The following is a 115,343-nucleotide window of genomic DNA, read 5'->3' as shown; positions in this document are numbered from 1 at the left end:
GTCTATTTTTTCTTAATTTAACTTTTTATAACTATTCAAAATCTTTTTATCACATTTTCTTCATTTTCGTCGATTTTATTAACTATAACGCTAGACTCTCTTTACTAGAAAACGTGATCAGCTAAGCGGATCTTAGTGTTTAATTCTTCGATCTCGAAGCCTTCTTCTTTTGTGTCCGCCTTTTTACCGATTTTTTCAGCAAAATTCATTTCGATATCTGGTCGATAAGAACGTTCGACATTTCGTACGAAATGTAATTTCTTGATCCTTTCTTCCGTTTGTTCATAGTTGTCTTCATTTAAATACATGATCACATACTTCATTTTACGAGAGACATAATGCACTAATCCAAATTTGCGAAGATTTTTCAATTGTTTTAAACTATATACCCACACGACTAACCCTCGCCGATGTGTTTGTTCAAATTTTTTATTTTCTATGTCCATGGCAGTTTCCTCCGCACCCTTCACTTTTTTCAAAAAATGGACTACCTGCACTGATTTTGATCTCTGTCGAAATCGTATGTGCAAGTTGTTTTCCAATGGAATCTAGTATCTTTTGTAATTCTGTTTCACATATTCGAAAAGCTGCTACTTCCTCATTTAGATCCAACTGCCTTTTGGCTTGGCGTACAGTTCGTTGTTTTTCACGAAACTCTTGAATGTACTTTCCATAAGGTGAAATTTCTTCAAATGCTTGTCTGCTTGCAATAAAATCATTTTTTAACTGGTTGACGTTGATAGAAGTTTCCATCTCTTTTTTAGTTTTGAGATATTGTTCCATCATTTCACTTGTTACAATCGTTTGAACAAGCTGATGACACTGGTCCTCCAGTTCAAACAACTCCTCATTGATTATCACTACTTTCACTAGTCTCCTCTTTTTCCTTCATTAAGACTAACATGTTTTCTTTCGAAAACGCAACGCCTAACTGTGTTGGTTCTTTTTCCAAGAATCGATCATGATAATAAGGATCAGTATATAACAATAACACTGAAAAAGTCGGATCAATGATTGGATGCATGAAAATCCCAGTTGTTTGATCTAATTGTCGTTTTTCCACTAAGCGATTGATTTCATCATTTGACAACGTAAATTTAACTGTAGTTTGCGAAGTCTGTGTTGCCATTTGCCACTCTGCCAAACGATTTTCTGCCAACCATTCTTCTGGTTGTTCGATAAAGTCTGTTAACAGTACATTCGTTTGGATCATAAAATCTGGAGAGTAATGATAATCAGGCAGTTCAGCTTCTTGGCGTAATCTCGTCAATACTCGAGTGATGACACGCTCTCTTGATTGATTGATACTTTCCCAGTCTACTGAACTGTCCATTTCGTAGTGGGGCAATCCCTCTCCAAAGACCTGGTAAGGCATTAATTTCAATAAGCTTTTCTTATTTAAATAAACTGTTGAAAATAATCCACCTGTGTCTTGATCAAAGAAAAGCATCGCAAATGTACCGTTATCAAAAGCAATCAAGGGACGATAATTCATGTCTTCTTCAGTTAACTCGATTCCGACTTCTGTCTCTTCATACTCAAATGTGAAGTTCGGAAAAATCGTTGTAATCTCTGTCAGATCCTGCATAGTCATGCCAACGACAAATGGTGTCAAACTAGTTGCGTTCGCATTTAAAACTTTGATAGCCTCTACTCGGTCATTTTGTATATTTGCTTCAAGTACGATTTGTTGAATTGGATCTTGATAATATCTGATCTCAAAGCCGAATCCGCTCGTCAAACGATCTTTAGGTGAACCAATCTCTGCTTCTAATTCGGTGACTGATCGACCAATATATGTAGAAAAGCCAGTCGCATTTAGCTCCTGGTATTTCCAAGACGTTACCTGATTTTGATTTCCTATCAGTTGTTGGTCTTGCGTGGATGTTTCAAGTTTGGGAGGGAACACTACTGGCTCCAAATATAAAGCCGACGTGACAAATAGTAGTGTTGCTATAAATAGACCTAGTCGTTTCAAATGTTCCCTCTCCTTTCTTATTTTTCTGTAACTTCGATCAATAGATCTCCTGAGGCAATGGGATCGCCAGCAACAACATAGAGATGTGCGATTTCTCCATCGAATGGTGCTTCAATGGCCGTTTCCATCTTCATTGCTTCAGTAACCATCAATGTATCGCCTCTTTTGACCGTATCGCCTTTTTTCACCAAGACGTCTAAAACTGAACCGGACATCGTCGCACCGATTTGTTCGCGATTGGTTGGTTCTGCTTTTCGTCTAGTTTTTACCGCACTGACGATCGACGTATCTTTGACGGTGATTTCTCTTCGTTGACCGTTCAAATTAAAGAATAACACACGATTTCCTTCAATATCAGGTTCACCGATCTCGTCTAAACGAATGATCAGGATCTTGCCTTTTTCGATTTGAACGTTGACCGTTTCCCCTAAACGAATCCCTTGGAAGAAAGTCGGTGTATCCAGTAATGTGACATCGCCAAATTGATTATAAGCGGTTTGATAATCCAAGAAGACTTGTGGATACATCAAGTAACTCAAGACTTCTTCTTGTTTTGGTTCATAGCCGATCTTTTTAGCTAATTCTGCTTTGACTTTTTCGAAGTCTACTGTTTCAGCGAACAATCCTGGACGTTCGGTGATGGCTGGACGACCTTTCAAAATGATCTTTTGGAGTTTTTCTGGGAACCCGCCTACTGGCTGGCCTAATTCACCTTGGAAGAAGGTAACGACTGATTCAGGGAAACTCAATGTGTCGCCTTTTTCGTAAATGTCTTCTTCGCTCAACTCATTTTGGACCATGAACAAGGCCATATCGCCTACAACTTTAGAAGAAGGCGTGACTTTGACGATATCACCAAACATCAAGTTTACTGTGTGGTACATTTTTTTGATATCATCCCAACGATGACCTAAGCCAACTGCTTTGGCTTGTTGTTGTAAGTTCGAGTATTGTCCACCTGGCATTTCGTGCATATAAACTTCAGTTTCAGGTGCATTCAAGCCATTCTCAAATGGTTTGTAATACATGCGAACATCTTCCCAATAGTGATTCAACTGTTGCGCATTTTCAATATTGATTTCTGGTACACGTGGACCATTGACCAAAGCGTAATACAAACTGCTCATACTTGGTTGGCTAGTATTTCCACTCATCGCACTCATCGCTACATCGACGATATCGACACCCGCTTTAGTTGCTGCTGAGTAAGTGATGATGCCATTGCCACTCGTATCATGTGTGTGTAAATGGATTGGTAGATCCGTTGTCGCCTTCAATTCACTGATCAAGCGATAAGCAGCTTGCGGTTTCAACAGTCCTGCCATATCTTTGATTGCGATCAGATGAGCGCCTAACTGTTCCAGCTCTTTTGCCATGTCCTTATAATATTGCACATTGTATTTCGCACGACTTGGATCATTGATATCACCTGTGTAGCAAATCGTCGCTTCTGCAATTTTTCCTGTATCACGAACGGCTTGAATACTCTTTTCCATTTGCGGTACCCAGTTCAGACTGTCAAAGATCCGGAAGACATCGATGCCTTGTGTCGCTGCTTCTTTGATAAATTCAGCGATCACGTTGTCTGGGTAGTTGGAGTAGCCGACAGCATTCGATCCTCTAAAGAGCATTTGCAATAAAGTATTTGGCATCAAGGAGCGAATCTTTCTCAGGCGTTTCCATGGATCCTCATTCAAGAAACGATAGGCGACGTCAAATGTCGCACCGCCCCACATTTCGCTTGAAAACAGCTCAGGAAGCCCTTCACCAGTCAATCGCGCGATTTCTTTGAAATCTTTTGTGCGCACACGAGTAGCCAATAAGCTTTGATGGGCATCTCTAAACGTGGTATCTGTCAATAACACATTTTCTTGTTGTTTGACCCAATCCACTAATGCAGAAGCGCCGTCTTTGTCTAAGACATTTTTTGCTGTGATGTAATCCGGACGAGTGATCAGCTCTTTTGGCATACGTGGTGCATCGTAATATGGTTTTTCACCACGTTCAATGCCAGGGAAACCATTTACTGTGATTTCTCCGATGTATTTCATCGTTTTATTTCCACGGTCACGTAAGCGTGGGAAGTCAAATAATTCATTGGTACTATCGATGAACGTCGTTTTAGCTTGTCCTGATTGAAATTCTGGGTGCAAGATGACATTCAACATAAATGGAATATTTGTTTTCACTCCACGGATACGGAATTCTCTCAAGCAACGTTCCATTTTTTGGATCGCTGTTGCAAAATCAGCCGCATGGGTACAAACTTTTACTAGAAGCGAATCAAAATATGGGGTAACGATGTAACCTGCATAGGCATTCCCTACATCTAAGCGGACGCCCATCCCACCTGGTGAGCGATACGTATCGATCTTACCAGTATCTGGTAGAAAGTTACTCAATGGGTCTTCCGTTGTGATCCGACATTGGATGGCTGAACCTTTGATTTTTATTTCACTTTGCTGTGGCAATCCGATTTCTTTATGCAGATCTTTTCCTTGTGCAATCAATAATTGCGTCGTCACGATATCGACATCCGTAATCATCTCAGTGATCGTATGCTCCACTTGGACACGTGGATTGACTTCAATAAAATAAAATTCGTCATTTTCCACTAAAAATTCGACTGTCCCTGCATTGACATACCCCACATGCTTCATCAACTGGACAGCAGCCTGACAAATACGTTGACGCTGTTGCTCATTCATCGAAACGCAAGGAGCGACTTCTACGACTTTTTGATGACGCCGCTGGACTGAACAATCCCGTTCAAATAGATGGATGATGTTTCCATGGGTATCCCCTAAGATCTGGACCTCGATGTGTTTCGGATCAGCGATATACTTTTCAACATAGACTTCATCACTACCAAAAGCAGCTTTCGCTTCACTTTTTGCACGTTCATATCCTTCACGAGCGCCTTTTTCGTCATATGCTACACGCATCCCACGACCGCCACCGCCTAATGCTGCTTTGATCATCACTGGATAGCCATGACGTTCAGCAAATGATAAAACTTCTTCAATTGACTCTACTGGACCATCTGTCCCAGGGATCGATGCGATACCAGCTTCGATTGCTGCTGTTTTCGCTTTGATCTTATCGCCAAAAATATCAAGATGATGAAGTTCTGGCCCAACAAAAGTGATGCCTTCTTCTTTGCACCGTGTGGCAAAGTGTAAGTTTTCAGATAATAATCCATAACCGGGATGGATCGCGTCCGCTCCACTAGCCTTAGCAATCTCAAGAATCCCTTCAATATCAAGATACGCATCTATCGGTCTTTTTCCTTTACCAACTAGATATGCCTCATCCGCTTTAAAGCGATGCACGGAATATTCATCTTCTTCTGCATAGACACCTACAGTTTGGATCCCTAATTCTGTACAGGCACGAAATACCCGTACAGCAATTTCTCCTCTGTTAGCTACCAAAACTTTTCTCATCGAATCACTCCTACGTCAATTTTAGTAAATACCTAAACTCTTCCGTTTCTCATCTGCGCTGATATTCAGGACGAAACCTACGCAGATCGAAAGCATCAGCAAACTCGAACCACCTTGACTCAAGAATGGGAATGTGATCCCTGTCAATGGGATGATCCCAGTGATCCCGCCAAGGTTGACAAATACTTGGATCAGAAACATCGAACCGATTCCGATACATAGCAAAGAATTAAATGGATCTTTTGAGCGGATACCCACTAAGATGATACGCGCAATCATGAACATCAATAAAGCTAAGATCAAAATACCCATGATCACTCCTAATTCTTCTACTACGATGGCATAGATAAAGTCGGTTTGCGCTTCTTGTAGAAATCCTTTCTTCTGGATACTATTCCCTAATCCGCGACCGAATAGACCACCGTTGAACATCGCATAATAACCATTCACCATTTGGTGTCCGTTATTCAATTCATCAGTAAAAGGGTTTTGAAAAATCTCAAAACGATGATAAATATATTGTAGGCGACCAGGGAAAAGTTTCCCTTGGGTCACGTTGATCAACCAAATTGTTACTACACTAAAAATGATTCCTCCGACACCGACGATCAAGGTGTAAACATAATTGACGCCGCTAGCTAATAGTAACACGATGATGATCAAAAAAATAACCGTTGCATTCCCAAAATCGGGTAGACTTGCCACTAACACTGTCAAGGCAAGTACTAACAATAAAGGTCGTTTGACCGTTGCAATGAAGTTTTTTTGCACACTCATTTGTCTCTGTGACAAAGTAAAGGAAAGATACCAGATGGCAATGATCTTTAGGTATTCGGCGGGCTGGATAGAAAATCCGGCAATTTCAAGCCAACCTTTTGCACCATTACGTTCTTCCCCAAAAAATAAGACGATCAATAATAAAATCGTCAAGACTGCGATAGCCGCCATGATCAATCGCTGATTTTTCAATACACCGATTTTCATTTTGTATAGGAGTGCAATAACGATCAAGCTAAGCACCCAAAAAATACTTTGATTGATGACTGATGACGCTGGATTGCTCCCATTTGCTAATAGCAAGTAGGAGGTGGAGCTATAAACCATGATCAACCCGATGATACATAAAATCAAATATGGAATCAAAATACTGTAATCCAACAGATGCCTTTTTTTCACTTTATTCGGCAAGCTTATTCCCCCTTGCCACTTTCTTTTTTATCATAATTTTCTCGGTAAACTTCATTGTATAAGTGATTCAATTGACGTTCTAACTCACTGAGCATCAGTTGCCCTTCTTTTTTTTCAATGATCCCTACACGTATCGCAAAACTCACTTGTTGAGAAAATCCATACATTTGTGTATCGACTACCTCTTCAAAGGCTTTGCACTGCGAGATACAAAGACTGTTTGTTTGATTTTGGATCAAACGCTTGATGCGATCTGCCTCATCAATCAACACATTGAGTGCCGTCTCTTTTGAAAGAGAATCCATTTGCCTTTCCCTCCATTTCTAAGTTCATTCATTATAGCATATTTTACGCGATAACTGAGCAAGAACCTAGATTTATCTAGGCTTTTTTTTAGGTTTTTTAACTGTCACTTGGCGTAGCGCTTTCTTGGAAATTTTTGATTGCCTGCAAGAACATTTCACCGTACTTATCAAGCTTGCTTTGCCCTACCCCTTTGATTTGGAGAAGTGCCAATCGGTCATTTGGTCGATGCTGACTCATTTCTTTGAGTGTCGCATCTGAAAAAACAACATACGGCGGAACACCTGCATCAACAGCTAAATCAGTCCGTAACTGGCGTAATACTTCAAATAGGCCATCTGTTTCGTCATGCGACAATTGTTGCACTTTTTGGGGTTCCTTTTTGTGGACAGTTACTTTTCCCATAAGCACTTGCACCCCAAGATCGCTGACTTTCAAAACAGGGTATTCACCACTAGCCGCAAGTAAGTAGCCACTTGAAATCAGATAGTCGATCAACTGTAATATATTTTTTTGTGACAGATTCCTTAGTAGACCATAAGTAGACAATCGATCAAACTGAAACTGTTTGATTTTCTGATCTTTTGATCCGGCAAGGACTTTCATTAGTAATTGTTTTCCGTAGTTCTCACCCATTCGTTTCAAACAAGACAAAACCATTTGCGTTTCTGTGGTCACATCGACAAGTTCACGATCATCAAGACAGTTGCCACAACGCTGACAAGGCTCGCTTGCTTCTCCAAAGTAAGAAAGAATATATTGTTGCAGACAGGATTCGATATGGACGTATTCAGTCATTGCTCGGATCTTGTCGTATTCCTTATGTTTTTGTGCTTCCTCACGTTGCGATTGTTGAACAAAAAACTTTTGGACTTGCACATCTTGTGGCGCAAATAGCAAAATGGCTTCACTAGGTAAGCCATCTCTTCCGGCACGACCAGCTTCCTGATAATATGCTTCTAATGAACCTGGTATTTGGTAGTGAATGACAAAACGAATATTACTTTTATTGATCCCCATTCCAAAAGCGTTCGTTGCTACTAATAGCTGAATACGATCATAGAGGAAAGCTTCTTGCATTTCCGTCCGTTCCCTTTCTGAAATACCGCCGTGGTATCTGCCAACGGAAAAACCAAATTTCGCCAACAACTGATATAGTCGATCCACTTCTTTTCTAGTCGCGGCATAAATGATGCCGGATTGATTTTGATTCACTTTTAAATACTCGACCAAATATTGTTCTTTTTTCTGATCTTTGATAACCTGCAACCTCAGATTTTCTCGTGCAAATCCAGTTTGAATATGGTTCTGTTCAGGGATTTTTAAAAGTCTTTTGATATCTGTCGCTACAGGGACAGTAGCAGTTGCTGTCAAGGCCACGATGGGCGGACGCTGAGGAATACCTTCTAAAATATTCGCCATCTGTAAATAACTGGGTCTGAAATCATGCCCCCATTGCGAGATACAGTGGGCTTCATCAATGGCAATCAAGCGAACGGACCAACGATTCATCGCTTGGATAAAATCAGGCATGATAAAACGTTCTGGTGCAACATATAACAATTGATACTTTTCTTCATCTAATGAACGAAAACGTTGTGCCACTTCATATCCTTCTAATGAACTATTAATAAACGTAGCAGCGATCCCCAGTTGATTCGCAGCATCCACTTGATCTTTCATCAAAGAGATCAAGGGAGAAACGACGATCGTCACCCCTTCCAAGGCTAGCGCAGGTAGCTGATAACATATTGATTTTCCGCTTCCAGTCGGCATGATACCCAAGACATCTTCTTGAGCCATGATTTTTTCAATGATTTCTTTTTGGCCTGGGCGGAAAAGCTCATATCCAAAATATTTTTTTAATAACTGCTCCACATGCGGCCTCCTCGATTTCTGTTTGTTTTTACACTTTCAAGTTTTACTTCTTTCATCTAACTATTAATTACGCATTTTCTCAAATGATTCATCAGACATGTACTATCTATTCTACTTCTGTCTGCTCATAAGAGCAAGCCTAACTCCGTGAAACAAAACACCATTTGTGAAACCAAAAACAGAGTGCTTTGAGTTTTTTAAAAGTTCTTTAAAAAATTCATCTTGCCGTTCTTGCTTTCATTTTTTGTTTCTTTAAGTTCTCCACAGCTAATGATTGACTTCCTATTACGAGAATTTTGATTTTTGCTCATAGGATTTATTTTTATATTTCTTGTCCGTGACTCCTTTAGTGATCATAAAAAAACAGTTGAAAGAATGCCAAAGTAATTATCACTTCGCTCTTTCAACTGCTTCGTTGTCATTTTAACTATCCGTTACTGTTTATCAAACGATTTCTTAGACATTTTTCGTTTCCAAAAAACAAATCCTACTATTAGTAAGAAACATGCACCAATATATGGCAGTACTCGATTGATGGTTTGATTGGTTTGTGGCAATTTACTCTCATCACCTTCGGCTGCGGAACCCTCACCTAATCCAGTCTCTGCTGAAATTCCATCTGCATCTGGATCGTTGGATGTACCAGTACCATCTTCTGCACTAGCGTCCTCTTCTCCTGGCGCTGTTTCTTGTCCAGGTTCAACGATTTCATATGAAGATTCTGTACGAGTAGATAAACTCCCATAACTCCGATCCACTTTGACATCGAGAGAAACAAAACGACTGCCCATAGTTTCTGTATCGATTTCAGATGTTCCATCTAAAGAAACAGTATAGACGTTTTTAGGTATTACACGCCCATTGACTTTCACTTCTTTTACTAACGATTTCAGGTCAACTCTTTCAGTGCCTTGTGCAAAAGAAGGCTGAGCAGGTTCAACTGTTAACTCACCTGTAGGCTCAAAACCATAATCTGTTACCTTATAATACGCGTAATTACTGCCATAGGTGTAGTTTCGTTCGTTCTCTTCTGCCATCAATAAATTGTTACTAGTATCTACGTGATAAACCTTCACGATATCACCTGGGGACACCGCCAGTGATTTACCAGTATTAAAACGTGAAATGGCTTGCTCGATCGTTTGTGTGCCACGAACCTCGTATTGATATTTGCTTTGCTTACGTTCGTTGAGAATTTCGATTCCATAATATACTTCGGTGTCATCGTATTCATTCACTCGATTCTTCAAAACTGTTTGATCGGTTCCTTGGACAGATTGGATTTCAATTTGTTTGCTGTTTTTAAGTAAACCAAACGATCCAACCGTTTCACCTTTACGATTTTTCAAATGGATCGTGCTACCCCATTTCACTTCATAAGGCACTTCGATGTCAGTCGAAGAAACACCATCTGCTGTCGATACTTTTACCGTTACTGTTTTTTCTCCTGTCGTATGGGTATCAAACGCTCCCATTTGTTCTACTTTATAAAGCTCTGTGTTCAAACTCTGTCCGTTGAATGCAACATTCTCAATCAACGTTGTCACGTCTACCTCACTGGTATCCTCACCTAAGACGAGTTCCTGACTAGCAACATCTGCGTAAATCATCGTAATCGGCTCAAACTCGCCATTCTTGACTTCATAATAAGCGTAATTCAACCCAGCTGTATAGTTTTTGACGATATCATCCCACATCAGTAAGTTCTGGTTATCTGTTTCTGCATGGTAGACACGGAAAATGTCTCCTTCTTCCACAGGTAATGATTGGCCATTATTGAACCCTTCGATTGCTTGACGAACCGTTTGATTACCTGCCACTTCATAAGTATATTTGATGTTATCGGGAAATAAACTATTTGCTTTATTTTTAGGATCTGCTAGGATGTCGATTCGATAATAGGCATTCCGACCATAGGCAGGATTGACTGGCGCATTAAGTTCTGTTTCATCTTCGCCTTTCGTGGCATAGATAGCCAACTCATCATTTTGATCAAGCAGGCTAAAAGAACCGACGATGCCTCTTTTCCCTTCTTTCTCTTCGCCTTTCAGAACAAATGTACTTCCCCATTTGACTTGATAAGGCAGTTCAAGTTGCACACTAGATAAACCATCGTTCATTTTCACACGCATAGAGACGTTTTTATTTCCTATCGTTGTCGTATCGATTTCTGAACGTCTTTCGATCGTGTATTCCTCTGGATCGACTGTTTTGCCGTTGATCGTCACACGATCAATTAATTCAGCATCAGCTGCAGTAGTCACATCTTGCGCGAGATAAAAGGCTTTATTAGCTGTATGGACTTCCATGACTGGCATTGCTTCAAAACCAAAAGTCGTTACTTTGTAATACGCATAATCTGAACCATAAGTGAAGTCCTCTTCTAGTTCATCGACCATCAGTACCGAGCTACCAGGAGATTTTTGCGGGTGATAAATTTTGATCACATCATCTAACTGGACAGTGACAGCTTGAGTACCATTAGTTCCAAAGCTGTTGATGACGTCTTGTAACGTGACACGACCTGGGACTTCTTGACTATAATGGACTCTTTCACCCCGTAGGACTTCAATTGAATAATAGAGGTCTTGATCGTTTCCTAAGCGCTCGTCTAATGGCGAGTCAAACCCATGATGGATTTTCAATTGTCTTGTCGTATTAGTAGTTTGCAGTGAGAAAACACCTGCTGAACCACCGGTGCTAGATTTCATCACGATCGTTCTGCCCCATTTCACTTCATAAGGCACTGTGATGACTTTTGATACTACCCCATCTTTTGTGTCAAATTGGATAGCAAGTTCTTTTTGACCAACTGTGGTTGTATCGAAGTTTCCTAATTGCTTCACTGTATATAAATCCGGTGTTAACTCGGTACCGTTGATCGTCACATAATTAATCAGTTGGGTTCCATCAATCTCTGTGGCATCATCACCTAGACTAAATTCTTGTGGTTTAGTATCCGTAGAAATCGCGAGGATCGGTTCTAGCCCATGCTCTGTGACTTCGTAATAGGCATCATTTGAGCCCATTGTAAAGTCTTTGGCCAATTCATCTTGCATCAATAAACTATTACCTGCTGGTTCTGCATGATACACTTTGATGACGTCGCCTTGTTTGACGTCTAATGGTTTTCCTTGATTGAACCCTTCGATCCCATCTCTAATCGATTGATTTCCTAGCACGTTATATTGGTATTTGGTAGTAATATTTTCGATCACCTCAATACCATAGTAAATGTCTCGGCCAAAATGATTATTCACCGGTTGACTCAAGTCCGTCCCACTTACACCTTGACTAGCATGCAATGCCCATTGATCGTTTTCTTTTAGTAGACTAAATGCGCCAACCGTCGCATCATTCAAGCCTTTTAGCACAAATGTGCTGCCCCATTTGACTTGATAATCGACTTCGAATTCCTCTGCTGAAAGACCATCATTCATCGTGACTTTCAATTTCATTTTTCTTGTTCCAATACTACTTGTATCAAAATCGATCAATGATTCCACTTCGTATAAACTACTATCAACTACTCGACCATTGATCGTTACATTCTTTATTAATGAAGCTGGATCAATTGTCTTAGTGTTCTCGCCTAAAACAAAACTCTTTTGTGAAGCTTCTGCTTCTAGCAAGGGGAATGGATCAAATCCATAAGGAGTAATCTTGTAGTAGGCGTACGCCGTATCATATGTATAATCCTGTTCCTGTTCGTCAATCATCAAGACTGAACTATTCGGCGTTCGTTCTGGATGATATATCTTAATGACATCACCATAACGGACATCGATCGTTCCAGTAGAATCTCCAAATTTATCCATGATTTGCTGCCAAGTTGCGCGATTTGTCACTTCTTGGCTATAAACGACTGTTTCGCCTCGTAAAACTTCAAACGAATAATATAGCGAAAATGGGGAACTCTGCGGACCAACTGCCGTATTTATTGAGGTTGGTATCCCCATCCCAAATACAACTTTTGCCGTCTCATTTCCTGAATTATCTGTTCTTAAAGTAAATGATCCAGCTGATTCACCATTGATTGATTTCATCAAAATCGAGTGGTCCCAAAGAACATTGAGTGTTACCTCACCAGTTCCCTTAATCATCACACCGCTATTTGGGTGCTTGGTTTGAACTGTCAATTTGAGCGTTTGAAGACCACCTATCCGATAATCTGCCTCCACACTTTCTTGTGGAATAAATTCAAGATCTCTTAATTCGACTGGTTCACCATGCATTGTGACCGAATCAATATAATCTCTAAAGTTTGTTGCAAATGTTGGATAATTATAACCGAGTTTTCGATCTTCAATTGATTTGAGGTTAACCTTTAAGCCCTCATGTGGCGTCACATCCATCTGAATCGAAGCAGTTGCTTCACGTCCATCAGAAGTTGTTACTTTTGCTCGCCATGTTTGTTCGCCTGGCGAATCAGTATTCACATCATCAAACCATTTTAGCGTATAGGTACCATACAGATTTGTTACTTCAAAGTATTCAGTCACATCTGGCAATTTATCATATTGATAAATGTCAAATGGTCCTGGTTTTCCCTCGATTTCTACAGCTAGAGGTTCTACAGTGATTGGAACTACTGCTTCTATTTCTCTACCCGACTCGTCTTTTACTAAAATCTTCGTATCTTGCTTTCCTACTTTCGTTGTATCAGGGGCTATTTTCCAACTATATTCAACTTTTCCACGTGTATTTTTTACATCTAGATAAGTTTCTGGATTAGGGATCGGTTGAGTATTTTGCATGAGTTTATGTGTACCTTCTTTGGCAGTTGCTACAATTTTACCGATTTCCTCTTCAGCAGTCGGTAACCGTACTTCAAATGTAGCTGCCATGAGAAATGGTTTCATATCGTTAACATTAGATGTAGGATTCGATAAATAAGCCACTCTTGGAAAGACAAATACTTCATTCCCACTGACAGAACCGTATTTTAGTCGAGTAAATCTTGCATTTAAATAAGGCTCGCTTGTTGAAGCCATTGAAGCGTATAGGCGCATCCGCCAAATTCCACTGTTAGAATCTACTTGCGTCCAATAGACATCATTACGCCCTCCACCTAATGGCCACATAACCAATCCTTTATCATTCGGAAAAGCACTCTTAGAAAAATTTAAAACTTCAAAGCTGTCGTCTTTCTCGTGTCGCAAGTCAGAAATATTAAAAGTTGTTTTTGACAAATCTGATTGCACTCGAGCTGCCTGCTCTTCACCAATTTTCAGTAAAGTTGCATCAGTAGTCGGTTTAAAGTAATTACCGTTGTTTCCTTGAACACTATCAAAATTATCGCTCGGATTATTATTCCTAGCACTAGTCCTTTTATTTTTCTCAATTGGTTTTTCATTACTTTCATCTTTGATAGCTATTTTTTTGTTGTTTATTTTGTCTTCTTCTTTGTTTGGTTCTATTGAAAATTGTTTTTTTTCAACCAATGATGTCTTCTCAGTCTTTGACTCTATGCTCGAAATTGCTTGTACAACAGCTTCATTCATACTTCCTAACACCAAGCCGATAATCATCAGGCTATTCAGAATTTTTGTCTTTTTCATTTTTCTAAGATTTACCTCCATTTATTCTACAAGTATATTCGGAGAAGTCTTAGAAAATCTTCAATTGAGTAAGCAATCATTCTCATCTTGAGTCTTCTATACTCCTCCTTTTTTCTAATCATCATTCAAAAGCAAAGCTTCATTTTATTATAACGTCATTTATTTTTTTTTTTACATTTTATTCATCCTCCATCATTAGTATTATTCTATTAGAACTTTCCCACTTTAACTCTAAACCTAAATACACTTTTTGATAACGCCGTTTTTTCCATGTTAATTGGCATAAATTGAAAGAATAGTGTTATTTAATCTTATCCATCAAGAAATCGTATAATTTTATGATTTATTTTTACTATACTAAAAAAACATCGGATAGAGAAAAGCGGTTCACCAACAGCTTTTAGCTAGTATTTAATTGAATAACTATGTTTGATTTGATGATCGATCCTATATAACAAAAAAACCGAATCCCAGAGCTTTCTCTAGGATTCGGTCAAAATTATTATTTTTTCTTTTTAGATGCTTTTTCACGCGCATTTTTTTCTAAGATTTGTTTTCTTAGACGGATGTTTTCTGGTGTTACTTCACAGTATTCATCGTCGTTCAAGAATTCTAATGATTCTTCAAGTGTTAATTGTTTTGGTTTTTTGATGACTGATGTTTGGTCTTTGTTAGCTGAACGAACGTTAGTCATTTGTTTTGCTTTTGTGATATTGACTGTCAAGTCATTCTCACGGCTGTTTTCACCGATGATCATACCTTCGTAGACTTCTGTACCTGGTTCAACAAATACAGTACCACGTTCTTCGATACTCATGATTGAATACGTTGTTGCTTTACCTGTATCGATGGATACCAACGCACCTTGGTGACGTCCGCCGATTTGGCCAGGAAGCATTGGCAAGTATTGATCAAATGTATGGTTCATGATTCCGTAACCACGAGTCATTGACAAGAATTCTGTTGAGTAACCGATCAATCCACGAGCAGGTGTCAAGAATGTCAAACGAATTTGACCATTTCCTGTATGAACCATATCTTGCATTTCACCTTTACGTTGGCTCAATGATTCGATGACACTACCCATGTATTCTTCTGGTGTGTCGATTTGAACACGTTCAAATGGTTCACATTTTACGCCATCGATCTCTCTTTCGATAACTTCTGGACGTGATACTTGTAACTCATAACCTTCACGACGCATGTTCTCGATCAAGATCGATAAGTGAAGTTCACCACGACCTGAAACTGTCCAAGCATCTGGTGAATTCGTTGGTTCAACACGAAGTGAAACGTCTGTTTGTAATTCTGCCATCAAACGTTCTTCGATTTTACGTGATGTCACGTATTTTCCTTCGCGTCCAGCAAATGGAGAGTTATTGACTAAGAAAGTCATTTGTAATGTTGGTTCATCGATATGCAAAATCGGTAATGCTTCTTGATGATCGACTGGTGTAACTGTTTCTCCAACGAAGATATCTTCCATTCCTGAGACAGCGATCAAGTCACCAGCTTTAGCTTCTTGGATCTCTAAACGTTGTAAGCCAAAGAAACCAAATAATTTTGTCACACGGAATTTCTTCACTGTGCCATCAAGTTTGATCAGTGATACTTGGTCACCAACTTTGATTTTCCCTCTGAAGACACGGCCGATACCGATACGTCCAACATAATCATTGTAATCAAGTAATGATACTTGGAACTGTAAAGGTTCATCGCTATTGTCAACTGGTGCAGGAATAGCTTCGACAATTGTATCAAAGATCGGTGCCATTGTTGGTTCTTGGTCCGCTGGATCATCGGATAAGCTAGATGTTCCGTTCAAAGCAGATGCGTAGATCACTGGGAAATCCAATTGATCATCGTCTGCGCCTAATTCGATAAATAATTCTAAGACTTCATCTACCACATACTCAGGACGAGCGGATGGTTTGTCGATCTTGTTTACAACAACGATCGGTGTGATATGTTGTTCTAAAGCCTTTTTCAATACGAAACGTGTTTGAGGCATGGTGCCTTCATAGGCATCTACAACTAAGACAACGCCGTCTACCATTTTCATGATACGTTCTACTTCACCACCGAAGTCCGCGTGTCCAGGTGTATCCATGATATTGACGCGAATCCCTTTATAATCAACAGCTGTATTTTTCGCTAAGATTGTGATTCCACGTTCTTGTTCAAGTGCGTTTGAGTCCATCGCACGTTCTTGTAATTGAGTGTGGGCGTCTAATGTGTCAGATTGTTTTAATAGTTCATCAACTAATGTTGTTTTTCCGTGGTCGACGTGGGCGATGATCGCTACGTTACGGATGTCATTTCTTTTATTCAATTTAAGTAACTCCTTTTTTATCGATTCTTTATCACAGGGCAATTTTACTCGACTGTTTATTATACCAAAATTTTTTCATGAAATATAGTGAAATGTTTTCATTTTTTCGAGAAAATTAATAATTCGCCCTTTTTCTAATCAAAACAGCACGAAAAATCCGAATTTATGTAAAAAAAAGTCATTACAAAAACTTTTCCATTAGCATCTTCTATAAATGACTGTTCCGATACTATCATCGATCAAAAAAATAAGCGAAGGATTACATTGCTCAAAAAAGCAATTTTATCGTCCCCCACTTATTTTATAAGAACTTTTTTGATGGATGTATCTCAAAGCTAGAAAAATAATCAATCCAATTGAAGCATGTCAAGTATGGTCGCATAGGCGGTTGGAGTTGCGGCTAAATAATATTCTCTGCCACTGAAACTCAATGGTGCACCGGAAAACCCACTATATCGCATACCGAACTCTTTCAACAAGACATTGCCAGCCGCGTAATCCCAGGGACTTAGATTAGAGATATAGCCGATGTGGTTGCCTTTTAACATCGCAATCAATTCTAAGCCTGCACAGCCACACATCCGAACGCCGATACTTTGTTCACCAATCGCATGGATGTTGAATCGATCATGACCGAAGAGATAGCTATTGATTGCTACTAATCCTTTGTCTAATGGAAGGTCTTGCGGTTGGGGTAATTTCACATCATTTTTGTAAACACCGATCGTTTTACCGCCCCAGTATAATTCATCTCGCATGACATCATAGATGAATCCTAGCTGTCCCACTCCATCTTCGTAATAAGCAAGCATGATACAAAAATTTTCTCCTTGTACCACGAAGTTCAACGTACCATCAATGGGGTCAATGATAAAGACTTGACCACTCAAATCAGATAAGTTGTTGTATCCTTCTTCTTCTGCCAAAATTTTTGCTTGAGGATAGGCAGAATGGATTTTATTGATCAGAAATGCTTGGATTTCTCGATCCATGTTTGTCACTAGATCTTTACGATTCGTTTTTTCTGCAACTGTTAGTTGCTCATTTTGTGCATGGAGGATCTTTTCTTTTGCTGCTGCCAACCAGGCAATTATTTCCTCAATCATTTTCTCCATCGTCTCACCCATTCATTTTTAGCATTTTGTTGGTGTTCTTCTTTGCCTCTTGAATAGTACGGTATAGCGAATAGCCAGAAGCTTTTTCAAACTCGCGTCCTAACCGTTTTTCTTCTCCGATCGATTTGATCACTGTTTTGAATTGTTGATAAGTTGATAGAAATTCCTGATTATTGATTCCTTGTTCATTCGCTTTTTCGAGGGCTTCCCACATGTTCATCACGATGACCATTTCTTCAGTGGTCCAGTCCAAGTCTAATGGATATTGATACTCATTCATAGATATTATCTCCTATTCTATTCATCCCTTTCAGTTTATCATAGAAAGAAGACTTCTTCCAAGTGGTTTTGCTCTATTTTAGTTTACATAATAATTTTATAGTCGCTATTTAGAGTAAAAAAAAACACAACTCTCTCTTCTCAGAGAAAGTTGCATTTAGTTGAATGATTAAATATGGATCGGTAAGCCTAAAGCTAATTCAGCTGCGTCCATTGTGATCTCACCTAAAGATGGATGTGGATGGATCGTCAACGCGATATCTTCAGCGTTCATACCTGATTCGATTGCCAAAGCAAGTTCAGAAACCATATCACTTGCTCCAACTCCACCGATTTGCGCACCGATGATGACATTGTCTTCATTCGTTGTCACTAAGCGGATAAAGCCTTCTGTTTTACCTAATGATAAAGCACGACCGTTCCCTGAGAATGGGAATTTGTAAGCTGTTGCTTCTAGTCCGGCTTCTTTTGCTTCTTTGATCGTCATCCCTACTGATGCTAATTCAGGATCAGTAAAGGCAACAGCTGGCATTGCTTTGTAGTCAACTGCTACTTTTTTGCCAGAGATTGCTTCTGCGGCGATTTTTGCTTCATAACTTGCTTTATGTGCTAAAGCAGCGCCTGGAACGATGTCGCCGATTGCAAAGATGTTAGGTACATTTGTACGTCCTTGATTATCAACTGGAATCAAGCCACGTTCACCGATTTCAACACCAGCTTGTTCTAAGCCCATGTCTTCAGTATTCGGACGACGTCCAACAGTGACCATCACGTAGTCAGCTGTTACTGATTCTTCTTTTCCGTCTACTGCATATTTTACAGTTACGCTATCACCATTGTCGATTGATTCTTTAGCCATTGCATTTGTAATGACTGTTACGCCTTTTTTCTTGAAGTCATCTTCCACTAATTTCACCAAGTCTTTTTCATACGTAGGTAAAATTTGTGGTGAACCTTCAAGGATCGTTACTTCAGAACCTAAGTTTGCGTAAGCCGCACCAAGTTCAGCACCGATTACCCCGCCGCCGATGATGACGAATTTCTTAGGAACTTCTGTTAGGCTTAATCCACCTGTAGAATCTAAGACACGACCACCAAATTTGAATCCAGGGATTTCGATTGGACGAGAACCTGTCGCAACGATAGCATGGTTGAATGAATAAGTTTGAGCAGAATCCGGATGGATCACACGTAATGTATGATCATCTACGAAGAATGCTTCGCCCTCGATCGTTTCAACTTTGTGTTTTTTCAACAAGTAGCCGACACCTGAAGTCAATGTTTTCACTACTTTGTTGTCTTTCCACTCTTGTGTTTTTGTAAAATCTAGTGAGACATTCTCACTTGTTACACCGAACATCGATGAATCAAGTGATTCTTGATAATGATGACCTGCTGCGATCAACGCTTTAGAAGGAATACAACCAACGTTCAAACAAACGCCGCCGATATATTCTCTTTCAATGATCGCTACTTTTTGGCCCATTTCAGCAGCGCGGATGGCAGCGACATAGCCGCCAGGTCCCGCACCGATTACAACTGTATCTAATTCAACAGCAAAATCTCCAACTACCATTTGTTTCTCATCCTTCCATCATTAATAGCTCTGGATCAGCTAATAAACGTTTGATGTTATTCATTGCTTGTTGTGCTGTCGCACCATCGACGATTCGGTGATCGAAACTCAATGATAATTTCATCACTCGGCCAACAACGATTTCACCTTCAGCATTGACGATTGGTTGTTGTGCAATTGTTCCTACACCTAAGATTGCTACTTCAGGGTAGTTGATTACTGGTGTGAACCAGCCGCCACCAACTGAACCAATGTTACTGATCGTGATCGTTCCGTTACGCATATCGTCTGCCGCTAGTTTGCCATCATGAGCAAGTTTTGCTTTCTCGTTGATTTCGTCTGCGATCGCAAACATTCCTTTACGGTCAGCATCTTTCACGTTTGGCACATACAAACCATGGTCTGTATCTGTTGCGATACCGATATTGTAATAGTTTTTATAAACGATTTCTTGTTTTGCATCATCGATTGACGCATTCAAGATTGGGAATTTTTTGACTGTTGCAGTCAACGCTTTGACAACGTAAGGCAAGAACGTTAATTTCGTGCCGTTAGCAGCTGCCACTTCTTTGAATTTCTTACGGTTATCCCAAAGATTTGTTACTTCAACTTCATCATGTAAAGTGACATGAGGTGCTGTTTGTTTGCTGTTGACCATTGCTTTGGCAATTGCTTTACGTGTTGGTGTCAATGCCACACGTTCTTCTAGATCGCCTAAGTTTGATTTGAATGCTTTTGCTGGAGCAGCTTTTGTTTCAGCTGGTTTTTCAGCAGATGCTTCTGTTGGTGCAGCTGATTCAGCAGGTTTGCTTGCAGCTGCTGGAGCGCCTCCGCCAGATAAGAAGTTTTCGATATCTTCTTTTGTCACACGTCCGCCTTTTCCAGTTGCAGAAACTTGACTGATATCCACGTCTTTTTCGCGAGCGAATTGACGAACAGATGGCATTGCTAATACGCGTTTATCTGGGTTTGCCGCTTCAGGGATACTTGAAGAACCTGAAGTTTCCACTTTTGCATCAGAAGTTGCTGCCGCTGGTTTGCTTGCAGGTGCACTATTGTGTCCTGGCGCGTCGATCTCAACCAATACGTCACCAACATTTGCGACTGTACCTTCAGAAACAACAATTGTTTTCACAGTCCCTGTTACTGGAGATGGAATTTCTTCCACTGATTTGTCATTTTGCACTTCTAATAATGTATCGTCTTCATTGATCGTGTCACCGGCTTTAACAAACCATTTAACGATTTCACCTTCTGCGATACCTTCACCGATATCAGGTAATTTGAATTGGAATACGCCACCGTCAGAAGCTTCTGCTGATGCAGATGAACTTTCTGTTGTTGGTTCAGCAGCAGGTGCTTCAGGTGTTTGCTCAGTAGCTGCCACGCCTTCGCTTCCGCTTTCTTCGTTTCCTTCATGTCCTGGTGCATCGATCTCAACTAATACGTCACCAACATTTGCAACTGTACCTTCTGGAACAACGATGCTTTTCACTGTTCCTGTTACTGGAGATGGAATTTCTTCCACTGATTTGTCATTTTGTACTTCTAATAATGTATCGTCTTCATTGATCGTATCGCCTGGTTGAACGAACCATTTAACGATTTCACCTTCTGCGATACCTTCACCGATATCAGGTAATTTAAATTGGTAAGCCATGGGTTTTTAACGTCCTTTCTTTCCTTAAAATTCTGCGATTTCTTTTACTTTTGCTTCGATGTCAGAAGCATTTGGCAACCAGATGTTTTCTGCTTGACCGAATGGGAAAACAGTATCTGGTGCAGAAACGCGTCCGATTGGTGCTTCTAATGAAAGAATTGCACGTTCAGAGATTTCAGAGATTACTTGAGTGCTTACGCCTGCTTGACGTTGTGCTTCTTGAACAACAACGACACGTCCTGTTTTTTCAACAGATTTGATGATTGTTTCAACATCTAATGGAGCAACTGTTCGTAGGTCAACGATCTCAACAGAGATACCTTCTTTTTCAAGATTATCTGCTGCCTTGATGGCTTCACGTACCATTGCACCGTAAGTGATGATTGATACATCTGTTCCTTCACGAGTCACTGCGGCTTTATCTAAAGGCACTTCGTACGCTTCATCTGGCACTTCCTCTCGGAATGAACGATAAAGTTTCATATGCTCCAAGAAAACAACAGGGTCATTACTTCTAATAGAAGCAATCAATAATCCTTTTGCATCATATGGGTTTGACGGAATCACTACACGGATACCAGGAGATTGAGCAATCAATCCTTCTAAGTTATCTGAGTGTAATTCAGGTGTATGAACACCACCACCAAATGGTGAACGGATCGTTACTGGAATATTTCTTGTTCCACCCATACGGTATCTCGTACGAGCCATTTGTGCTACAACTTCATCCATTGCTTCAAAAATAAAGCCAAAGAATTGGATTTCAGGGACAGGACGGAATCCTTCAAGTGCTAAACCGAAACCTAATCCGGCAATACCTGATTCTGCTAAAGGAGTGTCAAATACGCGGTCTTCACCGAACTTTTCTTGCAATCCTTCAGTTGCACGGAATACGCCTCCGTTTTTGCCGACATCTTCACCAAAAACGAGTACGTTTTCGTCGTTTTCAAGTTCAAGTGCTAAGGCATCTGTGATTGCTTGAATCATTGTTTTTTGTGCCATGGTTATTTCGACTCCTTCGCTTCATAGATTGCAATTTGTTCTTTGATTGTTTGTGGTGTTTCTTCAAACATATTTTTCAAGAAATCTGAAACTTTTTGTTTTGGAACTTTATCTGCTTCAGCAATTGCTGCTTTGATTTCTTCTTTTGTTTGTTCGATGACTGCTTCTTCTTTTTCTTCGCTCCATAAACCTTTTTCAGTTAGGTATTTACGGAAACGGATCAATGGATCTTTTAATTGCCATTCATCGTCAACATCTTTTTCACGGTAACGTGTTGGGTCATCACCAGATAATGTATGTGGACCGTAACGGTAAGTCAATGTTTCGATCAATACAGGTCCGTTACCAGAGACTGCCCAGTCACGTGCCATTTTTGAAACAGTATAAACGGCTAATGGGTCCATACCATCTACTTGGATACCAGGGATACCAGCTGCTACTGCTTTTTGCGCTAATGTTTTTGCTGCTGTTTGTTTTTCACGAGGTGTTGAAATCGCAAATCCATTGTTTTGGATGTAGAATACAGCATTCGCATGGTAAGCTCCAGCAAAGTTGATTGCTTCATAGAAGTCACCTTGAGAAGAACCGCCATCACCTGTATAAGTGAAAACAACATTTTTCTTGTTACGTTTTTTAAGTCCTAATGCAACACCTGCTGCTTGGACGTATTGTGCACCAATAATGATTTGTGGTGGTAGAGCTTTCAATTCTTCTGGGTAGAAGTTACCAGCTGCATGCCCACGGGACCATAGAAATGCTTGAGACAAAGGTAAGCCGTGTTTGATCAATTGTGGAACATCACGGTAACCTGGTAATAGTACATCTTCTTTGTCAAAAGCGAATGCACTAGCTAATTGACTTGCTTCTTGTCCAGCAGTAGGAGCAAAAAATCCTAAACGTCCTTGACGGTTCAATGCTGTTGAGCGTTGATCCAATACACGAGACCAAACCATGCTAGTCATCAATTCTACTAACTCTTCATCTGTCAAATCTGGAACAAGATCAGGGTTTACTACTTTCCCATCTTGATCAAGTGCTTGGTATACCGGAAAATCTGAATTGACTTCTTCAAGCAACGCTTGGAAGTCGATAGGTGTTTTCTTGTTTGCCATTTATCACACATTCCTCTCTCATCTATAAGAAACTCTCTTCATTCCGCGGTTGAAACAGCGACGATATCTGTATCACTATTTCTCCGGCTTCACTAATAAATTATCACGTATTCCTCCGAAATACAAGCTTTAAGCACAAATTTTCACCATTTAAAAAAATTATAACAATCCCTATCTCTGTTAAAATAGTGAAGGTAATCACAAGGTAGTAAGCGGTTTACATTTTTTCTAAAAAAACATAGAGATGTTTCTCCCCTTTTATAACAATCGTTTCTTTTCTGTATTCAAGTTGTTACAACCTTTTACCAATCACTGTATTAATTTTTTTCTCGATAGTGAGTGATTACACAAACCACTTACTTTAATTTTATCCTTAACATAGGCTTTTTTACAAACAATAAGCCTGTCCAACTACATATTTCTTTTAATTAACAGGCAATACGCCAACTTTTCCAGAAATTTCTTCACAAAATAAAAAAGAAAAGAAAAAATAACAAAAGTTACTCTTTCTTTTCTTACTATTGCTTCTCTTTCGCTTCCAACCATGTACGTAGTTTGTCCATTCGTGAAACGAACAATGGTAGGACATCAGGACTCATACGGCTATAGTTGATTCTTAAACCAATGTCTTCGCCAAAAAGATAACCTGGAGCCACACCTAACCCCTCACGTAATAATCTTTCTGCTAATACTTTCGTGAACTTTTCACCCTCCCAAGTCAACCAGCCATAATATCCGCCTGCAAGAGGGGCTAAATGAAAGAAGTCTTGCGAATCGACCCAACTACGTAAAAGCTGACTGTTCTTTTCTAGTCGTTGACACAGACTTGCCATGTTTTGGTCAAAAGAAGAATCAAAAACAGCAGTTGCGGCCATTTGTGTAAAGATACTCAAAGAGACATCCATCATTTTTTGTGCCTCAGACAATCGTTGGATCAGAATAGTTGGGCCCACGATCCAACCAATTTTAGTCGTTTCCCCCAACAAACGCGATAACGAGCCGACATACAAGACATTTTCCGGATCAATCGCATGGATCGGAGCGATCGAAGCTTGTTTCTCCGGAGAAAAGGCTAAATCTGCAAATACATCGTCTTCTATGATCGGCAATTGGTATTTGCGGCACAGCGCGACTAAACGTTGGCGACGTTCAGCAGCCATCACTGTACCTGTCGGATTTTGAAAATTTGGATTGACTAAGACTGCTTTGATCTTATGCTTATGAATAGCTTCTTCCAATTTTTCTAGATCAATCCCTTGATCATCCATCGGAATACCGAACAAGCGGGTACCAAGTGCTTTAAACAATGGCAAGCGGTAGAAAAAAGTGGGGGATTCCACCGCGATGGCATCTCCTACCGACAAAATGGTTTGTAAAATCAGAAAGATCGCTTGTTGTCCCCCACCAGTGATTAGCAATTGACTTTTTTTAAACGAAAATCCGTTATTTCTGGTCAAGCGTTCTCTGATCTGCGCCATCAGCGGTTGATACCCAAACACGGAAACGGCTTGTTCTTCTTTTAAAATACCTTCTAATGTATAATTGGGCATCTTCATATTAGGTAATACATCAAGCGGCATTTCACTTGAATATAAATCTAAAAAATCGGATTTCCGACTTGCTTCTTTGACTTTTTCTCCGTAACTATCAACGATTTTATCGTATCTTGCAGAGATCAATTGACGCCAATCGATCCGCGGCTCTGAAAAATCACCCCAAGTCACCGAAGAAATAAACCGACCACTCCCTTGACGACTTTCCAATATCCCTAGCCCACGCAATTCATCTAACGCATGAACAACAGTCGTGCGATTCACACCAAAAAAATCAGCAAACATTCTTTCAGAAGGTAATTTATCTCCTGGTTGCAATTGCCCATTTTCGATTTTCTTCAAAATTTGATCCATGATCTGTTGGTAAGCAGAACCTTTATGTTTAGTTATTCTCGTCCACATGTGCATTCTCCAAATATTTACTTTCTACTATTGTAGCTTAGTTTCAAAAAGAAAGAAAATGTAAAAAAAGGGAGTGGGACATTCGTTCACCTCACCCACCTATAACCGAATAAACGGTGGGAACAAAAGTAACCTCTTCGAAAAATAAGGCTGAACACTTCCGTCCCGACCTCTCTTACTTCGAATTAAATCGTATCCCCATTGAAAATCGAGTTTTTAACGATGACATAATCGACTTTACGAATCGATTCTAAATCACGACCACCGGCATAAGAAATCGAAGATTGTAAATCTTGTTGCATTTCAACTAACGTATCTTTTAAAGATCCTTTGTGTTGAATCCAAATTTTCTTACCTTCAACATTTTTCTTTTCGCCTTTTTGGAATTCAGAAGCTGATCCAAAATATTCTTTGTAAACGACACCGTTCTCAACTTTTGTTTCTCCTGGTGATTCTTCGTGTCCTGCAAACAATGAACCGATCATCACCATCGTCGCACCAAAACGTACTGATTTCGCGACATCTCCAGGTGTACGGATGCCACCGTCAGCAATGATAGGTTTGCGGGCAGCTTTCGCGCACCATCTTAGTGCCGCTAATTGCCAACCACCAGTACCAAAACCAGTTTTGATTTTTGTGATACATACTTTTCCTGGGCCAATGCCGACTTTCGTTGCATCTGCTCCAGCGTTTTCTAATTCTCGAACGGCTTCTGGCGTGCCGACGTTCCCTGCAATGACAAACGTATCTGGTAAATGCTTTTTGATATGCTGGATCATCGCGATCACAGCATTTGAATGTCCATGGGCAATATCAATTGTAATATAATCTGGTACAAGCGATTTTTCTGCTAATTCTTCTACAAAAGCATACTCGTCTTTTTTCACTCCTACACTAATAGAAGAAATTAAATTTCTTGCTTTCATTTTTTCGATAAATGGGATTCGTGCTTCTTCTTCAAAACGATGCATGATATAGAAATAACCATTTTCAGCTAAAAATTCCGCAATCGTTTCATCAATGATCGTTTGCATATTTGCTGGTACAACCGGCATTTTAAATGTATGTGAACCTAAAGTCACAGTTGTATCACATTCTGAACGGCTGTTTACGATACATTTATTAGGAATCAGTTGAATATCTTCGTAATCAAATACTTTCATCATATCGTCCTCTCGATTTCATATTCGCAAAAAACACGAACATTATCCACTTTTTACGTGCTCATTTTTAGCACCTCAAGTAATTTAACGTAATTTCATAAAAAAATCAAGCTTTTTATTATAAAAAAGTTGTATTTTACCTTTAATTAAGTTTTCGTGTAAAAAAAAGCGAACATTTTTAAACGTTCGCTTTTTTTGATGCTACCTTATTTTTTTGTTTGTAAAATCACAATGATTCTTAACGACTTTTTTCATGGTTACTTGTTGTCGGGCGATTTTGTTGGAAATCTCCCGCCATTTTTTTCGCACGATTCGTCCGGTCAGCGAAAGAGCCTTGCGCTCTCAACTGAGCTACTTGTTGGAGTTTTCTGTCCGTCTGTACATGCTTATCTACATCAACTGTTCTCAGTACTCCCGCACCTAAACTACGTACATAATCGATCGCTGACAGCAGTTTAGGAGTATAGTGTGATTTGCTTATTGCTTTTAGATCAGTTAATGCCTGACCACGCTGATAATTCAAACTTTTCAGCGTATGGCTCCCATTAACATACTGCTCTTTCCCGTTGATTTGCGCTCTGGTTTCAAAAAGTTCTCCCTCTTTTTTATTTAAATGGATCAAACTTTCTGCGTAATTCAACATACTTGAATGGAGTGATTCGATCGAATTGATGACGGGGGCTGCAATATGTTCAATAGAATGATGCGACTCCAAACCTCTTTTGAAATCCATGCGAAAATCAGGATTTTCTAAATCTTCACGATGCTGTAGTACTTGTTTCGTTAAGGTTTTTAAATCATTTTTCCATTCATTTGATTCTTTATGTAGTACTTTAAACTCAGCTGACAAACGATCTTTACGTGTTTGTAGCGTTTTTTTACTTAGGTTTAGATCAACCGATTGTGGAATTTTTACTTCACCACGGGCGAAAGTTACATTCTGACCAAGGAAGGAAGTGATATTTGAAATCAATTGTTGAAACACCTTGGGATAAAACTGTTCACTACGTTTTTCAAGCATGACTCTAGCCGAATTTTCCTGATAACCCATTCTTTCGAAAGCCTTGCTTGGTTGATGAAAACCCGCATGTAATTTTAATCGGATAGATTGGATATGTTTCTCCATTTTTTCCATCCGCATGGCGTTGGCTACCCACATTTCGATTTTATTTTCATAAGAATTGATTGGGTTGATGAGTTTTTTTGCTTGTCTTTCATTTTCAGGAAATTTATTCAGTAAGTTATTTTGTTCTTTGATGATCTCATTATATAGTTTTTGTTGTGTTTTATGTAATGTACTAAAATCGGCGTATAAGTATTTTCTCTCATCTTGTAATAGTTTCCTTAACTGTTTATCCATTGATTCTCCTCTTTTCTTCGATACTGTTCATCGTTTTTCTATTTTTGTAAAAACCGACTCTCTTTCTCATAAAAAACAGAGAGTCGGCTAACGATATCTTTTATTTTATGGCAAAATATTGCCAGCAGCACGATACAATTCATACCAATCTTCTCGAGTCATATCGATCATCGATGCTTTCGCGATTTCTTCAATCCTTGTCAGATTCATCGTTCCAGCGATCACCTGCATATTTGCAGGATGACGTAAGATCCACGCCGACGCTAACCCTGTTGGTGTCGTATGATATTTTTCTGCCAGTTCGTTTAACGACTGATTCAATTCTGGGAATTTTTCATTTCCAATGAATACACCTTCAAAGAAGCCATATTGATAAGGCGACCACGCTTGGATCGTCATCTCATGTAAACGAGAATAATCTAGGATACTGCCATCATGGTCAATACTTGCTTGATCCGTCATGTTCACATGGATTCCCTGATCGATCATTTCGGAATGTTTAAGACCAAATTGTAATTGGTTCGCCAGTAATGGCTGGTTCACATATTTTTTCAATAACTCGATCTGCATTGGTTTTTGATTGCTCACACCAAAGAAACGAACCTTGCCAGATCGCTCCAACTCATCAAACGCTTCCGCCACTTCTTCGGGTTCAACGAGCGTGTCTGGACGATGAAGTAACAAGGCATCAACGTATTCCATATCTAATCGACGCAAGCTATCTTCAACCGATTGAATGATGTGTTTTTTTGAGAAATCAAACATCTTTCCTGGTACGATCCCGCATTTCGTTTGGATAAATAATTCATCACGTTTTAGCGAAGTTTTTGCTAACGCTTGAGCAAAAATTGTTTCACAGTCCCCACCACCGTAAATATCCGCATGGTCAAAAAAGTTGATGCCATTTTCAAAAGCTGTTTCAATCACTTTTTCAGGTTGCTCAGAACCATTCAAACGCATACAACCTAAAATGACGGAGGATACGAGCTGGTCGGAAGTCCCTAAACGAATCTTTTTCATCAAATCTCATCCTTTCTTAGCAACTCGATTTTACCATAATCATCATGAAAAGGCTTCAAAAAAAATAAAACTATTTTTCCGTTTCTGCAAAAAATAGTTTTATTTCTTTATGTGACTTTTACTTTTGTACCAAGGCTTTTGAGCCGATATCCGTCCGATAGAATGTACGTTCAGTATTCTTGACTTTTAAAACAGAGTATATTTTTTCTTGCGCTTCTTCGATTGTCTGACCACTCGCTTCCACCAAATAGATCCGTCCCCCTGCACCTACCAGTTCTTTCGCTTGTTCCTCTACCCCCGCATAATAGACGGCCACATCTGGATCAGCTGAAAAATCTGGAAGCAAGGCTCCTTTTTGGTATTTTCCTGGATAGCCTTCTGCCGCAATGACTACACCTAAGCAAACTCCTTCTGTCTCCCATGTTAACTCGACTGCCCTTCCTGTTAATAGGCGGTCAATGATTTCCGCTAGATCACTTTTAAGTCGTGGCAACACAACTTGCGTCTCAGGATCACCAAACCGAGCGTTGAATTCGATTACTTTTGGTCCTTCTGCTGTGGCAATCAGCCCTGCATATAAAATACCAGTAAATGAACACCCTATCTCTTTCATCCCTCGCACTGCTGGTTTCAATACTTTTTCGACAGCCTGATCAACCATGGTTTGAGGGATTTGCGGCACAGGTGTATAAGCGCCCATTCCGCCAGTATTAGGACCTTTATCCCCATTATACGCTCGCTTATGGTCTTGCGAGATCACCATGGGATAAACTTCTTTATCTCGGACAAAAGCAAGTAAAGAGAACTCTTCTCCTGACAAGAACTCTTCCACGACGATTTTCTGCCCACTAGCACCAAACCGATCATTTTCTAGCATCTCTGAAGCGGCTTCGACAGCGGCTTCGAGGGTTTCCGCCACAACGACCCCTTTACCAGCAGCTAATCCGTCTGCTTTGATAACGATCGGTGCGCCTTTTGCTTCAATGTATTCTCTCGCTTCGGCAAAACGGGTAAACGTTTGTGACTCTGCAGTAGGAATACCTTGACGTGCCATCAACTCTTTGGCAAAGCTCTTTGAACCTTCAATTAAGGCTGCAGCTTTTGTTGGGCCAAAAATCGCTAATCCTTCCGCTTGAAAATCATCAACGATCCCATTGAGTAGAGGGATTTCTGGACCAACAAATGTCCAGGCGATCCCTTCAGCTCGAGCAAATTCGATCAATCCTTCATGATCCGTTTCAACAAGATCCACCAAGTGAACCCCATCTTTTTTCATTCCTGCATTTCCAGGTGCGCAATACACAGCTTCAACTAATGGACTAGCTAAAAGTTTTTTGCTTATCGCATGTTCTCGCCCGCCCGAGCCAATCACTAAACACTTCATTTTATCCGCTCCTTCTTAATGTCTAAAATGACGCACGCCGGTAAATACCATTGCGATACCATACTTGTTTGCCATATCGATCGAGGCTTGATCTTTGATACTTCCTCCCGGCTGGATGATTGCTTTGATGCCATGCTTCGCAGCGTATTCGACAGAGTCATCCATTGGGAAGTAAGCATCACTTGCAAGCGCGGCTGTTTCGACTTTAGCACCAGCTTGTTCGATCGCAAGCTTGACCGAACCCACACGATTCATTTGGCCGGCACCAATACCGAGGGTTTGCTGTTGATTTGCAACGACGATCGCATTTGATTTCACATGTTTGACCGCTTTCCAAGCAAAAGCCATCGCTGCTTGCTCTTCTTTGGTGGGTTGACGATCGGTGACTACGGTCCAACTTTCTGGTTCTTCCATTGCACGATCATCTTGTTGGACCAGTAAACCTCCTAAGACAGAGACCATTTCGTTAGCATTTCCTTCCACATTCGAGAAATCGACTTGCAACAGACGGAGATTTTTCTTCGTTTTCAGTACAGCTAGGGCCTCTTCACTGTAACTAGGAGCGATAATGATTTCTAAAAACAATTGAGTCATTGCTTGTGCACTAACCAAATCGACTTCCCGATTCAATACGATAATGCCGCCAAAGATCGATACTGGATCAGCAGCATAAGCAGCTTCCCACGCAGAGAAAATCGTCTCGCCACTTCCGATCCCACATGGATTCATATGTTTCAACGCAACGACAGTTGGTTCCGTGAACTCTCTCATGATACGTAACGCAGCATCCGCATCACGAATATTATTGAAAGAAAGTTCCTTACCGTGCAATTGTTCCGCACTTGCAATCGAATAACTCGTTGGTAAAGCCGCTTGATAAAATGCTGCTTCTTGATGGCTATTCTCGCCATAGCGAAGGTCTTGTTTGCGCGTATAAGTAAGGGTTAGATTCTCAGGATCTTTTTCACCCACAGCTTCTGTGAGATATTGACCAATCAACGCATCATAAGCAGCCGTATGACGAAAAACTTTTGCTGCTAACTTTCTACGTGTCTCAAGGCTCGTGTGACCTTCTTGCTGGATTTCTGCTAAAACGATCGCATAATCAACGGGATCAACGATGGCTGTTACGAAAGCATGATTTTTTGCAGCACTTCGCAACATGCTCGGTCCACCGATATCAATATTTTCGATCGCATCTGCTTCGGTCGTTTCTGGTTTTAAGATCGTTTCCTTGAATGGATAAAGGTTGACACAGACAATATCGATTGGTTGGATGGCTTCTTTTTCCATTGCCTCCATATGGCTTTCACTATCGCGACGCCCTAATAATCCTCCGTGGATTTTTGGATGTAAAGTTTTTACTCGGCCATCCATCATCTCAGGAAAACCAGTCACTTCATCGATAGAAATGGTTTCGATTCCTGCTTCTTCCAAAGCTGTTTTAGTTCCACCTGTGGAAATGATCTCTATATCGGCAGCACGTAGTCCTTTCGCAAAGTCAATGACCCCAGTCTTATCTGAAACACTTATTAACGCTCTTGTCATTTTTTTACATCTCCCATATTTACTATATTTGCAATCACTTCTGGAAAGATCTGATGTTCGATCTGATGGATTTTTTGTTCCAATGTAGCTAATGTATCTTCTTTTTCGATCATCACTTTTTCCTGACGAATGATTGGTCCAGTATCCACCCCACGATCGATATAATGGACAGTCACACCTGTTTCCTTCACGCCTGCTTCAAAAGCATCGCGAATCCCATGAAGACCGGGAAAATTCGGTAATAACGAAGGATGGATATTGATCATTTTATTTTCATAAGTTGACAGTAAGCCTTCACCAACGATTCGCATATAGCCTGCCAGTACGATCAAATCAATCTCTCGGTTTGCTAATTCTTCAAGGATCGCTTGTTCGTACTCCGTTTTGGATGCAAACTCTTTCGGTGAAAAACAGGTGCTCGGAACTTGCGCTTTTTTTGCCCGTTGTAAAACATAGGCATGTGGCTGATCACAAAACAACCACTCGATTGTCGCAGAAAGTCGGTTCTTTTTAAAATAATCGACCAGCGCTTGAAAGTTACTGCCATTTCCTGAAGCAAAGACGGCAATCTTCATTTTTTCCCCTCTGCGATCACGACTTTTTGCTCCTCAAACGGTACGACTTGCCCGATTTGATAGACTTCTTCGCCAGATTTACGGATTTGATCAATGATTTCACTCGCATGTTCAGGAGAAACTGCAATGACCATTCCAATGCCCATGTTAAAGATCTCATACATTTCATGTGCAGGGATCTCACCATACTTTTGCAAACAATCGAAGATCGGTAAAACTGGCCATGTGCCTAGATCGATGCGGGCAGCAACATTTTCTGGCAACATCCGCGGAATATTCTCAATGAACCCACCACCTGTAATATGTGCGGCACCTTTGATCTTCTCTTTTTTGATTAATGGTAATAAAGTCGAAACATAGATTTTTGTCGGTTCAAGCAACACATCTGCCAAAGAGGTATCCAACCTTTCGATCGTTTCTTCTAATGAAAAACCTTGCTGTTCAAAAAAGATTTTACGAACCAAAGAGTACCCATTGGAATGGATGCCACTAGAAGGCAAACCTAGCAAGATATCACCTGTTGTGATCGATTGACCAGTAATCAATTGCGCTTTTTCCGCAATCCCTACCGCAAAACCTGCCAGATCATAATCGTCCCCTTGATACATACCTGGCATTTCTGCTGTTTCGCCACCGATCAATGCCATGTTTGCTGAAACACAACCAGTAGCAACGCCTGATACGACTTTTTCTAGACGTTCTGGGTCATTTTTACCTGTTGCCAAATAATCTAAAAAGTATAAAGGTTCTGCCCCTTGTGCCAAAATATCATTGACACACATCGCGACACAATCGATACCGATCGTTTCATGGCGATCTGCGGCGATAGCTACAGCTAACTTAGTACCCACACCGTCTGTCCCGGAAACTAAGACAGGTTCTTTTAATTGGAATCCACTAAGGTCAAAGCAGCCACCAAAGCCTCCTAATGCACCCATCACACCGATTCTTTCTGTTTTCTTCACATGTTTTTTGATGCGATCCACGACTTCATACCCCGCTTCTACATCCACACCCGCTTTTGCATAAGCATTACCCATTTGATTACTTGCTCCTTTCATTTGCTCCGTTTAAAAAAAAGATACTTTTTCTTTTAAAGATTCTTGGTATTTTTCTTCGTAGTCATATAGCGGTGTCGGATAATCGCCGTTGAAATAAGCCATACATAACCCTGAATAAGGGGAATCTTTTTGTAGGCCGATTGCTCCAATCAAGCCTTCTTCACTCAAGAAATCCAACGAATCTGCGCCGATACATTCTCTGATCTCTTCGATGGAATGATTCGCTGCGATCAGTTCTTTTCTCGTTTGGATGTCGATCCCGTAAAAACATGGATATTTCAATGGTGGAGATGCGATCCGCACATGGACTTCCTTTGCTCCAGCTTCTTTTAATAGATTGACGATTCTTCGGCTGGTAGTGCCGCGAACGATCGAATCATCGACCATAATGATTTTTTTCCCTTCCACAACGCCCCGAACCGCAGAAAGTTTCATCCGCACACCTTGTTCTCTTAATTCTGGGGTTGGTTGGATGAACGTACGTGCCACATATTGATTTTTCACCAAGCCGATTTCATATGGGATACCACTTGCTTCAGCATAACCACTGGCTGCTGACAACGAAGAATTGGGCACACCAACCACCATATCTGCTTCGATCGGCGCTTCAGCCGCTAAACGTCTCCCCATATTTTTACGTGCTGTATGCACATTGATCCCTGCAATATCAGAATCCGGACGTGCAAAGTAAATATATTCCATGGAACAAATCGCCAATTGAGTATCTGTCGTGTATTGCTCGATCGTATAGCCATCATCATTGATGATCACGATTTCTCCTGGCAAGACATCACGTACAAACCGCGCACCGATCCCTTCCAGCGCACAGGTTTCAGAAGTAATGACATATGCGCCATTTTTCATTTGACCAATGGCTAATGGGCGAAAACCATTAGGGTCTAGTGCCGCAACCATCGCGTCTTCTGTCAGTAATAAGTAAGCAAATCCGCCTTTTACCTCAGCCAAGGCTTCCTTTAATCTGTCTAAAAACGTTTCTTCGTTACTACGACGGATCAAATGCATCAAGATCTCTGTATCTGAATTTGAATGAAAGATGGCACCATCTTTTTCTAAAGACGTCCGTAAAGAGCGAGCATTCGTCAGATTGCCATTATGAGCCAACCCAATCGATTGATCGTAAAATTTGAATAAAAAAGGTTGGATATTATCCACACTGCCATTGCCTGCGGTAGCATAGCGAACGTGACCGATCGCTGCTTGTCCAGATAAAGCTGCTAGTTTTCTTGGATCTTTGAATACCTCTGAAAGAAGCCCAAGATCACGGTGACCATATAATTTCCCATCATCATTTGATACGATGCCAGCACCTTCTTGCCCACGATGCTGCAAACTATGCAAACCAAAGTAAGTGACATTGGCAGCTTGAGGATGTCCCCAAACACCGAACACTCCACATTCTTCATTGATGCTTCTTACTTCATAAGACATTCGATTGCTTCCTCCCAAGACTGTTTCGCCGAAGCGACTGCCAAGTCAACTCTTCCATCATTTGCTTGTATCACCAATTGTTTTTCTTCCGTTACGTGACCAAGAAGTGTCCCACGCTCACCAGCTAATGTTTCAAAGGCTTGTTGGTTTTCTTTTGTTACAGATACAATAAAACGCGATTGTGATTCAGAAAACAGATGAGCAGCTGGCAGATCAACTCTCGTTGAAACACCGAAACCATTTGTGAACGCTGATTCCGCAATAGCCACCGCTAACCCACCTTCTGCACAGTCATGCGCACTTTGGATCAGTCCAGCTTTGATTGCTTCTAACATCAAGGTTTGGTTTTCTTTTTCGGTAGTTAGATCAAAATGCTCCACCATTCCTTCGATCCTACCTAGCTGCAGCTTTTGTAATTCGCTGCCGTTAAAGTCTGCAAACGTCTGGCCGATCACATAGATCACATCTCCTGCTTGTTTGAACTCTTGGGTAGTGATATGTTCGTGGGCTTCGATCAATCCGACCATACCGATCATCGGCGTTGGATAGATCGCTTGGCCATCTGTCTCGTTATATAGAGAAACATTTCCTGAGATCACAGGTGTTTCCAACATTTCACATGCTTTAGCAATTCCATCAGCTGAGTACGATAACTCCCAGAATACTTCTGGTTTATCTGGAGAACCATAGTTCAAACAATCCGTAATCGCTAAAGGTTGACCACCACTTGCGACAATATTTCTTGCTGCTTCCGCAACAACAATCTGACCACCAATTTCTGGATCTAGATAAATATAACGAGCATTACAGTCTGTCGTCATCGCTAACGCTTTTTTGGTCCCGCGAATACGCAAAACTGCGGCATCACTACCTGGAGCAACCACTGTATTGGTTTGGACACGCGAATCATACGTCTCATAAATCGAACGTTTTGATGCGATCGTCGGTTGCTTCAACAACGCAGTCAATACTTCATTTGGATCAGAGATCACTGGTTGGTATTGACCTAATTCACGGAATTTTGCCATCCGTTCTGGTTCAACCATTTCTTTCTGATAGACAGGCGCATCTTCTGCCAAGGCATCTACCGGAAGATTGGCTACTTCTTTTCCATGATGATACAAACGGTACTGACCATCATCTGTTACTTTTCCAATCGTCACCGCGTCTAGATCGTATTTTTGGAATAGTGCTTGGACACGCGCTTCTGAACCAGCCTTCACACAGATCAACATCCGTTCTTGGGATTCAGATAACATCATTTCATAAGGGGTCATCTGCGATTCACGCTGCGGTACATCGTCCAAGGTCAATACCAAACCAGAGCCTGCTTTTGAGGCCATTTCTGAACTTGATGAAACAAGTCCTGCCGCACCCATATCTTGGATGCCGACAAGAATGTCTGAGTGGTCCAAAATCAATTCCAAACAAGCTTCTAACAATAATTTCTCCATAAAAGGATCGCCCACTTGCACAGCTGAACGTTGTTGTTCTTCTTCCTGACTAAATTCTTCGGAGGCAAATGTCGCACCGTGGATACCATCCCGACCTGTCTTAGCGCCTACATACATGATCGAATTGCCAACACCTGATGCTTGTCCTTTTTGGATATCTTTATGATCGATCAACCCAACACACATGGCATTTACCAATGGATTCCCCTCATAACAAGGATCAAAGGCGATCTCACCACCAACTGTCGGTACGCCAATACAATTACCATACCCTCCGATACCAGCAACAACTTCTTCTAACAGGTATTTTGTACGAGGATTATCTAATTCGCCAAAACGCAGTGAATCAAGTAGAGCAATCGGACGTGCACCCATACTGAAAATATCACGAATAATGCCCCCAACACCTGTTGCTGCGCCTTCATAAGGTTCGACTGCCGAAGGATGATTGTGGCTTTCTGCTTTAAAAACCACTGCTTGTCCGTCTCCAATGTCAACGATCCCCGCGCCTTCACCAGGCCCTTGTAAGACATTCGGCCCACTTGTTGGGAATTTTCTTAAGATCGGCTTGGAGTTTTTGTAAGAACAGTGTTCACTCCACATGACTGAGAACAGACCGGTCTCTGTATAATTAGGCATTCTACCTAAGATGTCTTCTTCGATCATCCGGTATTCTTCATCCGTCAGTCCCCATTGCGTATAAATCTTTTGTTCTTTGATTTCTAATGCAGTTGGCTCCATCATTGTTTTCATTTATGCAGTCACCTTTCCGAAATTCTTCAATAGCGAAGCGAAGAAACGTTTGCCATCTTCTGAGCCAAGTAATGCTTCCATTGCTCGTTCTGGATGGGGCATCATCCCTAACACATTTCCTGCTTTGTTTGTAATCCCTGCAATGTTGGCCACACTGCCGTTGAGATTTTCTCCCTCGTAGGTAAACACGATTTGGTTGTTGTCGATCAGTTCTTGAAGCGTCTCTTCGTCACAAAAATAATTGCCTTCTCCATGGGCCACCGGCAACTGGATCACTTCATTTTTGTCGTACTCTGAAGTAAAGGATGTTTGATTGTTGACTTTCAGTGATGCTGACTTACAGATAAAACGTAATGAATCATTTCTTCTTAATACGCCTGGTAGCAATCCAGCCTCCGTCAACACTTGGAATCCATTACATGTACCAAAAACAGGTTTTCCTTCTTCCGCAAAACGAATCACTTCATCCATGATTGTTGAAAAACGAGCAATCGCTCCACAACGTAAGTAATCGCCGTAAGAAAAGCCGCCAGGGATCAATACTCCGTCATACCCTTCAAGAGAAGATTCGTCATAACGAACATAGTCTGCTTCTGCGCCCATCACATCACGGATCGCCCAAAGCAAGTCCGCATCACAATTCGATCCAGGAAAAACAATCACGGCAAATTTCATGCTAAACTTCCTCCATTTTGTTGATTTCATAACGATACGTTTCCATATTGACATTTGCTAATAAACGATCGCAAATCGCTTCGATCGTTGCTTCTACTTCCTCTTCACTAGCTGAGACTTGGATTTCAAAATACTTCCCGATACGAATATCTTCAATGTTGTCGTAGCCTAAACGATGTACCGCATTTTTAACTGCCTCTCCTTGTGGGTCTAATACTGAATCTTTATATGTTACGTACACTTTTACAAAATACATGATTTATTCTCCTTTATTTTCGAGTGATAATTGATTTAAACGATCGAGTACTTCTTGATAGACAGGAATGATGTTGCCGATCTTTCGCCGGTAGACATCCTTATCCATATGTTCCTTAGTGGTAAGATCCCATAAGCGACATGTATCCGGAGAAATTTCATCTGCTAATTCGATCTCGCCAGTCGCAGTACGTCCAAATTCCACTTTAAAATCGACTAATCGTAAATTGATTTTTTTGAATAGTTCTATCAGATGGTCATTGATTTGCAACGCTTGTTTTTTAAGCTCCGCTATCTCTTCAGGCGTTGCTAACTCTAAGAAACCAACGTGGGCATCATTGATGAAGGGATCATCTAGTTCATCTTTTTTGTAATAAAATTCAACGATCGGTGTCGGTAGCACTTGCCCTTCTTCTACTCCTAGGCGTTTTGAAAAACTTCCAGCTGAAATATTTCTGACGACCACTTCTAAGAGAATGATCGACCGTTTTTTAATCAATTGTTCGGTTTTTGACAATTTCTCAATAAAATGATTTTTTATTCCTTGATTCGATAAGTATTCAAAAATAGCACTTGTGATTTGATTGTTCAATTCTGCTTTCCCTTGCATTTGGTCTTTCATTCCACCGTTGAGGGCAGTCACTTGATCTAGATACTCCACCCACAGGACAGTTTCATCATTCGTGTTAAACATTCTTTTTGCTTTTCCTTCATAGAGCAAGTTCTGTTTTTCCATGTCTACGACTCCTTGTTTGTTAACGTTGTATTACCAACACACATTATTTGTTCGTCTTTTCACTTTAAATTTTACCAAGGGTCAGGAATCAAATCAATACAAAAGTGTACATTTAAACCATTAAAAACATTTAATGTTCGTCTTTCGTGCTTTTATTAAGAATAGTTGTTCTTCGTTAAGAAGCGTTTACACATTTATTGATTGGTGATATAGTAGATTTAAAGAAAACAGTTAGAGGTTTCAAGGAGGTAACTAAATGGAAGATCCAAGTACGTCTGCCCAACGCTTTTTACTCGATTTATCTGTTGAAGAAAAATCACGCTTATACAATGATCTACTTGCTATCAAAGATGTTGATGCTTGCATGAAGGATCGAAGTTTTTATACATTTAGAAAACTTCGCCGTGCAGCAAAACGACAATCGGAGTGTCGAAAACGAACATTCCATTACTTGACCCAAAACAACCATGAACTAGTGATCAAACAAATCCATGAGCAAAAGTTATTCAAGCATCATTACCGATTGCTCGTGACCTTCGATCAACAAGAATTTGGCTATACATTTGTTGAAACATTATTGAATCTTCTACATTCCCAACATTTCAATTTGGGTCATCAAATGGCTTATGCTTAAACCAAAAAGAACATCCCTCAGAAGTTAGTCTGAAGGATGTTCTTTTTTCTTGCATTTAAAAAAATAGTTCTAGCTAGTGATTGTTCGTTTTTTTCGATCAGTCGAGAAACATTGTTAACATCTATTCTTACTGAATGGTTTATGCTAAACCGACACGTTCAAAAATGACATCCACATTTTTCATATGGTGGTTGTAATCAAATGCTTCAGCGATTTCTTCTGGTGTCAAAACAGAAGTGATTGCTTCGTCTTCTTCAAGTAAAGGACGGAAGGACACTTGATTATCCCACGCATATGCTGTCTTAGGTTGAACAAGATCATACGCTTCTTCTCTTGTCATCCCTTTATCAATCAATTTCAACATGACACGTTGGCTATAGATCAAGCCAAATGTCGCATCCATGTTACGTTTCATGTTTTCTGGGAATACCGTTAGATTTTTAACGATATTGCCGAAGCGGCTCAACATATAATCAAGTAGGATCGTTGTATCAGGTAGAATGATCCGTTCTGCAGAAGAATGGGAGATATCTCTTTCGTGCCACAACGAAACATTTTCATAAGCGGTAATCATATGCCCACGGATCACTCGCGCTAAGCCAGCCATATTTTCTGAACCGATCGGATTACGTTTATGTGGCATAGCAGATGAGCCTTTTTGTCCTTTAGCAAAAAATTCTTCGACTTCTCGTGTTTCCGATTTTTGAAGTCCACGAATCTCTGTCGCAAAGCGTTCGATACTGGTCGCAATCAATGACATTGTCGCAAAATATTCGGCATGTAGATCACGTGGTAAAACTTGCGTCGATACTTCTTGCGGACGGATGCCTAGTTTTTCGCAGACATATTCTTCAATGAACGGAGGGATATTCGCAAACGTACCAACAGCACCGGAGATTTTCCCTGCTTCTACGCCTTTTGCTGCATGTTCAAAACGTTCGATATTTCGTTTCATCTCAGAATACCAAGTAGCTAATTTAAGACCGAAAGTGGTTGGCTCAGCATGCACACCATGCGTACGTCCCATCATGACTGTATACTTATGCTCTTTGGCTTTTTCACCAATGATCGCTGTGAAACGTTTCAAATCTTCGCGCAAAATGTCATTTGCTTGTTTGATTTGGTAACCATAAGCTGTATCCACCACATCTGTACTTGTTAATCCATAATGGACCCATTTACTTTCGTCGCCAAGTGTTTCCGAAACTGCTCGAGTAAAAGCAACGACATCGTGGCGTGTCGATTGCTCAATCTCTAAAATACGAGCGATATCAAAAGACGCGTGTTCACGGATTTTCGCTACATCTTCTTTAGGTATTTCTCCTAATTCTGCCCAAGCTTCATCAGCAAGTATTTCAACTTCTAACCATGCTTGATATTTATTTTGCTCTGTCCAAATATTGCCCATTTCAGGTCGTGTATAACGTTCTAACATCAACTATTCTCCTTTAATCCCAAATATTCGTTTTTTCGATTTCTTTCAATGTCGACTCGATATCTTCTGTCAAAATCGTGATGTGTCCCATCTTACGACCTTTTTTCGCTTGTTTCTTGCCATAGAAATGAAATTTCCAATCTTGTTTTTTCGCAATCAAATTGTAACTTTCTAATAGTTGTTCACCTAAAACGTTGACCATGACGGCATCACTTAACAATGGGACTTTTTTAGGTAAAGGCCAACCGCAAATCCCACGGATATGCGCATCAAATTGTGTCATTCCGCATGCTTCTAAGGTGTAATGTCCTGAATTGTGTGGACGCGGTGCCAATTCATTCACATACAATCCACCAGTCTTCGTCAAAAACATTTCGACGCCCAGTGCACCGGACAAACTCACTGCTTCAGCAATCACTTTAGCAATTCTTTCTGCCTCTTCGATCACATCCGCTGAAACAGTTGCTGGCGCAATCGTTTCATGGAGAATATTATTACAATGGATATTTTCAACAACTGGAAATGTCGTATATTGCCCTTGCCCATTGCCTGCGACCATGATCGATAGTTCTTTTTCAAATGGAATCCAAGCTTCTAATACGCAAGTTCCTTCTCTTAAAAGATCCATCGCAGGAGCTAAGTCCGCTCGACTCTTCAGTACATATTGCCCCTTACCGTCATATCCGCCACGAGTTGTTTTCAAGACACAAGGATAACCGATACCATCGATTGCATCTTGGATATCTGTGGGACTGACGATCGTTGCATGTGGAGCGATCACGATATTATTTGTTTCTAAAAATGATTTTTCTAGTAGACGATCTTGCGTGATCGCCAACAAATCTGTTCCTTGAGGAATAAATGACATCGGCAAAATCGCATTCAGTGCTTCCACACTCACATTCTCAAATTCGTAGGTGATAACCTCAGTTCGTCTTGCAAGTTCTTCTAGAGCAAACGTATCATCGTAGGAACTTTCAATGTGCCAGTCCGCTACTTGAGCAGCCGGACAATCATTCATCGGATCAAGCACACCGACTTTGAATCCCATCTCTTTTGCACTGATCGCCATCATGCGACCTAACTGTCCACCACCGACGATTCCGATCGTCGAGCCTGGTAATAATGGTTTAACCAAGTTGATCACTACTTTCTATTACAGATTCAACCGACATTGCGCGTCGTTTCGCTAATGCAGCCTCCAACTCTAAATCATACATTGAAAGCATCTGTATCGCAAGTAGACCGGCATTAATTGCGCCTGCTTTTCCAATCGCTGTCGTCGCCACAGGCACGCCGCCTGGCATTTGGACAATGGATAGCAAAGAATCCAATCCGTTCAATGTTCGGCTTTGAACAGGAACACCAATAACCGGTAATGTCGTCTTTGCAGCAACCATCCCTGGTAAATGAGCTGCTCCTCCCGCACCTGCAATAATCACTTTTATACCTTTTTCTCGAGCTTCTTCTGCATACGAAAACATCAAATCTGGTGTTCGATGTGCTGAAACTACTTTCTTTTCAAAAGAAACGCCAAATTCTTCAATAATCTCACACGCATGTTTCATTGTCTCCCAATCCGAGATGCTCCCCATTATTACAGAAATTTTTGCAGCCATTCGTTTCTCCTCTCGATTCGTATTCACTTATATTTTATCAATCGCCCCTCTGTAAATCAAGATAAATTCGAATGAAAAATAGATAAAAAGATTTATTGTTCGTCTTTAACAAATCAACTCTTGCTTGTTGAAATCAAGTTTTTTCTGGTCCAAATCATTTGTTTTTTTTAAGGATATAACACTTTTTCTTCATGTATCCAAAATGCAGAGAGAATCTGTTCATGAATTTGCTACAATTAAAAAATTCGTCTGGGACATTCGTCTTCTCGCACCACCTAAAATCGAATAAACGGCAGGAACAAAAGTAAACTCTTCGAAAATAAGGCACCCTCCACAAAAATTTGAAAAACAAATTTCGTGGATGGCGCCTTATCTCTCTAAGCTAAAAAGGTCTCTACCTTATTCAATTACTAGCTATGATTTATAAAAGTAATCTACATCATTACTTCAATGCTTCTTTAATGATTCTCTCGTCTTGTTTTAGTCCGTTAAAAACTAAGTTCAACACAATTGCTGTGATACTGCTCATAACGATCCCATTTCCTGTGAACATTTGAACTGTTTCAGGTAACTGGCTGAATAATTCGGGCATCAAATTGAAGCCTAAACCAAAACCAATCGACACTGCAGCAATCAATAAATTTTTGTCATTTGTAAAATCTACTTCTAATAACATCCGGATTCCTTGGATCGCCACCATTCCAAACATGACCAACATCCCGCCACCAAGGACTGGTTCAGGTATGATTTGAGCCACTGCGCCGATTTTAGGGAATAAGCCCAAGATGATCAAAAAGAAAGCGGAAAAGTAAATGGGTTTTCTTGTTTTGATTCCTGAAAGTTGTACCAACCCAACATTTTGCGAAAATCCTGTATAAGGAAATGTGTTAAAGATACCACCTAAGATGACGGCTAACCCCTCTGCTCGATAACCTTTTTTCAACTGCTCTTCCCCGACTTTTTTTCCAGTGATATCTCCTAAGGCAAAATAGACGCCTGTTGATTCTACCATACTTACCATTGAAATGATGATCATCAATAAGATCGACCAGATTTCAAATGTCGGTTTTCCAAAGTAAAAAGGTTGCGGTACGTGAAAAACAGGGGCTTGTCCAATTGCTCCTAGATCGATTCTACCTAAAAAGGCAGCTAAGATACTTCCACCGATCAAACCGATCAAAACCGCAATGGATCGAATGAACCCTTTGCCTAATAATTGCACACCAACGATCAGTAGGATCGTGACAAACGCTAATAATAAATTCGTCAGATCACCAAAGCCTGGAGCAGTTGCACTGCCGCCACCCATTTTTTCGATGGCTACTGGAATCAACGTCAAGCCAATCACTGTAATCACTGTTCCAGTAACAATCGGCGGAAATAGTTTTTTGATCTTTGAAAAGAAACCAGCAACTAGCACAACAAAAATCCCTGACGCGATGATCGAGCCATAGATCGCACCGACACCTTCTGTGCTACCGATCAAAATCAACGGCGCAACTGCTTGGATCGCACAACCTAAAACAACTGGTAAACCGATCCCGAAAAAGCGATTGACAGTTAATTGCAAGAGCGTCGCTAATCCACACATGAAAATATCGATTGAGATAAGATAAGTCATTTGTTCTTGATTAAATCCTAACCCCGTACCAATCAATAACGGTACAGCGACTGCTCCCGCATACATCGCTAATAAATGCTGTAACCCTAAGACAGCTGCTTTTCCATTTTGAGTTTCTTTCTCCACGCTTACGCATCCTCCTCAAGAAAATCTACTTGACCATCAGAAAGTGATGCTACGCGGGCAAGTGAGACCACTTTTAAGCCCATTTCTTCAAGAAGTTGACGACCGTCTTGGAAGGATTTTTCAATGACGATCCCGATTCCCTCAACACTCGCACCTGCTTGTTGGCACAATTCGATCAAACCTTTTGCCGCCTGACCATTCGCTAAAAAGTCATCAATGATCAATACTTTATCTTCAGAAGACAAGAATTTACGAGAAATCGATATCGTGCTTGTTACTTGTTTCGTAAATGAATAAACGGATGCCGTCAATAATTCTTCATCCATCGTCAAACTTTTGGCTTTTCTTGCAAAGATCATCGGTACACCGAGCTCTTTAGCCGCAAATAAAGCAGGGGCGATACCAGAAGCTTCAATTGTCACCACTTTAGTGATTCCTTGTTCTTTAAATACTTCCGCAAAACGTTGGCCCATTTGTTCCATCAACACTGGATCTACCTGATGGGTAACAAAACTATCTACTTTCAACACGCCTTCACCCAAGACTTGTCCATCTTTATTGATACGTTCAACTAATTCTCTCACTTTATTTACTCCTTTTCTTGCTAAATTCATGCCACTCAAAATAGAAAAAAACATCTCTACTGCTCATGTATAAGCAAAAAAGATGTTTCACTACTTTTTCACTTATAGTCCAACATTTACGGTGCTGGCTAGAAACTGTCATCCTTATTATGACGATATATAAGTTGTTCGATATTCGATTGATAAATGATATTTTTAGAAACAAAATATTTTAATTTTTAAACGATGAAAACAGTCTAACACTTGTTTCTGAAACTTACAACTATATTTCTTGTTTTTCTCATGAAGGATTTATCTTTAGATTAGACTTGATAAACCTCATAGTTTCATCCTAGCAAACAAAATAGTATTTATGAAATAAAGCAACCAATCCCATAAAGGAAAAGGTTGCTAAAGCCAAGTTTATATCGATAACTATTATCTATGGTTGGTTGAATGATATTTATTTTCGTTTGGTACTCAATTGGTTTTCTCGATTTTTCGATACTTGTCCATTTTACGACTGAATAACTCTCCGCTACTAGGTGGTGTGTAGGTGATTGCATTGGCGCCAGCTTCAATCGTTTCTTTGATGCTTTCTTCCGTGGGACCTCCAGTCGCAATAATCGGTAATTCTGGGTACTTTTCTCGGAAAAAGCGAACAGTGTCTGCTGTATCTTTTCCCGCACTGATATTGATGATCGTAATGCCTGCTGCCAATTTTTCGTCGATTTCCGAGTATTTAGACGTGACTGTACTGATTACCGGTATATCAACCACTTGACAGACATCATGGACAGTCTCTACTGGTGTTGGACCATTCAAGACTACGCCTAATGATCCTTGTGCTTCTGCAAAAAGGCTCATATATGCCGAACGCATCCCTTGTGTCAAGCCACCACCGACACCTGAAAACACAGGGATATCCGCTGCTTCAATGATGCTTTTCGTAATCGCCGGATGGGGTGTAAAAGGATAAACTGCGATCACTGCATTTGCATTGGTGTTTCTGATGATCGCAATATCCGTGGTGAAGATAATCGAACGTATCAACTTGCCAAAAATTTTAATACCACTTGCTTCCATAATGACCTCTGGGACTCTCACGATATCCTTACGTAATTCTGTCATTATTTCTGGAACAAATAAATCTGCCATCCGTCCACTTCCGTTCTTTCCTGATTATTGATCGTATTGATTTAACTGGTAAGTTTCAATCACATGTATGATTTTATCAGCATATGTCGGATCTGTCGCATATCCTGCCGCCTGTAACGCATGAGCTGCTTCAATATAATTGGTCGCAGTGATCACATTCGCATACAATGCAGGATTCCAATCGACACCATTGACAAATAAAGCTGTGTGGTCATCCATTGATTGTTTCCACGAAGAATAGACTCGAAAGTCTCCTTGGATGGTGATCCATTCTTCATTGATATATTCTTTTGTTTCCAGATTGACTTTTTCTTCGTTCCCAAACGCTTTGATACCGAACAAGTTCTTATATTTACTGGCAAGCGTACTATTGCCCCAATCAGATTCAAGGATGGCTTGCCCAATAATGATACTTGGCAAAACGCCATAGCCTTGTTGTAGTTCTTTCGCATGTGGAACTAATGCGTTGATAAATTCCTGATGAGTCAGTGTTTCTTGTTGCTGTGCTTCCGTAGAGTAGGGCGATGACAAACTTCTCAAAGAAAAAACAAAAGCCATCATGATCAACATACTCCCTAAAACTACAGCAAACCAGCGATTATTTTTACGCCTTTGTTTTTTCCATTTGTTTTTTGCCATCTCTTATTCCTACTTTTCTTTTAGTTGGTCCAAGTACTCCTCCATCGTTAAATCGTTTGATGTGATATATTCTGCACTTTCTTTGCCTACATAACGCAGGTGCCAAGGTTCGTAAGTGATTTTTGTAATATCTTCTCGACCTTTTGGATAACGGATGATAAAGCCATATTTAGAGGCATTGTCCGCAAGCCATTTCGCACCTGGTTCGTCACCATATTTTTCATCCAATACAGTATTGGGATAATTGTTGTACCATGTTTCATCGACCACATCCACAGCTAAACCTGTATGGTGTTCACTGTAACCCGGTTCTGTCATAGTTTTTTTCGTAATCGCGGTCGCCTCTTCTTCAGTGACTCCCTGACTACTCATCACCTGTTGGACATTTTGAGCGAACACCTCTTGTTGTGTCGCAACTGAGCGATAGGCCGATACCATAACTAAAGGAAAGCCCGCAGCTTTAGCTGCGTTAGCCAGTTCTTCATAATCAGCTTTAATACGTTTGTCGATCAGATAGCCATTATCTAGCGCAGCCAATTGGTTGGCTTCATCGATTTCTGTCTCGATTTTATGATCAGGTCCTACCAATACTAGCGACCAATCATCCAACTTAACATCTGGCAAATCACTAGAGGTTGCTTTTTTTGTTGCTTTTTCTGTACTTTCTTCTGTCGCACTCGTCGTATTTGTTTGTTCTGTCTTTGAATTATCAGCTTGAGCTTTCGTATCCGTCCGACTCTCACTAACAACCAGATAGCCCATCGCAACAATCATAATCACGACTGAGATAACGCCTAAAATTTTATTCACGCAAAAAATCCTTTCATTCCCTTTCTGGTTCCACTTTCTCACTCACGTAAGTTTCTTCCAGATTTTCATTTACCCAATCTAACAACTCGATTTTCTCCCCTTCGATTTGCTTTTGAACTTCTGCTGGTAATCGAAAGTTCAAAATGTCATCATAACCCCACTCATCATATTGAATACTGACTTTCAAGTCAAGATATCCATTGACAATTTGATCATTTTTTAAAGGGAGCAACTCTACATTCGCACTGCCACTACTTACCCATTTCTGAGCAATACGTGTTTTGATTTGCTTATATTCGGCTACTGCAACGTTTCTTTTTTCAGGGAAAATAATGGTTTGACGTAGAATTTTTTGCGTCAACATCCATTCATAGTCCGTAAAAAGATTTTTCACTTTTTGCATGACCTCGGATGGTAAGTTTTGTTCACCACGCTTCCAAGCTTGCCAAGTTGTTTCATCCACCAATAGATAAGTATCTAAGAAATTTTCTTCTGTTTCAAATTGTTCGAGTAAAACACTCATAATAAGATCAACGTATACTTGATGCATCGCAATCTCCTCCTCCTTCTTATTCTACTTAAATTAAGGTAAAAAATCATCTATTAGAACATTTCTTTCACCTTTTTTTAGAAAGCAATTCTTCAAAACGATTGGAAGTCCTTTTTTTGATATAATAATAGCGAAACCAAGAGTATTCAACTAAATACCCTTATATTAAATATATCACGTCAAGGAGAGATGAAAAATGAAAAAATACCAATGGGGCATTGTCGGTCTAGGATCGATTGCTAACGAATTTGCAGAAAACTTCGATCAAACATCAAGTGAATTGGTTGCTGTTGCATCACGAACTTTGGAAAAAGCACAGGATTTTGCTACACGCCATTCTATCAAAAAAGCGTATGGCGATTATCATGAAATGTTGCAAGATGCTGAAGTTGATATCGTGTATATCGCCGTTCCGAATCGTCAACATATCGACTATATTCTTCCTGCCTTGGAAGCTGGGAAACATGTCTTATGCGAAAAAGCCATCACGATGAATAAGGCAGAACTTCAACAAGCCATCCAATTAGCCGAACAAAAACAGCTGATCTTGGCAGAAGCGATGACGATTTTCAACATGCCTTTGTATCATCAACTTCGTTCAATGATCGATTCAGGCAAGTTAGGTGCATTAAAGATGATCCAAGCACCTTTTGGCAGTTACAAAGAACCTGATCCGACCAACCGCTTCTTCAACCCTGATTTAGCAGGTGGAGCATTACTTGACATTGGAACCTATGCTGTTTCATTTGCTCGATTCTTTTTGAGCTCACAACCGGAAGTCATCGCCTCTCGTATGATTCCATTTAAAACAGGTGTCGATGAACAATCTGTAACGATCTTGCAAAATAAAGAAAATGAACTAGCTACGATCAACCTGACCTTCCAAGCAAAAATGCCAAAAGTCGGAATCGTTGCTTTTGAAAATGGGTATATCTCGATCAATGATTATCCTAGAGCTGACCAAGCCGAAATCATGTATACTGACGGTACAAAAGAATTGATCGAAAGTGGCCATCGTGCGCAAGCAATGAATTATGAAATTGAAAATATGGTAAAAATGATCGAAGGAGAACTTCCAAACCGTTCCCTGTACTTAACCACCGAAGTGATTGCACTCTTAGATGATATGCAAGAGCATTGGAAGAATAACAAATAAACAAAATACAAATAAGACGAAGCGAGAATGGTCTCCTCATCGCTTCGTCTTATTTGTTCACTTTTCCGCATCCACTATCATCTGCTGAGAAAATTCTACTTTTATTTCAATAAAACTTTTAAATGACTGTAAAAACTGAAACAATTCCGCACGATCCTCAAATTCACTTCGAGTAGTCGGCAATGGCATTTGACGATACATTCCATAGACCTCTTCGATCCGTGTCAATATTTCTTTGCCATCATTTGATTCAGAAAATGTCTCAGCTGTATAGATCAACAAGCCGTATATATGGTCGCTATAAGGCACTGGGTCCTGGATATAAGCTAAATTTTCTTGCATATCTTGGATCACATTGATCTGAGCCCGTCGCATAGAAAAATAGGTTTCATAGTATTGATTTTGTCTAAGCAAGTTATTCTCTTGGTGATTCCGTGCATATGCTTGACTTTCTCGAATATAAACTTGTAATTCTTTGCATAACCCTTGATTTTCGTAAGCTTCGCCAGAAAGCAAAAAGTCTGCCATATTCTTCAAAAGAAGACGAAATCGCTCTTCGATGATCATTTGATTTTCCTTTAAACGTTTTTTACTATCTGGCATATAGACATTAGATAACAAAGCAAAGCCTACACCAATGATCATCAAGGCTGCTTCGTTTGTGATCAATTGCCAACTCATACTTTGTTCACTAAGATAATGAGTGATCAAGACTGAGTTTACAACGATTCCTTCTGTCAATTTGAACCGCACGGCGATTGGAATAAAAAATAATAGAAAGACACTGAAACTGATGATTCGATAGCCCAAAAGTGTAAAACACATGTAGGCAATAAGCGTAGCGACAATAAATGCAGCGACTCGATAGATCCCAGTCATCAAGGTGGAGCGACGAGTATTCCCTACGCTTAACAACGCAATAATACCGGCAGATGGCCAGAATAATAAGGAAAAGTAGTTTGCAACCAACATGGAAGCAAATACACTGATGACCGTTTTTACCGTTCTCATTCCAATACGCATGATCGGCTCCTTTCTTTTTATTGAATTATACTAAATTCGTTCATGAAAAACTAGCAATCCAAGGTAAGTTTAGTTATGATATTGTAAAGAACGTAAAGGAGAGTATACTATGCAATTTGGACGCTTTCGACTTGGTATGCGTACAATGAAGAGTGCTTTAGCCGTTTTCTTATGTATTTTGATCTTTCATCTCTTTGATCGTGGCATTCCAATGATTGCTGCCCTATCTGCTGTTTTTTCCTTGCGCCAGGATTTGACTACGACCTTTTCTTTTGGTCGCTCGCGTATTATTGGCAATCTACTTGGTGGCGGATTAGGTATTTTCTATTTTTTTGTAAAAAGTTACTTCCACAATGATTTTTTAGTTGAACTGATCGTTCTCCCACTTTTAGTGATCATTGTGATCGTCTTATCTGACGGTATCAATAATAATTCTGGAATCATTGCTGCTATTGCAACATTATTACTGATCTCTTTAAGTATCCCTCAAGGAGAGTCAGCCTTCTATGCGATTGAGCGGGTTTTCGATACATTTATCGGGACATTTATTGCTATCGGTATCAATTTTTGCTTGCGTCCGCCAGAAGTTGAAAAAAAAGAAGAGATTGTCGAGGACTTAGAACAATTAAGAAAAAAAGAGCAGGCTTTACTTGAAAGTCTTGAAGAAGTAAAAGCACAGATCCGTGAGCAAAATGAAAATAAATAGCGAACCAACAAAAGACTCAAAGGACATGATCCTTTGAGTCTTTCTTAAGTTATTCTTTCGGTTCATTTGATCCTTCATAGACATTCAATTGTCTAGAATTTCCACGAGTGGAAAGATTCTCAATGATATCTTTGATGTCCAATCCAGTTGTTTCTTTCAACGTTTCTTGTGTCGTCGACAACAAGTTTGTCGCATAGCTTGTCACTCGATTGGCGCCACCTGCTTCACCTGAGGAGTTTCCTGTATCAACAACAGAGATTTTTTCGATATTGCCTAGCGGTTGTGCCGCTTCACGCATCAATTGAGGCAACATTTCGATCACCATGCTAAGCACAGCAGCTTCTCCATATTCTTTGAACGCATCTGCGATTTTTTGTTTTGCTTCTGCTTCCGCTTTCCCTTTTGCTAACGTGGCTTCTGCCTCGGCTTGTCCAGCTAAACGAGTTTGGTTGGCTTGGGCTTGGGCTAAGGCTTCGATTCTAAATTGTTCTGCTTCTGCCTCAGTCACTTCTTTGACTTTTTGTGCTTGGGCTTCTTGTTCTTTGGCGTAACGATCCGCATCGGCTTTTTTCTTCACTTCAGAATCGTATTGTTTTTCACGACGAATGATTTCTTTTTCTTCTAATTCGATTTGTTTTTGACGTTCGACGACTTTTACTTGCATCTCTTGTTCGATTACTTGTTGTTGTTCTCTGGCACTTTCTAAATTATACGCTTGGTCAGCTTTTGCTCGTGCCACATCTTGCTCCTGTTTATAGGCAGCTAATTTCAATTCTTTTTCTTTTAAAGATTCGGCGATCTCTGTTTGGCGTTGTAATTCTGCGGCTTGAGATTCTTTCTCTGCTTCCGCCTTTTTGATACGCGTTTCTTTTAGTGCTTCTGCTTCTGCAATATCTGCATCACGTTTGACTTGAGCAATCCGTGGTTTCCCCAAAGAATCCAAATAACCATTTTTATCACGGACTTCTTTGATCGTGAACGAAACAATGATCAAGCCCATTTTTGCTAGATCCACCGAGGCAACTTCTTGCACACTTTGGCTGAATTTGTCACGATTTTGGTAAATTTCTTCTACTGTCATCGAACCTAGGATCGACCGCAAATGACCTTCTAAGACTTCACGGGCTTCATTTTCAAGTTCTTCTCGCGTTTTCCCTAGAAATTGTTCCGCTGCTGTCGCAATTTCTTCGACAGAAGAACCGATCTTGATGATCGAAGTACCGTCACACATCACCGGCACACCCTGCTCTGTATAAACTTCTGGGGTAGACACGTCTAATTTGCTTGATAATAAACTGATGCGATTCGAACGTTGGAAAACTGGTAATACGAATGCACCTCCACCGCGGACGATTTTGATTTTATTGTTACTCTCGTCGGCATGGACATTTTTACTTCCCAAGTAACTACCACTGATGATCAATGCTTCGTCAGGCTTTGCCGTTTGGTACTTAGCGACAAAGACGATTAATAACATTAAAACGATCAACACTGCTAAAACAATTGCAACAAACACTCCAGATATTTCCATTTCTTCCACTCCTTTACATTTTCAACATACTTTCGTACGGTGTAACATAACAAACACGGTCTCTTACTTCAATGATCAAAACCTTTTCGCCACGTCCGATCATTTTCTCTTGGGGCGTATAAAAACAAGCAGGGCGACTGATTGAACCAGTAACACTTTTTAATTGGATTTCTCCCATTCCCTGGATCGGTATCGGGGTCACCACTGTCGCGATTTGACCTTCTAATGTTTTTTCAGAAGTTGATAGCGTCGATTCTGCGTGCTTCATCGGCATCAAGATATAAAAATTCAACAAAAAAACTAAAACGGTTGCAATAATCGCGCTGATCACGAAAATCACTAATGAGGACTGGTTGGTCAAGGATTCACCTAAATAACCTAATAAACTGGTAAAAGTCAACCAGGGAACGATCAGCATCGGATCAATAGGTCCATCGAAATCAAAGATATCTCCAAAAATAACAAGTAACACTGCAACCCCAGCGCATATGAGTAAAACGTACCAGTAAATCGTGATGATTGCGATTCCTCCTATCATCTCATTCGCCTCCTTTGTGTACAAGATTATCATATCATACTAACCTATATAATTAACCTACTTTGGATAAAGTTTTCACTTTTAGTCCGCTTGGTTTTGGATTATACTAACAAAGGAGGTGAACGAATGAAAAATTTAAAAAAACTATGGGGTACATTGATCTCTATAGTTGTTTTTGGCGCAATTGGCTTTATCGGAATGGATCTATTGAATGTAGAACAACCGATCTCAAGTGATTACAGTGAATCTAGTTATACTGCTTCAATCGAGAGTGAATCGGGAGTTTCTACTGACCAACGATCAAACATGAATACATATAGTATGGAATCTTCTGATAAACCAGTCGAAAGTACAAGCAAAAGTGAAGCTACTATCACAAGTAGTATACCTGACTCATCTGAGCCAAGAAACAACGGCTTACCTCAAGAAGAAGACTTAGCACCGACTGGAAACAATCCTGGGCCACAAGAATTAGGAACAGCTTCCTTTGATGTGGCTGAGCTCTCAACAAACAAAGGATGGATCGAGTATCATGAGCTTGATCGATTAGGACGTCCCACTGGTGCGGATGCCTTATTGGAAAAATCAATGATCAATACAGGAACCAGCGCAAACCGTGACATCCGTCCTCCTGGATTTATTTCTGGACCCAGATATGATCATTCTCGCGGACATCTGATCGCTAAACAGTTCGGTGGTAGTGGCGACGACGAAAGAAATCTAGTTACTTTGTTTCAATTCCCAGTAAATGATCCTTACATGAACTACTATGAACTAAAAATCCGTAAGGCGTTGAATCATGGTGAAACTGTACGCTATCGTGTTACTCCACATTATGTTGGCGATGAACTCATCCCTGAAAGTGTCGAGTTAGAGGCAAAAGGAACAGGCAATAACCCAACGATTGATTTTACGGTATTGATACCAAATAAAAAGTAGGTGAAACGATTGTTTGAACAATTGAAGCAAAATCGTACATTAGAAGAAACACTCGCATGGCTGGAAGAAAACGAGCTGTTCGATTATGAGGAACTTGTGTTTTTCCCTTCTTACCAACATTTCAAAGCTAGTATTCTGCGAACAATCGATTATACCTCCCTGGATGAAGTGGAGGTCGCGAATCTCCTTTCATCCTTTCACTTGGTGGCTCGTACGATCGATGGTGATTATCTCTTAGCAAATGAAAAAACGGTTTGTTTGTTTCCTCGCTCTCACCAAAAAGAAGAAATCCAGCGATTTAATGGGAGTTTTGCCGATCTACTAATAAGATACGCATACTCTTCGAAATCGATTGTCGAATTTTTTTAACTTTCTACTAACTAAGGTTGCTCGCATTAACAATGACAAACTGGGGCTTTATCTTTGAACATTTAACAAAAAACGTATCGCGTATGTTTAGGTATATGAAACAAAAAAACGTCCGAAATGATCATTCTCATTTCGGACGTTTTTACTAACTTATTTTATAAACTAGTTTCTTCTTCCAACGTTACTTGGGTTTAGTGTGAATAAAAAGCACCTAGTTACTTTGGTATCTTTCTATGTTTTTTTCAATAATATGAATGATCAAGCACCTACCCTGTAACTTCTAGCTGATAAAACATATTTTTCGATTTCTACTAAGAAGAATAAAAGTAATCCAGGTAAAAGACTGATGACGACTTCCGTACTTGATAGTAGGTTTGTTCCTAAAGCCATTCTTAATGGTGGGAACCAGATCATCGCAGCTTGAAGCAAAATCATGATCCCAATTGAATAAAACAATGCGGTATTTTTCCATAATCCTCTATCTAAACTAAATTCGCTGATCCTACGACAATTGATCATATAGAAGGCCTGACCAAACACCATCGCATTGATCAACACCGTCTGACGTGCATCGTTTGAGACATATTCCATCGCAGTTAAGCCTAAGATCGTCAAGATCATCCCTACATATAAAATGCGCACCAACGCATATCGTGACAAAATCCGTTCATTCAATGGTCGTGGTCGTCGACTCATCACTTGTTTTTCTGCCCGTTCAAATCCTAAAGCATAGGACAAGGTGATCGAAGCAACTAGATTCAACCATAGGATTTGCACAGTCGTCAAAGGTAATGGGGAGTTTCCGATCAATGAGAATAGTAACAATAATCCTTGCGCCAAACATGTTGGTAAATAAAAGAGAATCGTTTTCTTCAAGTTGTCGAATATCCGACGTCCTTCTTTGACTGCATAAGCGATCGTCTCAAAATTATCATCGACTAAAACCATATCTGCTGCTTGCTTACTAACATCGCTCCCTTTGATTCCCATAGCAATCCCGACGTCAGCTTTTTTCAATGCTGGTGCATCATTTACACCATCGCCGGTCATCCCAACAATTTCACCTTGCGCTTGCAGATAAGAAACGATTGCCAATTTGTGTTCTGGTGTCGTTCGCGCAAATACATCGTTTTCACTTACTGCGCGTTGCCATTGTTGCTCTGACAGTTGATTCAGCTCTTTTCCTGTGATTGCTGTTTGATGATTTTGCAATCCTAGTTGTTTTGCGATGGCTTTCGCTGTCAGTGGATGATCGCCTGTGATCATTTTGACACGTATTCCAGCTTGTTGCATTGATTTCACTGCTTCGATTGCTGACTCTTTTGGTGGGTCGATCACACCGCATAAGCCAATCATCGTCAATGCTTCATCTAGTGCATCATGAGATAAGTCTTCATCGCCGATTTCTTTCATCGCAAAAGCTAACACACGTTGCCCTTGACTCGCTAAATCCTCATTTTTCTTATGCCAACGTTTTTTATCGATCGACTGGCTCATACCTCTAGCATCCATTTGTTGTCCCGCTTTTTCGATCAATACATCCGGTGCACCTTTTACGAACAAGATTTTCTTGCCATTGATCTCATGAACAGTTCCCATGTATTTATACGCTGAATCAAAAGGAATTTTGGCAATAGGTGAATGGATTATTGCCTGTTGCGTATTTGTATAACGTAATAATGCAAGTTCTGTTGCATTTCCTGTTTCAGGACAATCCCCATCTGCTAATTGTGTTTCTTGACAATTATGCATCGCTTGTAACAAATATTCTTCGACTTTTGTATGTGATACTTGTGCAAATGATTCAGGCGTATACCAATCATTTAGTGTCGCTATATGAACTAAAAACATTTCATTTTTTGTCAATGTCCCTGTCTTATCTGAACAAATAACCGTCATCGCACCTAAGGTTTCTACTGTAGGCAATGTTTTTACGATGGCATTCTTCTTTGCCATTCGATTCACGCCAATCGACAAAATGATTGTTAAAATCGACGGCAGGCCTTCTGGAATCGAAGAAACGATCAAAGCAATGATCGCCGTAGCGATATAGCCCCATGTCATACCATAATAAAAATACGAAACAAGAGCAATTAACAAAATCAACGCACTGATTCCTTTAAATATACTTGTATTCATTTCCTTGATTTTCTTCAATAACGGGGTTTCTTGTTCTTCAACAGTTGATAAAGAATGACTGATTTTACCGATTTGAGTATTCGAACCTACTTCAACAACGACACCTAATCCATTGCCAGATTCAACTTTAGTGCCCGAAAAAGCCATATTTACTTGTTCAGCTAATTCTGTATTTTCAGGTAAGCTATCAACAGTTTTGCTGACAGAATGTGTTTCTCCTGTTAAAATCGCCTCATCCACTTGTAAATTGAATGATTCGATGATCCGAACATCTGCTGGTACGATATCTCCAGCAGTCAAGACTACTTGATCGCCGACGACCAAGTCTGCCGGATCGATCTCTCGTTTTTTTCCATCTTCTAAAATCACTGCTTTATCACTCAATAATCCTTTGATACTATCTAAAGAAGAAGCTGCTTTTCGTTCTTGGAAGTACCCGATCATCGCATTTAGAAAAACAACTAAAAAGATCATGCTACCTTCCATCAATGCACCAGTTGCAACTTTCAATATCGCTGCCCCTAATAAGATGTACATCAACGCATCATGGAAATAAGATAAGAATTTTTGCCATTCTGGTGTTTGATCTTTTTCTTCCATTTTATTTTTTCCATATTTTTTTTGACGTTCCAGCCGATCACTCTCTGTGATATATTCTGTGACTTGAACTTGTTTGATTGTTTCTTCCGTTGACTTGTTATACCATTCCATACTTTTTCTCCTCCAACACTAACTAATCTATAATCAGCTTACAGGTTAGAGTAACTCTAAGGTCAAGGGTTTCGTGTAAATAATTTAAAAATACTCGCTTTTTTGAATCAACTAATAGTAAAATGAGGAACAGATATAAAGTATAAATAAAATCAAACGGAAGTGAATCGATTGAAAATCAATGAATTAGCAAAATTATATGATATTACCCCACATACTTTACGTTACTATGAAAAAATCGGTTTGATCCAACCAGATTATGACGATAACGGTTATCGAAATTATTCGTACAAAGAATTAGAACAACTAAATACGATTCGCGATCTGCGATATTTTGATGTTTCTTTGCCTGAGATCGTCGAATATCTGAATAATAAAAATATCGATCGAACAAAAGAACTTTTACGATTTGAAATTGATTCTTTGCATCGTTTGATTGCAGAATCAAAAGAAAAAATCTCCTTATTAGATGATCGCTTACAGTTGATCTATGAAGTAGAAGATACTCCATTCAATCAACCGATCGTGATGGAACATCAATTACGTCAAGTAATCAAAGACGATGAAATGACGACTAGCGATGATGTCGATTACGCATTGAAACAGCTGCATAAAAAACATGAGAAACAACTCAGTGCCAACAATCAAAATTTATTTGGAAGTATCTTACATGAAGAGTCAGATTCTTTTGCCTATCAAGTCTTTTATTTCTATCCAGAAACTGCCTCTTTGATCAATGAGGTGTCCACGTTACCATCCGGGAAATACTTGACCTACACTTACCAAGGAGCCTATGAGCAACAAGTCACAGGCATTCAAGAAATGAAAAAATATGCACAAACACATCAACTAGAATTAAAGAGTCCATTTTATGAACTCTATCTCGTAGATTTCCATGAAACCAATGACCAGAATGAATTTATTACACGCTTAGAAGTATTGATCCAGTAACCAACTATTTATCTAAAAAACACCACAAAAAAACAGCCAAAAGAGAGTAAAACTACGAGTTGCTTCTTCCTTTTGGCTGTTCATTTATTCTTTTTTACGCATGATAACGTTCAATACCATCTAAATAAGTGGCATCTAAGGTCATGTCAGGATTCAAGACGATGAAATCAGCATCTCTTCCTTTAGCAATCTTTCCACATGTATCGTCGATCTTACAGCTAACTGCAGGAACGTACGTAGCCATCATGATGGCTTGTTCTGGTGTAGCTAAGCCCCAATCTACGACATTTTTGATTGCTTCTTTTAATCTTAGGATACTTCCAGCTAGATTTCCAGATTCTAAACGAGCTGTTCCATCTTTTACGACTACTGGGAACTCACCTAAATTGTAATTACCATCAGGCATTCCACCAGCCATCATGCAATCCGTGATCAAAGCCACATGTTCATGTCCTGCTTTTTCCATCAGGATCTGTGCTGCATTTGGATGGACATGATGACCGTCACAAATCAACTCAGAAAATACGTGATCCAATGATAATAATGCGCCGACCATACCTGGCTCACGATGGTTCAAGCCACGCATCCCGTTAAACGCATGAACAAACACGCTTGCACCTGCTTCAACAGCTGCTTGTGCTTCATTGATCGTTGCATTACTATGACCTAAAGCAACTACAACGCCTTCATCTGTCACTTGTTTTACAAATTCTTCGACACCTGCGCGTTCTGGTGCTAATGCGATTTTTTTGATCAATCCGCCTGAAGCTTCTTGCCATTCATTGAAGACTGCCAAATCAGGGTCGCCAAAATAACTTGGGTTTTGCGCGCCTTTATGCTCTTCTGTAAAGAATGGTCCTTCAAAATAGATCCCTTTGATTTTAGCGCCAGGAGCTTCATGGTACATTTTTCCGATCGTCTCTGCCACATCTCTTAGACGTTCTTTACTAGAGGTTAATGTTGTAGGTAAAAAGGCAGTTACCCCACAAGATAACAGACCTTCTGACATAGCTTTGATTCCTTCTGCGTCATTATCCATAACATCGTGATTCATAAACCCATGAATATGTGTGTCTACAAGTCCAGGGGCGATCCATTTACCGCTTTGATCAATGATCGTTACTTCACCAACTGGTTTTTCTGAAAGATATTCGCCAAAAAGCCCATCAGTGATTTCAAGATATCCAGCGTTTTTCACACCAGATGCTAAAAAGAATTTGTCAGCATAGATATAAGTTCTCATTCTATTCTCTCCTTTGATGATCTACCTTTAAATTACTCTTATTTACGAAAGAAGTCAAGAATGGTCTACACCATTTATATACTTTTAGCAATCTTTTTTACTGCTTGAGCTAATTCTTCATAAAACAATGCTTTTGACAGTTCATTTTGCTGTTTGTAGATCAAACTTTTTAGAATAAATAAATCATTTAAATAATAATAGCTATTTTTTTCTTGTGCCCAACGAATCCCTTGATTCACTTGTTCAAGGGCTGCTTGGCGTTCTCCTTGATGAAATAGAAAACTACCATAATTATAAAAAATCTGGGTCAATTCGCTTTTGTTGTGCTCGTTGATCGTATCATGTAAGAGTTGGACGCTACGACTTAAATAATATCTTGCTTCTGTACTTCTCCCTGCAACCCCATAGACTTTACCAATACAGCTGATCAATTGGATCTCTATATCACAGACATGTGTCCGATCTTTTTGGCTGGAGTAAGTCAATGCTTCTTTCAAGTAACTAAGTGCCTTTACTAGGTTTTTCCTTAATGTAAATTCACAAACACCTAAATAATAATAATACCGTTGAAAATCCTCAGCTGAATAGAGATTCTCTGTCACCTTCGCTGATTTTAGTTCTTGTTCTAATTTACGATAATCTCTTTTTAAAAAGTAAAGATCCAGAAGATCAAACTGTCTAGTTGCTGCTCGAATCTTGTCCTTGGATAAGTTCATTACATAATCGATCGTTACACCAAGCCTGTGACAGATCTGAGCCATCACTAATACATTTGGTAACTCTTCGTTATTTTCGATTCTACTCAGCACACTTTGAGAACAAATGCCTTGTGAAAGCATTTGTTGAGTCATTTTTTGTTCTTTTCGGATTTCTTTGATGATCGTACCAAAGGAATCGACTAATGCTTCCATAAGTATCCCCCTCTCAAAAAAATATGCGTATTCGCATGACTACATGTATTGTACTTGACTACTTTGTAAACTTCAAGAAAAGTCCAATAGCAACGAATCATTTTTCAAAAATTGACATTAAAAAAACGCCTCGGTATCGGGACGGCTTTTAGGTGAAGTCGTATTTACTTTATAAAAAAATTTGCCAATCACATCGTTTTTACTACTCGTTGGCTCTTACTCGAAACTGGTTATTTGCAGGTGTCAAATGAGAATAAAACTCAGACAAAAACGGTTGATTTAGTGAAGTAAGCAAATGCCCATAAGAATCGTTGATTCCAATTGTTATAGTGATTCACTTACTTCATAAAATCTTGATTTATCCCGTCAGTTACTCGCTTACGCTTAAAACTACCTACTTAATACACACGCACAACAGCCAAAATATGACATTTCCTATCTTTGTCGGTAGGTTGTCAGGAATTCACGCATTTTTTTCGCCGTTACTTTTAGATCGTCTAATTTTGGTAAGTAAACGATTCTGAAGTGGTCTGGATCAGGCCAGTTAAAACCGCCTCCGTGAACAAGTAAAATCTTATGCTCGTGCAGAAAATCTAATACGAACTGCTCATCATTGGTAATATTGAAGCGTTTCGTATCGATTTTTGGAAAGATATAAAAAGCTGCTTTCGGCTTAACCGCTGATAATCCAGGGATATCATTGATTGCATTATAAATGTATTCTCTTTGTTCGTAGATCCGTCCACCTGGCAATAGCAATTCATCCACACTTTGGTAGCCCCCTAGGGCAGTTTGGATGATTTGTTGTGACAGAACATTTGAACAAAGACGCATAGAGGAAAGCATATTCAACCCTTCGATATAGCCTTTTACATTTGATTTGTCACCACTCAACACCATCCAGCCGACACGGAATCCCGCCACACGATGTGATTTAGATAGGCCATTCAATGTGACAACGAATAGATCAGGTGCTAAAGTCGCAATCGGGATATGCTCTAAGCCATCCATCACTAAACGATCATAGATTTCGTCTGAATAAATGATCAATTGATGTTCTCGTGCGATTTTCACGATTTCTTCTAATAATTCTTTCGGATATAAAGCTCCTGTTGGATTATTAGGATTGATGATCACGATTGCCTTTGTCCGGCTGGTAACTTTAGATTTGATATCCTCAATATCTGGATACCATTCGGCTTGTTCATCGCATACATAATGAACTGGTTTTCCTCCAGCCAAAGAAACAGAAGCTGTCCATAAAGGATAATCTGGCATTGGCACTAATACTTCATCGCCATTGTCCAACAGCCCTTGCATACACATCGTGATCAGCTCACTGACCCCATTACCAGTATAGATATCATTGATCGTCACATTTGGAAATTTTTTCAATTGACAATACTGTTCAATCGCTTTTCGTGCAGAAAAAATCCCTTTTGAATCCGAATAGCCTTCTGAATCTCTGGCATTCATGATCAAATCACGGATCACTTCATTTGGTGCCTCAAATCCAAATGGTGCTGGATTTCCCGTATTCAATTTTAATATACTGATGCCCTCTTCTTGCATTCGTTCTGCTTCTTCAAGAACCGGTCCGCGGACATCGTAACTTACGCCTTCTAATTTGTTGGATTTTTCAAATTCTCTCATAGTGATCCAATCCCTCGTTTCAAAAAAGTTAGAAATTTCTGATTATACCCATTTATTTCCATATCATACTCCATTCATCTGGATTTTGCCACCGTTTTAAAGAAATCCTAGATGAAAATCAACTTTTTTTACTTTTATTTCTCATGCCGATCGTTCCAAAGATTTGCTGCCCAATCCATAGCAATTCCGATAATCACACCTAAGAATATCCCCATGGTCAATTGTCCAAATGCAGATCCAATGATAATGCCTGCCACCATTCCTAAAATTGAAAATTCCCCATCATATTTATTCATGATTTTCCTCTTTCATATCTTGACATCTATTTCGTTACTCGCTATGATTAAAGTGTTGTTTCTTGCAGACGTGATGGAACGGCAGACATGCAAGATTGAGGGTCTTGTGAGCGTAAGCTCGTGTGGGTTCAAATCCCATCGTCTGCATAAATAAGTAAAACTCATGGTTTATGCCATGAGTTTTTTTGTTTGTTATTAAAAAAACAAGGCAGTTCATCGAGTCAATTTACAATTTTTCTACCTATATAAGAGTAATCCATTAGTTCTTGATATCGAACATTGACTTTGTTCTCTCATTTGATGATCTTCTGTTTAGGGAAGAGACTATTTTCAAAAGCGACAACAATGTTTGATTTTTCTAATACCGTGTAGTCTTTGACGACAAATTGCTTACGGTTATTATAGTAGCCTTTCACAAATATCTTCATTCCTTCATCTACATCGGCAATAAAATTAAGACTATGATTAGCAATCAAGCAATTCTCTGAGCCTAAAGTAAAACGGATCAGTGGTCGTTCCCCTAGTTTGATCGTTCTGATTTTTGAGACTGTTCCATATTTTCTTTCCATTGTCATCTCTCCCCTCATCACCATTATACGAACAAACGTTCCGTTTTTCAAGTGATTTTCCTTGGAAAAAAAACTCTAAAAAAGTATCTTTAACGTCTACTTATTCACTTGGCGATCAACGATTTGTTGAGATTTTTCCGCCGTTTGCTTTGCATCGTTTCTCGCTTTTTCTAATTGTGCGATATAACTTCTCAAATTACTATTTTCTGCTGAAATAGTTTCTAATTGTTTCTTCGCGGTTGCTAAATCAGTTTGCAAATTTGTTTTTTCTCGATTTAATTGGCTGATTTGTTCGTTTAATTGATTAACAGTACTTTGCATCTCTGTATATTTGCCCTGGATTTCTTGAAGTCTAGTATTCCATTGACTATTTAGGGTATTGATTTCGTTTATTTTTTGAGTTATTTCATTGATCTTATTGTTGATTTCGATTTGTTTGTCATTTAATTGATTTTCTTTACTAGTTAATTGGTTTTGTAAATTTGCATGTTCAGCAACCAATTGGCTTTTTTGCGTTTCCAAGTCAGTGATCTTTGTTTGGTATTCTTGCGCTTTTGTTTGTATATTTTGAAGATCTTGATTTTTTATTGCTAATTGACTATTTAAGTCAGTGATTTTTTGGTCATGGCTTGTTAACTGTTGATCAAGTTTTTCTAAATTTTCGTTGATCTTAGTGATATCAGATTCTCCACCCCAGAATAAAACTTCTCCTGCAAACCGTGTGCCCGTATAACCAATAGCCCCTAGCAACAATGCAATCAATCCAGTAATCATCCATTTTTTTTTCATGTTCTTCTCCTTAATAAATATTATTATTTTATAACCAGCTAAATCTAATCTTTTACTTGTCTATTGTCAAGACATATCTATTTTAAATTTTCAAATTCTATAAAACGTTGAAATGAAAGGACTATAAATTAAATTACAGGCAATATTTTAGTACAAATTCTTTAATTGTTTTATAATAATAGTATGTCATATAGGAAAGGGGTAATTTCAATGAAAACATTAGATATGATTGCTTTAACATTGTTGATTGTTGGAGGATTGAACTGGTTGTTAGTCGGTTTATTAGAATTTGATTTAGTTGCGACGATTGCAGGCGGCTCTACGACTATTTTAGCTAAAGCTATATATATTATTGTTGGGATTTGTGCTATTTATTGTTTGAAATTCTTTCCAATGATCTCCAATCGTGTAGAACATCAATAATTGGGATTTGATTTTTTTAGAACATGGGGCAACTATTTGCTCCATGTTTTTTTATTATTTACTCCTTTGATTGTCGTCATTAGGCTTAAGAATAGCTATTATGACTGATAGATAGCCACCCATTTTATCTTCTACAATAGAAAAAAACATATTTATTATCCGCTTAATATTTTCTTAACTAATTTTTTTCATCAAAAAACGAGAACATACATTCTTTCAATTAAAAGAAAGAAAGCGTTTTTCGATTACATATGTTTCGTTGAATATTACAAAAAAGGTAGCTTTGTCATAAACTGTTACGTTTTTATCACCTATGAAATGTCTCATCATGGTAAAGTATTACTCGTTAGCGAAAACAGCTAATCAAAATAACTTTTTAAAATACGAAGGAGATCTTTCATGAAATCACTTAAAACTATTCTTTTTGGAACAACTTTGGCCGCCGGCGCTGCATTATTTATGGGTACTTCTGCACACGCAGACGAAGCCTACACTGTTCAATCAGGTGATACTTTATCAACGATTTCTCAAAAATACGTTGGTGACAACTCCTTGATCCAAACAATTGCCGAAGCTAACTCAATCTCAAACATTCACCTGATTTTTTCAGGTCAAGAATTAACTATTCCTACTGGTGAGCAAGCAACTGCTCCTGTCGCTACTCAAGCACCTGTAGAACCTGTTCAAGAAACAGCGCCAGTTGTGGAAACACCTGTAGTAGAACAAGCACCAGTTGTAGAACAAGCACCAGCTACTGAAGTCGCTGTTTCAACTGGTACGAACGATGCCAAAGAATGGATCGCACAAAAAGAATCTAGCGGTTCTTATACAGCAACAAACGGACGTTATATCGGCCGTTACCAATTAGACTCTTCTTACTTGAACGGTGACTACTCTGCTGCCAATCAAGAAAGAGTGGCAGAACAATATGTTGCTTCTCGTTATGGCTCTTGGGATGCAGCCAAAGCTTTCTGGTTAGCTAACGGTTGGTACTAAGAACAATTTATCATTGAGTTAAAAGCTAAATAAAAAATTGGAAGGCTCGAAAATAGATAATCTATTTTCAGAGCCTTCCATTTTTTATTTATGTTACCTTCAATCAGCGATCAACTAATGTTGATTTTACCATCGATCGTTGTTGTATTGACCAATTTTTCTTCGTTATAAATATTGTATAAAATTCTAACATCATGACTGCCAGCATCAGGTAGATTCTCAAAAGGGATAGAGTCTATTCGGTTGTTTGGAGGAATCAATCCTGATTTATACAATTGTTTATTATTTGATGCTAGATAGTATTCTACTTGGATATTGAATGCATTCTGACCATTATTACGTACATCGACACTCGCTTTTCCTTCTTTATCAACTTCTATATCATGTTTCAAAAGAATACGCATTTTGTCTTTATCTACTTGATCTTGCATTGCTTTTAAAATATCTTCATTACTCAATCTTGACAGATGATCATCTAAATCAGGCAATCCTGCCACTACTTGAGGAGGAGATTGATTAAAATAAAAGTATCCGCCGATCCCTGCTACAAGACATACGAGTAGCAAAGAAAACAAGATATAAGTTCTCTTCTTTTTACTATGATTCTTTTTTTCAATATTATTACTATGTGCCATTTTTCTCAACCTCCTTTCTCAAAATTATAACTGAAAAGTCTTTCATTCAGGCTCTTTCTACTAAACTGAGTAATGGAATACTTATCAACTTTGCTAAGATTAGTTAGCTAATGCAGAAAAATGGAATGACATCGTGTATGCAGGTGTCACAATAACATCCTGTTGGAAAGGACTAGTGATTGCTCCTTCAAATTTCAAGGATTTTGTTTGTCCTGTTCCAATAGTTGTCAAATAAGTACGAGTATTCAAGAACTGTCCAGAAGCACTTTGCAAACGAACCGCTGCTTCATTTAATGGTGTAAAGAACAAATCTTGAGTGATCCCAGTTGAGCTTGTCTCCGCAAAACTATCTACTTCGATCATCACTCTATGTGAAGTTGAATTATTTGTCATTGCATATAATGGGGAAACGATCTCTGGTTGAGGCGTTCCGTCTTCTGCCATCGCATTTGCATATCTTATAGTCGTTGGGATCGTGATATCGATATAGCGTTTATCTTCTGGATCAACTGGATACCATTCTCCGATCCATCCTGAAACTTGAACATCTGCTTTGTCATCACCTTTGATCGTTTGTCCCGGTGTATTGTCTGGTTGTCCAGGAATCCATCCCAAGTCATTGGCAGCAACGTTTATTGAACCAAGTCCTAAACCACTTAATAAAATTGTAGATACAATCGCTAAATTACTTAGCTTCTTCATATTGAATTTCTCTCCTTGCTGAAATAATCTATATTATTTCACTAAATTTTTTGTAGTCGTTCTTCTTTTTGATTGAATGTATAAAAAGATCCTATCGAAAAAAGAGTAAGCAATAAACCGATCAAAGCAATTCCATTGGTCAAACGTTCCCCAGTTTGTGGGAATTTAGAGGAAGAACCTTCACTTTTGTTTGATGTTGGACCTGTAGCTTGCTGTTCTTCATTTTGGGTACTCTGCCCTGTGTCGTCTTGATTTTCGGAACTATTACCTAAATCACCGATCGTTGCTTCGACATGAACTGTTTGTATTTCTGATTGTTGAGCATGATAGACAGTTGGACTCATAACGCATAACAACAACACACCTATCATGTAATACATCGTCTTTTTTATCTCACCCTTCACCTCCTAATATAAACGACACGATTCCCACAAAACAATTATCCTTAAAAAACCAGCACTTTTAAAACCAAGTTTTACCGCCAGTTTGGTAAACAAAATAAGAATATATAGTTATTTATTTTAGTAACAAATACAAACCAGACTTACAATAATTGACCAATCCCCCATATATAACAGTGATAAAATAGCATTATAGAGTCCATATGAAATCAAGAAAAAATAAATAACATATTATTTTAACTAATCAGTTTGAACTTTTCTTAATAATTCCCACCAACAGAAATAATTGCCAACTGATTTTTGTATAGTAGATCAAATCTCAGCAAGTTCATCCACTTTGATGTGATAGTACTCGACCAATTTATCAATGATGGCTTCATCTAAATAGTTAGAAATTCCAAGAGTAGGCACTTCAAAATAGTCATTGAAATATATATCTGTCAGAAGACAATCAAACTTTTTTAAATAATCATTTTGTATTTTTGTCGCAGGGTGAAGAATCTCTATATTGATATTATGTCGAAAATAAAATTTGATTTCCTCTTTGAGCATACACATATGATCATAAGAACTATCTAATAATAGGGCGACATGGAGTTTTATCTTTTGCTTCCGTACTTGTACCCATAGATCTGACCAGGAAGTCAACAACTTGAAGACAGATTGATGGATCATTTCATCTAAATAACTATGAAATGCAGATCCTAATGTCTGATAAATCTCAAAAAATCGGTCTTCTAAATCTTTCACTAGTGTGGGACTGTCTCTTTTTACGTTTTGAAAAAATTCTCGTTTCTTATTATGTAAAATATAGGTGGGTCTTACCATATTCATGGTTGTCCAATAAATATCATGAATCAATTGATCACGATTTTCACAAACTATACCGAACTTATTTTCTAAGTATTCAATTACTTGATTTAGTTTATTTTTTTGATTTACTGCATCAACTTGGACATTTAAATATTGTAATCGTAAAGTCGGATGAATCGGTTGATAAAACTCATAGAAAAGTTGTTGGAGGTTTTCTTCTCTTAAATTGACGACAAACTTTTCATTGATACGTCCTAAAAGTTCTGTTTCATTTGCGAAATGTTGGAAAATAAACGGTATATTCCTCGATATCAACTGATAATCTTGCTTCAAACGAACAAAACAAATAAATAAATGAAATTTCATATTTCCTAAAAACAAATGATTGTCATTATTGACTAATGCCCAGATCGTATTCTCTTTTACAAATACTTCGATGATATCCGTGATCAGAGAGAGATCATCGCCTTTCATTAAATTCTCAGGTAAATTATATTTTTCTGCAAAGAAAGCAGAAAAAAAATCTCTAATATTCCCTTCATTACCTACAATATCGAGATGATTATTGATTTGAAATTCATATTTACTGATGACTTGATTGATTCGATTAATAACACGTGATACTTGTGTTTCAGATATATATAAACTATCACTTAGATCGTCTTTTGAACTTACTCTTCTAAAAAATAGTGTCTCAAGTAAGGTATATTCCAAACTTTTACTCAAAATTTTTGAATAGATGAATGCTTTTGGTGTTTTCATATTTTTCTTTAGCAATACTCCTGATCTAAAGGAGGTTTCAATTGTCAGCGGTGCAATCATCTCATTGATTTGTGAAAGATCATTCCGAGTTGTTTTTTCTGAGCTTTCGATCATTTCGGCTAATTCAGCTGTCGTCATCCACTGAGTATCCCATAATATTTCCAAAATCTTCAACTGACGTTTCAAACGTCCATCTAAGATTTCTCTCATTTCGGTTCCACCTCTCCAAACAAAAAATATTGAACGTCTACATTATTTTTAACATAATGATTTATCTAAAAATAATCTCAATCTACCGACCGCTTGGTAAAATAACGTTAGAACTTATAGGTGAATGTATTGAAAATGTCAATAATTCTATCATTAAAAAAATTGGTATAGATTAAAAAGTTAATGTATTCTCATTTATTCAGTGATCATTCTATTTATAACCATTTTCAAAACAGATGTTTAGCAATGATTTTTTGCGTTTTTATTAATTAAAAATAAGAAAAGATATACCAGTATAGGCATATCTAATAAATTGGATTATTAAACAGATTACATCACAAGTTCTTTTCTAAATAACTTGACACTTTCTTTTCTGTTTATAATAAAAGTATGTAATTTGTGAATGAACTCATTATCGAAATAATGTGGGATGCCAATCACCCTCGGTTGTTCGATAGACCCTCGGATTGTACAAACATCTGTCAACACACAGTCATATTTTTCTAATTTTACTTGGCTGAACAGATCAAATGGTGACAAGATATCAACGGAGTACGTACTTCTGAAATGCATTTCGATTTCTTCCTTCAACATACGCAAATGACCAATGGGAACATCCAAGATCAATGCAGCCTTGATCTGATGGGTCTTTTTCATCTCGATCCTAAAATCAGACCACTGTGTAACCAAACTATAGATCGATTGATACACCATATTTTTCTTATCAAACGGTTTAAGTTCAAGTTCTTCATATATTTCTGCAAAACACTCTCTTAATTCAAACATGATTGTTTGATTTTCACCCATTAATTCTAAAACAAATTCTTCAATCACATTGTTCAATATGAAAGTCGGGCCAGTGATTCGAAAACTACTCCATAAAATGTCAGCAATCAATGTATCACTATGGGAACACTCGATATTAAATCGTTGAGATAAATCTTTGATCAGTCGTTCAATTTTACTATGTAAGGATGATTGAAACATACCAAACTGTTGGCAAGCTCCGGTCACTTTAAAAGGTTCGCAATAGTTGGCAAATAAATTGTATAATATGTCTTCATTCAGTTCAATTTCAAAAGATTCTTTACATCTACGTTTTAATTCTTCGTCATTCAAAATGATTTTGTAGTTAAAAACAGTTGCTTTTTTTTCTATAAAAGCGCATTGCTTGCATCGATATAGCGCAGCTAGTACTTTTAAATGTATTTTATTTAATAAAAAATGATGTTGGTCATTCGCTTCAATGATCGTTATGTTTTCCTCATAAAAACATTGGATCAATCGATCGATCAGGTCAAACGCTTCTTTTAAAAGAAGCGTTTCCGCAGAAAGATATTTTTCATACATCAAACTAGCAAATAATTTACGAATATTTATCTCTGAACCTTCAATCGTCAATTCATGACTGATTTGTATTGAAAATTTTTCTAAAACTGAATTTAGCTTGGCCAACAAGCGGTTCAACTGTGTCTCTGAGATAAACAAGCAATCACATAACTCACCTTTAGAAAGCTTCGGATTGATAAAAATTTCTTCGATGATCTGACATTCGATGCAGTTTTGCAAAAACAAAGAATAAAGATGTGTTTTTGAGACCCCAAGTGTTTTATCCAAGAAAACCCCGTGTTTAAAAGATGTTTCAATTTTAAGCGGTTTGATTATTTCATTTAAATGTTTGATATCCGTTCGTATCGTCTTTTCGACTCCCCCGATGACTTGGACAATTTTCGATACGGTCAACCATTCATTTTCCCACAGCAATTCTAATAATGCTAATTGCCTTGTACTTTGTTTATTTAATATTCCTTTCATTTTACTCCCCCAAATCTAATAAAAAAGCACAGTAATAAACAAAAAAATAACACCCCGTCTGTGATTTTTTCATTTTTTTCTTATATGATTATTCAATTTTCTTTTAGATTTATCATTGAAATAAGATTTCAACAAAAATATATGTACTATTACTTAATCATAATTTTAAAATATAAATCGTCTTATGTCTACAAGAAAAATGAAGTTAACATGAGATATTTTTAATTTACCGTTAAATAATATTCGTAATAATAAATGATCGAATAAAAGCATCCGAAAATCAACGCCTTTATTCAATCATTTCTTTATTTGTTATTCTAATATTTTTTTAAATAACTTTTATTGAACCACTACTTCTTTGTGTCTAGTTATCTAAACAAGTCATTGTTCACCTGTCTAAAACATCCAAATCAACTCTGTTTCCCACTTAGAAATGCAAAGACATTTTCTCTGGAGATCGATCCAATCGGAATTTCTTGTTTATAGATGTTGACTGTTTCGACTGCTTCTAGTTGAGCAAATAATTGTTTTAGTGGTGTATCAAGCTGAACCACTCTTCGTTGTTCAGTGATCTCTTTCTCAAAAAAGCCAGCAAGTACAAGTTGTTCAACTGTCTGATCTTTTTCTTGGATCGATTCCTCGAAGAAACTACGTACAAAGTCATTCTTAGGATGCATCAATAATTGTTCTGGTGTATCACATTGGATCAATGCCCCTTCTTTCATCACAGCGATGCGATCCCCTAGTTTAATTGCTTCTTCCATATTATGGGTAACAAAAACAATCGTCGTACCTAATTCTTTATGAAGTGATAAAACAAGCTCCTGCAAGGAAGTTCTTGATAGAGGGTCCAACGCACTGAAAGGCTCATCCATCAAGATCACTTCAGGATTGGCTGCTAACGCCCGAATGATCCCTACACGCTGTTGTTCTCCTCCAGACAATTCTTGTGGCATTCGATCACGATAGACATCAGGATCTAAACCAACTTTTGCCAGTAACTGATCCGAAGTCTCGGATCGTTTCTGTTTTTCCCAGCCTAACATTTCAGGGATCACTTCGATATTCTGTTTGACAGTCATCGTTGGAAATAATGCAATCTGTTGCAAGACATATCCCATTTGCCAACGCATTTTTTGCAAGTTATAGTCCTTTAATGATTTACCTTTGAAATATACCTCACCGACACTTGGTAATGAGAGTCCATTGATCATTTTTAGTGAAGTTGTCTTTCCACTTCCCGAAGGACCTACCAATACAAAGATCTCTCCCTCATTGATTGAAAGGTCTAATTGTCTAATTGCATACTTATCATTAAAGGTTTTTTGGACGTTTTTAAATTCAATCAGTTCGGTCAATTGTTATCCTCCTTCACTAAACCTTGGTCAACCAAAAATTGTCGTGCCACTTCAGCTGGTTGTTTTTTCTCGAAATTTACTTGATAATTCATCGTTTGCATCTGTTCTTCCGTTATTTTGCCGCTAAGTTTCTCTAAAGCTGCCACGACTTCTGGATGATCATTGGCAAAATCTTCATTCATCAATGGTGCGCCTTGGTAGGTAGGGAACAAGCCTCGGTCATCTTCTAGGACGACTAAATCGTATTGTTTCAGTTCACTGTCGGTAGAATAGGCATCAACTACATTGACATCACCATTATTTATTGCTTGGTAACGCAAACTAGGTTCCATGCTTTGGACACTCGGAAAATCTAACTGATAAAGTTCCTGTATCCCCTTGTACCCATCTGCACGATCGATAAATTCTAACGTGAACCCTGCCTTGATTTGATTCTCGATTTTAGCTAAATCAGAAATTGATTTTAATTGGTGCTCATCCGCAAAGTCGCGTTTAACAGCAAGAGCATATGTGTTTTGATAAGCCATCGGACTTAAAAGTGTCATTGAGAACTGTTCATTTAACAGTCTATTGGCCTCGTGATACGTTTCTTCTTTTGTTAATTTTTGGTCCTTGATTGATTCTGGAACTGTAACCAGACTCTCTAATACTGTTCCAGTAAACTCAGGATAAATATCAATTTGTTTGTTTTCTAAAGCGCTGAATAGAAAACTGGTTTTACCGAAATTCGGTTTTAATTCGACTTCCGCTTCGGTTTCTTCTTCAATCAATCCTTTGTACATCTGGATCAATATATCTGGTTCTGCACCAAGCTTACCGGCAATCGTGATTTTCTCTTGTTTCAAGAAACCAGTTTGATAAATGGAAGCACCTGCGACTAAAGTCAAAATCAAGCCTAAAGTGATCATCGTATAACGAGGTTTCAAGTGTTGTAATAGACGGATCAAGCTACTGAAAACAATAGCTAACAAGGCGGAGCTGATTGCGCCGATCAAAGTTAAAACAGGTGTATTCCGATCGATTCCTAGTAAGATAAATGTTCCTAGCCCGCCAGCACCGATCAAGGCTGCTAATGTTGCTGTACCAATGATCAATACTAACGCAGTGCGGATACCTGAGATAATGACAGGCAGCGCGATGGGTAACTCTACTTTGATCAATCTTCGAAAACGAGACATCCCAAAGGCAACTGCTGCTTCTTCAATTGATGGATCGATTTCTGCTAATCCTATATAAGTGCTTTGAAATATCGGTAATAAGGCGTATAAGATCAAGGCAATCAACGCCGGTAAAGTGCCAATCCCTACAAATGGAATCAATAATCCTAAAAGTGCAAGTGAGGGAATGGTTTGCAGCACACTCGTTACTTGTAACAAAAATTCTGCCATTCTTTTATGGTTGACTGCCCAAATAGCAAGCGGGATCGCAATCACTGCGGCAATCAATAATGCAATCAATGAAATAGATAAGTGCTGAAATGTTGCTGCGAATAACTCTTCTTTTCTCTCACTGAGCGTTTCGATAAACGTATTCATATGACCTTCCTTTCTGTTCTCCTTTAAGTATAAACATAGCGAAGTAAATCCCCAACTAAGTTGTTTTAAAAAAACTTGCAATCGACTAGATGGTGAGAAGTGATTGCAAGTTTTGTTTTTGTATTTAGTTATTTTGAATCGTACGTAGCTCTATGTTGATAGAAGGTTTCTTCATACCTGCGTTTTCGTTCATTTTGTCGATACTTTTTTTCATCCCACATCACAAACCATAATACAAACGAAGGTAAAAAAATCAATAATGCTGTTTGTAACCCATAATTACCTATAATAATTCCAAAAAATAAAATCAACAACATCGCACCAAAACGTCTCATTGATTGCATCTCTGATCACCTCTATTATTTTATACCGAACGATTGTTCGCTCTTTTATTATACGAACAATTGTTCTCGTTGTAAAGTAGAAGTTGGAATTTTGAACAAAAAAAACAGCCAGTAACTTTTAAAATCTCGTGGGGGAGATACTTGTTTACTGGCTTGTTCAATAATTATTATACTTTAAGTTGTGTGTCAGTGACCAAAAAAGTAAAAATCGGTTGTTTTAACATCATAATCGTTAAATTTAATAAAACAATTTATGTTTTTTTATATTTAAATACATTTTTTTATTTATCACACTATTTTATTCACTATTTTTTTATCCCTAAATTATGCAATACATATTTTTACATAGAATCATTTTTGATTTAAAAGATTGTTTTACAAGGAATGATTGACCGAAATTAAATACACTTCATTATGTATATTTTTTTCTATTTACCTATTGAATTTATAGAGCCGTTCAGTGTAATATAAAGATTGCTGAAAATTTTCAAAAAGAAAAGAGGTTAGAGATGAAACAAGTAAAATTTTTATTAGACTTATGTGGAATTATTTTTGGGGCTGCTCTTTATGGATTAGCGGTAACCGGAATCAATCTCCCTTCAAAATTAGCTGACGGTGGTGTCACAGGAATTGCTCTTTTACTTAATCATTTATTTGGCTTTGCGCCTTCCATCACCTCACTGATCATAAATTTACCTTTATTGCTGATTTCCTTGTTTATTTTTGGAAAACATGCATTTATTCGAACGATCGTCGGAACATTTTCTCTGGTCTTCTTCTTGCATGTATGGGAAAATTTAAATGTCCACTTTGCTGTTGGAAATCTTTTAGTGAATAGTCTAATGACTGGCATTCTTTCGGGAATCGGTTGTGGCTTAGTTTTTCGTTTTGGGGGCAGCACTGGTGGAACCGATATCGTTTATCAAGCAATTGAAAAATATTATCATGTGAATATCGGGAAAAGTCTATTTGTTATCACGTTTGGGATTTTAGTTGTGTCTTTGTTGTATTTGGATTTTACGCATTTTGCCTATACTCTTTTGAGTTGCTCAATTTTATCTTATACATTGAATAAAGTGAAGTACTTCCGCTTCGCTAATCCTTTCAAAAAAATCACAGCTCCATCCCCAACAGTCAATCAATTAGAACCTGTGGAAGATTCATATATAGATTGAACTCTTACCATAAAAAGCAACTGAGGTCGGAACAGAAGTGTTTATTTCTCGCTGTTTATCTGGTTTTAGATAGTGCGAGAGAAACCATGTTCCAGCCACAGTTGCTTTTTTATAGTCATTCTTACTACTTGTCTTATCGAGCCATTTTTCCACCGATGGATTTGAACCCACCTGACAAAACGACTTTGCCTTGCTGGCTACCTTCCTTCACCAACTTCATCGCTTGTTCAAGTGAAGCTCGGCTGATACCATCTGAGTAAACAGTGGTTACGTGGCTATGAAGTTTATTTTCTTCAAATAACTTTGTCAATGTCTCTAGGATTGCGCCTTGTGTTGCGATTTCTTTATTATGATCTGTTTTCGTGAAAACATACTCCCAATGGAAGCTGATTGAATCATTTTTATATTCATTCCAATCGATTTTCGCTTTTGTATTGACGATCATTCCGATATGCCCTAAAGGTTGAATGATTTTTTTTATTTCTGGTAGATAGGATTCAATATCATACAACACTGCGATATAGTCAACACCATCGCTCCCAGCTTGTTTTAATTGGTCATAAAGAGAATGATGGTAATCTATCGGAACATCTACGCCATTTTTTTCAAGCCATCCAAAATTTTGCGGACTAGCAGTTGCATAAACTTTCATACCCGTCCACTTCGCTAGTTGCGTCATGATCGAACCAACGCCACCTCCTCCATTGATCACCAAAAGCTCTTTCCCTTCATTTGCTTTTTCTTGAGGAACTAACTGAAATTTTTCAAATAGCAATTCATAGGCAGTGAGTGCAGTCAATGGAATCCCTGCAGCAGCTTCGTCGCTAAGATTCTTAGGAGCTTTTGCAGCGATCCGTGCATCAACGATTTGATACTCTTGTTGACTCCCTTCACGTTGAGTCGTTCCTGCATAATAGACACGGTCATTCAGCTCGAACCCCTTTACAGCCGCGCCCATTTCCCGTACATAACCCACACTATCATAGCCGAGCACAGTGAATGTTTCTTCTTTGACGATTTCTCTTCGCTTCGTATCTATAGGATTGATCGAAAGTGCTACAACTTCGATCAATAAGTCGTGTTCGCCAGGTTTTGGTACCATAGTATCTTCTTCAATCAATTGCGGATAAGGCGTCTCATAAGTAAAACCAAACCTTTTCATTGATGAGGGTCTATTTATCATTTTCCTGTTCCTTTCTACTGCAATAATATAGTCGGTCAAAAAAAAGCTGTTCCGCTCCAACATCCAGACATTTTTTCACAAGTCCTGCTTGTTTCTTATGTGTCTGAATGTTTGAAGGAACAACTTTTTCTCATACTTGAGCAGTCACTACTTATTGGAAATAACCATTGCCTTTCAAGGAATTACCTTGGTCATTGATCAGGCCTTCCAACGAACGATCTAATACTCCATGAGTTTTCTTACTTGAACTTTTCTCTTGGTTCATTGTTACACCTTGTTTTCCATCATAGGGTGTATTTTCTGTTTCAAATAAAAGATACGCATTCTTTTCTTTTTTGATCGAAGCGAGCAATTCTTCTTCAGAGATTTTATTTTTCTTCGGATCAGGAATGATCGAAGCTGGTACGTACTTAGGTACAAAATAAGAACGTTCTCTTCCCGAACTATTGAATACACTTCGTGATTGGCTTGTTTTTTCTTGTGTTGGTCTTTGCTCTGAAGGGCTGGCATGACGATTATAGCCAAAATTCGTCTGACTGTTTCGTTTGGTTTGTGTTTTTTTACTCTGCCTATAGTCTGGCAAATTTTGTTTATGTTTTGCTAGATTTGCTTTTTGTGTTGAAGCATGCCGAACATTGACTGTCGAATGAGGATTTTTTTCATTTTTTGAATAATCCTCAAAATGAAATTCATTGATTTGCTCGAACAATGGTTTGTCGCTTGTATCGGTCATCAGATCATCTTGTCCGTCAAACAGCACACGCCTATTTTCATTTTTTAACTTTACACCTATGTGATCATCGTATGCAGGAAAGCGAAAATGTTTTCGTTTGATTTCTGTCATGTAAACCATCCTTTTTAAGTGGACTTTCTCTTATAATAGCACAAATCGTCTATTTTCTATAGCTAAGCGTTAGTCTTATTTAACTTTCTTGTCGTTTCACGAATGATCAATTCTGGGAAAAAGTGACGGTATCCTTGGCTTGCTCCTTTTTCAGTAATTTTCTTTAATAGCATTTCGCCGCACACTTCCCCCATACGAATGATGTCTTGTTTAACGGTAGTCAGTTTTGGGGAACTGATTTGATCAAGAAATACGCCATCGAAACCAATAACGCCAAATTGATCGGGTAACTGTCCGCCAACTTGTGTGATGCCACGAACGATACCAAGCGCTAAACGATCAGAACTGCAAACAAAACACGTTTTATCTGAAAATTCGTCCCAATGTTCCGTGATATATTTTTCTGGTGTGGTGGAATGATTATCAAAACGCAGCATTTTCGGAGTTAGCCCAGCCTCTTCCATCACTTTTAGATAGCCCGCTTCTCTAGATAGTTCAAAAGGTTCTGCTTCATCAATGCCGATATAAACAACCGTTTGATAACCAACTTCTAAGGCATATTGTGTCGCTTTGGCGGTCCCATATTGATTATCGCTATCAACATAATCATAGCCCATACGATTTTCACCAAATAACACGACTGGCTTTTCTAGACGATTGATCCAATCAAAATCTCTTTGACGCACGCCAGTGATGATATAACCATCGCAGGAGCCAACGTCAAAAGCATCGTTGGTCACTAATTGCAAGGAATAGTGCTCTTTACCAATCCTTTTAGCAATTCCCATGAGTAGATTCATATAATAGGGTTCCGTGGTATCGATTTCCTCAAGAATAAACAACTTGATGATCTGTGAACGGTTCGAAACTAACGCTTTTGCTGCAATATTTGGACGATAATCCAATTCAGCCATGGCTGTAAAAACTAGTTCCTTTAGCTCATCAGTGACTTGTTCTGGATGATTGATCACCCGAGAAACCGTCATTTTCGAGACATTTGCTCGTTTAGCTACATCTGCCAATGTTGGCATAAAATCTCCCCTTCCATGCCTAATTCCATAACTATAGTCATTATAGCAAAGATTTGTGCTAAAAAAGAGCAACTCTCAAGTAGTTCTGAAAAAAAAATCTATCAAAGAAAAAAATTTCTCTTTGATAGACGTTTTATCTATTTAGTCCTCTTACTTACTATATAGACACAGCCATCATTTGGCTCAAAAAATCCGCTGCTTCATCCATCAATGGGACTTCAACCATATGACGTTTTTCCGAAGAAGCACGAAAGACGATTCCCTTACCATAAGACTTATCTTGGTTTTTTTTGACAAATTTAGACACTTGTCGAAAAGGAATCTTTTCATCTTTTTCACCATGCCAGAAAAATAAAGGACGACCTGCTAATTTTTCTGGTTGTAAAGATAGATCATATTGGTTAACCCAAGAAATCAAATCAAAGTAGTCAACGGGCAACTTGTACTGGAATTCTTGTGCTCTACGTGAGATTTCTTCACCATATTCAAGTGGTGATGGTGATCCCATCAAACAAATTCCGCCAGTGATTTCTGGGTGTTTGGCTAGCAATGCACAAGTGGTCATTCCACCCATTGACACACCACCCACAGCTAATTTATCTGAAAGAAGTTCACGTTTTTTTAGATGTTCGATCAATGTATCAAACTCGAATAGATTCCCGTAGATACTACTCCAAAAAGTAAAGGAAGGAATTTTTGAAACGGGTTGTTTACGCTCGCCATGGTTCATCGCATCTGGAAGCAAAACTCGCATCCCTTTTTTAGCCATTTTTCTACCTTGAGTCAATACAAGCTCCTTGCTTGTCTGCCAACCATGATAGTAGATCACTACTGGGATTTTCTCTGTCTTCAACTCTTTTTGGACAACTTCTAATACGGGTATGTTTTTGATGGTTCGTTTCAAAATAATTGGATTCACTGATTGATTCACCTGATTTTCATTAGATTGGTTGACCGTAAAGACAACCATAAACTTAGCATGACTTGTACAAGGCATAGTAGCCCAAATGTAATAGTATAAAAATCCATTCTTTTAACAAAGAATAACATGGCGAATATTCCTATGGTTCCTAATCCTATGGATAAGGCTGGGAAAATCGACATTTTAAAGAAGCTAGCCACACTACCAAAAATATTACCAATAAACACCATTAGAAAAAGAAAAATACTTAATATTACCCCATCAGTTAGTGAGATTGGGAATAACAAGGAATTCGCTTCAATGGGTTGTTGGATCGCATGGGTCCCTAAATACATACTAAGAAAAATACTACATATATGACTGACTCCAATGACCCTGTTCATTCGCTTCATCGCGCTCACCTGACTCTCTTTATAATTCTATTATAATCATTTTATCATTTTTTTAAAGTAATAAACGTTTATTCTTTTCTTCAATCGCATTATTTCTGATATGATGAACATAGACGCTACTGAAAGGAGTTCTTATTATGTTCGATCCAAAAATGTTAGCGATGATCTTTTTCATCAATTTCGCTTACATCACATTAAATACCCTACGCTTTATGTTGACCATGAAAGGCTATCGCTACATCGCTCCATTAGTTAGTATGGTTGAGATCACTATTTATATCGTTGGTTTATCGCTGGTTTTAGACCGCTTAGATAATCCATTGAATTTGTTCGTTTATGCGTTAGGCTATGCTGTTGGTATCAGTGTTGGGATTGCCATTGAGGATAAATTAGCACTAGGATATATCATGGTAACGACGATCCTACCAGCAAATACTTCAGAGGATAAAAATTTACCGATCATTCTTCGAAAAAATGGGTTTGGAGTGACTCAAACGTCAGCAACTGGTTTAGAAGGTGAACGGTTAGTTCTAGAGATTTTATCTCCACGCAAAAGTGAACGTGAGCTTTATCGCTTGATCAAAGAAGTTGAAGAACGCGCTTTTATTATCTCCTACGAACCAAAATATATTTCTGGCGGATTCTGGACAAAGAAAGTGCGCAAACGTCGAAGTAATGTGAAATGAATATTCACAAAATAGACGATGATCCGATGAAATTATTTCATCCGACCATCGTCTATTTATTTGTTTTATTAAAAACCATCGACAATTCCTCATCATTTTGTTATTATATTGTATATCATTAAATTTATGGGAGTACTTATGGAAATACAACAAAAAACAACGACCTATCTACATTGGGGATCTGTTTTTGCCGTTTTGAATGCTTTACTTTTTTTCTTTTATGCTTATTTTAAGACTTCAAGCATCCCATCCAATTCATTTGGCTGGTTATTGCTTGACCATTCCGAGCTGAACCAATCGACTGACAACCCAACATTCTTGATTCTTTCTACTTTCTGCGGCCTTATCTTCTCGTTATGTTTCGCCGCCTATTTTGCTAAAAAAAAGATGAATACATTTAATGAAGTAAATGTTATTTTCGTGATACTGAAATCACTGAACCTTTTAACAGCTATGCTCTATACGGTTAATCAAGATTCACTTTTTTTCTTCATTATTAACGGTTTAGTTGTGATTTTAACGATATTTACTTTCTTTATTTTTTCATTGATCACCAAGCAATTAAGAATGCCAATGGTCATACAAACCAGCACCTTTTTCTGTTTTTGCTATAGTCTCGTAGCACTATTCATCCTAGCCTTTGCGCCATCGATTAATTCTGCCAATATCCAAATCACTAGTAATATTCTAGATATCTTGTTTATTGGGAATTTGGCTTATATGATGCGGCATTTTCGTAAAGCAGAATGATCCCAATGAGATCTGGACAGGAGTGTTAAGTCTCGTGAAATCAGGCAGCATCCACAAAAATTATTTTCTAATTTTTGTGGATGCTGCCTGATTTTTCGAAGTAGTTCCTTCTGTTCTCACTTTTTTCGGTTTTAGTCGGCGGGATCCCCGACAATTGTGGAGGTCATATTTTCTTGATATAAGAATAAGATTTTAAATCCAATTGCCGCATGGCTTCGACCAACGCTTGTTCTTTAATAAAGGCGGCTTGCATCGGTGTTTCCGTTGAAGGTTTATATTTTTGTAGCAATGCGTCATTCCTATCCTCTGTTACAGGCAAGAGCAATTGATATTGCTCCTGTTGGACAACAACCCCCGCTAATAATAAGGCATCTAAAAAAATCGACTCACGGCGTTTTTTGTATTTGTTTTCACAAATTCGTTCGATAATCACTTCTATTTGGTCAAAAAAATAGGTTTCATTCACATCGCCAATCAACTGCCCTAGAGCCTGAAATTCCTCAGATAGTGGGGTTTGCTGTTTTTGGAGATGGAAATACGTTGGTAAAGAAACCACGTTCTCTCCTTGGTTGAGCGTTACAAAGCGATAGTTCTCATTTCCTGCTTCCAACCGCACAATCGTAGGAACTGAAAAAGTAGTGGCATAAAAATAAGGAGACGTTGTTTCATGGCAGAAATCCCAAATTTCTTCTGATAAGAAGAGATTTCTGAGGTGTTCCGGTTGTTTCATTAATTCATTGATCAATTCTTTAGTCAGTTGATTGATCTCTGTTTGGAAATCTCCTTGGTCATAGACCGGAAAAGCACAGCGGTAACGGCGATTTTCTCGGATGATCAAGCCACTATCGATCATTTGATCAAGAAAGTGTTCCATTTTCTTTTGGGGAAATGCTTTCTTTAGTTGGCGTAAAATGGCCTCTTGTGAGCCTTGTTCGATCAAATAGTCGATCATTGGTTGGAAGAGCGGATGCTCAATTAGTTTTCGTTCGTTCTCTAAAGAATAAAAATATTGCATATCTGTTTACCTGCTTTCTATGTGACACCTTGAATGAAAAAAGCGGGAGGTCCCAGTCAACTGGTTACACTCCCACTCCCTTCTTCCAATCTCATTACCTAATTGAAAACTTCTGTTAATTGAGGTACCACTTGTTTTTTACGTGAAACGATCCCTTGTAAAAATGCGCGATTATTTTCTAACTTCACGCCAAAAGCTTGTTCAACTTGTTCTTTTCTTTCGCCAGCAATCAATAATTCTGAGTTGCTGTTCAAGATGTCTGTTACAACAAGAACAAAAAGATCATACCCATTTGTCGCGATCTCTGTTTGCATAGCAGTTTCAAGTTCAGCTTGACGATCCATTACTTCATTTAGATCAACTGTATTGACTTGAGCGATACGAACACTTGCTTCACCCATAGGGAAACTTTTCGCATCTAGATCAAGTAATACTTCTGCTGGTTTATCACTTAGATTTGTACCTGCTTTCAACATGTCTAAACCATACGCTTCTAAGTCTACACCAGAGATTTCAACTAGCTCTTTTGCAGCCAATTGATCTGCTTCTGTTGAAGTTGGTGATTTGAACAACAATGTATCTGAAATGATTGCTGATAACATGATTCCAGCGATTTCTTTCGGAATCTCAATTTGATTTTCTTTAAATAATTTTAGAATGATCGTACTTGTACAACCCACTGGTTCAGCACGATAATACAATGGATTCGCTGTTTCAAAGTTGGCGATACGATGATGGTCAACTACTGTTAGAATCGTAGCTTCCGCAATATCTACCACGCTTTGTTGGAATTCATTATGATCGACAAGCATGACATCTGCTTGTTCCTCTTTGATCGATGTGATCACTCGAGGCGCCTCTAATTTGAAGTAATCTAGTGCAAATTGTGTTTCTTCACTTGGCGTGCCTAAAGCGACAGGCTCAGCGTTTACTCCTAATTGATTTTGCAAATATGAAAATGCAATCGCTGCTCCAATTGCATCTGTATCAGGATTTTGATGACCAAAAACTAAAACTTTTGACATTTGACTCGCTCCTTTTTGTTTTCTCCTATTCAATAATAGCAAAAAAACGGAAAGAAGCAATACTTATCTTCCTTCCGTTCGCGTCTATCTAGTTAAATACTTTGTATAATCTTCGATATGAAGAAGACGTTTTGCATTTTCTACTCGTTCTTTTGTCGGTGGTTCGATTCCTTCTAATGGATACGTCAAACCAAGCGTTTCCCATTTGTATTTACCCATTGTATGATAAGGAAGGATTTCCACACGATCGACATTTTCAAGTGTTTTGATGAATGCATCAAGGCGGATCAAATACTCATCATAGTCACTACGTTCTGGGACTAACACATGACGAATCCAGACAGGTTTCTTGATATCTGAAAGATACTGAGCCATTTCTAAGATATTTTCATTGCCCCAATGAGTTAATTTTTTATGTGCTTCGTTATCGATGTGTTTGATATCGAATAACAGTAAGTCCGTATAGTTCATCAACTCTTCAAAACGAGAAAAGAAAGGCTCATCATGGCTAAATGGTTTTCCACATGTGTCGATTGTTGTATGAATGCCACGTTCTTTCGCCTTTTGGAATAATTCGATCAGGAAATCGATCTGCAATAAAGGTTCACCACCACTGATCGTGATCCCTCCTTGTTTCCCCCAATAAGAACGGTAACGTTCTGCTTGGTCTAAAATTGCATCTGTGGTATATTCTTTTCCTCCACCAATATTCCAGGTGTCTGGGTTATGGCAAAATTCACAACGCATGCGACAACCTTGCATGAAGACGACAAAGCGAACGCCTGGTCCATCTACAGACCCAAATGTTTCAATCGAATGGACATAGCCTTTTGTTTGTTCTTCCATTTTAATCACTTCTTTTCTTTAGTTTCTTTCGTTATGAGCCACGGACAATGTTGCGACTTCTCAACACGCTGTGAAGAGGAGATCTATCTGTTTGCCTCTAACACTCTATATATCCTTTTTTTACATATAGTTGTAAAAAAGGAAGACAAAAGCTCATGCGGAACTTTTGCCTTTCCTTTTTATACTGCATTAATTGTCTTACATTCTGTCGTGTGACGTTCTCATTAATACGTCTAATTGTTGTTCTCTTGTCAAGTCACGGAATTTAACCGCATATCCAGAAACACGGATCGTTAAGTTTGGATATTTCATTGGGTTTTCCATGGCATCACGCAATAAGTCATTACTGAATACGTTCACGTTCAAGTGGTATGCTCCTCTTGAGAAGTAACCATCTAAGACGTTACGTAAGTTGTCGATTCTTGTTTCTTCATCTTTCCCTAAACCAGAAGGGTTGATTGTTTGTGTATTAGAGATACCATCACGTGCGTGTGCATAGTTGAATTTCGCAGTTGAGTTCAAGCTTGCAAGCAACCCATTTTGTTCTGCTTGATAACTTGGGTTTGCACCAGGTGCTAAAGGTTTACCAGCTTCACGTCCGTCAGGTGTATTCCCAGTATTTTTCCCGTAAACGACATTTGATGTGATCGTTAATAATGAAGTTGTCGGAGTTGAATTACGGTAAGTTTTATGACGTTTGATTTGACCCATGAAGTATTCTAAGATCCATTCAGCGATCTCATCGGCACGGTCATCGTCATTACCATATTTAGGGAAGTCACCAGTTACTTCAAAGTCAACTGTGATCCCTTTGTCATTACGGATTGGTTTAACTTGTGCATATTTGATTGCAGATAAGCTATCTGCTGCGTGAGAGATACCTGCGATACCTGTCGCAAATGTACGTTTCAAGTCAGTATCCATGACAGCTAATTGTGCTGCTTCATAAGAATATTTGTCGTGCATATAGTGGATGATGTTTAGCGTATTGACATAAAGCTCAGCTAACCAGTCCATGATGTTCATGAAGTTGTGTTTTACTTCTTCAAAGTCTAATGTGTCGCTTGTGATCGGACGATACTCAGGACCTACTTGTGCGCCTGTCATTTCATCCACGCCACCGTTGATCGCGTATAACAAAGCCTTAGCTAAGTTTGCGCGAGCACCGAAGAATTGCATATCTTTACCAACAACCGTTCCAGATACACAACATGCAATCGCACAGTCATCTGAACCCCATTGTTCACGAAGCAAGTTATCATTTTCAAATTGGATCGAAGAACTTTCGATCGCAATTTTACTTGCATACGTTCTGAAGCCTTCTGGTAAGTTTTCTGAGTATAAAACAGTCAAGTTTGGTTCTGGTGAAGGTCCCATATTTGTCAATGTGTGCAACATACGGAAATCATTTTTTGTGACTAATGAACGTCCGTCTAAGCCCATACCAGCGATTGATAAGGTTGCCCAGATCGGGAAGCCAGAGAACAATTGGTTGTATTCAGGCGTACGTGCAAATTTCACCATACGTAATTTCATTACTAAATGGTCGATTAATTCTTGTGCTTCTTTTTCAGTGATCACACCGTTGTCTAAATCACGTTGGATATAAATGTCTAAGAATGCAGAGATACGTCCGATCGACATAGCTGCACCATTTTGAGATTTGATTGCAGCTAGATAACCAAAGTATAACCATTGAACGGCTTCTTTTGCGTTTGCAGCTGGTTTTGAAATGTCATACCCATATTTTGCAGCCATTTCTTTCATTTGAGCTAATGCACGATATTGTTCTGAGATTTCTTCACGAAGACGGATAACCTCTTCACTCATCGTATGGTAGCCTGTATTGTCATGGTCTTTTTTCTTTTGAGCCATCAAATAGTCGATTCCGTATAATGCGATACGACGGTAGTCACCGATGATGCGGCCACGTCCGTAAGCGTCAGGAAGTCCAGTGATGATCTTGTTTTTACGTGCAGCACGCATTTCTGCAGTATAAGCATCGAATACACCTTGATTATGTGTTTTTCTCCAGTCTGTGAAAATATGTGTTAACTCTTCTTTTGGCTCATAGCCGTTACTTGTTAACGCATGATTCGCCATGTTGATGCCACCAAATGGCATGAATGCTTGTTTCAAAGGAGTTTCAGTTTGCAGACCGACGATTTTTTCTAAATCTTTGTCTAGGTATCCTGCTTCGTGAGAAGTGATTGTTGATACGACATCTGTATCCATGTCATATACACCATTACGTTCAAATTGGATATCATTCAATTTTTGTAATTTTTCCCACAAATTTTCTGTTGCTTCAGTGGGTTTTTCTAAAAAGCTGTCATCACCGCGGTATTCTGTATAGTTGTTTTGGATAAAGTCACGTGTATCCACGCCTTCTTTCCACTTAGTTCCTTTAAATCCATTCCATTGTTCCATCGTATGGACCTCCCGTTTCTGTTTTATGTAACAGTTTTTACGTGATAAGTATAACACATGTCGCCTCCAATGCAAGGGTTTTCTTGTTTTTTTATTAACAAATAAAGCAAATATAAAATAATAGTAGTTATTAAAGCTGATACATAGGCATTTATCTATTGTGAATCTATTCATATTTCATTTGTGCAAGTCTTAATTTTATGTTAATAAATAAAAAATAGCTGGCAACTGTAATAATACAGTTGCCAGCTATTCCATAAAAAACTATAACAGTTATTCCTTGATATCCATCGTTGGAGAATCAATCACCATTTGTACTTCTCCGCCTTTTTTCTCATCTAAAACAAATGAACCGTTGGACGTACGATCACCAATTGGATAATCCGTCGGATCGATTGGTAATTCTTGTCCTTTTTGATTGATCAACGTCATCGTTTTGGCATGCCCCTCTGACATATAGATCACTCGATGTGGTTGTTTCTTCAATTCTCGCAATACAGTCACACCTCGTTTGGCACGAGAAGTCTGACTGATTTCTTGTGCAAGCATTCGTTTTACTGCCCCACGCTGGCTGACGATAACGATAGGCGTATCTCCTTCTGCTAAGACAAGTAAACCATTAACGACATAATCTTCTTCTTTCAAATTGATCGATTTGACACCTGCAGCCTTCGTTCCAACAACTGGCACTTCAGTCAACGGATAGCGTAGGCCCATTCCTTGATGCGTAACAAGGAAAATATCACGATCTGTTTGTTCTTTTTCAAGATAGACAGCCACTAATTCATCTTCACTGGCTTTTAGCTTCATGCCACTCAATGGACGACTCTTATACGTACGCCATGGTTCAAAATCTGTCATCCGCGTCTGTTTGATCAAGCCGTTTTTACTGATAAATACAAATGTTTTTTCGGAATCGATTTTCTGATAGGGGAATACCGCTAAAATGGATTCATCAACAGCTAGATTCACTATCGTTTGTGAGATATGCTCACCGGCATCTTTCCATTTCAAATCTGGTAGTTCGTGAACTGGTCGATAGATCACATTGGCTTTATTGGTGACCAGTAACAAATGATCTAACGTATTCAGTTCCCCAGCATATAGAAGATAATCTCCTTCACGCATACCGATTTCTTCTGGTTTTGATGCACTATAGGAACGAAGGCTTGTTCGTTTCACATAGCCTTCACGTGTGACACTGACAATGACATCCTCTTGCGCAACTAATACTTGTGTATCGATTTTGATTTCTTCGATTTCATCTTCGATCATCGTCAAGCGAGAAGAAGCATATTTCTTCTTGACTTCACGTAGTTCTTTTTTCATGACAGAAAATAATTCTTTATCGTTTGAAAGGATTTTATTTAATTCAGTGATCAGAGCAATCAATTCTTGCGATTCACGGCGTAGTTCGGTAATGTCTGTATTCGTCAAACGATAAAGCTGTAACGTAACGATTGCTTCAGCTTGTTCTTCTGTAAATTGGAACATTTGGACTAAATTGTGCTTCGCATCTTTTTTATCTTTACTCTCACGGATCGTTGCAATGACTTCATCTAAAATCGATAGAGCTTTCATCAGCCCTTCAACGATATGTTGTCTTCTTTGCGCTTTCTCCAAGTCAAACTGACTACGTTTGGTGATCACTTGTTTGCGGTGCTCGATGTAACTACTTAAAATATCCTTCAACCCTACTTGATGAGGGGTCATATGATCGATTGCCACCATATTGAAGTTGTAGTTGATCTGTAATTCGGTATTCTTGAATAAATAATTCAAGATTCCTTGAGCGTTAGCGTCTTTTTTCAATTCCACAACGATCTGTAGACCCGTACGATCACTTTCGTCACGAACTTCTGCGATCCCATCGATTTTCTTGTTCAAGCGTATCTCATCCATTTTTTTGACAAGAGTCGCTTTGTTCACTTCGTAAGGAATCTCAGTGATCACGATTTGTTGCTTGTTTCCTTTGATAGATTCGATCGCCGTTTTTGAGCGTAGGATCACTTTCCCACGACCAGTTTCATAAGCTTTCTTGATTTCATCTTTTCCTTGTAAAATGCCCCCAGTTGGAAAATCAGGACCTGGAATGAATTCCATCAATTTGTCTAAGCTGGCTTGTGGATGGTCGATCATATAGACCGTTCCATCAATGACTTCCGCGAGATTGTGCGTTGGTATCTCAGTAGCATAGCCCGCAGAGATACCGGTTGATCCATTGACTAATAGATTGGGGTATCTCGCTGGTAATACAGTCGGCTCTTTTTCAGTGTCATCAAAGTTCCACACAAGGTCGACCGTATTTTTTTCGATATCAGCAAGCATCTCACCACTCAATTTCGATAAGCGCGCTTCTGTATAACGCATCGCCGCTGGTGGGTCTCCGTCCATACTTCCGTTGTTTCCGTGCATTTCTACGAGTACTTCTCGTAGTTTCCAATCTTGGCTCATACGAACCATTGCATCATAGATACTGCTGTCACCATGAGGATGATAATTACCCATGATATTCCCGACAGATTTTGCTGATTTACGGAATCCTTTATCAAACGTATTGCCGTCTTTGTTCATCGCAAATAAAATACGACGTTGAACGGGTTTCAGACCATCACGGATATCCGGCAAAGCACGTTCTTGAATAATATATTTCGAGTAACGTCCGAAGCGGTCACCCATCACTTCTTCTAACGTTAATTCTTGGATTTCTTGACGTTCTTCCATTAGGTGACCTCCTATTCTACCTCTACTGATTGTTCATTTTTGTTTTCTTCTGCGCGTTCTTCTTCTAATAGGTCATTAGAAACAGACGCGGAAGTCTCAGTTTCTTCTTTTTTGTCTAGAATACTACGTTCTTCTTCTAAGCTGAATTGGACATGGTTTTCGATCCATTTACGACGTGGTTCGACTTTATCCCCCATCAAGGTGGTTACGCGTCGCTCTGCTTGCGCAGCATCATCGATCCTCACCCGGATCAAGGTCCGAGAGGTTGGGTCCATCGTCGTTTCCCATAACTGCTCCGCATTCATCTCCCCAAGACCTTTGTACCGTTGCAACATATAGCCTTTACCGACAGTCTTGATGACTGCAGCTAATTCGTCATCGGTCCATGCATACTCGACTACTTGTTTTTTCCCTTGGCCTTTAGATACTTTATATAGCGGCGGTAAAGCAATGTAAACTTTCCCTGCTTCGATCAATGGTTTCATATAGCGATAGAAAAATGTCAACAACAAGACTTGGATATGGGCACCATCGGTATCCGCATCGGTCATGATGATGATCTTGTCATAGTTGCAATCTTCAAGTGAAAATTCAGGCCCGACGCCGGCACCGATCGTATAGATCATCGTATTGATTTCTTCATTTTTTAAGATATCTTGCATTTTTGCTTTTTCGGTATTGATGACTTTTCCTCGAAGTGGCAATATCGCTTGAAATTTCCGATCTCTCCCTTGTTTGGCTGATCCACCGGCTGAATCTCCTTCGACAAGATACAATTCATTTTTCTTAGGGTTTCTCGATTGTGCAGGTGTTAATTTTCCAGAAAGTAATGATTCGCCCTTTTTACGTTTTTTCCCATTACGGCTTTCTTCTCTGGCTTTACGAGCGGCTTCCCTTGCTTCTCTCGCTTTGATTGCTTTACGGATCAGCATTTGGCTCATTTCGCTATTTTCTTGCAAGTAGAAGCCCATTTGTTCGCTCATGACATTATCAACGACGGAGCGAGCAATCGGTGTACCTAGTTTTTCTTTCGTTTGTCCTTCAAATTGTAGCAAATGTTCAGGTACCCGGATCGACAAGACTGTCGCAAGTCCTTCACGGAAGTCACTACCTTCTAGGTTCTTATCTCGTTCTTTCAACAAGCCTACTTTACGGGCATATTCATTGTAGGCTTTGGTCATTGCTGTTTTCATGCCGACTTCATGTGTCCCACCATCTTTTGTTCGCACGTTGTTAACAAACGACAGGACATTTTCAGAATAGCCATCATTATACTGATAGGCCACTTCTACTTCGATTCCTTCTTTTTCACCAGAGAAATAGACTACTGGCGTCAACGTATCTTTTTCTTCATTTAAATACGCAACGAATTCTTTGATTCCTTCTTCGTAATGAAAGACTTCTTGAACTGTTTCGTCACCTCTTAGATCTGTCAAAATGATTTTTACACCTTTTAACAGAAATGCAGACTCTCTTAAACGTTCAGATAACGTATCATAGGAAAATTTCGTGGTTGAGAAAATACTATCATCTGGTAAGAAATGAACAGACGTCCCATTGGCTTTCTTCGTTTTGCCAATTTTTTTCAACGTTCCGTCTGGTTTTCCACCTTGTTTGAATGTTTGTTGGTATTCGATACCATCTCGGACGATCGTCACTGTTAGCCATTTAGATAAAGCATTGACGACACTGGCACCTACACCATGAAGTCCACCAGAAGTTTTATATCCTCCTTGGCCAAATTTACCGCCGGCATGTAGCACAGTGAAAATAACTTCGACCGTTGGGATACCTGAAGCATGCATGCCAACAGGCATACCACGTCCACTATCCGTAACAGTCACACTGTTATCCTCGTGGATCGTCACAGCGATTTCATTTCCGTAGCCTGATAAAGCTTCATCTACGGCATTATCAACGATTTCATAGACTAAATGATGCAAGCCTCGGCTATCAGTCGACCCGATATACATCCCTGGTCGTTTTCTTACTGCTTCTAATCCTTCAAGAACTTGGATCGAGGCATCATTGTATTCATTTTTAATTTTTTTTGCCAAGGCAAACGCTCCTTCAATAATACTTGCGATATAACCGCACCACGCTTATCATACTAGAAAAGTCCTCAAAAAAAAAGAGGGAAGGTCAGAATTACAAGAAACAACCAACTCTCCCGCTTTTTTCTTTCTTTTCTCTCAGCTTGTCAGTGGTAACGATCACTTACTCTTTTTTGATAACAGGTCAAAACATTTTTCATCACTTAGCTAAACCGTTTGCCAGTAAAAGTGTCACTGACTATCAGGATATGTGCTTCTGTTATTTCTGTTATTCCTGTTTTTTATTGTTCCATTTTTGCTAATTCAATCTTGATACAGCGATCCATGACGATATCATTTCTTCCAGCTGCTTGGAGCATTTCAGCAGCTTCTTCATTCTCAATGCCTAACTGTGCCCAGAAGACTTTCGCATCTGTTTTCAGAAAATCTACCGCTACTTCTGGTAAAAACTCACTACGGCGGAAAATATCCACGATATCAATAGGTTCATTGATATCTGTCAGCTGTGCGACAACGGTTTCGCCTAACACTTCTTCCCCTGCCAATACTGGATTGACTGGAATGATACGATAGCCGTGTTCTTGTAGTAATTGTGCGATCTGATAACTTGTCCGTTCAGGCTTATTACTTAAACCAACGACCGCGATCGTTTTTGCTTCTTGAAGATAGCGAAAGATATTCGCTTGTTCTGGATTTTTAAATGACATGTGGATGACTCCTTTCGATCGTTCGATTTTTTCGATTGTTTGAAGCATTCTTTCATGCTAAAATATACATTAGTTTCAACTTGAAAGAGGTTAAAAAATGAAAATAATCTTATTGTTTATTGTAGCATATCTTTTGGGTTCCATTCCATCTGGAGTATGGGTTGGTAAAATCTTTTTTAAAAAAGACATCCGTGAACACGGTAGTGGAAATATGGGAACGACCAATACATTTCGTGTTTTAGGTAAAACCGCTGGAACAGTGGTATTATTTATGGACATCTTAAAGGGAACATTAGCTACTGCCTTACCCGTCATTTTCCATGTCACTTCTGTCAACCCGCTATGGTTTGGTGTCTGTGCGATCTTAGGACATACATTTCCAATCTTTGCTAAGTTCAAAGGTGGCAAAGCAGTGGCGACAAGTGCCGGTATGTTATTAGGCTTCAATCCACTGTTCTTTCTTTATTCATCAGCAATTTTCGTGATCAGTTTATACTGCACGAGCATGGTAAGCTTAACGAGCATGATCAGTGCGGTCTTGATCACTTTATCCACCATCTTCTTACCATACATTGCACCAGCAATCTTACCAGAACCAAATTTACTTTTGACGTTGATTGCTTGTGGTGTCTCCGCTTTTATTTTTTACCGTCATAAAGACAATATCAAGCGTATCAAAAATAAAACAGAAAGCCGAATCCCATTCGGTTTGAATAGTAGCAAAAAGAAATAATCTTTTTGATGAATGATAAAAAACAATGCCTTCTAAACAAATGACTGATCGATTGCTCAACAATTCGTTCATTTGTTCAGAAGGCATGTTTTGTTTCATCGAACTAGATCAAGAGAACACATGTAATCGACTTGTGTTTACTTGACAGTGATCGAATATTTCGTCTTGAATAATTCGTGAGCGCCTAATTGATTGATTCCTGCTTTTTCGTTCAACTGCCCATTACTATCAACAGTGTCTGCGATTCCAAACCACGGCTCAATACAAACAAATGGTGCTTCTTTAGGATAGGGCGACCATATCCCAACGTAAGGCATATCTTTGTAACTGAGGGTGACACTGTGACTAGACTTTTCACTACGGATACTGTAAGCATTCAAACCCCTTGTTTCAAATACTAACGCATCCTGGTCAAACAGCTCCCGAAATAACGCAAGGTTGGTGTTCGTTTGTCCAATCGTTTTTTGTTCCATGTCGATGAATGGTCCATCTAATGGTAAACGCAAACGTGATTTTCTAGGAGAGAAAGCCAAATAAAAGTCTTCAAAAGTCAAACCTTCTTCTAATGGCACATTGAATGCTGGATGACCGCCAATCGAGAAATACATCTCTTCTTCCCCAATATTTTCAACTTGATAATGAACAGTGATCCCGTCTCCCCCTAATTCATAAACAAGTACCAATTCAAAATCAAACGGATAATTCTCTTTTGTTTCAGGGGTACTTTTCAGGACAAACTTCGCACGTTCTTGTTCGTGCTCCACCATCTCAAAATCCATATCACGAGCAAAACCATGTTGACCCATTGAATACGTTTTTCCTTGGTACACATATTGATCGTTTTTCAAACGTCCAACAATAGGGAAAAGAACGGGGGCATGTCTTCCCCAATACTTAGGATCGCCTTGCCAAATATATTCTAGATCATGTTCTTTTGATTTCAAACTGATCAATTCTGCTCCATGTTCGGAAATTTCAGCAATCAGCTGATCATTTTGAATAATAACAGTCATCGTCATCCTCCATCTTTTCTCAGACACTCACTTCTTCGAGTAGCAAGCCTCTGAAAAATCTTCCTTTTAATAACTATGCTTCGTCAGCTCATCTTTAAAACGAGCATTCAATACTTTTAAATACGTGCCTTTCATTCCCAAAGAGCGGGATTCAATGATTCCAGCTGATTCTAATTTACGTAAGGCATTTACGATGACCGAACGAGTAATACCGATCTTGTCCGCAATATTTGAGGCAGTCAATCGGCCTTCATTACCTTCTAAAGCATCAAAAATGGCTTGAACTGCTTTTAATTCACTGTATGACAACGTATTGATCGCCATTTGGACAGCGGTCGTACTGCGAACATCCGCTTCGATATCTCGTGATTTTTGATAAAGGATCTGCATCCCTACTACTGTCGCGCCGTATTCTGCTAAAACAAGGTCTTCATCGTTAAAGGCTTGTTCCATTCTTGCTAAAATGATCGTTCCTAAGCGTTCACCAGCGCCAAAGATCGGCACTACTGTCGTCAATCCAAAAGGATATTTTTCGCGACTTTCAAATGGAAATGCCGTCATATCGCTTGTGATTGGGATATTGGACTCTGTTTTCGTGATCATATCGACTGTTTCTGTGTAGGCATCAGGAAATTGTTTTTGCACAAACATTGTTTTCACACGATCATTGTTCACATCGTGCCGTTCATTATAACCAAGTAAAACCCCTTCACTGCCAATGATATACGTATTGCTGTCTAAAACAGCACCTAAAGTGACCGCCATTTTATCGTAAGGTAAATCCGCCTGCATATCAAACGTATTTTTTTGTTGCAATAATTTGTTTATCTTTCGAGTGTTCGTCAACAAATCCGTCATTTTTTTCCTCCGATTTTATAATATATAGCGACTTAGATCTTCATTTGCCGCAATTGATCCTAATTTATCATTGACATAGGCTTCTGTAATGGTAATTTCTCCCATTTGCATTTCTGGCGCTTCGAATAACAAGTCTTCCAACAATTTCTCTAATATCGTGTGTAAACGTCGTGCACCGATATTATCGGTATCACGATTCACATCATAAGCGATTTGGGCAATCCGTTCGATTGCTTCTTTAGTAAATGTGACAGTCACATTTTCAGTACCAATCAAGGCAATATATTGTTTGACTAACGCATTGTTTGGTTCAGTCAAGATCTTGACAAAGTCCTCAGCAGTTAAGTCATCTAACTCAACACGGATTGGGAAACGACCTTGTAATTCAGGAATCAAATCGCTTGGTTTTGATAAGTGGAACGCTCCTGAAGCGATAAATAAAATGTGGTCTGTTTGTAAGGTACCGTATTTCGTATTGACTTGTGAACCTTCAACGATCGGCAAGATATCTCTTTGGACACCTTCTCTTGATACTTCCCCAGATTGTTGCGATTTAGAAGTGATTTTATCGATTTCATCAATAAAAATGATGCCGCTTGATTCAGCTAATTTGATTGCCTCACTATGGATATCCGCATCATTGACTAATTTTGCTGATTCTTCTTTGATCAATAATTCTAAGGCTTCTTTGACGGTCACTGTGCGTTCGATTTTTTTCTTCGGCGTCAACGCACCAAGTGTTTCATTCAAATCGATTCCCATTTGTTCCAGTCCATTGTTCATCATCGGTGCTGGTTTTTTTTGATCTTGGACTTCGATCGTCACTTCTCGGTTGTCAAGCAAGCCTTTTTGCAATTGTTCTAACACCGTGCGACGATTCACTCGAATCTCTTCTGTGACTTCTTCTTGTGTTTCTGCCGGTTGTTGCGAAGCATTGAACATATTCATCATTTGCTCAAACTGGTTGTTTGATTGTTTTTGTTCTTTTTTGATACCTGGTACAAGGATCTTCACTAATTGTTTTTCCGCATTTTTCTTGGCTTGTGGACGAACACGAAGATACTGATCTTTTTCAACGATCTGGATTGCATTTTCGACAAGATCACGAACCATCGATTCCACGTCACGTCCTACGTAACCAACTTCAGTAAACTTCGTTGCTTCAACCTTAACAAAAGGTGCGTTGACGATTTTTGCCAGACGACGAGCGATCTCTGTTTTACCGACCCCAGTTGGCCCGATCATCAACATATTTTTAGGTGTGATATCTTGTTGCATCTTTTCATCTAATTGAAGACGTCGATAACGATTTCTAAGGGCAACTGCCACTGATTTTTTTGCTGCTTGTTGGCCAATGATATATTGATCTAATTCACTGACGATTTGTTTTGGTGTTTGTTTTAATTCATACATGTCATTCACCTCTATAATTCTTCTACAATAATGTTGTGATTTGTAAAGACGCAGATGTCTGCTGCAATATTCAACGCATTTTCAGCAATCTCTTTTGCACTCATCTCATTTTGTGCATAGTTTTTCATTGCTCGTGCGGCAGCTAACGCAAAGTTCCCACCAGAACCAATGGCTAAGATCCCATCATCCGGTGTAATCACTTCACCTGTACCAGAAACTAGTAACATTTCTTTGTCATTCATCACGATCAACATCGCTTCTAGCTTTTGCATCGACTGTTGTGTACGCCATTCTTGGGCTAATTCAACGGCTGCTCGTTGGAGATTTCCGTTGTATTCATTTAGTTTACCTTCAAATTTTTCTTCTAAAGTAAACGCGTCAGCAACGCTTCCTGCAAAGCCAACGACTACTTCATCGTTGTAAATGCGACGTACTTTTCTCGCACTGCCCTTCATCACGACAGATTCGCCCATCGTTACTTGGCCATCACCTGCCATCGCGAATTTCCCGTTTTTTTCAACTGCACAAATGGTTGTTGAATGAAACTGTGATTCTACCATAGATATTTCCTCCTAATAATGTGATCACGCTCGTGGATGGAAAGAGCGATAATTTTTTTGTAAGCTTTCTTTTGTGACATGCGCATAGATTTGAGTCGTTGATAAATTTACATGACCTAAAAGTTCTTGCACTGTACGCATATCGGCACCATTATTCAATAAGTGCGTCGCAAAAGTATGACGTAACATATGAGGATGGATATCACTATCCAAACTACTCTTTTTAATGATTTGATTTAATACATACTCGATCCCAGTAGGTGTGATTGGTTCTCCATGATGATTCACGAAGACATAGTCATGTGACTTATGGTATTTCGTCATTAAGACGCTGCGCCCTTTGGCAAAATACTCTTGCAAAGCATCTTGCGCAAATGAACCCAACGGCGCATAGCGTTCTTTATTTCCTTTTCCATGGATCAACATCACCTCTGAGCCAAAATCGATGGCAGACATCGTCAATTGGCTACATTCACTCAAACGGATACCTGATCCATATAGTACTTCTAATAATGCTCGATCTCTTAATGCTAAAGGACTATCCCCTGTCACACTTTCAAATAAGCTTTGCATCTCATTCTCATAAAAAAAACGAGGAAGTTTAACATTTTTTTTCTTCAAATGAACATACGAAAATGGATTTTCATCGATTTTTTCTTCACGAAGAAGGTATTGATAAAATGAGCGTAAACTCGCAATTTTCCGACTCACCGAATTTCGACTGTACGACTTATCAGATAGATAACTTAGATAAACTCGTACATCCAAATAGCTGACTTTCAGTAGATCCGATTCCCCCGATTCCGCCAAGAATCGTTGAAAATCATTGATATCTTCTTCATAGGCAGATTTGGTTTTTTCTGAATACCCGCGCTCTATGATTAAATAACGCAAAAAATCTTCTTGTAAAGTTGGCTTCATTCTTTTTACACCTACCTTTAGATCCCAAAATAAATTTAGCATAGCCCCAGAGAAAAAACAAACAAATTGTCAGAATTTAACTAATATTTCTAAGTTTGTTCACAATTCAATTCGTTTGCTTGACAATTAAGGGATGAGCTGTCCAGAATCAACATAAAAAAAACATGGTTATTATATAAATTGGCATGAGTTCAGTCAATAACCGAGAAATAAGCCGAAGTACTCAAAAATGGCAAACACCATCCTGAGACACTTCGACTTATTACATAACATCCATTTAACGAGAAGCAAATTCTTTATTCAAGACTTCTTGCTTCACTTTTTCATTGGCTGCTAAGGCACGTTGTGCAATTGCTTCATACCGAGATTTTTTATCACGGATTCGTTCAGGTAATTCTGGGAATAATCCGTAGTTTGCATTCATTGGTTGGAAATGTTTGCCTTCCGCATGTGTGATGTAGTAGGCCATACTTCCCATGGCTGTTTCTTGTGGCAACGTCACAGGTTCCAATTCTTTCGCTAAGCGAGCAGCGTTGATCCCTGCAAGCAAGCCACTTGCCGCACTTTCAACATAACCCTCTACACCCGTCATTTGTCCTGCAAAAAATAGATCTTCGCGTTTAGTCGATTGATAAGTCGGCTTCAAGAGTTCTGGTGAATTCATGAAACTGTTGCGATGCATTACACCATAACGGACAAATTCTGCATTTTCTAATCCTGGGATCATGCGGAACACGCGCTTTTGTTCGCCCCATTTTAAATGCGTCTGGAACCCAACGATATTATAAAGAGAAGCGGCTGCATTATCTTGTCTTAACTGGATGACTGCATATGGTCTTTTTCCTGTTTTAGGATCTTCTAGGCCGACTGGTTTCATTGGTCCGAATAGCATTGTCTTAAAGCCACGTTGCGCCATTACTTCGATTGGCATACAACCTTCAAAATATTTTTCTTTTTCAAAAGATTTCAATTCAGCAACTTCCGCATTGACCAAGGCTTCATGGAAAGCTTTAAATTCTTCTTCGGTCATCGGACAGTTTAAGTAAGCCGCCTCGCCTTTGTCATAACGTGATTTTAAATACACCTTGTCCATATCGATCGTTGATTTGTCGACGATCGGTGCCGCAGCATCGTAGAAATAAAAACCGTCTGAGCCATTGAATGCTTTGATGCTTTCTGCTAAATGATGAGAAGTCAGAGGTCCTGTCGCTATCACCGTGATTCCTTCTGGTATCTCAGTGATTTCTTCATTCACCACTGTGACTAAAGGATGCTCTTTGACCTTACGAGTGATAGTTTCAGAAAATGAATCGCGGTCCACTGCTAAGGCACCGCCTGCAGGTACAGCTGTTTCATCTGCTGAATGGATGATAACTGAATCTAAGCGACGCATTTCTTCTTTCAATAAACCAACTGCGTTCGCAAGACTATTCCCTCTTAGAGAATTGGAACAGACTAATTCAGCAAAATTATCTGTATGATGCGCTTCTGTCTTCTTAACTGGTCTCATTTCATATAACTTTACAGGTACACCCGCTTGAGCGATTTGCCATGCTGCTTCGCTTCCAGCTAGACCTGCACCTACTACATTGACGATTTTCAACTAAAAACCTCTTCTCATTTCTTTATTTTTGAACATCTTCTTCGTAATCGCCATTCGTACAAACCACTTGTTTGCCGCCTTTGACTTTTTTCTCGACCAAATAATGGTCACATTTCGGACAATTTCTGCCGATTGGTTTTTCCCAAGAGGTGAATTCACATTCTGGGAAACGAGAGCAGCCATAGAATAGACGATTTTTCTTAGATTTACGTTCGATGACTTGTCCTTCATGACACACAGGACAAGTGACGCCGATTTCCTTGACGATTGGTTTGGTGTTTCGGCAATCTGGAAAATTACTACATGCATAGAATTTACCATACTTCCCTAATTTTATCACCATCGGATGCCCACACAAATCACAATCAAAACCAGCTGGTTCATCTTTGATCTGGATTTTCTCGATTTTTTCTTCGGCATTCGATAATTCTTTTTCAAATGGTTTATAAAAACGATCGACGACTTCGATCCATTCTTCTTTTCCTTCTTCGACTTTATCCAAGTCATCTTCCATTTCAGCTGTAAAATGGATATCTACGATTTGTGGGAAGAACTCACAGATCAACGAATTGACGATCTCACCTAATTCGGTTGGTTCAAAACGTTTTTGTGTCAACTTCACATAATATCGTCGTTGGATCGTATCTAACGTTGGCGCATAAGTCGAGGGACGACCTACCCCGTTTTCTTCCAATGCACGGATCAATGTCGCTTCACTATAACGTGCAGGCGGTTGTGTGAAATGTTGTTTCGGTTCGATATCGACAGATTGCACCGTATCGCCTTCTGCTAACTCTGGCAAAATGTTTTCTTTGTCTTCTTTCCCATCATCGCGGCCTTCAACATACACTTGCATGAACCCTTTGAATTTGATTTTTGAGCCATTCGCAATGAATCTTACATCATTTTGTTCCAACGTGACTTTCATCGTATCCAATACAGCTGGCGTCATTTGACTTGCAACAAATCGTGACCAAATCAATGTATATAATTTCAATTGGTCTTTATCCAAGTATTGTTTCAACTCATCTGGTGTACGTAATGCACTGGTTGGACGCACTGCTTCATGGGCATCTTGTGCCCCTTTAGAGTTCGTTGCTTTACGTTCCGAATGACTGGAGAATTCTTTTCCGTATGTTTCTTCGATGAACGTTGCGACTTCGGCTTTAGCAGTATCGGCGATCCGTGTAGAATCGGTACGCATATACGTGATCAACCCGATCGTGCCTTGTTTTCCAAGTGAGATTCCTTCATACAACTGTTGCGCCACCATCATGGTTTTACGTGTTCTGAAATTCAATTTACGAGCGGCTTCTTGTTGCAAACTACTTGTCGTGAATGGGTTCGCAGGATTTCGCTTGCGTTCCTTCTTTTCGACTTTTGTTACTGCAAACTCTTTACCAGTGATCCGGTCAGTCACTTCTTTGACAGTTTCGGCATCGGACAATTTTTTCTTTTTGCCATCGACTCCCCAAAAGTTTGCTTTGAACTTCTTACGTTCTTTCTTAAAGTTTCCGTCAATACTCCAATACTCTTCCGGCGTAAAATCACGGATCTCTTTTTCGCGTTCAATGATGATCTTCAATGCGATCGACTGGACTCGACCAGCACTCAAGCCTTTTTTTACTTTACGCCATAAGATAGGACTAATCGAATAACCAACGATACGGTCAAGCGTTCGACGTGCTTGTTGCGCATCGACAAGATCCACATCGATCGTACGTGGTTCTTTAAATGCCGCTTTGACTGCATCCTTGGTGATTTCATTGAAGACAACACGATTTTTATCGTTGAGATCCAAGCCTAACAAGTAAGCCAAATGCCAAGCAATTGCTTCCCCTTCTCTATCCGGGTCACTTGCGAGGTAAACTTTTTGCGCTTTTTTTGCTGCTGCTTTTAGACTTTTGATGACATCGCCTTTTCCTCGAATCGAGATATAATGCGGTTCATAATTATTTTCAAAATCGATCCCCATCTTACTTTTAGGTAAGTCACGAATATGTCCTACACTAGCCATTACTTTATAATTACGGCCAAGATATTTTTCAATCGTCTTGGCTTTTGCAGGTGATTCTACGATCACTAAATATTTATATGCCATTCCTGAATGGACTCCTTTCCATTTTCGGGTTCCTACTATATATATGTTACAAGGACTTTTACAAATCGTAGCTTATCATATCCATTCAGAAATCGTTTGTCAAGGAAAGCAATAATAAATCAATCGTTATGATTCCAATTCATTAAGGATATCTTGTCCTGAAAAGGTACATATCGCTCCATCTTGGATCAATTGGTGACAACCAGTGGATTGACCTGTCAAAATATTCCCAGGGACAGAAAAAATCGGACGTCCAATCTCTAAGCCTTGCTCTGCTGTGATCAATGAGCCGCTTTTTGCTTTTGCTTCAATCACACAGATTCCACTTGATAAAGCGGCAATCAGACGATTTCTCATAGGAAAATGAAATTTTTGTGGACCAACATCTGGTAAAAACTCACTTAATAAAAGATGATCTCTAGCAATCCCTCGTTGCAACTGCTGATTTTCTTTCGGATAACTATGATTGATCCCCGTACCGATCACTGCAATCGTTCTGCCTGAACAGCGGATCGCTACTTGATGCGCATAAGTGTCTACGCCTTTCGCACAGCCACTAACAACTAGATAGTCTTGGTCAATCACAGGAGTGATCACTCGCTCTACGATTTTTCGCGCATAACCAGATGTTTGTCTACCACCAACGACAGCGATCATTTTTCGTTTCATCAGCGAAAGATCCCCTTGATAAAATAATAAGATCGGGGGATTTGCCAAATGAAGCAATTGTGAAGGGTAGATCGGATCAAGAAAAGTTATGTATGGATTCTCTCCTATTCTATTCCGCCAAGTATAGTTGATCTGGCTCCAATAGTCATAAAAAATTGCTCTAGAGCGATTGAAGTGCAAAACTGTCAACATATCATCAACCGACAACCATTCTTTCTTTTCACTTAATAGATGACGGATCACACGCCATTTTTGCTCTCCGCTCAGTCCTTTGACTAATGCCAACTTTGTAATAAATTCATTGTATATAACCATAAAGCGCCACCTTTTCTAATCTTTTTTATAAGATACGTAAAAAGTGGCGCATCGCTTATGATAAATATTGTTTGACTGGTGCAAAACTTTTACGATGGATTGGCGTGATGCCATGTTGTGCTAAGCCTAACAGATGTTCTTTTGTTCCATAACCTGCATTCTTGGCAAAACCATAGCCAGGATATTGTAACTCGTATTCTTTCATCAAACGGTCGCGATAGACTTTTGCAATGATACTTGCAGCAGCAATCGAAATTGAACGGGCATCTCCTTTGATCAATTTATTTTGTGCAATCGGCAGATCTAAAGTCATTGCATCGATCAATAAATACGTAGGTTCTGGTGTCAATTCTTTAACAGCTTCACACATCGCTAATTTACTTGCTTCGTAAATATTGACACGATCGATCGTCTGCTCATCGATCACACCAATCCCGACGGAGAGGGCTTTTTCTTGAATCTGTTCATACAGTTCTTCACGTTTTTTTTCAGATAATTGCTTGGAATCGTTCAATCCGTAAATCTCTACACCTTTAGGTAAAATAACAGCTGCGGCTACAACAGGGCCAGCCAAGGGGCCTCTTCCTACCTCGTCGATCCCTGCAATCAGGTCATACCCTTGAGCGTATCCTTCATTTTCGTAGAAGGACATCGTCTCATATTTTTCACGAAGCAAAGCTTCCTTTGCTAAGCGTTTTTCAAAAGAGCTTAACGCTTGTTGGACACCTTTTCTTGTGTCTAATCTTAGTTGTGTGACTATCGGATCATCAAGCGTTGTGAGTTGTTTCAGTTTTTCTTTGATACTCTGGATCGATTCACTCATGAGTAGTCTCTTCCATTTCTTCACAACGATCTAAAGTATAGCGACCAAGTTTCCCTTGGCGGATATCAAAAACGACTAGCTCGCTCCCACGGTCATAATCTTGGCGATACCCTCTACGTTCCGTGATCGTCATCAATAACTCAGGTGCAACTTGTTGCTCTTCTTCTATTGATAGACCATAACGTTCGCTGATTTTATTAGGGTAGTAACGGGCAAAGAAATCTAAGCCGTAAATTGCTAGATCATCAAGGTGTACCAATTGGTCTTTGATTGCACCAGTCAAGGCTAGTTTTTTACCGATTTCTTCATCTTCAAACTTAGGCCATAAAATACCAGGTGTATCTAATAGTTCTAATTCACTTCCTAAACGAAGCCATTGTTGCCCTTTCGTTACCCCAGGCTTATTCCCTGTTTGTGCAATCTTTTTGCCCACTAAACGATTCATCAATGTCGATTTTCCTACATTAGGAATTCCTAGGACCATCGCGCGGATTGCTCGAGGTTTGATGCCACGAGCTGCGTCTCTTTCGCGTTTTTCTTTCAATGCTTCTTTTGCCGCAGGGATCAACGCTTTGATTCCTTTACTTTCTTGAGCGGTGATTGCTAAGGCTTGATGTCCTTGCTTTCTAAAGTATTGTTGCCATAATTTTGTTTGTTGCGGATCCGCTAGATCAGCTTTATTCAATAAAACAAGTCTTGGTTTTTGTTGGATGATTTGATCTAACATTGGATTACGTGAAGACAAAGGTAGTCGTGCATCAACTAACTCAAAGACGATATCAACATATTTCATCTTTTCTGAAACTTCACGTCTAGCTTTCGCCATATGTCCTGGGAACCATTGAATAGTCATTGGTGTTTCCTCCTCTAAAACTTAAAATCTAAAAAAGTTGCTCTTTACTTATACAGTACTTGAATGAACTACACTTCTAGGAGTATACAAGAAAAAAACTAAAAATCAAACGGCTTATTCTCAAGTTTCTTCATTTTGCAACTTTCTAAGAATTTTTTCTCATTATCGAGCAACCATTGAATATCTTGCTCATATTTTTTTAGATGGCCTTCTTGTATATTTTTTTGAAAATTTGCTTCCCCGCGACTCGCTGCTTTAGTGATGAAGTCCATCATATAAGAAAGTCGCTCGATCATCGTAGGAATCAAATTTGGATACTCGGACTCATCTAGTCTGTATGCTTCAATAAATTTTTTTAAACGATGACACGTTTCATCCGTGATTGGATCTCCTTGATTCATCTCTAAAGGTACCCAGCGATAGGCGGCATAGCTTACATCCCAGGTTCTTGATCCTGGTGTGATCGTGTCAAAATCAATGATACCAATGGCTATACCATTTTTCGTTGTCACATTGTATGGCGCAAAATCATTGTGACACATTACCTCACGCTCTCCGAACGAATGTAGCATCCACGGTTCTGTGCCACTTAAGGAAGTAAGGTATCCTTGATTTTGGTCGTGGAAATCTCTTAACAACCGACCTGCTGAACAAATGGCACTGTCCGTCAACAATTGAGGGGGCAAAGGATAATCATAGACCTCACCTGCGAGATAAGATACCACTTCATTTCCTTGCTCATCATAGCCTAGTGGTTCTGGCACATAAGTTACACCTTGGTTCCTTAGGTAACTTAAAAATTTTTGGACCTCCTCCGACCAGACTTTCTTAGGACGAATCACTTGCTCTTCTTGGATCACTACACCGTCTCTTCCTTTTGGTTTCTTTTCGATCATCTAGCTCCTCGCTTTCGACTCTTTTCTTCAGTTTACCATATCGATTCCACCTCATGTTCTAAAAATGGAAAGAGAGACGTCCTTTCAACAAGCAAGTTTCCATTTGTTAAAGTCATTCAAGGAGAATGTTGGCTATCCTAGAAATATTTACCATTGAAACAAGTCTTCTATTTCATAGTTATCTCAGAACGTGTACCGACATATGATGCGAAACTCTGGAGAAGTGAATCCATGCTTATTCAGATCGTAAACTGGACAAAAATATTTGATGAGGAGGGAATACCTTAACAGGATAAAATCCTTTGTCCGATCTACTCACAAGAGGAATACTTCATATTTCTGATTCCTAGCCGATCTTTTGGCGTACGCCATGAGTCAGTTTTAAGAAATGTCCAACGATCAATCAGCCAACGTTAGAAAGCAATCAATGTAAAAAAGAATTTGCATAGTAATGAAAAAAGTAAGCTCCGTAAAACAATCGACTGAACGATTCGTTTCATGAAGCTTACTTTTTAACCTGATCCGACTCGAAGTATACAGCTCGTTGACAAGAAGATTCACATGATTTCTAAAAGTTTTTTAGAAGATTTTTATTTTGCCATACTTACCTTCACTAACCATAGAACTCCTTCATTTATCCTCATACAGCTATTTTTGAATACTTCTTGCAATACGCTTTATTTTTTATAATTCACACTAATTTTATTCACTTTTGTAAACATATCTAAATCTACTTCAATCAGTCCATCATGTACTAATTTCCGCTGATTGACATCAGAATCAGCAGTCTTATATAAATCAAGGTTTACAAATCCTTTTTGATTACTTCCGTCAACATAGTAGCCAACATATTCACTGTCTTTAGGTATAGTAAAAAGAACAGTCATTTTCTTGTCTTTGAGGGTAATATCTTTGATGTCTTCTTTGTTAAAGAGCGCTACCTCTTCTGAATCGGCGTTTTCAACTGCATTCAAGACAATCGTCGGTTGCTTAGAAAATGAAAAAAATAAAAGCGACATGACTGGAACAATCGAACAAAGTGCTACTACAAAAAACAATTTTCCTCGCTTTTTTTTCTGATTCACCGCCATTTCTTTAGTAGTATCAATCATCGTCTCAGTCATAGTAGAATTTTCCAATAGTTCGTCTAAAGACACACCTAAGCTGGTCGATATTTCCACTAGTGTATGTATGTCTGGGTAATTTCTGCCGATTTCCCAATTAGAAATAGCTGAACGACTAACATTTAATCTCTTTGCCAATTCTTCCTGTGTAATTCCTGCTTGATGCCTTTTTTCTTTTAATATTTTACCAAAATCCACAACATCGCCTCCTTATTCTATCTCTCATTATAACCATTTCATAAAAGAACTTAAAAGCGAATTATTGAAACGAATTGATATATTTCCGATTATTCGATGTCACAATCTGTGACACCTTGTAAAACAAGGATTCTTGCTATTGAAAATGTGAAACAAAACACTTATTATCAAGAGGTGAACGTTCACAAAAAAATAACAAAAAAGGAGTACTTATGAAAAAATTATTTTTATAGTACTGTTGATTATACATTTAGCGGATACGTCCAATAAAATAAAAAATTCTTCCCCAAGTTAAATACTTTGACAACGCTTACCGACGAGCGCATGATAGAGGAAAATTGAAAGGAGCTGTAGCAAGATGAACACAATGGTTTTTGTCAATTTCCCTGTGCAAGATGTTGGTCGCTCGGTCGAATTCTATACAAAATTAGGATTCAAACAAAATAAAGAATTTTCAACTGAGGAAGCAAGCGCAATGGTTTGGGATGACACATTTTGGGTGATGCTCTTGATACATGACTTTTACAAAAAATTCTTGAAAAACAAAGAAATCGCAGACACAAAAAAAATGAGCGGTGCACTGATTGCTTTTAGTTTAGCAAATGCTGCAGAAGTCAAACGTTTTGGTGAAATTGCAAAAGAAAATGGTGGTAGCTACCATACAGTCGAGATGGGAATACCGGAAGAAGAAATGTATTCTCTTGAAGTACAAGATCCTGATGGAAACACATTGGAACCAATGTGGATGAAAATATAATCAAAAAAAGAAGACTTTCCAACATATTGCTATTGGGAAGTCTTCTTTTATTTTACCTGATCCATTTGATTTCATTTAATGGGTAATACACAAATCTCGCTTTTCCTAAAATTTCATCTCTAGATATTGTTCCAAATGAACGACTATCTTTTGATACACGACGATTATCCCCCAAAACAAAATAGCTATCTTCAGGTAATTCTGTATATCCTGTCAACTCTTCCAAGGTAAAATCGGTAGTATAAGGTGCATTTTCATGGTCCGAACGGATATTTTTACTTAAATAAGGTTCTTCGATTGGCTGGCCGTTGATTTTTAGTTGGTCCTTTTCATAACTAATAGTTTCTCCCGGTAGACCAATGACTCTCTTGATATAGATCGTGCCATCTGAAAGTTGGAAAACGACTACATCAAATCTTCTGATTTCAGAGAATTTTTCCATAACGACCATATCACCTTGCTTAAGGACATTCTCCATCGAGTTTCCTTCCACTGGTACTGGGATCAATATAAATCCCCGTAAAATAAATGCAATCACTATGGAACAAAGTAAAAATTTAATAAATAACCAAAAACGGTCAATATAACGCTGCTTTTTTGTCAAAGCCCATCAATCCATCCCTCGTAAAATCTTAACCTATTATCCTCATTATATAGAATAACTACAGAAAAAGCGAATGGTTCAATAATCATTTACAGATAGACGCGAAAAAAGACGGACATACGTACGATGCTTTAGAAATAATTGAATAGACCAAAATCACTGTATCAAATAGGACTATTCAAAAATATTGTCTAAGCAGTACTTGTCTCGTCTTTTTTAAGTCATACCCTTCATACCAGATCCATTGTTCAGGCGAGATGATTATTCTCTAGATAATGATCCCAAGCTTTATCAAAGATATCCATAGAGGGCAAATAATCAACATTCATTTCTAAATAATCAGAGATTTCTTCATAACTCGTACTATGTTTTGGAAACTGGATATCTTTTCCAGCTTCGGTTGCAAACGTTGATAACGCATCGGAAGATTTCCCTCCACGAAGAGTCATCAGATAGTGATAGAAGCTGCGATTCATTGCTTTCCCTCCCAATTGTCAGCAATAAATGCCGCACGACGCGCATGATTACGCTCAAAGTTCTCAGGATTTTTTTTGTAGTAATCTTGATGTTCATCTTCTGCTAAATAGAAGGTCTCCGCTGGCTCAATCGTCGTAACGATGGGATCACTAAAGCGACCACTTGCTACAAGTTGTTGTTTGCTTTCTTCAGCTTTTTGACGTTGTTCTTCTGTAGTATAAAAAATCACAGGTCGGTAATTGTCGCCTCGGTCTTCAAATTGACCAAAAGCGTCTGTAGGATCTGTTTGTTGCCAATAAAGCTCAAGTAATGCCTCGTATGAGATCAATTCAGGATCATACAAGATTTCTACTGCTTCAGTATGTCCTGTTGTTTTGGCTTTCACTTGTTCATACGTTGGATTTGGCACATGACCTCCAGTATAACCGGACATGATCGTGTGGATGCCAGGTAATGTGTCAAAAGGCTGGATCATGCACCAAAAACAACCTCCTGCAAATATTGCTCGTTCCATTGTTGATTCCTCCCTTACTCTCGAGATATCACTTAATTAGTACTAGATTCGGTCGTTTCTTCCGTCGTTGAGGAATCTTTTGGTAAATACAAACTAAAGCGAATATCATCGTTGACTAAATCAATTTTGTCCGCTTTGATGTACATTCCATTTTGCATACGGAATTGGTCTAATCGTAACATGATCGTTAAATCGTCTGTATTGATCTCGATCCATTCAGGTAGTTTGTAATTTCGCTTGATCATATTCATCACATCTTTGATCGGCAGATTCAATGTACCGATCGATAGACTTTTTGCTTTTAACTGAACATTACCATTTTCCATTACATACGGATCAAAATACAAGTAAAAGTCGATAGGGAATCCTAACACTTCAAACGTCCCATTAAGCAATGCTTCATTTTCTAAATAAAATTTGTACTTGATATCTTGTCCTTCTTGGAAATCTGTCAAGAAAAAGCTGATCAGTTGGTTGACTTTTTCTTTTTGAGTATTGATCGTCAATACTGGATCGCCTTGTCTTTCTGTAATCGCTGGTACTTCTGGCAAATCAGGTTCACGATTGGCGAATATCCGCGTACCCAAGAAAATCGTCGAACCAATGATCAGGCCTAATAAAATCAGAAATGCGTATTTCCAGTAGTTATGCCTTTTGTTTTTTACAACTGTTGAACTACGTTTATCCATCCTTGTTTCCCTCCTTGACCAGCCATTTTTCATGCGTTTCGATTAATTGATCTCTCACAGCATTAGCCATCAATTGATAGCCTAAGTTATTAGGATGAAAATGATCTTCTTCATATAACACATTATTTTTCGTCCCGTTCGAACTATCGCTAGAAGCTGACTGATCAGAAGCTTCAGTAATTCCGACCTCTTGATTTAATCCTTGATACAATAGATCATTGATCGGGATAAAATAGCTATTTTCTGCTTCATTTACTACTTGCTGTGTTCCTTCATTCCAGTTATCCACAATCGTTTGCATATCTGTAATCTCAGGGAAGTTCAAATAAAATGGATTGTAGATCCCTAAAATATAGATAGGTACCTCTTTATTTAACCCTCGTATCTCTTCGATGATGGCTTGGACGTTTTCTTGATACTTCTTGATTGGTTTATTGAATGAACGGATACTGATACCAAAAAGGTTATTTTGGATCACTTTCATTAAATCATTCCCACCAACAGTCAAGGTAATAATGTCTGCGGTTTCGATATTCTTTTGGATTTCTTCATTGCTTTTCAATCTTTTTAATATTTGATCACTTCGTTCGCCATTTACACCATAGTTTTCAATTTCAATGGCTGTCAAACCGTATCTTTCTTTTATGTCATTTGCGACTAACGGAACAAAACCACCTTGTTTCGTCTGGTCGCCTACTCCTTCAGTCAATGAATCGCCAATTGCTACATAGTGTAACTTTTCCTTTTGATTGCTTTCAGAAGTAACCGATGCTGCCGGTTTTAACAAAGGCTGTGCTTTCGGCACGCTCAAAGAGAGTCCGACAAAGAGAAGAACTGCAGTGAACAAAGGGATCAAAACAAGCAACCACTGTTGTTTCATTCGTTTCATTGTTTCACCTCTAGACCATGATTGTTTCTTATATTACCAAAATTCCAATTAAAAAAATAGCCCTTTTCTGAAAAAAAGAAAGAGGCTGTTTCTCATCTGCTAAAGGAAGTGGAGCATCTCAAAATGTCTTTTCCTCCTCACTTCCTTATGCTAGTAGCACTTGAACGAAAAAAGACAGATCACAAAGAACACGTTTATTTGTCTTCACATGATCTGTCCTTCTATTCCTTATTTTACATTCATCAATCGGTATAATACATGATTGCAAAAGCATTTTCCCCTGTATGGGTAGCAATCACTGGATTTGTATGCAATACTGGGATGTCCATATCGGGAAACAATTGTTTCAAGCCTTCTTCAAACTCTCGAGCAAGCTCTGTGGCACCTGCATGTGAGATACCGATCTGGCGAACGTTCGGTAGAGCCTTCAGTTCTTTCTTCAAGCCATCAAACCACTTGTCGAAAGTCTTTTTCCCACGACCTTTTGTCACAGGAATCAGCTCTGAATGAGCAAAGTTCATCACCACACGAATGTTTAACATACTTGATAGTAAACCAGTTGCACGACTGATTCTTCCACCTTTTACTAAGTTATCCAATGTGGAGATACCGATATAAAGTTTGGTATTATTTTTGATCTTCTCGATTTCAGCAAGGATCTCTTCTGCTGATTTACCTTCTTTGGCCATTTCAGCCGCACGAATCACTTGGAAAGATAAACCTTGGTCAGTCGTATCACTATCAATGACTGTGACGTTTGTTTTCGTTAAGTTGCTTGCTTGTCTTGCAGCTTCAACCGTTCCACTTAACCCTTTCGTCATATGGATGGAAATCACTTCACTACCATCTTGTCCTAATTCATCATACGTTGAAATGAATTCGCCGATCGGCGGTTGACTTGTTTTAGGTAATGATTTTGATTTAGCCATCATTTCCATGAATTTCTCTCCGCCTAGTTGATCGTCATCAGGATATACAACGCCATCGATCATAATTGATAATGGCATAACATGAATATTCAAATGATCTCGTACTACTTTTTCCATTGTACAAGAAGAATCTGTTACTATTTTTACGTTTGTCATTATTTCACACTCTTTCTTTCACAAAGTGCCTAGCATTTTTCAGGCAGGTCCACTTTCAGTATACCAAAGAACTTCTGTTTTTTCATCAAATTCAGTTATAAACAAATTTAAAATAAATTGTTTGTTATGATAACATGGTTCTACTCAGTTTTCTTTATCTGTTCTACTTTTTTTGATGGAACGACAAAATAAGCAGAAGAAACCTGAATGATAAAAAATCCATTTCGGTTTCTTCCGCTTTGAATCTATAGGTTCAACGAAACATTATATCTCTTCTGTTGTGTGTTCTTCTTTACGTTTATACGTCTCAAACTGATGTGCATAACTATTTTTTTCATCTATTTCTCCCGGACTGATATTGATCAATGACCATGCTTGCCAGTCTACAGCAGGAAAATACGTATCTCCTTCGAAAGAGTGATGGATCACCGTACGATACAAAATTGTGCAGTAAGGTAAAAATTCTTCATAGATTGCTGACCCTCCAGCAACAAATAAAATTTCATCTACTTCTTTTTCATAAGCTAATACTTCATTGACATCATGCATCACTAGTACGCCCTCGGCTGTAAACTCACGGTCTCTTGTCAAAACAATCGTTTTACGATTAGGTAGTGGCTTACCGCCCATCCCCATAAATGTTTTTCGTCCCATGATCAATACATTCGCTTCAGTCATTTGCTTAAAAAATTTCAAATCATTCGGCAAATGCCAAGGAAGTCTATCTTCTTTTCCGATCAGGCCATTTTCATCTTGTGCCCAGATTGCAGCGAACATTTTCTCATCCTTTCTTAGACCGCGATAGGTGCCTTTATTGAAGGATGCGGCTCATATCCTTCAACTTTGATATCATCCATTTCAAAATCAAACACAGAGTTTTTTTCTGTATTCAATACTAGCTTCGGAAATGGACGAACTTCACGAGACAATTGTTCTTTCATTTGTTCTACGTGATTTGAGTAAAGATGCGCATCGCCTAAAGTATGGATAAATTCACCAACTTCTAATCCCGTTTCATGCGCAATCAGATGTGTCAATAAAGCATAGCTAGCAATATTGAACGGGACACCTAAAAACACGTCAGCACTTCTTTGATACAGCTGGCAACTTAGTTTATTGTCATTTACATAGAATTGAAACATCGTGTGGCAAGGAGGTAAAGCCATACTTGGCACATCTTCTGGATTCCATGCTGAGACGATCAGTCGTCTTGAATCAGGTGTCTGCTTGATAGCTTCGATCACTTCTTTGATTTGATCGATGAAACTACCTTCTTTGGTTTCCCAATGACGCCATTGATAGCCATAAATATGACCAAGATCTCCATGTTTTTCTGCAAATTCTTCATCTGCCACTATCTTTTCACAGAATTTCTTGCTTTCTTCTTGATAGACTTTATTGAATTCTGGATCAGTCAAACTACGATGTCCAAAATCTGTCATATCCGGCCCTTGGTAATCCTCACTTTTGATATACCGTTCAAATGCCCATTCATCCCAAATATGGTTATTATTTTGTAAAAGATAACGGATATTCGTGTCTCCTTTTAAAAACCATAATAATTCGCTTTTGATCAAACCAAAAGGTACACGTTTTGTCGTCAATAACGGAAAGCCTTTTTGCAGGTCAAATCGCATTTGATAACCGAATAAACTAAATGTTCCTGTTCCCGTACGATCACCTTTTACATGTCCATCAGATAACAACTTTTTCCCTAGATCAAGATATGCTTGCTCCATCTTTTCCCTCCTAATTATCTGCCCATTCACTTAAATATTCCCAACGTGACATTTTTTCTTCCAGCAGTTCTTCAGTTGTGGTTACTTCTTTTTGTAATTCTTGCAATCGTGTGAAATCATCCCCTTGATGGTTCATCTCCTCTTGCAATTCATCCAAACGATTCTCTAGTTCCGCAATCTCATCTTCGATTGTTGCCCATTCTTTCTGTTCCATATAAGAAAGCTTTTTCTTTGGCTCAGATTTTTTTTCTTCTATCTTAGCTTTGACTTTTTCTGGTTGAATCTGTTGATCTTCTTTGCGTTTGGCTAAATAGCTAGACATATCGCCATAATAAAGCTCTTGTTTGCCATCTCCTAGAAAAACTAACAGTTTATCAACTACCTTATCTAAGAAATAACGGTCATGAGAAACGGTGATCACCGCTCCAGGGAATGTCCGGAAATAATCTTCCAAAATCGTTAAAGTAGCGATATCTAAGTCATTGGTTGGCTCATCCAGCAATAGAACATTTGGTTGCTGGATCAATAATTTGAGTAAATATAAACGACGCTTTTCCCCACCAGACAGTTTACGGATCAGTGTTCCGTGCATGAATCTTGGAAACAAGAACCGCTCCAAAAGTTCGGCGACACCGATTTGCGTTCCATCCGCAGTTTGGACTTCTTCTGCCGCTTCTTGCAGATAAGCAATCATTCGTTTGTCCGGAGACATTTTTTCATTTTCCTGTGTATAGTAAGCTAATCGAACAGTTTCGCCAATCGTATAGATGCCACTATCTAAGGATAATTTCCCTGCTAAGATATTTAACAACGTTGACTTTCCAGCACCGTTCTCTCCAGTGATTCCTAGACGCTCTCTTGATTGGATCAATAGATCCAAGTGTTGGAGCAAAGGTTTTCCTTCAATCGAATACGAACCATCCTTGATCTCGATCACTTTTTTACCTAAACGTTGTGTCGCGATATTTAGTTCGATATCCGTATCATGATTGACTTGATATAAGTTTTCTTTTAAATCTTCAAAGCGATTGATACGTGCTTGCTGTTTCGTCCCACGAGCTTGTACTCCCGCTCGCATCCAAGAAAGCTCCTGCTTATACAGGCGTTTACGCTTTTCTTCTTGTTCGACTTCGACACGATCTCGCTCGGCTTTTTCAATAAGATAAGCTTCATAATTGCCTTTATATTCATAAAGATTCCCAAAGGCAAGTTCAAAGATCCGATTCGTGACACGATCTAAGAAATAACGATCATGGGTAACCATCAATAAGGCACCACGATATTGTTTCAAGTAAGATTCCAACCATTCGATCGCTGCATAATCTAAGTGGTTTGTCGGCTCGTCAAGTAATAAAAGATCAGGTTCATCGATCAAAACCTGTGCTAAGCTGACACGTTTTTTTTGTCCACCCGAAAGCTCACCGATTTTCTTTTCTAATTGACTGATCCCTAGTTTTTGCAAAATGATCTTGGCATTTGTATCCGTCGTCCAAGCGTCCTCTTTATTCATTCGCTCTTCTGCCAATGCGTAGCGTTTTTGGACTGCTTCATCATCGCCATTTTCAGCTAATGCAATCAAGGCTTCCTCATAGAGTCGTACAGTCTGGATCAATGGACTATTCCCTTGAAAAACAGCTTGTAAGACCGTATCATTTTCTGCAAATGAATCGGTTTGTGATAAATAACCGATACGGTAATCATTCGGATAAAAAACTGTCTGCTGATCACCATCTCCACTGTCAAGTCCAGCGATGATATTCAAAAGACTTGTTTTACCAGTTCCATTGGTACCAATCAAACCGATGCGATCATGTTCATGGATCAAAAAGGAGATCTGATTAAATAATTCTTTTTCTCCATATGTTTTTTTGAGGTCAGTTATTTTTAGCTCTTTCACCAGTACTCCCCCCTTATCTTGGATATTGTAACATAAAACAATTGTTTAAAAGATAGTTTTTTTCGAATATTCTTTTTTTTAGGTAGCATTGAAGATACGTGTTCTCTCACTTCATATAACCAAATACACAGGATTCAAAAACCTGACTTCCTGGATGAACTTAATTATTAAGGTTAAACGACTTCTGTCACAACCTCAAAAAAAAGAGGAGCTGTGCTTTGTCACAACTTCCTCTTTTGGTCTTGTTTCAATTGAAATTTCTTTGCTTTCGCTTGGAACGCAAAGCGAAATGAAAAACGATCTGTCGGTTGATTCATTGTATAGGACTCCAACAGATTGATATTTCGTCTATATTGATTCGCAGAAAAAGTCGTGATCGTTTCTGCGACTTCATATTCATCAATGACTTTTCTTTCTAAATAGTAACCTCTTAGCATCTTCTTCGTAAACAAACGATCTTGTTGGATCATCCAAGTGGAAATCAGATTACCACTCATCATCCGAATCCCCTGAGCTTTTCGTTGTTCGATAAAGAATCCGATCATCGTATCATCATAAACGTCCGTTAGATTATCCAAACTTTCGATGATCAATTGCGTATTCTTTTGATACGTCTCTCGAATTTCCTGAATGTCTTTATCAGAGATCATAGTTTGGCGATCACTTTGCCGTCTTTGCCAAAACATTTTGGGGTGGAGAACGATCCGCATCAATCGGCGTACCACAATAAACCAAAATCCAATGAATGACAAAATTTGACTTGTGATCGACTGTTCAAAGTTAGCTAGGAATCTTGAATAAAAGCGATAGCCATTAGAAGACAACTTCCCAGAACGATATCTTTCATCCAAGCCATCTCGCTCAATCGATAAAATCAACGCTTGGATTTCTTGGACTTCTTGCTTTTCATCTCCACTCAAATCAGATAAATAAAGCTCACTGATTCTTTCTTGATAAGTCTCAATCACTGCTTCTATCGCTAAATAAGCTTTTGATCCTGGTTCTTCCGCTTCTTTTTCTAAGCGTAGTGTTTCAATCACTTCTTCCAAGATCATCAAAGCTTTTAAATCAGTTGTCGCTGCTTCTTCTGTTTCAGTCAACATTGGCAATACAATGATCCCGATAATCAACGTGACCAAAATAACCCCTGCCGTTAAAAATAAGAGCAATGATCGTTGATTGAATGCCATTTGATTGATCGTGAATGGTAAAATAAAAATAGTCGCTAAACTGACTGTTCCTTTTACACCCCCAAAAGTTAAGATCAAGACTTCATTCAGTTGTTTTTTGAAACTTTGAAAACCGCCCTTAAACATATAAAATAAGCTGATTGAAAC

The 115,343-nt window shown here is 38.9% G+C and carries 102 protein-coding genes, 1 tRNA gene and 1 riboswitch (1 of these 104 cut by a window edge); of the genes, 14 read left to right on the top strand and 89 right to left on the bottom strand.

Features of this window, described 5'->3' with window-relative positions; translation table 11 throughout:
* Positions 1-104 precede the first annotated feature (104 nt).
* The 28 genes from IGJ95_RS06100 to purC all read right to left on the bottom strand — a co-directional run bounded on the left by IGJ95_RS06100 (position 105) and on the right by purC (position 38,818).
* Positions 105-446 carry a YlbG family protein gene (locus IGJ95_RS06100; protein ID WP_010735656.1) on the bottom strand — a complete coding sequence of 114 codons (342 nt, stop codon included), beginning with the start codon at positions 444-446 and terminating at the stop codon, positions 105-107.
* A complete protein-coding gene (locus tag IGJ95_RS06095; protein ID WP_194179743.1) occupies positions 430-861 on the bottom strand; it encodes a YlbF family regulator in 432 nt (143 codons plus the stop codon). The genes IGJ95_RS06100 and IGJ95_RS06095 overlap by 17 nt, the downstream gene beginning before the upstream one ends.
* Positions 848-1,978, bottom strand: coding sequence for a CAP-associated domain-containing protein (locus IGJ95_RS06090; RefSeq protein WP_153830398.1), 1,131 nt, complete (start codon positions 1,976-1,978; stop codon positions 848-850). Before IGJ95_RS06090 ends, IGJ95_RS06095 begins: the two co-directional genes overlap by 14 nt.
* A 17-nt stretch (positions 1,979-1,995) precedes the next feature.
* The gene (locus tag IGJ95_RS06085) at positions 1,996-5,424 is read right to left on the bottom strand and encodes a pyruvate carboxylase (RefSeq protein WP_010735659.1); all 3,429 of its coding nucleotides are present in this window, start codon (positions 5,422-5,424) and stop codon (positions 1,996-1,998) included.
* Between the two features lie 21 nt (positions 5,425-5,445).
* Positions 5,446-6,612 carry an FtsW/RodA/SpoVE family cell cycle protein gene (locus tag IGJ95_RS06080; RefSeq protein WP_153830397.1) on the bottom strand — a complete coding sequence of 389 codons (1,167 nt, stop codon included), beginning with the start codon at positions 6,610-6,612 and terminating at the stop codon, positions 5,446-5,448.
* A 2-nt stretch (positions 6,613-6,614) separates the two neighbouring features.
* Entirely contained in the window at positions 6,615-6,917 is a 303-nt protein-coding gene (locus tag IGJ95_RS06075) for a YlaN family protein (RefSeq protein ID WP_010735661.1), read from the bottom strand.
* A 97-nt stretch (positions 6,918-7,014) separates the two neighbouring features.
* On the bottom strand, positions 7,015-8,793 hold the full coding sequence (gene recQ, locus IGJ95_RS06070; protein WP_244062928.1) for a DNA helicase RecQ: 1,779 nt from the start codon (positions 8,791-8,793) through the stop codon (positions 7,015-7,017).
* A 434-nt stretch (positions 8,794-9,227) separates the two neighbouring features.
* Positions 9,228-14,354, bottom strand: coding sequence for an LPXTG cell wall anchor domain-containing protein (locus tag IGJ95_RS06065; protein WP_438761565.1), 5,127 nt, complete (start codon positions 14,352-14,354; stop codon positions 9,228-9,230).
* 502 nt (positions 14,355-14,856) lie between these two features.
* Positions 14,857-16,686 carry a translational GTPase TypA gene (typA, locus tag IGJ95_RS06060; protein WP_010735665.1) on the bottom strand — a complete coding sequence of 610 codons (1,830 nt, stop codon included), beginning with the start codon at positions 16,684-16,686 and terminating at the stop codon, positions 14,857-14,859.
* Between the two features lie 347 nt (positions 16,687-17,033).
* Entirely contained in the window at positions 17,034-17,801 is a 768-nt protein-coding gene (locus tag IGJ95_RS06055) for an inositol monophosphatase family protein (protein ID WP_062806242.1), read from the bottom strand.
* Between the two features lie 4 nt (positions 17,802-17,805).
* On the bottom strand, positions 17,806-18,081 hold the full coding sequence (locus IGJ95_RS06050; protein ID WP_010735667.1) for a UPF0223 family protein: 276 nt from the start codon (positions 18,079-18,081) through the stop codon (positions 17,806-17,808).
* Between the two features lie 168 nt (positions 18,082-18,249).
* Complete coding sequence (gene lpdA, locus IGJ95_RS06045) at positions 18,250-19,656, bottom strand: dihydrolipoyl dehydrogenase (RefSeq protein ID WP_010735668.1); 1,407 nt, start codon at positions 19,654-19,656, stop codon at positions 18,250-18,252.
* Between the two features lie 7 nt (positions 19,657-19,663).
* Positions 19,664-21,316 (bottom strand): dihydrolipoyllysine-residue acetyltransferase, encoded by a 1,653-nt coding sequence (locus IGJ95_RS06040; protein ID WP_023519524.1) that lies wholly within the window; start codon positions 21,314-21,316, stop codon positions 19,664-19,666.
* Between the two features lie 24 nt (positions 21,317-21,340).
* Complete coding sequence (locus IGJ95_RS06035; RefSeq protein ID WP_010735670.1) at positions 21,341-22,318, bottom strand: alpha-ketoacid dehydrogenase subunit beta; 978 nt, start codon at positions 22,316-22,318, stop codon at positions 21,341-21,343.
* Positions 22,319-22,320: 2 nt separating this feature from the next.
* A complete protein-coding gene (pdhA, locus tag IGJ95_RS06030; RefSeq protein WP_010735671.1) occupies positions 22,321-23,430 on the bottom strand; it encodes a pyruvate dehydrogenase (acetyl-transferring) E1 component subunit alpha in 1,110 nt (369 codons plus the stop codon).
* 518 nt (positions 23,431-23,948) lie between these two features.
* Positions 23,949-25,385, bottom strand: a complete 1,437-nt coding sequence (locus tag IGJ95_RS06025) for a PLP-dependent aminotransferase family protein (RefSeq protein ID WP_153830395.1) — start codon at positions 25,383-25,385, stop codon at positions 23,949-23,951.
* Positions 25,386-25,570: 185 nt separating this feature from the next.
* On the bottom strand, positions 25,571-26,548 hold the full coding sequence (gene guaC / locus IGJ95_RS06020; protein WP_019723828.1) for a GMP reductase: 978 nt from the start codon (positions 26,546-26,548) through the stop codon (positions 25,571-25,573).
* 238 nt (positions 26,549-26,786) lie between these two features.
* On the bottom strand, positions 26,787-27,908 hold the full coding sequence (locus IGJ95_RS06015) for a hypothetical protein (protein ID WP_153830394.1): 1,122 nt from the start codon (positions 27,906-27,908) through the stop codon (positions 26,787-26,789).
* 105 nt (positions 27,909-28,013) lie between these two features.
* A complete protein-coding gene (locus IGJ95_RS06010; protein ID WP_153830393.1) occupies positions 28,014-28,928 on the bottom strand; it encodes an aldo/keto reductase in 915 nt (304 codons plus the stop codon).
* A 118-nt stretch (positions 28,929-29,046) separates the two neighbouring features.
* Positions 29,047-30,312: a phosphoribosylamine--glycine ligase gene (gene purD / locus IGJ95_RS06005; protein WP_438761562.1), complete on the bottom strand. Its 1,266-nt coding sequence runs from the start codon at positions 30,310-30,312 to the stop codon at positions 29,047-29,049.
* Positions 30,313-30,327: 15 nt separating this feature from the next.
* The gene (gene purH, locus IGJ95_RS06000; protein ID WP_438761560.1) at positions 30,328-31,860 is read right to left on the bottom strand and encodes a bifunctional phosphoribosylaminoimidazolecarboxamide formyltransferase/IMP cyclohydrolase; all 1,533 of its coding nucleotides are present in this window, start codon (positions 31,858-31,860) and stop codon (positions 30,328-30,330) included.
* Complete coding sequence (gene purN, locus IGJ95_RS05995) at positions 31,857-32,435, bottom strand: phosphoribosylglycinamide formyltransferase (RefSeq protein ID WP_023519518.1); 579 nt, start codon at positions 32,433-32,435, stop codon at positions 31,857-31,859. The genes purH and purN overlap by 4 nt, the downstream gene beginning before the upstream one ends.
* The gene (purM, locus tag IGJ95_RS05990; RefSeq protein WP_023519517.1) at positions 32,432-33,475 is read right to left on the bottom strand and encodes a phosphoribosylformylglycinamidine cyclo-ligase; all 1,044 of its coding nucleotides are present in this window, start codon (positions 33,473-33,475) and stop codon (positions 32,432-32,434) included. The genes purN and purM overlap by 4 nt, the downstream gene beginning before the upstream one ends.
* 30 nt (positions 33,476-33,505) lie before the next feature.
* The gene (gene purF, locus IGJ95_RS05985) at positions 33,506-34,945 is read right to left on the bottom strand and encodes an amidophosphoribosyltransferase (protein ID WP_010735680.1); all 1,440 of its coding nucleotides are present in this window, start codon (positions 34,943-34,945) and stop codon (positions 33,506-33,508) included.
* Entirely contained in the window at positions 34,930-37,152 is a 2,223-nt protein-coding gene (purL, locus tag IGJ95_RS05980; protein ID WP_023519516.1) for a phosphoribosylformylglycinamidine synthase subunit PurL, read from the bottom strand. Before purL ends, purF begins: the two co-directional genes overlap by 16 nt.
* A complete protein-coding gene (purQ, locus tag IGJ95_RS05975; RefSeq protein ID WP_023519515.1) occupies positions 37,153-37,827 on the bottom strand; it encodes a phosphoribosylformylglycinamidine synthase subunit PurQ in 675 nt (224 codons plus the stop codon).
* A gap of 1 nt (position 37,828) precedes the next feature.
* Positions 37,829-38,083: a phosphoribosylformylglycinamidine synthase subunit PurS gene (gene purS / locus IGJ95_RS05970; RefSeq protein ID WP_010735683.1), complete on the bottom strand. Its 255-nt coding sequence runs from the start codon at positions 38,081-38,083 to the stop codon at positions 37,829-37,831.
* 3 nt (positions 38,084-38,086) lie between these two features.
* Positions 38,087-38,818: a phosphoribosylaminoimidazolesuccinocarboxamide synthase gene (gene purC, locus IGJ95_RS05965; RefSeq protein WP_010735684.1), complete on the bottom strand. Its 732-nt coding sequence runs from the start codon at positions 38,816-38,818 to the stop codon at positions 38,087-38,089.
* A gap of 256 nt (positions 38,819-39,074) precedes the next feature.
* On the opposite strand from purC, the gene IGJ95_RS05960 reads away from it, so the two are divergent.
* Complete coding sequence (locus IGJ95_RS05960) at positions 39,075-39,452, top strand: hypothetical protein (RefSeq protein WP_010735685.1); 378 nt, start codon at positions 39,075-39,077, stop codon at positions 39,450-39,452.
* A gap of 139 nt (positions 39,453-39,591) precedes the next feature.
* Here the strand turns inward: IGJ95_RS05960 and purB are convergent, their stop codons facing one another.
* From purB to IGJ95_RS05915, 9 genes are all read right to left on the bottom strand, one after another.
* Positions 39,592-40,887 (bottom strand): adenylosuccinate lyase, encoded by a 1,296-nt coding sequence (purB, locus tag IGJ95_RS05955; RefSeq protein ID WP_010735686.1) that lies wholly within the window; start codon positions 40,885-40,887, stop codon positions 39,592-39,594.
* Positions 40,888-40,900: 13 nt separating this feature from the next.
* Positions 40,901-42,025 (bottom strand): 5-(carboxyamino)imidazole ribonucleotide synthase, encoded by a 1,125-nt coding sequence (purK, locus tag IGJ95_RS05950; RefSeq protein WP_010735687.1) that lies wholly within the window; start codon positions 42,023-42,025, stop codon positions 40,901-40,903.
* Positions 42,018-42,506 carry a 5-(carboxyamino)imidazole ribonucleotide mutase gene (gene purE / locus IGJ95_RS05945; RefSeq protein ID WP_010735688.1) on the bottom strand — a complete coding sequence of 163 codons (489 nt, stop codon included), beginning with the start codon at positions 42,504-42,506 and terminating at the stop codon, positions 42,018-42,020. Before purE ends, purK begins: the two co-directional genes overlap by 8 nt.
* Positions 42,507-42,948: 442 nt before the next feature.
* A complete protein-coding gene (locus tag IGJ95_RS05940) occupies positions 42,949-44,253 on the bottom strand; it encodes a nucleobase:cation symporter-2 family protein (RefSeq protein ID WP_019723457.1) in 1,305 nt (434 codons plus the stop codon).
* A gap of 2 nt (positions 44,254-44,255) precedes the next feature.
* Positions 44,256-44,837 (bottom strand): xanthine phosphoribosyltransferase, encoded by a 582-nt coding sequence (locus tag IGJ95_RS05935; RefSeq protein ID WP_019723458.1) that lies wholly within the window; start codon positions 44,835-44,837, stop codon positions 44,256-44,258.
* A gap of 85 nt (positions 44,838-44,922) precedes the next feature.
* Positions 44,923-45,020: riboswitch (purine riboswitch) on the bottom strand.
* Positions 45,021-45,296: 276 nt separating this feature from the next.
* The gene (locus IGJ95_RS05930; protein ID WP_010735691.1) at positions 45,297-45,974 is read right to left on the bottom strand and encodes a hypothetical protein; all 678 of its coding nucleotides are present in this window, start codon (positions 45,972-45,974) and stop codon (positions 45,297-45,299) included.
* Positions 45,975-45,998: 24 nt separating this feature from the next.
* Positions 45,999-46,613: a glycoside hydrolase family 73 protein gene (locus IGJ95_RS05925; RefSeq protein ID WP_023519513.1), complete on the bottom strand. Its 615-nt coding sequence runs from the start codon at positions 46,611-46,613 to the stop codon at positions 45,999-46,001.
* A gap of 9 nt (positions 46,614-46,622) precedes the next feature.
* Positions 46,623-47,423 (bottom strand): M15 family metallopeptidase, encoded by an 801-nt coding sequence (locus tag IGJ95_RS05920; protein WP_019723460.1) that lies wholly within the window; start codon positions 47,421-47,423, stop codon positions 46,623-46,625.
* 13 nt (positions 47,424-47,436) lie between these two features.
* Positions 47,437-47,973, bottom strand: a complete 537-nt coding sequence (locus IGJ95_RS05915) for a hypothetical protein (RefSeq protein ID WP_010735694.1) — start codon at positions 47,971-47,973, stop codon at positions 47,437-47,439.
* 196 nt (positions 47,974-48,169) lie between these two features.
* Between IGJ95_RS05915 and IGJ95_RS05910 the strand changes: the two genes are divergently transcribed.
* On the top strand, positions 48,170-49,129 hold the full coding sequence (locus IGJ95_RS05910) for a Gfo/Idh/MocA family protein (protein ID WP_010735695.1): 960 nt from the start codon (positions 48,170-48,172) through the stop codon (positions 49,127-49,129).
* 57 nt (positions 49,130-49,186) lie between these two features.
* Here the strand turns inward: IGJ95_RS05910 and IGJ95_RS05905 are convergent, their stop codons facing one another.
* Positions 49,187-50,152 (bottom strand): aromatic acid exporter family protein, encoded by a 966-nt coding sequence (locus IGJ95_RS05905; protein ID WP_023519510.1) that lies wholly within the window; start codon positions 50,150-50,152, stop codon positions 49,187-49,189.
* 109 nt (positions 50,153-50,261) lie between these two features.
* Between IGJ95_RS05905 and IGJ95_RS05900 the strand changes: the two genes are divergently transcribed.
* Positions 50,262-50,858, top strand: a complete 597-nt coding sequence (locus IGJ95_RS05900; RefSeq protein ID WP_010735697.1) for an FUSC family protein — start codon at positions 50,262-50,264, stop codon at positions 50,856-50,858.
* A 49-nt stretch (positions 50,859-50,907) separates the two neighbouring features.
* On the opposite strand, the gene IGJ95_RS05895 is transcribed toward IGJ95_RS05900, so the two are convergent.
* A complete protein-coding gene (locus tag IGJ95_RS05895) occupies positions 50,908-52,389 on the bottom strand; it encodes a flotillin family protein (RefSeq protein ID WP_019723963.1) in 1,482 nt (493 codons plus the stop codon).
* Between the two features lie 13 nt (positions 52,390-52,402).
* Positions 52,403-52,927 (bottom strand): NfeD family protein, encoded by a 525-nt coding sequence (locus tag IGJ95_RS05890; RefSeq protein ID WP_438761558.1) that lies wholly within the window; start codon positions 52,925-52,927, stop codon positions 52,403-52,405.
* A 126-nt stretch (positions 52,928-53,053) separates the two neighbouring features.
* Here IGJ95_RS05890 and IGJ95_RS05885 point away from each other — a divergent pair, with 126 nt between their 5' ends.
* Together IGJ95_RS05885 and IGJ95_RS05880 are read left to right on the top strand one after the other, a co-directional pair.
* A complete protein-coding gene (locus IGJ95_RS05885; protein WP_010735700.1) occupies positions 53,054-53,866 on the top strand; it encodes a DNA/RNA non-specific endonuclease in 813 nt (270 codons plus the stop codon).
* 9 nt (positions 53,867-53,875) lie between these two features.
* Positions 53,876-54,235 (top strand): hypothetical protein, encoded by a 360-nt coding sequence (locus tag IGJ95_RS05880; protein WP_153830422.1) that lies wholly within the window; start codon positions 53,876-53,878, stop codon positions 54,233-54,235.
* A 258-nt stretch (positions 54,236-54,493) separates the two neighbouring features.
* Here IGJ95_RS05880 and IGJ95_RS05875 read toward each other — a convergent pair whose 3' ends face one another.
* Entirely contained in the window at positions 54,494-57,085 is a 2,592-nt protein-coding gene (locus tag IGJ95_RS05875) for an HAD-IC family P-type ATPase (RefSeq protein ID WP_153830390.1), read from the bottom strand.
* A gap of 162 nt (positions 57,086-57,247) precedes the next feature.
* Between IGJ95_RS05875 and IGJ95_RS05870 the strand changes: the two genes are divergently transcribed.
* Positions 57,248-58,036 (top strand): MerR family transcriptional regulator, encoded by a 789-nt coding sequence (locus tag IGJ95_RS05870; RefSeq protein WP_224434662.1) that lies wholly within the window; start codon positions 57,248-57,250, stop codon positions 58,034-58,036.
* 94 nt (positions 58,037-58,130) lie between these two features.
* Here the strand turns inward: IGJ95_RS05870 and nagA are convergent, their stop codons facing one another.
* The 4 genes from nagA to IGJ95_RS05850 all read right to left on the bottom strand — a co-directional run bounded on the left by nagA (position 58,131) and on the right by IGJ95_RS05850 (position 62,139).
* On the bottom strand, positions 58,131-59,279 hold the full coding sequence (gene nagA / locus IGJ95_RS05865; RefSeq protein ID WP_010735705.1) for an N-acetylglucosamine-6-phosphate deacetylase: 1,149 nt from the start codon (positions 59,277-59,279) through the stop codon (positions 58,131-58,133).
* Between the two features lie 74 nt (positions 59,280-59,353).
* Entirely contained in the window at positions 59,354-60,190 is an 837-nt protein-coding gene (locus IGJ95_RS05860) for a helix-turn-helix domain-containing protein (RefSeq protein WP_010735706.1), read from the bottom strand.
* Positions 60,191-60,625: 435 nt separating this feature from the next.
* Complete coding sequence (locus tag IGJ95_RS05855) at positions 60,626-61,843, bottom strand: pyridoxal phosphate-dependent aminotransferase (RefSeq protein ID WP_023519505.1); 1,218 nt, start codon at positions 61,841-61,843, stop codon at positions 60,626-60,628.
* A gap of 134 nt (positions 61,844-61,977) precedes the next feature.
* Positions 61,978-62,139 (bottom strand): hypothetical protein, encoded by a 162-nt coding sequence (locus IGJ95_RS05850; protein WP_019724415.1) that lies wholly within the window; start codon positions 62,137-62,139, stop codon positions 61,978-61,980.
* A gap of 64 nt (positions 62,140-62,203) precedes the next feature.
* On the opposite strand from IGJ95_RS05850, the gene IGJ95_RS05845 reads away from it, so the two are divergent.
* Positions 62,204-62,286: transfer RNA gene (locus IGJ95_RS05845), tRNA-Leu, on the top strand.
* A gap of 146 nt (positions 62,287-62,432) precedes the next feature.
* Here the strand turns inward: IGJ95_RS05845 and IGJ95_RS05840 are convergent.
* Both IGJ95_RS05840 and IGJ95_RS05835 read right to left on the bottom strand, forming a co-directional pair.
* On the bottom strand, positions 62,433-62,708 hold the full coding sequence (locus IGJ95_RS05840) for a hypothetical protein (RefSeq protein ID WP_034691354.1): 276 nt from the start codon (positions 62,706-62,708) through the stop codon (positions 62,433-62,435).
* Between the two features lie 96 nt (positions 62,709-62,804).
* Positions 62,805-63,497, bottom strand: a complete 693-nt coding sequence (locus IGJ95_RS05835; RefSeq protein ID WP_010735710.1) for a hypothetical protein — start codon at positions 63,495-63,497, stop codon at positions 62,805-62,807.
* A gap of 210 nt (positions 63,498-63,707) precedes the next feature.
* On the opposite strand from IGJ95_RS05835, the gene IGJ95_RS05830 reads away from it, so the two are divergent.
* Positions 63,708-63,920, top strand: coding sequence for a DUF378 domain-containing protein (locus tag IGJ95_RS05830; RefSeq protein WP_010735711.1), 213 nt, complete (start codon positions 63,708-63,710; stop codon positions 63,918-63,920).
* 399 nt (positions 63,921-64,319) lie between these two features.
* The gene (locus IGJ95_RS05825; protein ID WP_016249999.1) at positions 64,320-64,916 is read left to right on the top strand and encodes a LysM peptidoglycan-binding domain-containing protein; all 597 of its coding nucleotides are present in this window, start codon (positions 64,320-64,322) and stop codon (positions 64,914-64,916) included.
* A 110-nt stretch (positions 64,917-65,026) separates the two neighbouring features.
* Here IGJ95_RS05825 and IGJ95_RS05820 read toward each other — a convergent pair whose 3' ends face one another.
* The 8 genes from IGJ95_RS05820 to IGJ95_RS05785 form a co-directional block, all read right to left on the bottom strand.
* Complete coding sequence (locus IGJ95_RS05820) at positions 65,027-65,551, bottom strand: hypothetical protein (RefSeq protein WP_010735713.1); 525 nt, start codon at positions 65,549-65,551, stop codon at positions 65,027-65,029.
* A gap of 99 nt (positions 65,552-65,650) precedes the next feature.
* The gene (locus tag IGJ95_RS05815) at positions 65,651-66,253 is read right to left on the bottom strand and encodes a hypothetical protein (RefSeq protein WP_438761554.1); all 603 of its coding nucleotides are present in this window, start codon (positions 66,251-66,253) and stop codon (positions 65,651-65,653) included.
* A 41-nt stretch (positions 66,254-66,294) separates the two neighbouring features.
* Entirely contained in the window at positions 66,295-66,633 is a 339-nt protein-coding gene (locus IGJ95_RS05810; RefSeq protein WP_010735715.1) for an LPXTG cell wall anchor domain-containing protein, read from the bottom strand.
* Between the two features lie 333 nt (positions 66,634-66,966).
* Positions 66,967-68,439 (bottom strand): helix-turn-helix domain-containing protein, encoded by a 1,473-nt coding sequence (locus IGJ95_RS05805; protein ID WP_010735716.1) that lies wholly within the window; start codon positions 68,437-68,439, stop codon positions 66,967-66,969.
* A 330-nt stretch (positions 68,440-68,769) separates the two neighbouring features.
* Complete coding sequence (locus tag IGJ95_RS05800) at positions 68,770-70,254, bottom strand: helix-turn-helix domain-containing protein (RefSeq protein WP_438761552.1); 1,485 nt, start codon at positions 70,252-70,254, stop codon at positions 68,770-68,772.
* A 410-nt stretch (positions 70,255-70,664) separates the two neighbouring features.
* The gene (locus IGJ95_RS05795; protein WP_153830388.1) at positions 70,665-71,612 is read right to left on the bottom strand and encodes an ABC transporter ATP-binding protein; all 948 of its coding nucleotides are present in this window, start codon (positions 71,610-71,612) and stop codon (positions 70,665-70,667) included.
* On the bottom strand, positions 71,609-73,147 hold the full coding sequence (locus IGJ95_RS05790; RefSeq protein ID WP_438761549.1) for an ABC transporter permease/substrate-binding protein: 1,539 nt from the start codon (positions 73,145-73,147) through the stop codon (positions 71,609-71,611). The genes IGJ95_RS05795 and IGJ95_RS05790 overlap by 4 nt, the downstream gene beginning before the upstream one ends.
* 128 nt (positions 73,148-73,275) lie before the next feature.
* Positions 73,276-73,491 carry a hypothetical protein gene (locus tag IGJ95_RS05785; protein WP_010735720.1) on the bottom strand — a complete coding sequence of 72 codons (216 nt, stop codon included), beginning with the start codon at positions 73,489-73,491 and terminating at the stop codon, positions 73,276-73,278.
* Between the two features lie 509 nt (positions 73,492-74,000).
* On the opposite strand from IGJ95_RS05785, the gene IGJ95_RS05780 reads away from it, so the two are divergent.
* Positions 74,001-74,666, top strand: coding sequence for a YitT family protein (locus IGJ95_RS05780; RefSeq protein ID WP_010735721.1), 666 nt, complete (start codon positions 74,001-74,003; stop codon positions 74,664-74,666).
* Positions 74,667-74,799: 133 nt separating this feature from the next.
* Here IGJ95_RS05780 and IGJ95_RS05775 read toward each other — a convergent pair whose 3' ends face one another.
* The 5 genes from IGJ95_RS05775 to IGJ95_RS05755 all read right to left on the bottom strand — a co-directional run bounded on the left by IGJ95_RS05775 (position 74,800) and on the right by IGJ95_RS05755 (position 79,038).
* Positions 74,800-75,846 (bottom strand): zinc-binding alcohol dehydrogenase family protein, encoded by a 1,047-nt coding sequence (locus tag IGJ95_RS05775; protein WP_373875944.1) that lies wholly within the window; start codon positions 75,844-75,846, stop codon positions 74,800-74,802.
* Between the two features lie 154 nt (positions 75,847-76,000).
* Positions 76,001-76,693 carry a hypothetical protein gene (locus IGJ95_RS05770; RefSeq protein WP_010735723.1) on the bottom strand — a complete coding sequence of 231 codons (693 nt, stop codon included), beginning with the start codon at positions 76,691-76,693 and terminating at the stop codon, positions 76,001-76,003.
* 62 nt (positions 76,694-76,755) lie between these two features.
* Positions 76,756-77,724 (bottom strand): LacI family DNA-binding transcriptional regulator, encoded by a 969-nt coding sequence (locus IGJ95_RS05765; RefSeq protein WP_010735724.1) that lies wholly within the window; start codon positions 77,722-77,724, stop codon positions 76,756-76,758.
* Between the two features lie 157 nt (positions 77,725-77,881).
* Positions 77,882-78,643 carry an alpha/beta fold hydrolase gene (locus IGJ95_RS05760; RefSeq protein ID WP_096081472.1) on the bottom strand — a complete coding sequence of 254 codons (762 nt, stop codon included), beginning with the start codon at positions 78,641-78,643 and terminating at the stop codon, positions 77,882-77,884.
* Between the two features lie 8 nt (positions 78,644-78,651).
* Complete coding sequence (locus tag IGJ95_RS05755) at positions 78,652-79,038, bottom strand: hypothetical protein (protein ID WP_010735726.1); 387 nt, start codon at positions 79,036-79,038, stop codon at positions 78,652-78,654.
* A 137-nt stretch (positions 79,039-79,175) separates the two neighbouring features.
* Between IGJ95_RS05755 and IGJ95_RS05750 the strand changes: the two genes are divergently transcribed.
* Both IGJ95_RS05750 and IGJ95_RS05745 read left to right on the top strand, forming a co-directional pair.
* Positions 79,176-79,724, top strand: a complete 549-nt coding sequence (locus IGJ95_RS05750; protein WP_010735727.1) for a DUF2179 domain-containing protein — start codon at positions 79,176-79,178, stop codon at positions 79,722-79,724.
* A gap of 138 nt (positions 79,725-79,862) precedes the next feature.
* Positions 79,863-80,474 carry a hypothetical protein gene (locus IGJ95_RS05745; RefSeq protein ID WP_062805387.1) on the top strand — a complete coding sequence of 204 codons (612 nt, stop codon included), beginning with the start codon at positions 79,863-79,865 and terminating at the stop codon, positions 80,472-80,474.
* A gap of 163 nt (positions 80,475-80,637) precedes the next feature.
* Here the strand turns inward: IGJ95_RS05745 and IGJ95_RS05740 are convergent, their stop codons facing one another.
* The 7 genes from IGJ95_RS05740 to IGJ95_RS05710 form a co-directional block, all read right to left on the bottom strand.
* The gene (locus IGJ95_RS05740) at positions 80,638-81,489 is read right to left on the bottom strand and encodes a DUF1803 domain-containing protein (RefSeq protein WP_438761547.1); all 852 of its coding nucleotides are present in this window, start codon (positions 81,487-81,489) and stop codon (positions 80,638-80,640) included.
* A 98-nt stretch (positions 81,490-81,587) separates the two neighbouring features.
* On the bottom strand, positions 81,588-82,514 hold the full coding sequence (locus IGJ95_RS05735) for a manganese-dependent inorganic pyrophosphatase (protein WP_153830384.1): 927 nt from the start codon (positions 82,512-82,514) through the stop codon (positions 81,588-81,590).
* Between the two features lie 84 nt (positions 82,515-82,598).
* The gene (gene pflA / locus IGJ95_RS05730; protein WP_010735731.1) at positions 82,599-83,360 is read right to left on the bottom strand and encodes a pyruvate formate-lyase-activating protein; all 762 of its coding nucleotides are present in this window, start codon (positions 83,358-83,360) and stop codon (positions 82,599-82,601) included.
* A 198-nt stretch (positions 83,361-83,558) separates the two neighbouring features.
* The gene (pflB, locus tag IGJ95_RS05725; RefSeq protein ID WP_010735732.1) at positions 83,559-85,790 is read right to left on the bottom strand and encodes a formate C-acetyltransferase; all 2,232 of its coding nucleotides are present in this window, start codon (positions 85,788-85,790) and stop codon (positions 83,559-83,561) included.
* A 273-nt stretch (positions 85,791-86,063) separates the two neighbouring features.
* On the bottom strand, positions 86,064-88,514 hold the full coding sequence (parC, locus tag IGJ95_RS05720; protein ID WP_010735733.1) for a DNA topoisomerase IV subunit A: 2,451 nt from the start codon (positions 88,512-88,514) through the stop codon (positions 86,064-86,066).
* A gap of 11 nt (positions 88,515-88,525) precedes the next feature.
* Entirely contained in the window at positions 88,526-90,571 is a 2,046-nt protein-coding gene (gene parE / locus IGJ95_RS05715) for a DNA topoisomerase IV subunit B (protein ID WP_153830383.1), read from the bottom strand.
* 278 nt (positions 90,572-90,849) lie between these two features.
* Positions 90,850-91,275: a CoA-binding protein gene (locus IGJ95_RS05710; RefSeq protein WP_010735735.1), complete on the bottom strand. Its 426-nt coding sequence runs from the start codon at positions 91,273-91,275 to the stop codon at positions 90,850-90,852.
* Between the two features lie 97 nt (positions 91,276-91,372).
* On the opposite strand from IGJ95_RS05710, the gene plsY reads away from it, so the two are divergent.
* Positions 91,373-92,008 carry a glycerol-3-phosphate 1-O-acyltransferase PlsY gene (plsY, locus tag IGJ95_RS05705; RefSeq protein WP_010735736.1) on the top strand — a complete coding sequence of 212 codons (636 nt, stop codon included), beginning with the start codon at positions 91,373-91,375 and terminating at the stop codon, positions 92,006-92,008.
* Positions 92,009-92,145: 137 nt separating this feature from the next.
* Here the strand turns inward: plsY and IGJ95_RS05700 are convergent, their stop codons facing one another.
* The 12 genes from IGJ95_RS05700 to IGJ95_RS05645 form a co-directional block, all read right to left on the bottom strand.
* Complete coding sequence (locus IGJ95_RS05700; RefSeq protein WP_153830382.1) at positions 92,146-93,021, bottom strand: aldose 1-epimerase family protein; 876 nt, start codon at positions 93,019-93,021, stop codon at positions 92,146-92,148.
* Between the two features lie 66 nt (positions 93,022-93,087).
* A complete protein-coding gene (gene codY, locus IGJ95_RS05695; protein WP_010735738.1) occupies positions 93,088-93,879 on the bottom strand; it encodes a GTP-sensing pleiotropic transcriptional regulator CodY in 792 nt (263 codons plus the stop codon).
* A 15-nt stretch (positions 93,880-93,894) separates the two neighbouring features.
* On the bottom strand, positions 93,895-95,292 hold the full coding sequence (gene hslU / locus IGJ95_RS05690) for an ATP-dependent protease ATPase subunit HslU (protein WP_010735739.1): 1,398 nt from the start codon (positions 95,290-95,292) through the stop codon (positions 93,895-93,897).
* A gap of 11 nt (positions 95,293-95,303) precedes the next feature.
* The gene (hslV, locus tag IGJ95_RS05685; protein WP_010735740.1) at positions 95,304-95,852 is read right to left on the bottom strand and encodes an HslVU peptidase proteolytic subunit; all 549 of its coding nucleotides are present in this window, start codon (positions 95,850-95,852) and stop codon (positions 95,304-95,306) included.
* Positions 95,853-95,876: 24 nt separating this feature from the next.
* Positions 95,877-96,773, bottom strand: a complete 897-nt coding sequence (gene xerC, locus IGJ95_RS05680) for a tyrosine recombinase XerC (RefSeq protein WP_438761544.1) — start codon at positions 96,771-96,773, stop codon at positions 95,877-95,879.
* A 277-nt stretch (positions 96,774-97,050) separates the two neighbouring features.
* Entirely contained in the window at positions 97,051-98,376 is a 1,326-nt protein-coding gene (gene trmFO, locus IGJ95_RS05675) for an FADH(2)-oxidizing methylenetetrahydrofolate--tRNA-(uracil(54)-C(5))-methyltransferase TrmFO (protein WP_438761542.1), read from the bottom strand.
* A 22-nt stretch (positions 98,377-98,398) separates the two neighbouring features.
* Complete coding sequence (topA, locus tag IGJ95_RS05670; protein WP_019723732.1) at positions 98,399-100,477, bottom strand: type I DNA topoisomerase; 2,079 nt, start codon at positions 100,475-100,477, stop codon at positions 98,399-98,401.
* A 126-nt stretch (positions 100,478-100,603) separates the two neighbouring features.
* A complete protein-coding gene (gene dprA, locus IGJ95_RS05665; protein WP_438761540.1) occupies positions 100,604-101,461 on the bottom strand; it encodes a DNA-processing protein DprA in 858 nt (285 codons plus the stop codon).
* Positions 101,462-101,516: 55 nt separating this feature from the next.
* Entirely contained in the window at positions 101,517-102,284 is a 768-nt protein-coding gene (locus IGJ95_RS05660; RefSeq protein ID WP_153830380.1) for a ribonuclease HII, read from the bottom strand.
* Complete coding sequence (ylqF, locus tag IGJ95_RS05655; protein ID WP_023519485.1) at positions 102,277-103,137, bottom strand: ribosome biogenesis GTPase YlqF; 861 nt, start codon at positions 103,135-103,137, stop codon at positions 102,277-102,279. The genes IGJ95_RS05660 and ylqF overlap by 8 nt, the downstream gene beginning before the upstream one ends.
* Positions 103,138-103,235: 98 nt before the next feature.
* The gene (locus IGJ95_RS05650; protein WP_224434651.1) at positions 103,236-104,033 is read right to left on the bottom strand and encodes an aminoglycoside phosphotransferase family protein; all 798 of its coding nucleotides are present in this window, start codon (positions 104,031-104,033) and stop codon (positions 103,236-103,238) included.
* Positions 104,034-104,710: 677 nt separating this feature from the next.
* Entirely contained in the window at positions 104,711-105,355 is a 645-nt protein-coding gene (locus IGJ95_RS05645; RefSeq protein WP_194179703.1) for a helix-turn-helix domain-containing protein, read from the bottom strand.
* Positions 105,356-105,713: 358 nt separating this feature from the next.
* Here IGJ95_RS05645 and IGJ95_RS05640 point away from each other — a divergent pair, with 358 nt between their 5' ends.
* A complete protein-coding gene (locus tag IGJ95_RS05640; protein WP_153830379.1) occupies positions 105,714-106,112 on the top strand; it encodes a VOC family protein in 399 nt (132 codons plus the stop codon).
* A 52-nt stretch (positions 106,113-106,164) separates the two neighbouring features.
* Here IGJ95_RS05640 and lepB read toward each other — a convergent pair whose 3' ends face one another.
* From lepB to IGJ95_RS05590, 10 genes are all read right to left on the bottom strand, one after another.
* Positions 106,165-106,716 carry a signal peptidase I gene (gene lepB / locus IGJ95_RS05635; protein ID WP_010735750.1) on the bottom strand — a complete coding sequence of 184 codons (552 nt, stop codon included), beginning with the start codon at positions 106,714-106,716 and terminating at the stop codon, positions 106,165-106,167.
* 248 nt (positions 106,717-106,964) lie between these two features.
* Complete coding sequence (locus tag IGJ95_RS05630; protein ID WP_010735751.1) at positions 106,965-107,192, bottom strand: YozE family protein; 228 nt, start codon at positions 107,190-107,192, stop codon at positions 106,965-106,967.
* Complete coding sequence (gene msrA, locus IGJ95_RS05625) at positions 107,189-107,707, bottom strand: peptide-methionine (S)-S-oxide reductase MsrA (RefSeq protein ID WP_153830378.1); 519 nt, start codon at positions 107,705-107,707, stop codon at positions 107,189-107,191. Before msrA ends, IGJ95_RS05630 begins: the two co-directional genes overlap by 4 nt.
* 32 nt (positions 107,708-107,739) lie before the next feature.
* Entirely contained in the window at positions 107,740-108,396 is a 657-nt protein-coding gene (locus IGJ95_RS05620) for a YpmS family protein (protein ID WP_010735753.1), read from the bottom strand.
* Complete coding sequence (locus tag IGJ95_RS05615; RefSeq protein ID WP_023519482.1) at positions 108,389-109,285, bottom strand: SGNH/GDSL hydrolase family protein; 897 nt, start codon at positions 109,283-109,285, stop codon at positions 108,389-108,391. Before IGJ95_RS05615 ends, IGJ95_RS05620 begins: the two co-directional genes overlap by 8 nt.
* Positions 109,286-109,527: 242 nt before the next feature.
* Positions 109,528-110,370, bottom strand: a complete 843-nt coding sequence (locus tag IGJ95_RS05610; RefSeq protein WP_023519481.1) for a DegV family protein — start codon at positions 110,368-110,370, stop codon at positions 109,528-109,530.
* A gap of 264 nt (positions 110,371-110,634) precedes the next feature.
* Positions 110,635-111,147, bottom strand: coding sequence for a dihydrofolate reductase (locus tag IGJ95_RS05605; RefSeq protein WP_023519480.1), 513 nt, complete (start codon positions 111,145-111,147; stop codon positions 110,635-110,637).
* Between the two features lie 14 nt (positions 111,148-111,161).
* A complete protein-coding gene (locus IGJ95_RS05600; RefSeq protein ID WP_023519479.1) occupies positions 111,162-112,109 on the bottom strand; it encodes a thymidylate synthase in 948 nt (315 codons plus the stop codon).
* A 10-nt stretch (positions 112,110-112,119) separates the two neighbouring features.
* The gene (locus tag IGJ95_RS05595; protein WP_010735758.1) at positions 112,120-114,006 is read right to left on the bottom strand and encodes an ABC-F family ATP-binding cassette domain-containing protein; all 1,887 of its coding nucleotides are present in this window, start codon (positions 114,004-114,006) and stop codon (positions 112,120-112,122) included.
* A 221-nt stretch (positions 114,007-114,227) separates the two neighbouring features.
* Positions 114,228-115,343 carry the 3' portion of a cation:proton antiporter gene (locus IGJ95_RS05590; protein ID WP_153830376.1) on the bottom strand. The gene runs 981 nt beyond the window's last position, so only the last 1,116 of its 2,097 coding nucleotides appear in the window; its start codon lies beyond the right edge, outside the window; it ends in the stop codon at positions 114,228-114,230.

The sequence above is a fragment of the Enterococcus sp. AZ156 genome, from assembly GCF_051714165.1.
Taxonomy (GTDB): domain Bacteria; phylum Bacillota; class Bacilli; order Lactobacillales; family Enterococcaceae; genus Enterococcus_B; species Enterococcus_B pernyi.
This window is presented reverse-complemented; position numbering and strand designations above follow the sequence as displayed.

Excerpts from the sequence above, each read along its gene's own strand:
- IGJ95_RS06025 (WP_153830395.1), bottom strand. The coding sequence starts at position 25,385 with ATGTGGACGAGAATAACTAAACATAAAGGTTCTGCTTACCAACAGATC.
- topA (WP_019723732.1), bottom strand. The coding sequence starts at position 100,477 with ATGGCATATAAATATTTAGTGATCGTAGAATCACCTGCAAAAGCCAAG.
- IGJ95_RS05905 (WP_023519510.1), bottom strand. The coding sequence starts at position 50,152 with ATGCGTATTGGAATGAGAACGGTAAAAACGGTCATCAGTGTATTTGCT.
- IGJ95_RS05805 (WP_010735716.1), bottom strand. The coding sequence starts at position 68,439 with ATGAGAGAAATCTTAGATGGACGTTTGAAACGTCAGTTGAAGATTTTG.
- purF (WP_010735680.1), bottom strand. The coding sequence starts at position 34,945 with ATGTCTTATGAAGTAAGAAGCATCAATGAAGAATGTGGAGTGTTCGGT.
- xerC (WP_438761544.1), bottom strand. The coding sequence starts at position 96,773 with ATGAAGCCAACTTTACAAGAAGATTTTTTGCGTTATTTAATCATAGAG.
- IGJ95_RS05860 (WP_010735706.1), bottom strand. The coding sequence starts at position 60,190 with ATGGAAGCATTAGTCGATTCCTTTGGTACGATCATCAAAGAAATCCGA.
- purQ (WP_023519515.1), bottom strand. The coding sequence starts at position 37,827 with ATGAAATTTGCCGTGATTGTTTTTCCTGGATCGAATTGTGATGCGGAC.
- purH (WP_438761560.1), bottom strand. The coding sequence starts at position 31,860 with ATGACAAGAGCGTTAATAAGTGTTTCAGATAAGACTGGGGTCATTGAC.
- purN (WP_023519518.1), bottom strand. The coding sequence starts at position 32,435 with ATGAAGATTGCCGTCTTTGCTTCAGGAAATGGCAGTAACTTTCAAGCG.
- IGJ95_RS05815 (WP_438761554.1), bottom strand. The coding sequence starts at position 66,253 with ATGAAGAAGCTAAGTAATTTAGCGATTGTATCTACAATTTTATTAAGT.
- IGJ95_RS05605 (WP_023519480.1), bottom strand. The coding sequence starts at position 111,147 with ATGTTCGCTGCAATCTGGGCACAAGATGAAAATGGCCTGATCGGAAAA.
- IGJ95_RS05925 (WP_023519513.1), bottom strand. The coding sequence starts at position 46,613 with ATGGCAAAAAACAAATGGAAAAAACAAAGGCGTAAAAATAATCGCTGG.
- pflA (WP_010735731.1), bottom strand. The coding sequence starts at position 83,360 with ATGGAAGAACAAACAAAAGGCTATGTCCATTCGATTGAAACATTTGGG.
- IGJ95_RS05850 (WP_019724415.1), bottom strand. The coding sequence starts at position 62,139 with ATGAATAAATATGATGGGGAATTTTCAATTTTAGGAATGGTGGCAGGC.
- IGJ95_RS05660 (WP_153830380.1), bottom strand. The coding sequence starts at position 102,284 with ATGAGTGAATCGATCCAGAGTATCAAAGAAAAACTGAAACAACTCACA.
- IGJ95_RS06050 (WP_010735667.1), bottom strand. The coding sequence starts at position 18,081 with ATGAATGAGTATCAATATCCATTAGACTTGGACTGGACCACTGAAGAA.
- dprA (WP_438761540.1), bottom strand. The coding sequence starts at position 101,461 with ATGGTTATATACAATGAATTTATTACAAAGTTGGCATTAGTCAAAGGA.
- IGJ95_RS05820 (WP_010735713.1), bottom strand. The coding sequence starts at position 65,551 with ATGGCACATAGTAATAATATTGAAAAAAAGAATCATAGTAAAAAGAAG.
- IGJ95_RS05735 (WP_153830384.1), bottom strand. The coding sequence starts at position 82,514 with ATGTCAAAAGTTTTAGTTTTTGGTCATCAAAATCCTGATACAGATGCA.
- hslU (WP_010735739.1), bottom strand. The coding sequence starts at position 95,292 with ATGTATGAATTAAAACAAACACCAAAACAAATCGTCAGTGAATTAGAT.
- IGJ95_RS05650 (WP_224434651.1), bottom strand. The coding sequence starts at position 104,033 with ATGATCGAAAAGAAACCAAAAGGAAGAGACGGTGTAGTGATCCAAGAA.
- nagA (WP_010735705.1), bottom strand. The coding sequence starts at position 59,279 with ATGAGAACTTATATCTATGCTGACAAATTCTTTTTAGCATCTGGTGTG.
- IGJ95_RS05600 (WP_023519479.1), bottom strand. The coding sequence starts at position 112,109 with ATGGAGCAAGCATATCTTGATCTAGGGAAAAAGTTGTTATCTGATGGA.
- IGJ95_RS06010 (WP_153830393.1), bottom strand. The coding sequence starts at position 28,928 with ATGAAAAAGATTCGTTTAGGGACTTCCGACCAGCTCGTATCCTCCGTC.
- IGJ95_RS05710 (WP_010735735.1), bottom strand. The coding sequence starts at position 91,275 with ATGTCATTTAAAAATCCAGAACAAGCGAATATCTTTCGCTATCTTCAA.
- IGJ95_RS05830 (WP_010735711.1), top strand. The coding sequence starts at position 63,708 with ATGAAAACATTAGATATGATTGCTTTAACATTGTTGATTGTTGGAGGA.
- IGJ95_RS06035 (WP_010735670.1), bottom strand. The coding sequence starts at position 22,318 with ATGGCACAAAAAACAATGATTCAAGCAATCACAGATGCCTTAGCACTT.
- IGJ95_RS06040 (WP_023519524.1), bottom strand. The coding sequence starts at position 21,316 with ATGGCTTACCAATTTAAATTACCTGATATCGGTGAAGGTATCGCAGAA.
- IGJ95_RS05835 (WP_010735710.1), bottom strand. The coding sequence starts at position 63,497 with ATGAAAAAAAAATGGATGATTACTGGATTGATTGCATTGTTGCTAGGG.
- IGJ95_RS05960 (WP_010735685.1), top strand. The coding sequence starts at position 39,075 with ATGGAAGATCCAAGTACGTCTGCCCAACGCTTTTTACTCGATTTATCT.
- purL (WP_023519516.1), bottom strand. The coding sequence starts at position 37,152 with ATGAAAACAATGATGGAGCCAACTGCATTAGAAATCAAAGAACAAAAG.
- IGJ95_RS05745 (WP_062805387.1), top strand. The coding sequence starts at position 79,863 with ATGGAAATACAACAAAAAACAACGACCTATCTACATTGGGGATCTGTT.
- pflB (WP_010735732.1), bottom strand. The coding sequence starts at position 85,790 with ATGGAACAATGGAATGGATTTAAAGGAACTAAGTGGAAAGAAGGCGTG.
- codY (WP_010735738.1), bottom strand. The coding sequence starts at position 93,879 with ATGACGGATTTGTTGACGAACACTCGAAAGATAAACAAATTATTGCAA.
- IGJ95_RS05825 (WP_016249999.1), top strand. The coding sequence starts at position 64,320 with ATGAAATCACTTAAAACTATTCTTTTTGGAACAACTTTGGCCGCCGGC.
- purM (WP_023519517.1), bottom strand. The coding sequence starts at position 33,475 with ATGGGTAATGCTTATGCAAAAGCGGGTGTGGATGTAGAAGCGGGGTAT.
- IGJ95_RS06015 (WP_153830394.1), bottom strand. The coding sequence starts at position 27,908 with ATGGATAAACAGTTAAGGAAACTATTACAAGATGAGAGAAAATACTTA.
- IGJ95_RS06085 (WP_010735659.1), bottom strand. The coding sequence starts at position 5,424 with ATGAGAAAAGTTTTGGTAGCTAACAGAGGAGAAATTGCTGTACGGGTA.
- plsY (WP_010735736.1), top strand. The coding sequence starts at position 91,373 with ATGAAAATAATCTTATTGTTTATTGTAGCATATCTTTTGGGTTCCATT.
- ylqF (WP_023519485.1), bottom strand. The coding sequence starts at position 103,137 with ATGACTATTCAATGGTTCCCAGGACATATGGCGAAAGCTAGACGTGAA.
- lpdA (WP_010735668.1), bottom strand. The coding sequence starts at position 19,656 with ATGGTAGTTGGAGATTTTGCTGTTGAATTAGATACAGTTGTAATCGGT.
- IGJ95_RS05620 (WP_010735753.1), bottom strand. The coding sequence starts at position 108,396 with ATGGATAAACGTAGTTCAACAGTTGTAAAAAACAAAAGGCATAACTAC.
- IGJ95_RS05765 (WP_010735724.1), bottom strand. The coding sequence starts at position 77,724 with ATGCCAACATTGGCAGATGTAGCTAAACGAGCAAATGTCTCGAAAATG.
- guaC (WP_019723828.1), bottom strand. The coding sequence starts at position 26,548 with ATGAAAGTATTTGATTACGAAGATATTCAACTGATTCCTAATAAATGT.
- IGJ95_RS05780 (WP_010735721.1), top strand. The coding sequence starts at position 74,001 with ATGAAACAAGTAAAATTTTTATTAGACTTATGTGGAATTATTTTTGGG.
- IGJ95_RS05700 (WP_153830382.1), bottom strand. The coding sequence starts at position 93,021 with ATGACTGTTATTATTCAAAATGATCAGCTGATTGCTGAAATTTCCGAA.
- IGJ95_RS05630 (WP_010735751.1), bottom strand. The coding sequence starts at position 107,192 with ATGAATCGCAGCTTCTATCACTATCTGATGACTCTTCGTGGAGGGAAA.
- purB (WP_010735686.1), bottom strand. The coding sequence starts at position 40,887 with ATGTTAGAACGTTATACACGACCTGAAATGGGCAATATTTGGACAGAG.
- IGJ95_RS06100 (WP_010735656.1), bottom strand. The coding sequence starts at position 446 with ATGGACATAGAAAATAAAAAATTTGAACAAACACATCGGCGAGGGTTA.
- IGJ95_RS05875 (WP_153830390.1), bottom strand. The coding sequence starts at position 57,085 with ATGGAATGGTATAACAAGTCAACGGAAGAAACAATCAAACAAGTTCAA.
- IGJ95_RS06075 (WP_010735661.1), bottom strand. The coding sequence starts at position 6,917 with ATGGATTCTCTTTCAAAAGAGACGGCACTCAATGTGTTGATTGATGAG.
- IGJ95_RS05885 (WP_010735700.1), top strand. The coding sequence starts at position 53,054 with ATGAAAAATTTAAAAAAACTATGGGGTACATTGATCTCTATAGTTGTT.
- msrA (WP_153830378.1), bottom strand. The coding sequence starts at position 107,707 with ATGGAACGAGCAATATTTGCAGGAGGTTGTTTTTGGTGCATGATCCAG.
- IGJ95_RS05755 (WP_010735726.1), bottom strand. The coding sequence starts at position 79,038 with ATGAAGCGAATGAACAGGGTCATTGGAGTCAGTCATATATGTAGTATT.
- IGJ95_RS05855 (WP_023519505.1), bottom strand. The coding sequence starts at position 61,843 with ATGAGAGAATTTGAAAAATCCAACAAATTAGAAGGCGTAAGTTACGAT.
- purS (WP_010735683.1), bottom strand. The coding sequence starts at position 38,083 with ATGTATTTTGTAAAAGTGTACGTAACATATAAAGATTCAGTATTAGAC.
- IGJ95_RS05840 (WP_034691354.1), bottom strand. The coding sequence starts at position 62,708 with ATGGAAAGAAAATATGGAACAGTCTCAAAAATCAGAACGATCAAACTA.
- IGJ95_RS05910 (WP_010735695.1), top strand. The coding sequence starts at position 48,170 with ATGAAAAAATACCAATGGGGCATTGTCGGTCTAGGATCGATTGCTAAC.
- IGJ95_RS05770 (WP_010735723.1), bottom strand. The coding sequence starts at position 76,693 with ATGACAGAAATCAAACGAAAACATTTTCGCTTTCCTGCATACGATGAT.
- hslV (WP_010735740.1), bottom strand. The coding sequence starts at position 95,852 with ATGGTAGAATCACAGTTTCATTCAACAACCATTTGTGCAGTTGAAAAA.
- IGJ95_RS05615 (WP_023519482.1), bottom strand. The coding sequence starts at position 109,285 with ATGAAACGAATGAAACAACAGTGGTTGCTTGTTTTGATCCCTTTGTTC.
- IGJ95_RS05810 (WP_010735715.1), bottom strand. The coding sequence starts at position 66,633 with ATGTATTACATGATAGGTGTGTTGTTGTTATGCGTTATGAGTCCAACT.
- purE (WP_010735688.1), bottom strand. The coding sequence starts at position 42,506 with ATGGCTGCAAAAATTTCTGTAATAATGGGGAGCATCTCGGATTGGGAG.
- IGJ95_RS05750 (WP_010735727.1), top strand. The coding sequence starts at position 79,176 with ATGTTCGATCCAAAAATGTTAGCGATGATCTTTTTCATCAATTTCGCT.
- IGJ95_RS06055 (WP_062806242.1), bottom strand. The coding sequence starts at position 17,801 with ATGGAGAAAATGATTGAGGAAATAATTGCCTGGTTGGCAGCAGCAAAA.
- IGJ95_RS05895 (WP_019723963.1), bottom strand. The coding sequence starts at position 52,389 with ATGGAAATATCTGGAGTGTTTGTTGCAATTGTTTTAGCAGTGTTGATC.
- IGJ95_RS05930 (WP_010735691.1), bottom strand. The coding sequence starts at position 45,974 with ATGGCAGATTTATTTGTTCCAGAAATAATGACAGAATTACGTAAGGAT.
- IGJ95_RS05915 (WP_010735694.1), bottom strand. The coding sequence starts at position 47,973 with ATGCATCAAGTATACGTTGATCTTATTATGAGTGTTTTACTCGAACAA.
- IGJ95_RS05740 (WP_438761547.1), bottom strand. The coding sequence starts at position 81,489 with ATGCAATATTTTTATTCTTTAGAGAACGAACGAAAACTAATTGAGCAT.
- purD (WP_438761562.1), bottom strand. The coding sequence starts at position 30,312 with ATGAAGTGTTTAGTGATTGGCTCGGGCGGGCGAGAACATGCGATAAGC.
- IGJ95_RS05900 (WP_010735697.1), top strand. The coding sequence starts at position 50,262 with ATGCAATTTGGACGCTTTCGACTTGGTATGCGTACAATGAAGAGTGCT.
- pdhA (WP_010735671.1), bottom strand. The coding sequence starts at position 23,430 with ATGGCAAACAAGAAAACACCTATCGACTTCCAAGCGTTGCTTGAAGAA.
- IGJ95_RS05890 (WP_438761558.1), bottom strand. The coding sequence starts at position 52,927 with ATGATAGGAGGAATCGCAATCATCACGATTTACTGGTACGTTTTACTC.
- IGJ95_RS05610 (WP_023519481.1), bottom strand. The coding sequence starts at position 110,370 with ATGACAAACGTAAAAATAGTAACAGATTCTTCTTGTACAATGGAAAAA.
- IGJ95_RS05640 (WP_153830379.1), top strand. The coding sequence starts at position 105,714 with ATGAACACAATGGTTTTTGTCAATTTCCCTGTGCAAGATGTTGGTCGC.
- IGJ95_RS05785 (WP_010735720.1), bottom strand. The coding sequence starts at position 73,491 with ATGCAATCAATGAGACGTTTTGGTGCGATGTTGTTGATTTTATTTTTT.
- IGJ95_RS05800 (WP_438761552.1), bottom strand. The coding sequence starts at position 70,254 with ATGAAAGGAATATTAAATAAACAAAGTACAAGGCAATTAGCATTATTA.
- parC (WP_010735733.1), bottom strand. The coding sequence starts at position 88,514 with ATGGAAGAACGTCAAGAAATCCAAGAATTAACGTTAGAAGAAGTGATG.
- IGJ95_RS06065 (WP_438761565.1), bottom strand. The coding sequence starts at position 14,354 with ATGAAAAAGACAAAAATTCTGAATAGCCTGATGATTATCGGCTTGGTG.
- purC (WP_010735684.1), bottom strand. The coding sequence starts at position 38,818 with ATGGAAAAACAGAACTTGCTCTATGAAGGAAAAGCAAAAAGAATGTTT.
- IGJ95_RS05790 (WP_438761549.1), bottom strand. The coding sequence starts at position 73,147 with ATGAATACGTTTATCGAAACGCTCAGTGAGAGAAAAGAAGAGTTATTC.